The organism is Desulfovibrio mangrovi (assembly GCF_026230175.1).
In the GTDB taxonomy this organism is placed as follows: Bacteria; Desulfobacterota; Desulfovibrionia; order Desulfovibrionales; family Desulfovibrionaceae; genus Halodesulfovibrio; species Halodesulfovibrio mangrovi.
On the sequence record NZ_CP104208.1, the window covers coordinates 1 to 115,343 of the forward strand.

Annotated in this window: 100 protein-coding genes and 2 tRNA genes (1 of these 102 running past the window's edge); 51 read left to right on the forward strand and 51 right to left on the reverse strand. The window is 58.1% G+C overall.

What is annotated here, in order from left to right; genetic code table 11:
• Positions 1 to 630 precede the first annotated feature (630 nt).
• The 11 genes from N1030_RS00005 to N1030_RS00055 form a co-directional block, all read right to left on the reverse strand.
• Complete coding sequence (locus N1030_RS00005; protein WP_265826903.1) at positions 631 to 1,158, reverse strand: type 1 glutamine amidotransferase domain-containing protein; 528 nt, start codon at positions 1,156 to 1,158, stop codon at positions 631 to 633.
• 177 nt (positions 1,159 to 1,335) lie between these two features.
• Positions 1,336 to 2,418 (reverse strand): HDOD domain-containing protein, encoded by a 1,083-nt coding sequence (locus tag N1030_RS00010; protein ID WP_265826904.1) that lies wholly within the window; start codon positions 2,416 to 2,418, stop codon positions 1,336 to 1,338.
• A gap of 28 nt (positions 2,419 to 2,446) precedes the next feature.
• On the reverse strand, positions 2,447 to 3,436 hold the full coding sequence (locus N1030_RS00015; protein ID WP_265826905.1) for an NAD-dependent epimerase/dehydratase family protein: 990 nt from the start codon (positions 3,434 to 3,436) through the stop codon (positions 2,447 to 2,449).
• A gap of 41 nt (positions 3,437 to 3,477) precedes the next feature.
• The gene (gene pelG / locus N1030_RS00020; protein ID WP_265826906.1) at positions 3,478 to 4,848 is read right to left on the reverse strand and encodes an exopolysaccharide Pel transporter PelG; all 1,371 of its coding nucleotides are present in this window, start codon (positions 4,846 to 4,848) and stop codon (positions 3,478 to 3,480) included.
• Complete coding sequence (gene pelF / locus N1030_RS00025; RefSeq protein ID WP_265826907.1) at positions 4,836 to 6,377, reverse strand: GT4 family glycosyltransferase PelF; 1,542 nt, start codon at positions 6,375 to 6,377, stop codon at positions 4,836 to 4,838. The genes pelG and pelF overlap by 13 nt, the downstream gene beginning before the upstream one ends.
• Positions 6,374 to 7,495 (reverse strand): HEAT repeat domain-containing protein, encoded by a 1,122-nt coding sequence (locus N1030_RS00030; RefSeq protein ID WP_265826908.1) that lies wholly within the window; start codon positions 7,493 to 7,495, stop codon positions 6,374 to 6,376. The genes pelF and N1030_RS00030 overlap by 4 nt, the downstream gene beginning before the upstream one ends.
• Entirely contained in the window at positions 7,473 to 8,894 is a 1,422-nt protein-coding gene (locus N1030_RS00035) for a sensor domain-containing diguanylate cyclase (protein WP_265826909.1), read from the reverse strand. Before N1030_RS00035 ends, N1030_RS00030 begins: the two co-directional genes overlap by 23 nt.
• A gap of 6 nt (positions 8,895 to 8,900) precedes the next feature.
• On the reverse strand, positions 8,901 to 10,874 hold the full coding sequence (locus N1030_RS00040) for a tetratricopeptide repeat protein (RefSeq protein ID WP_265826910.1): 1,974 nt from the start codon (positions 10,872 to 10,874) through the stop codon (positions 8,901 to 8,903).
• Between the two features lie 24 nt (positions 10,875 to 10,898).
• Positions 10,899 to 13,739 (reverse strand): tetratricopeptide repeat protein, encoded by a 2,841-nt coding sequence (locus N1030_RS00045; protein WP_265826911.1) that lies wholly within the window; start codon positions 13,737 to 13,739, stop codon positions 10,899 to 10,901.
• Positions 13,736 to 15,850, reverse strand: a complete 2,115-nt coding sequence (locus tag N1030_RS00050) for a polysaccharide deacetylase family protein (RefSeq protein ID WP_265826912.1) — start codon at positions 15,848 to 15,850, stop codon at positions 13,736 to 13,738. Before N1030_RS00050 ends, N1030_RS00045 begins: the two co-directional genes overlap by 4 nt.
• Positions 15,851 to 15,881: 31 nt before the next feature.
• The gene (locus N1030_RS00055) at positions 15,882 to 16,451 is read right to left on the reverse strand and encodes a GNA1162 family protein (RefSeq protein WP_265826913.1); all 570 of its coding nucleotides are present in this window, start codon (positions 16,449 to 16,451) and stop codon (positions 15,882 to 15,884) included.
• A 150-nt stretch (positions 16,452 to 16,601) separates the two neighbouring features.
• Here N1030_RS00055 and N1030_RS00060 point away from each other — a divergent pair, with 150 nt between their 5' ends.
• Positions 16,602 to 17,585, forward strand: a complete 984-nt coding sequence (locus tag N1030_RS00060) for an MJ1477/TM1410 family putative glycoside hydrolase (protein ID WP_265826914.1) — start codon at positions 16,602 to 16,604, stop codon at positions 17,583 to 17,585.
• 155 nt (positions 17,586 to 17,740) lie between these two features.
• Positions 17,741 to 18,868 carry an HDOD domain-containing protein gene (locus N1030_RS00065; protein WP_265826915.1) on the forward strand — a complete coding sequence of 376 codons (1,128 nt, stop codon included), beginning with the start codon at positions 17,741 to 17,743 and terminating at the stop codon, positions 18,866 to 18,868.
• Positions 18,869 to 18,992: 124 nt separating this feature from the next.
• On the opposite strand, the gene proC is transcribed toward N1030_RS00065, so the two are convergent.
• The 6 genes from proC to N1030_RS00095 form a co-directional block, all read right to left on the reverse strand.
• Positions 18,993 to 19,790: a pyrroline-5-carboxylate reductase gene (gene proC, locus N1030_RS00070; RefSeq protein WP_265826916.1), complete on the reverse strand. Its 798-nt coding sequence runs from the start codon at positions 19,788 to 19,790 to the stop codon at positions 18,993 to 18,995.
• On the reverse strand, positions 19,790 to 20,209 hold the full coding sequence (ndk, locus tag N1030_RS00075) for a nucleoside-diphosphate kinase (RefSeq protein WP_265826917.1): 420 nt from the start codon (positions 20,207 to 20,209) through the stop codon (positions 19,790 to 19,792). Before ndk ends, proC begins: the two co-directional genes overlap by 1 nt.
• 76 nt (positions 20,210 to 20,285) lie before the next feature.
• The gene (locus tag N1030_RS00080) at positions 20,286 to 21,599 is read right to left on the reverse strand and encodes a divergent polysaccharide deacetylase family protein (protein WP_265826919.1); all 1,314 of its coding nucleotides are present in this window, start codon (positions 21,597 to 21,599) and stop codon (positions 20,286 to 20,288) included.
• Positions 21,600 to 21,707: 108 nt separating this feature from the next.
• Positions 21,708 to 22,997: a S41 family peptidase gene (locus N1030_RS00085; protein ID WP_265826920.1), complete on the reverse strand. Its 1,290-nt coding sequence runs from the start codon at positions 22,995 to 22,997 to the stop codon at positions 21,708 to 21,710.
• Positions 22,998 to 23,026: 29 nt separating this feature from the next.
• Positions 23,027 to 24,193 carry a murein hydrolase activator EnvC family protein gene (locus N1030_RS00090; RefSeq protein WP_265826921.1) on the reverse strand — a complete coding sequence of 389 codons (1,167 nt, stop codon included), beginning with the start codon at positions 24,191 to 24,193 and terminating at the stop codon, positions 23,027 to 23,029.
• Entirely contained in the window at positions 24,190 to 24,852 is a 663-nt protein-coding gene (locus tag N1030_RS00095) for an endonuclease III domain-containing protein (RefSeq protein WP_420842848.1), read from the reverse strand. Before N1030_RS00095 ends, N1030_RS00090 begins: the two co-directional genes overlap by 4 nt.
• Positions 24,853 to 25,101: 249 nt before the next feature.
• Between N1030_RS00095 and N1030_RS00100 the strand changes: the two genes are divergently transcribed.
• Positions 25,102 to 25,494 (forward strand): hypothetical protein, encoded by a 393-nt coding sequence (locus N1030_RS00100; RefSeq protein WP_265826924.1) that lies wholly within the window; start codon positions 25,102 to 25,104, stop codon positions 25,492 to 25,494.
• 101 nt (positions 25,495 to 25,595) lie between these two features.
• Here N1030_RS00100 and N1030_RS00105 read toward each other — a convergent pair whose 3' ends face one another.
• Complete coding sequence (locus tag N1030_RS00105; RefSeq protein WP_265829125.1) at positions 25,596 to 25,784, reverse strand: hypothetical protein; 189 nt, start codon at positions 25,782 to 25,784, stop codon at positions 25,596 to 25,598.
• Here N1030_RS00105 and hgcA point away from each other — a divergent pair.
• Positions 25,783 to 26,916, forward strand: coding sequence for a mercury methylation corrinoid protein HgcA (hgcA, locus tag N1030_RS00110; RefSeq protein ID WP_265829103.1), 1,134 nt, complete (start codon positions 25,783 to 25,785; stop codon positions 26,914 to 26,916). The two genes, N1030_RS00105 and hgcA, sit on opposite strands and share 2 nt — an antisense overlap.
• Before the next feature lie 8 nt (positions 26,917 to 26,924).
• Complete coding sequence (hgcB, locus tag N1030_RS00115; RefSeq protein WP_265826925.1) at positions 26,925 to 27,218, forward strand: mercury methylation ferredoxin HgcB; 294 nt, start codon at positions 26,925 to 26,927, stop codon at positions 27,216 to 27,218.
• A gap of 93 nt (positions 27,219 to 27,311) precedes the next feature.
• Here the strand turns inward: hgcB and hrpB are convergent, their stop codons facing one another.
• The 3 genes from hrpB to N1030_RS00130 all read right to left on the reverse strand — a co-directional run bounded on the left by hrpB (position 27,312) and on the right by N1030_RS00130 (position 31,813).
• A complete protein-coding gene (hrpB, locus tag N1030_RS00120) occupies positions 27,312 to 29,894 on the reverse strand; it encodes an ATP-dependent helicase HrpB (RefSeq protein ID WP_265826926.1) in 2,583 nt (860 codons plus the stop codon).
• Positions 29,895 to 29,987: 93 nt separating this feature from the next.
• A complete protein-coding gene (locus N1030_RS00125) occupies positions 29,988 to 30,650 on the reverse strand; it encodes a substrate-binding periplasmic protein (protein ID WP_265826927.1) in 663 nt (220 codons plus the stop codon).
• A 314-nt stretch (positions 30,651 to 30,964) separates the two neighbouring features.
• Positions 30,965 to 31,813, reverse strand: a complete 849-nt coding sequence (locus N1030_RS00130; protein ID WP_265826928.1) for a substrate-binding periplasmic protein — start codon at positions 31,811 to 31,813, stop codon at positions 30,965 to 30,967.
• Between the two features lie 231 nt (positions 31,814 to 32,044).
• Between N1030_RS00130 and N1030_RS00135 the strand changes: the two genes are divergently transcribed.
• From N1030_RS00135 to fdhF, 6 genes are all read left to right on the forward strand, one after another.
• On the forward strand, positions 32,045 to 32,569 hold the full coding sequence (locus N1030_RS00135; RefSeq protein WP_265826929.1) for a universal stress protein: 525 nt from the start codon (positions 32,045 to 32,047) through the stop codon (positions 32,567 to 32,569).
• 342 nt (positions 32,570 to 32,911) lie between these two features.
• The gene (locus N1030_RS00140; RefSeq protein WP_265826930.1) at positions 32,912 to 34,711 is read left to right on the forward strand and encodes a formate--tetrahydrofolate ligase; all 1,800 of its coding nucleotides are present in this window, start codon (positions 32,912 to 32,914) and stop codon (positions 34,709 to 34,711) included.
• Between the two features lie 373 nt (positions 34,712 to 35,084).
• On the forward strand, positions 35,085 to 36,002 hold the full coding sequence (gene folD / locus N1030_RS00145; RefSeq protein ID WP_265826931.1) for a bifunctional methylenetetrahydrofolate dehydrogenase/methenyltetrahydrofolate cyclohydrolase FolD: 918 nt from the start codon (positions 35,085 to 35,087) through the stop codon (positions 36,000 to 36,002).
• 60 nt (positions 36,003 to 36,062) lie between these two features.
• The gene (locus N1030_RS00150; protein WP_265826932.1) at positions 36,063 to 36,593 is read left to right on the forward strand and encodes an NADH-quinone oxidoreductase subunit NuoE family protein; all 531 of its coding nucleotides are present in this window, start codon (positions 36,063 to 36,065) and stop codon (positions 36,591 to 36,593) included.
• 9 nt (positions 36,594 to 36,602) lie between these two features.
• Positions 36,603 to 38,489: an NADH-quinone oxidoreductase subunit NuoF gene (nuoF, locus tag N1030_RS00155; protein WP_338033318.1), complete on the forward strand. Its 1,887-nt coding sequence runs from the start codon at positions 36,603 to 36,605 to the stop codon at positions 38,487 to 38,489.
• 41 nt (positions 38,490 to 38,530) lie between these two features.
• Complete coding sequence (gene fdhF, locus N1030_RS00160) at positions 38,531 to 41,227, forward strand: formate dehydrogenase subunit alpha (protein WP_265826933.1); 2,697 nt, start codon at positions 38,531 to 38,533, stop codon at positions 41,225 to 41,227.
• A 96-nt stretch (positions 41,228 to 41,323) separates the two neighbouring features.
• Here the strand turns inward: fdhF and N1030_RS00165 are convergent, their stop codons facing one another.
• The 7 genes from N1030_RS00165 to N1030_RS00195 all read right to left on the reverse strand — a co-directional run bounded on the left by N1030_RS00165 (position 41,324) and on the right by N1030_RS00195 (position 48,611).
• Positions 41,324 to 41,788 (reverse strand): Lrp/AsnC family transcriptional regulator, encoded by a 465-nt coding sequence (locus N1030_RS00165; RefSeq protein WP_265826934.1) that lies wholly within the window; start codon positions 41,786 to 41,788, stop codon positions 41,324 to 41,326.
• 440 nt (positions 41,789 to 42,228) lie between these two features.
• The gene (locus N1030_RS00170) at positions 42,229 to 43,290 is read right to left on the reverse strand and encodes an SPOR domain-containing protein (protein WP_265826935.1); all 1,062 of its coding nucleotides are present in this window, start codon (positions 43,288 to 43,290) and stop codon (positions 42,229 to 42,231) included.
• 197 nt (positions 43,291 to 43,487) lie between these two features.
• A complete protein-coding gene (locus N1030_RS00175; protein WP_265826936.1) occupies positions 43,488 to 43,682 on the reverse strand; it encodes a YwbE family protein in 195 nt (64 codons plus the stop codon).
• Between the two features lie 56 nt (positions 43,683 to 43,738).
• Positions 43,739 to 44,896 (reverse strand): AI-2E family transporter, encoded by a 1,158-nt coding sequence (locus N1030_RS00180; protein WP_265826937.1) that lies wholly within the window; start codon positions 44,894 to 44,896, stop codon positions 43,739 to 43,741.
• Between the two features lie 204 nt (positions 44,897 to 45,100).
• Positions 45,101 to 46,318 carry an HlyD family secretion protein gene (locus tag N1030_RS00185; protein ID WP_265826938.1) on the reverse strand — a complete coding sequence of 406 codons (1,218 nt, stop codon included), beginning with the start codon at positions 46,316 to 46,318 and terminating at the stop codon, positions 45,101 to 45,103.
• Positions 46,319 to 46,379: 61 nt separating this feature from the next.
• On the reverse strand, positions 46,380 to 47,978 hold the full coding sequence (locus N1030_RS00190; RefSeq protein WP_265826939.1) for a DHA2 family efflux MFS transporter permease subunit: 1,599 nt from the start codon (positions 47,976 to 47,978) through the stop codon (positions 46,380 to 46,382).
• 48 nt (positions 47,979 to 48,026) lie between these two features.
• Positions 48,027 to 48,611 (reverse strand): TetR/AcrR family transcriptional regulator, encoded by a 585-nt coding sequence (locus N1030_RS00195; protein WP_265826941.1) that lies wholly within the window; start codon positions 48,609 to 48,611, stop codon positions 48,027 to 48,029.
• A 239-nt stretch (positions 48,612 to 48,850) separates the two neighbouring features.
• Here N1030_RS00195 and N1030_RS00200 point away from each other — a divergent pair, with 239 nt between their 5' ends.
• The 6 genes from N1030_RS00200 to N1030_RS00225 all read left to right on the forward strand — a co-directional run bounded on the left by N1030_RS00200 (position 48,851) and on the right by N1030_RS00225 (position 54,333).
• Positions 48,851 to 49,501, forward strand: coding sequence for a LysE family translocator (locus tag N1030_RS00200; RefSeq protein WP_265826942.1), 651 nt, complete (start codon positions 48,851 to 48,853; stop codon positions 49,499 to 49,501).
• Between the two features lie 11 nt (positions 49,502 to 49,512).
• Positions 49,513 to 50,046, forward strand: a complete 534-nt coding sequence (locus N1030_RS00205) for a hypothetical protein (RefSeq protein ID WP_265826944.1) — start codon at positions 49,513 to 49,515, stop codon at positions 50,044 to 50,046.
• Positions 50,047 to 50,048: 2 nt separating this feature from the next.
• Positions 50,049 to 50,834, forward strand: coding sequence for a MogA/MoaB family molybdenum cofactor biosynthesis protein (locus tag N1030_RS00210; RefSeq protein ID WP_265826945.1), 786 nt, complete (start codon positions 50,049 to 50,051; stop codon positions 50,832 to 50,834).
• A 62-nt stretch (positions 50,835 to 50,896) separates the two neighbouring features.
• Positions 50,897 to 52,204, forward strand: a complete 1,308-nt coding sequence (locus tag N1030_RS00215) for an HD-GYP domain-containing protein (protein ID WP_265826946.1) — start codon at positions 50,897 to 50,899, stop codon at positions 52,202 to 52,204.
• Positions 52,201 to 53,058, forward strand: coding sequence for a 4-hydroxybenzoate octaprenyltransferase (locus tag N1030_RS00220; protein ID WP_265826947.1), 858 nt, complete (start codon positions 52,201 to 52,203; stop codon positions 53,056 to 53,058). Before N1030_RS00215 ends, N1030_RS00220 begins: the two co-directional genes overlap by 4 nt.
• Positions 53,059 to 53,280: 222 nt before the next feature.
• On the forward strand, positions 53,281 to 54,333 hold the full coding sequence (locus N1030_RS00225) for a PDZ domain-containing protein (protein ID WP_265826948.1): 1,053 nt from the start codon (positions 53,281 to 53,283) through the stop codon (positions 54,331 to 54,333).
• A gap of 126 nt (positions 54,334 to 54,459) precedes the next feature.
• Here N1030_RS00225 and N1030_RS00230 read toward each other — a convergent pair whose 3' ends face one another.
• The 7 genes from N1030_RS00230 to N1030_RS00260 all read right to left on the reverse strand — a co-directional run bounded on the left by N1030_RS00230 (position 54,460) and on the right by N1030_RS00260 (position 61,414).
• A complete protein-coding gene (locus tag N1030_RS00230; RefSeq protein WP_265826950.1) occupies positions 54,460 to 55,776 on the reverse strand; it encodes an iron-sulfur cluster carrier protein MrpORP in 1,317 nt (438 codons plus the stop codon).
• A gap of 84 nt (positions 55,777 to 55,860) precedes the next feature.
• The gene (locus N1030_RS00235) at positions 55,861 to 56,742 is read right to left on the reverse strand and encodes an ATP-binding protein (protein WP_265826951.1); all 882 of its coding nucleotides are present in this window, start codon (positions 56,740 to 56,742) and stop codon (positions 55,861 to 55,863) included.
• Positions 56,735 to 57,649, reverse strand: a complete 915-nt coding sequence (locus N1030_RS00240; protein ID WP_265826952.1) for an ATP-binding protein — start codon at positions 57,647 to 57,649, stop codon at positions 56,735 to 56,737. Before N1030_RS00240 ends, N1030_RS00235 begins: the two co-directional genes overlap by 8 nt.
• A 307-nt stretch (positions 57,650 to 57,956) precedes the next feature.
• Positions 57,957 to 58,778: a NifB/NifX family molybdenum-iron cluster-binding protein gene (locus tag N1030_RS17660; RefSeq protein ID WP_338033319.1), complete on the reverse strand. Its 822-nt coding sequence runs from the start codon at positions 58,776 to 58,778 to the stop codon at positions 57,957 to 57,959.
• A 205-nt stretch (positions 58,779 to 58,983) separates the two neighbouring features.
• Positions 58,984 to 60,342 (reverse strand): sigma-54 interaction domain-containing protein, encoded by a 1,359-nt coding sequence (locus N1030_RS00250; protein ID WP_265826953.1) that lies wholly within the window; start codon positions 60,340 to 60,342, stop codon positions 58,984 to 58,986.
• Between the two features lie 49 nt (positions 60,343 to 60,391).
• Positions 60,392 to 61,048 (reverse strand): hydrogenase nickel incorporation protein HypB, encoded by a 657-nt coding sequence (hypB, locus tag N1030_RS00255; RefSeq protein WP_265826954.1) that lies wholly within the window; start codon positions 61,046 to 61,048, stop codon positions 60,392 to 60,394.
• A gap of 12 nt (positions 61,049 to 61,060) precedes the next feature.
• Positions 61,061 to 61,414, reverse strand: a complete 354-nt coding sequence (locus N1030_RS00260; protein ID WP_265826956.1) for a hydrogenase maturation nickel metallochaperone HypA/HybF — start codon at positions 61,412 to 61,414, stop codon at positions 61,061 to 61,063.
• Between the two features lie 212 nt (positions 61,415 to 61,626).
• On the opposite strand from N1030_RS00260, the gene N1030_RS00265 reads away from it, so the two are divergent.
• Genes N1030_RS00265 through N1030_RS00275 form a run of 3 tightly spaced genes read left to right on the forward strand, consistent with a single transcriptional unit; the run spans position 61,627 to position 64,240 of the window.
• The gene (locus tag N1030_RS00265; RefSeq protein ID WP_265826957.1) at positions 61,627 to 62,415 is read left to right on the forward strand and encodes a tetratricopeptide repeat protein; all 789 of its coding nucleotides are present in this window, start codon (positions 61,627 to 61,629) and stop codon (positions 62,413 to 62,415) included.
• A 45-nt stretch (positions 62,416 to 62,460) separates the two neighbouring features.
• Positions 62,461 to 63,384, forward strand: a complete 924-nt coding sequence (locus N1030_RS00270; protein WP_265826958.1) for a tetratricopeptide repeat protein — start codon at positions 62,461 to 62,463, stop codon at positions 63,382 to 63,384.
• Between the two features lie 22 nt (positions 63,385 to 63,406).
• Entirely contained in the window at positions 63,407 to 64,240 is an 834-nt protein-coding gene (locus N1030_RS00275; RefSeq protein ID WP_265826959.1) for an AMIN domain-containing protein, read from the forward strand.
• 69 nt (positions 64,241 to 64,309) lie between these two features.
• On the opposite strand, the gene N1030_RS00280 is transcribed toward N1030_RS00275, so the two are convergent.
• Complete coding sequence (locus tag N1030_RS00280) at positions 64,310 to 64,510, reverse strand: heavy-metal-associated domain-containing protein (RefSeq protein ID WP_265826961.1); 201 nt, start codon at positions 64,508 to 64,510, stop codon at positions 64,310 to 64,312.
• Positions 64,511 to 64,678: 168 nt separating this feature from the next.
• Between N1030_RS00280 and N1030_RS00285 the strand changes: the two genes are divergently transcribed.
• Positions 64,679 to 67,303, forward strand: coding sequence for a heavy metal translocating P-type ATPase (locus N1030_RS00285; protein WP_420842819.1), 2,625 nt, complete (start codon positions 64,679 to 64,681; stop codon positions 67,301 to 67,303).
• Positions 67,304 to 67,388: 85 nt separating this feature from the next.
• Here N1030_RS00285 and N1030_RS00290 read toward each other — a convergent pair whose 3' ends face one another.
• The 8 genes from N1030_RS00290 to glgP all read right to left on the reverse strand — a co-directional run bounded on the left by N1030_RS00290 (position 67,389) and on the right by glgP (position 79,848).
• On the reverse strand, positions 67,389 to 67,811 hold the full coding sequence (locus tag N1030_RS00290; RefSeq protein WP_265826962.1) for a hypothetical protein: 423 nt from the start codon (positions 67,809 to 67,811) through the stop codon (positions 67,389 to 67,391).
• 244 nt (positions 67,812 to 68,055) lie between these two features.
• Entirely contained in the window at positions 68,056 to 69,549 is a 1,494-nt protein-coding gene (locus tag N1030_RS00295; protein WP_265826963.1) for a UTP--glucose-1-phosphate uridylyltransferase, read from the reverse strand.
• Positions 69,550 to 69,831: 282 nt separating this feature from the next.
• Positions 69,832 to 71,676: a UbiD family decarboxylase gene (locus tag N1030_RS00300; protein ID WP_265826964.1), complete on the reverse strand. Its 1,845-nt coding sequence runs from the start codon at positions 71,674 to 71,676 to the stop codon at positions 69,832 to 69,834.
• 135 nt (positions 71,677 to 71,811) lie between these two features.
• Entirely contained in the window at positions 71,812 to 72,486 is a 675-nt protein-coding gene (locus N1030_RS00305) for a winged helix-turn-helix domain-containing protein (RefSeq protein ID WP_265826965.1), read from the reverse strand.
• A 120-nt stretch (positions 72,487 to 72,606) separates the two neighbouring features.
• Positions 72,607 to 74,346 (reverse strand): YeiH family protein, encoded by a 1,740-nt coding sequence (locus tag N1030_RS00310; RefSeq protein ID WP_265826967.1) that lies wholly within the window; start codon positions 74,344 to 74,346, stop codon positions 72,607 to 72,609.
• Between the two features lie 497 nt (positions 74,347 to 74,843).
• Complete coding sequence (trmFO, locus tag N1030_RS00315; RefSeq protein ID WP_265826968.1) at positions 74,844 to 76,190, reverse strand: methylenetetrahydrofolate--tRNA-(uracil(54)-C(5))-methyltransferase (FADH(2)-oxidizing) TrmFO; 1,347 nt, start codon at positions 76,188 to 76,190, stop codon at positions 74,844 to 74,846.
• A 124-nt stretch (positions 76,191 to 76,314) separates the two neighbouring features.
• Positions 76,315 to 77,193: a substrate-binding periplasmic protein gene (locus N1030_RS00320; protein WP_265826969.1), complete on the reverse strand. Its 879-nt coding sequence runs from the start codon at positions 77,191 to 77,193 to the stop codon at positions 76,315 to 76,317.
• A 90-nt stretch (positions 77,194 to 77,283) separates the two neighbouring features.
• Positions 77,284 to 79,848, reverse strand: coding sequence for an alpha-glucan family phosphorylase (gene glgP / locus N1030_RS00325; protein WP_265826970.1), 2,565 nt, complete (start codon positions 79,846 to 79,848; stop codon positions 77,284 to 77,286).
• Positions 79,849 to 80,147: 299 nt separating this feature from the next.
• Between glgP and dut the strand changes: the two genes are divergently transcribed.
• The 10 genes from dut (at position 80,148) to N1030_RS00375 (ending at position 89,586) form a co-directional block, all read left to right on the forward strand.
• Positions 80,148 to 80,666, forward strand: coding sequence for a dUTP diphosphatase (gene dut / locus N1030_RS00330; RefSeq protein ID WP_265826971.1), 519 nt, complete (start codon positions 80,148 to 80,150; stop codon positions 80,664 to 80,666).
• Between the two features lie 168 nt (positions 80,667 to 80,834).
• Positions 80,835 to 82,040 carry an aspartate aminotransferase family protein gene (locus N1030_RS00335; protein WP_265826973.1) on the forward strand — a complete coding sequence of 402 codons (1,206 nt, stop codon included), beginning with the start codon at positions 80,835 to 80,837 and terminating at the stop codon, positions 82,038 to 82,040.
• Between the two features lie 158 nt (positions 82,041 to 82,198).
• Positions 82,199 to 82,513: a hypothetical protein gene (locus tag N1030_RS00340; protein WP_338033320.1), complete on the forward strand. Its 315-nt coding sequence runs from the start codon at positions 82,199 to 82,201 to the stop codon at positions 82,511 to 82,513.
• A gap of 518 nt (positions 82,514 to 83,031) precedes the next feature.
• Entirely contained in the window at positions 83,032 to 83,760 is a 729-nt protein-coding gene (locus N1030_RS00345) for an amino acid ABC transporter ATP-binding protein (RefSeq protein WP_276038081.1), read from the forward strand.
• 69 nt (positions 83,761 to 83,829) lie between these two features.
• On the forward strand, positions 83,830 to 84,642 hold the full coding sequence (locus tag N1030_RS00350; RefSeq protein ID WP_265826975.1) for an ABC transporter substrate-binding protein: 813 nt from the start codon (positions 83,830 to 83,832) through the stop codon (positions 84,640 to 84,642).
• Positions 84,643 to 84,710: 68 nt separating this feature from the next.
• Positions 84,711 to 85,409: an amino acid ABC transporter permease gene (locus N1030_RS00355; RefSeq protein ID WP_265826976.1), complete on the forward strand. Its 699-nt coding sequence runs from the start codon at positions 84,711 to 84,713 to the stop codon at positions 85,407 to 85,409.
• A 12-nt stretch (positions 85,410 to 85,421) separates the two neighbouring features.
• A complete protein-coding gene (locus N1030_RS00360; RefSeq protein ID WP_265826977.1) occupies positions 85,422 to 86,114 on the forward strand; it encodes an amino acid ABC transporter permease in 693 nt (230 codons plus the stop codon).
• 7 nt (positions 86,115 to 86,121) lie between these two features.
• Positions 86,122 to 86,973: a 50S ribosomal protein L11 methyltransferase gene (locus tag N1030_RS00365; RefSeq protein WP_265826978.1), complete on the forward strand. Its 852-nt coding sequence runs from the start codon at positions 86,122 to 86,124 to the stop codon at positions 86,971 to 86,973.
• A 446-nt stretch (positions 86,974 to 87,419) separates the two neighbouring features.
• Positions 87,420 to 88,190 carry a RipA family octameric membrane protein gene (locus N1030_RS00370; protein ID WP_265826979.1) on the forward strand — a complete coding sequence of 257 codons (771 nt, stop codon included), beginning with the start codon at positions 87,420 to 87,422 and terminating at the stop codon, positions 88,188 to 88,190.
• Positions 88,191 to 88,566: 376 nt separating this feature from the next.
• Complete coding sequence (locus N1030_RS00375; RefSeq protein ID WP_265829111.1) at positions 88,567 to 89,586, forward strand: glycosyltransferase family 9 protein; 1,020 nt, start codon at positions 88,567 to 88,569, stop codon at positions 89,584 to 89,586.
• 119 nt (positions 89,587 to 89,705) lie between these two features.
• Here the strand turns inward: N1030_RS00375 and N1030_RS00380 are convergent, their stop codons facing one another.
• Positions 89,706 to 91,826, reverse strand: a complete 2,121-nt coding sequence (locus N1030_RS00380; RefSeq protein WP_265826980.1) for a cytochrome c biogenesis protein CcdA — start codon at positions 91,824 to 91,826, stop codon at positions 89,706 to 89,708.
• Positions 91,827 to 91,948: 122 nt separating this feature from the next.
• On the opposite strand from N1030_RS00380, the gene N1030_RS00385 reads away from it, so the two are divergent.
• Both N1030_RS00385 and N1030_RS00390 read left to right on the forward strand, forming a co-directional pair.
• Positions 91,949 to 92,023 (forward strand) — tRNA-Lys (locus tag N1030_RS00385).
• A 35-nt stretch (positions 92,024 to 92,058) separates the two neighbouring features.
• A tRNA-Lys gene (locus tag N1030_RS00390) sits at positions 92,059 to 92,133 on the forward strand.
• Between the two features lie 63 nt (positions 92,134 to 92,196).
• On the opposite strand, the gene N1030_RS00395 is transcribed toward N1030_RS00390, so the two are convergent.
• Positions 92,197 to 93,021: a carboxymuconolactone decarboxylase family protein gene (locus tag N1030_RS00395; RefSeq protein ID WP_265826981.1), complete on the reverse strand. Its 825-nt coding sequence runs from the start codon at positions 93,019 to 93,021 to the stop codon at positions 92,197 to 92,199.
• 102 nt (positions 93,022 to 93,123) lie between these two features.
• On the opposite strand from N1030_RS00395, the gene N1030_RS00400 reads away from it, so the two are divergent.
• Positions 93,124 to 94,008, forward strand: a complete 885-nt coding sequence (locus N1030_RS00400; protein ID WP_265826982.1) for a LysR substrate-binding domain-containing protein — start codon at positions 93,124 to 93,126, stop codon at positions 94,006 to 94,008.
• Between the two features lie 93 nt (positions 94,009 to 94,101).
• Here N1030_RS00400 and N1030_RS00405 read toward each other — a convergent pair whose 3' ends face one another.
• The gene (locus tag N1030_RS00405) at positions 94,102 to 95,331 is read right to left on the reverse strand and encodes a M24 family metallopeptidase (RefSeq protein WP_265826983.1); all 1,230 of its coding nucleotides are present in this window, start codon (positions 95,329 to 95,331) and stop codon (positions 94,102 to 94,104) included.
• A gap of 276 nt (positions 95,332 to 95,607) precedes the next feature.
• Here N1030_RS00405 and N1030_RS00410 point away from each other — a divergent pair, with 276 nt between their 5' ends.
• The 3 genes from N1030_RS00410 (at position 95,608) to N1030_RS00420 (ending at position 97,516) form a co-directional block, all read left to right on the forward strand.
• Complete coding sequence (locus tag N1030_RS00410) at positions 95,608 to 96,030, forward strand: CoA-binding protein (protein WP_265826984.1); 423 nt, start codon at positions 95,608 to 95,610, stop codon at positions 96,028 to 96,030.
• A 100-nt stretch (positions 96,031 to 96,130) separates the two neighbouring features.
• Positions 96,131 to 96,604: a YkgJ family cysteine cluster protein gene (locus N1030_RS00415; RefSeq protein WP_265826986.1), complete on the forward strand. Its 474-nt coding sequence runs from the start codon at positions 96,131 to 96,133 to the stop codon at positions 96,602 to 96,604.
• Positions 96,605 to 96,670: 66 nt separating this feature from the next.
• Positions 96,671 to 97,516, forward strand: a complete 846-nt coding sequence (locus tag N1030_RS00420; RefSeq protein ID WP_265826987.1) for a J domain-containing protein — start codon at positions 96,671 to 96,673, stop codon at positions 97,514 to 97,516.
• Between the two features lie 68 nt (positions 97,517 to 97,584).
• Here N1030_RS00420 and N1030_RS00425 read toward each other — a convergent pair whose 3' ends face one another.
• Positions 97,585 to 98,166: a DUF2867 domain-containing protein gene (locus N1030_RS00425; protein WP_265826988.1), complete on the reverse strand. Its 582-nt coding sequence runs from the start codon at positions 98,164 to 98,166 to the stop codon at positions 97,585 to 97,587.
• 26 nt (positions 98,167 to 98,192) lie between these two features.
• The gene (locus tag N1030_RS00430) at positions 98,193 to 98,642 is read right to left on the reverse strand and encodes a metal-dependent hydrolase (RefSeq protein WP_265826989.1); all 450 of its coding nucleotides are present in this window, start codon (positions 98,640 to 98,642) and stop codon (positions 98,193 to 98,195) included.
• A gap of 180 nt (positions 98,643 to 98,822) precedes the next feature.
• Here N1030_RS00430 and N1030_RS00435 point away from each other — a divergent pair, with 180 nt between their 5' ends.
• The 3 genes from N1030_RS00435 (at position 98,823) to N1030_RS00445 (ending at position 103,038) form a co-directional block, all read left to right on the forward strand.
• Positions 98,823 to 99,836, forward strand: a complete 1,014-nt coding sequence (locus N1030_RS00435; RefSeq protein WP_265826990.1) for a DMT family transporter — start codon at positions 98,823 to 98,825, stop codon at positions 99,834 to 99,836.
• Positions 99,837 to 99,986: 150 nt separating this feature from the next.
• Complete coding sequence (locus tag N1030_RS00440) at positions 99,987 to 101,633, forward strand: acetolactate synthase large subunit (RefSeq protein WP_265826991.1); 1,647 nt, start codon at positions 99,987 to 99,989, stop codon at positions 101,631 to 101,633.
• A gap of 10 nt (positions 101,634 to 101,643) precedes the next feature.
• Positions 101,644 to 103,038 (forward strand): aldehyde dehydrogenase family protein, encoded by a 1,395-nt coding sequence (locus N1030_RS00445; protein ID WP_265826992.1) that lies wholly within the window; start codon positions 101,644 to 101,646, stop codon positions 103,036 to 103,038.
• A gap of 136 nt (positions 103,039 to 103,174) precedes the next feature.
• Here N1030_RS00445 and N1030_RS00450 read toward each other — a convergent pair whose 3' ends face one another.
• Entirely contained in the window at positions 103,175 to 103,612 is a 438-nt protein-coding gene (locus tag N1030_RS00450; RefSeq protein ID WP_265826994.1) for a hypothetical protein, read from the reverse strand.
• A 299-nt stretch (positions 103,613 to 103,911) separates the two neighbouring features.
• Here N1030_RS00450 and N1030_RS00455 point away from each other — a divergent pair, with 299 nt between their 5' ends.
• Positions 103,912 to 104,760 carry an AraC family transcriptional regulator gene (locus N1030_RS00455; protein WP_265826995.1) on the forward strand — a complete coding sequence of 283 codons (849 nt, stop codon included), beginning with the start codon at positions 103,912 to 103,914 and terminating at the stop codon, positions 104,758 to 104,760.
• Between the two features lie 153 nt (positions 104,761 to 104,913).
• Here N1030_RS00455 and N1030_RS00460 read toward each other — a convergent pair whose 3' ends face one another.
• A complete protein-coding gene (locus N1030_RS00460) occupies positions 104,914 to 105,582 on the reverse strand; it encodes a VOC family protein (protein WP_265826996.1) in 669 nt (222 codons plus the stop codon).
• Positions 105,583 to 105,795: 213 nt separating this feature from the next.
• Between N1030_RS00460 and N1030_RS00465 the strand changes: the two genes are divergently transcribed.
• The 10 genes from N1030_RS00465 to N1030_RS00510 form a co-directional block, all read left to right on the forward strand.
• Complete coding sequence (locus N1030_RS00465) at positions 105,796 to 106,212, forward strand: DUF2000 domain-containing protein (protein WP_265826997.1); 417 nt, start codon at positions 105,796 to 105,798, stop codon at positions 106,210 to 106,212.
• Positions 106,213 to 106,383: 171 nt separating this feature from the next.
• The gene (locus N1030_RS00470; protein ID WP_265826998.1) at positions 106,384 to 107,301 is read left to right on the forward strand and encodes a DMT family transporter; all 918 of its coding nucleotides are present in this window, start codon (positions 106,384 to 106,386) and stop codon (positions 107,299 to 107,301) included.
• A gap of 772 nt (positions 107,302 to 108,073) precedes the next feature.
• Complete coding sequence (locus N1030_RS00475) at positions 108,074 to 108,658, forward strand: 4Fe-4S dicluster domain-containing protein (protein WP_265826999.1); 585 nt, start codon at positions 108,074 to 108,076, stop codon at positions 108,656 to 108,658.
• Positions 108,655 to 109,530, forward strand: a complete 876-nt coding sequence (locus N1030_RS00480; protein WP_265827001.1) for a CoB--CoM heterodisulfide reductase iron-sulfur subunit B family protein — start codon at positions 108,655 to 108,657, stop codon at positions 109,528 to 109,530. Before N1030_RS00475 ends, N1030_RS00480 begins: the two co-directional genes overlap by 4 nt.
• A gap of 15 nt (positions 109,531 to 109,545) precedes the next feature.
• Positions 109,546 to 111,519: a CoB--CoM heterodisulfide reductase iron-sulfur subunit A family protein gene (locus N1030_RS00485; protein WP_265827002.1), complete on the forward strand. Its 1,974-nt coding sequence runs from the start codon at positions 109,546 to 109,548 to the stop codon at positions 111,517 to 111,519.
• Positions 111,495 to 112,022 (forward strand): hydrogenase iron-sulfur subunit, encoded by a 528-nt coding sequence (locus tag N1030_RS00490; RefSeq protein WP_265827003.1) that lies wholly within the window; start codon positions 111,495 to 111,497, stop codon positions 112,020 to 112,022. Before N1030_RS00485 ends, N1030_RS00490 begins: the two co-directional genes overlap by 25 nt.
• Positions 112,019 to 112,999: a 4Fe-4S dicluster domain-containing protein gene (locus N1030_RS00495; RefSeq protein WP_265827004.1), complete on the forward strand. Its 981-nt coding sequence runs from the start codon at positions 112,019 to 112,021 to the stop codon at positions 112,997 to 112,999. Before N1030_RS00490 ends, N1030_RS00495 begins: the two co-directional genes overlap by 4 nt.
• Complete coding sequence (locus N1030_RS00500) at positions 112,999 to 114,066, forward strand: 4Fe-4S dicluster domain-containing protein (RefSeq protein ID WP_265827005.1); 1,068 nt, start codon at positions 112,999 to 113,001, stop codon at positions 114,064 to 114,066. The genes N1030_RS00495 and N1030_RS00500 overlap by 1 nt, the downstream gene beginning before the upstream one ends.
• Positions 114,056 to 114,901, forward strand: coding sequence for an FAD/NAD(P)-binding protein (locus N1030_RS00505; RefSeq protein ID WP_265827007.1), 846 nt, complete (start codon positions 114,056 to 114,058; stop codon positions 114,899 to 114,901). The genes N1030_RS00500 and N1030_RS00505 overlap by 11 nt, the downstream gene beginning before the upstream one ends.
• 14 nt (positions 114,902 to 114,915) lie before the next feature.
• Positions 114,916 to 115,343 carry the 5' portion of a ferritin-like domain-containing protein gene (locus tag N1030_RS00510; protein ID WP_265827008.1) on the forward strand. 46 nt of this gene lie beyond the right edge of the window, so only the first 428 of its 474 coding nucleotides appear in the window; its start codon is at positions 114,916 to 114,918; its stop codon lies off the right edge, out of view.

Sequence of the window (115,343 nt, forward strand, 5' to 3'; positions counted from 1 at the left end):
GCCGATGATACTGCCAGGGAGCTGGTGGGAAAGTAGGCCGCCGCCAAGACTTATTTCCAAAACGAAAAACTCCGGTAACCGATGAGGGCCGGAGTTTTTCTGTTTTGGGGGTAGTGCCTCATCCTTCCATCCTTTCTTCTTATCCCTTCCTATTACTTTTACCTTTGTCATGTATTGCGAACTGGGCCTTGGTAAGTATTATCTAGAGTAGGCTTTCACCGACTACATTACGCCTTAGCTAGCTTTGCCCGTTGCCGCCTTCAGCGGGACCAGAAGGGCCTCAGCCGGTCAGCAAGGCCCCTCTGGACTCCCCTGCCTCGCCCAAGCTGTCCATTGAAAGGGCACCCATCCCGCCGTGGAAGCGGAGCGCTTCCAATCGGCCTTATGTTTTGTGAGGGAAAGCAGGGGCATTTTCCCTTCTTTGCTTTCCCTTTGAATGTGTCTGGGGTGGTGCTGTCTGCTTGTGATGTCATGGGAATCCTCGACAGCATTGGGTTGCGGTATAAGCAGTGAGTAAGGTGTACTACTCCTTGCGAGCACTATTCAGCTGGATACAACGCTTGCTCATAATTTGTAGGATGAAATGAAAAAGGCCCCAATGGGGCCTTTCAAGCATTTAATTGTAATAGCCTATTTTTCGGCCGCATATTCCAGAATGGCGCGGCAGAAGTCCGGCAGGTCGGATGGGCGGCGGCTGCTGATCTGGTTGCGGTCGACAACAACGGACTTGTTTTCCCAGATGGCCCCCGCATTCTCAAGGTCATCCTTGATCCCGGGAGTGGATGTGCAGCGATAGCCCTTCATGATCTTGGCAGAGATCGGGATCCATCCCGCGTGGCAGATGTGGGCAATAAGCTTGCCTGCTTCATGCATTGCGCGGGTAATCTCCAGCACCTTGTGATCGCGGCGCAGTTTGTCCGGGGCGAATCCACCAGCCAGCACGAGCATGTCGAAGGTGTTATGGTCCATATCTGCAATGGCGGCATCGGCTGTGCATGGATAGCCGTGCTTGCCAGCGTAGGTGTGGCCCTTTTGGGGACCGGCGACCACAACTTCCGCGCCGGCTTCCTCCAGACGAAGCTTCGGATACCAGAGCTCAAGGTCTTCATAAACATCGTCCACGAACATAAGGACACGTTTGCCTGTAAGGGTCTGCATGGTGGGGCTCCTTGCATGTGTTGTAGGAAATGAACAGGCTGCCGAACACTGTAGTTTCTGCGATAAAACGCAGTAAAGAGCAGTGGGGAAAACGTCAGCGTAATAGCGAGGAATGCCTTTAATGACATTCTGCCCTGCACGTCAATGAGACGAGGGATTTTCTCAGGCTATCGCTATTTATAACGACGAATGCAGCATGATCTGCGAGACGGTTTCTATCTCAAGGTGCAGGTTGGCAATGGTTTCTTCCAATTGCTGGGGCGTGAGTCCGAGTTTCTCCCAGGAGAGCTGGGAGACTGTGGGGACGTAGTAGTCGCCTCGGGCATAGTAACCAAGCGCTTTGGCCATCGCATCTGCAAGGTGGATGATGTGATGATCGTCGATGTCATCCTCCGGCGCTTCATCCGGCGTATGATGGAAACGGACGGCATGGGTCGTGGCAGGGCTTAGATTCCATTTGTCGAGTATGTTGGAACCGATCTCCACATGGCTGAATCCGAAGACAGCATCTTCGGCCAAATGCAGGGACAAGCCGCGGCCGATGGCATAGTTGTAGACGGTCTCGGCCTCGTCCGGAAAGCCGCCCAGAATGAACAGGCGGCCGATATCATGAAGCAGACCGTCAACAAAGTAGCGTTCGGGCTCAGTCCTGCCGGTTTGCTCAGCCAGCCGTTTGGCAATGGAAGCGCAGGCAATGCTGTGCAACCAGAATTCTTCAAGCGAAGTGCCGTGCAATTGCTTGTTGAAACCGCTGATAAGCGTCGCCCCCATGGCAAGGCTGGCCAGAGGCCTGAAACCGATGATCGCAACCGCTCTGGAGACGGTCTCCACCTTGGAAACCAGTCCGTACAATGGGCTGTTCACGAGACGTAGCAGAGAGGCGGTAAGCTTGACGTCGTTGCTGATGATTTTGGCAATGTCGCTGGCTGAGACCTTGGGGGAATTAATCGCTTCCTGTAGCTGAACGACCAGTTGCGGGAGTGCAACGAGGTTGATGCGCTGCTGAAGGATGGAGTCCATGGTGAACTTGCGGGAGAAGCTTGGCGGCATCAGGTTTTCCGAAGGTGTCGGCGGCTCCGGAATCTCTCCTGTATCAATGCCTTGGGCGAGGCGTTCCAGCAATTCGCTGTATGCAAAACGAATAAGTTGCGCCACGAAGGGATGGTCGTGGTTTGTATACCTGAAGCGGAGCTTGAGAGACGTTTTGGCCTTTTCGCGCGCTTCGGGAGAAATGGATTCCAGTATTTCTTTCGTGATCATGCAACTTCCATGTACGAGGCTTAAGCCCCTAATCAATCTGTTCGGTCCGCATCCAGTTTATGGTGCGGTCGAGACCTTCTTCAAACGGTACAGTAGCTTTGAATCCAGTTTGCCTCGTAAAGCGGGAAATGTCAGCCTGTGAATGGTAAATATCACCGGCACGGCAGGGGCCGAACAGGATGCTGCTGCCCTTGCCGGTATTGGCTACTACCTTGTCGGCGAGTTGCTTGATGCTGATGGAGTTTCCTGTGCCCACATTGAAGATGCCACCAAGCGGTGCCGTGCTGCCTGTGGAGGGAGCCGGAACAATGCCTGCTGCTATGAGGTAGGATTGCACCACGTCTGAGACATAGATGAAGTCGCGTGTCTGACCGCCGTCTCCGAAAATGGTCATATCCTCTCCGGCCACAGCCTGCGTGATGAACTTGGAGACAACGCCGCTATATGGACTGCTGGGATCCTGCCGCGGTCCGAAGATATTGAAAAAACGCAACGAGCAGCCGAAACCGCTTTCCTGCATGAGGGTGGAGGAAAGGTACTTTGAACGACCGTAAGGACTGTTGTGGACGGTTTCCGCCGTTGCGTATTCCTCTCTGAGGGGCAGGCGGGGATCATCGCCGTATTCGGCAGCGGAACCAGCAAAGATGAACGCCTTTGCGCCCGCCCGCATAGCCTCCTCATGCAGCGCCTTTGTTGCGGTATAGTTGGTGGCCATGGTCAGTTCCGGATGTTCCATGGAAAAGGCAACCATGACCACGGCAGCCAGATGAAAGACATACTGAATGTCGGGACAGACGGCGGTTGCCGAGGCGAGCACTTCGTGATGGGTGATGTCCCGCTCCACATAGTGGAACTGATCGTTTTTGAAAGCTTCCGCAAGGTTCCTTGCTTCGCTTGCGGGGCGGATATCAACTCCGACAACAGAAAATCCCATTGCAAGCAGGGTATCGGTCAGGTGGCTTCCTACGAAGCCTGCGCAACCGGTAACAAGGCAGGCAGGTCTGGATGCTGAGGGCATGGTATGTCCTTGCGAGAGTGGGCCGAGGTGCCGAGCGGGTGTTAACCGATGGGCTGGCGGGCAAATGTTATATATTCAAGGTTGCGAATGTTCCAATCCAGTAGCCAGTATGCGGCAAACAGGGCCACAAAGCAGGAATAGCAGTAACCGTAACCGTAGAATCCGGCGCCCATATTGGTGGTGATCCAGCTGAACAGGCCGTTGGCAACGAGGAACAGCGAAGAAACGATGAGCACTTCCTTACGTAGGTCAAAATAAAACAAGATGATAATAACAACAGACAGCAGTACCTGCAAGAAGGCGCCGGTCAGGGCTATGCGGTAGACTGGGGTTTGTATGGGGGAAAGCTGGGCCATGGCGATGATCTCTGGTGCAAAGGCAATGCAGAGCGTTGTGATGGCCCCTTGAATGATGAGGATTTCTCGCAGCGAATGATGCAGCGAGTCAACAAGGCGTCCCTTTTCTTCCAGAATGGCGTAAAACGGAAGGTTTTCAAGAACCTTGGCGTAGTAGCGTTTGTAGTGGTCGTAAAAAGACGTTTCCACTTTCATGAGGAAGATGGCAAGCGTGGGCACAATGGTCAGATAGGCAAAGAATATCGGTCCTTCATACAGGTCGTGCGTCCTGAAATAGGGGACGATGGTTCGTGAGTCAGGCGCAAACCAGAAAACGATTTTATCTATCCATATGGCCAGATTGTAGATGATGCCTATGACTGCGAGTTCCCAGTATTTTTTGAAATAGCTGAACAAGGCTCGGTCGAAAATGGCCCCCACTTGGAATTCGGCAAGAAGTCGTGCGAAAAGCCAGTAGAAGATGATGGCTTGTCCGATGAGATAACCGAGCATGTGCCCTTCGGCACCTAGCGGGTGGCTGAGCCATATCGCCCCGGCAATGCTGATGGCTGTGCCGATGGCAAAGGCCAGAACGATCTGGATGTAGTCCTTGACCGACGAAATGAAAACCATGGCGAGCCAGATGAGGCTGACCACGGCAAAGAGCATGACGGCAAGCAGTTTGTAGTAACCGGAAATCTCGAATCGCAGGTACGCGGCTGTCGCGAGCGGTACGCCCAGGCAGAGGATTGCGGCACAGCAGCTCCAGAAGGCGCGCATGGTCGATTCCACCCTGCCGAGGAAGAGTTCGTCCGCAAGGTAGCGGGTGGAAATCAGTTGGAAGAACCCCACGAATACGAGCGAAAAGGCATAGGTATAGATGATGGTGGCCCGGAATATCTCGTGGTCCACATTGCTCAGGGTCTGTTCCCGGAACAGCCCGAGCACAGAAAGCGTGAAAATACTCATGAGCCAAGGGCCGGAGGAAATGAGCGCGGCGTACAGGTAGGCGCCCAGTTCGTTCAGGTAGGACCCCTTGCCGAGTATGCGTCGCAGTTCGAAGCCTATTCCCGCCATGATTCCTCCTTTCCAGAAGGACCGGTGCCGCCGGGGCCGGACCAGTCGGGATGCTCCATGAGTTCCCTGTACAACGTGTCATAACGGGCATTGAGAGCAGATTCGCTGTAAAAACGGGCGATACGCTCCCTGCCGGCGTGGGTCATGCGGCTGCGGGTTCTGCTGTCGCCAAGTATGCTTATGATGCCGTTGGCGGTTTCTGCCGGGTTGGCAACGCGGGTCACAATACCGGAGAGGCCGAGCGAGCGGTCTTCGGCTACGCGTCCTTCAAGCAGTTCGCGGCACGCGCCTACGTCGGATGCCACAACGGGAATGCCGGCGCAGTTGGCTTCCATGACGACCAGAGGTTGCGCCTCGCTGATGGAGGTCAGCACCACGAGATCGAGTTTCGGGTAGTATTCGCGGACGTTGACACGGCCAAGGAAGGATACCGCGTGCTCAAGCTGCAGTACTTTGACCAAATCAACGCATTCTTCATAATACGCTTCGTCCTCTTCAGTCGGCCCCATGATCCAGAACTGCACGTTGCTCATCTTCAGCGATACAGCCTTGCAGGCACGGATGAAGGTCTTCACATCCTTGATGGGAACCACGCGGCCTACAAAGCCGACAGTAAAGGTTTCCTGTGTTTCAGACGGGTAGTCGGCGGGTTTCAGGTGCCGGAACCCGTCAATGTCAATGCCGTTGGGGATAACCTCCGTCCTCCAAGGGTCCGCGCCATCCTTGAGTTGTATCTGCCTGTTGCCTTCATACAGGGTGACGACGCGCTCGGAGTAGCGGTAGGCAATTCTGCCCAGAGCGTAAAATGTTTTGACCCAGAGCTGCTGGTACAGGCCCAGATCCTTTTGCACCCGCAGGCGTTCATCTTCCTTCTGCGGCAGCGATTCGGACTGGGCTATCTCGATTTTTCGTTCCTTCGTATAGATGCCGTGCTCGGTGAGCAGGAGCGGCCGCGCCTGTGTGATGCGTGCCACAGCGCCAATAAGGCCCGCGTAGCCCGTGGAAACGGAATGGTAGACGCGTGCCTTGGGCAAGTCCACACCAAGGGCTTTGAACATGGGCAGGTGCGTAAACCTGTATGTCCAGAAATAGTTCATGAACGGGGCGTCGGGTACGTTGGTCTGCACCTGTTCGACGAGAAATTCCCATGCCTTCGGGCCGTGCATGAGTTCCCACAGGGGGTAGCGGTCATTCTGGAACGCATCAATGATGGCTTTGAGATCGTCGTGCGAAAGAGTGCCTATGGCTTTGTGGAACGATCTGATCTCTTCCATGTGCTTCTTGCTGAACCGTTTGAAAAGCTTGCGGCGAGGCTTCTCCACGTCATGAATATAGAGCACCTTGGGTGGCAGAAAATTATCCGGCAGCTCATATTTGTAGGGATGCTGTTCCTTTTCGGAAGGCAGAATGCAGAGCGCTGTGAAGGTGAGGTCCGGCAACCCCTTGATGAGGTTGTGCACCCATGAGGATACCCCCCCCGCGACAAAGGGGTACGAGCCTTCCAATATGAAGCATACGTCAGCTGTCATGCCCGTGCTCCCGCAGGGCCTTTGGATGGCTGATCCTGCTGGGCCCAGAATACATAGAGGGCCCGGTTGAATTCATCGGAGTCGCGGGTGTCGGGTTTGTTGACCCGCATGGTGTACATCTCGCGCCGAAGCTGTTGCCAGTCGCGCATGTCATAGTACACCCAGCAACGGCCCAGTCTCCCTTCCAGATGGGTTTCCGGATAATCGAGTGCGAAGGAGAAGGTGTTCAGTGCGGCGGTGTGATCCTTCAGTTCTATGCATATTTTGCCGATCTCGATGTGCGTTGCGTAATCCTGTTTTTCCTTGTCCAGATACTGCCGGAACAGCTTGCGGGCCTCTTCAAGGTAGTAGGTCTTCATGCTGGCTTCCGGCAAACCGCTGTGGGCATAGTCGCGGCAGGTGACTGCATAGTCCCGGATTGCCCTGCTGTCGCCGGAGGCGGCCAGTTCTTCGGCCTTTTCAAGTCGTTCCATGGCGTCTTCTTCCAGTTGGGAGAGCGCCGTGTGGGCAAAGAAGCGTACTTCCGTGGAAACATCGGAAAGGCTTTCCTTCAGCAGTCTTATGGCACGCGGGCTTTTCATGCGTTTGAGCAGCATGATGGCACCACGCTTCAGGTCTTCGTCTCCTCCCAGAAGGATGTCCACAATGGGCTGCGTGGCGAGTTCCTCCCGCAGAAGATCGTCCATGGAGCGCCGGATGGCGACCTCATCCTCGGCGCTGAGTTTCAGCGTATCCCTGTCGAAGTCGTGCGCAAGTCCTTGGGAGTGTACGAACCGTCTGGTGATGGCTATGGTCAGGGGCATGCCCACAATGCCGATTACAGGCAGAAACAGGGCAATCAGCCCGGTGAGCTTGGGCAGATACCAACCAGCGCCCGGAAAGCTGTCCGGTTTGTAGGCATAGAACAGGGGCAGGGCGGATGATGCAAGATGCAGTGCGGCTGCAAATATCCATTGGCGGGGCGTGGGGGGAATGGATTCAAGCAGTACGAAGCAGGCAGCTCCTTCAAGGGCCATGGCGACAAGGCACACAACCAGAAGGAATGTGTAGGCCCGGGTGCGCTGCCGTCTCTTCCTGATATGTTCGTTTGTGAGATCAGGCTGCGATAACGGCGTCATGAATGTCCTCCGTCACTGCTGCCAGAAGTTCGTCCATATCATTAGTAGCAGCCGTCATGGCTGCCGTTCCGACCCGCAGAGCCATGAGGTTTGCTTCAAGTTCAAAGCTCATGATGACAAGGGCCTGATATGCACGGGCGATGTTGTTCACCACCACCTTGGCCCCCTGCAGGGGGGTGGTGGGCAGCACGACAACAAAGGCCCCCGGTTGTTCATGCAGGAAGACAAGATCAATATTGCGCAGATGCGACTGCACCACGGCGGCAAAGGCGATAAGCGTTGCCTGCTGTTCCTCCGGAATGCGCTCGGTAAACCCCGGAATTTCGAGATGAATCAGGGAAAGCTCAAGGCCGTACCGCTTGGCACGCTGGAATTCCTCGTTCAGACGGCGGCGCAGATATTTGTAGTTATATACGTCCGCGATTTCGTCAGTGATGAGTTTTTCCTTTGTGCTCCGGTGGAGCAGGGCGTTTTCAAGGCTTGCTCCGCACCAGTCGGCGATCAGTTCCACCATGCGTATGGAGGCGGGGTTGAACTTGAGGAACGGCATCCGTTCAACAACCAAAACTCCCACGGCCTCAAGCCCGCTGCTGGAGAGCACCGGAGCCGCGATGAGCATGCCTGCGTTGTCGGATTCGTTGCGCAGGGCAGCATCGATGGTGACGGCTTTGCGTTCCTTGTAGACGGTGTAGAGCGGTTCCGTTTCCGGTCCCAGAATGCCTTTGGGGCGGGGTGAGGTTGTGCGTTTCGAGGCCTTCAGTTGGAACGAGTTGTTTTCCATTATGTAGATGGAACACTCCTCCACATCGAGATACTGGCGCAGCAGATCGAGAATGGCCATGTAGATGGAGTCCGCATCAAGGGTGCGCAACGCCTGAGCCGCCTCATAGATTGTGCTGAGGGTGTGCTCCTGCGAGAATATGCGCGTATCCATCTCCACTTTGGCCTGTTCAAGGGTTTGGAGCTCCCTCTTCTGTTCGTCAGCGACTTGGAGGCTTTCCTTGAGAGTGGTCTGCACGGCGTCCAGTTCCCGCATGTGTCCCTGACGGATTTCACCCAGAGCCATGCCGGTAACCCAGAACAACAGCGGCGGGCCCCATAGTTCAATGGAGTGCAACTCCAGCAGGGAGATATCCGGAATGGTAGCCGTCTTGAACAGCAAATAGAGCATGCCGGACATGAAACCGGCGAAGAAGCCGGGGAAAAAGCCGTAGCGCACGGCAATAAGAATCACCACTATCCAGTAGGGATGCGGCTGTACTTTCATGAACCCTATGTCGGTCTTGAACAGCAGTACGTTCAAGACCGTGATGAGCATGAGGCCCAGCAGAGTCTCTACAATATAGATCAGGCGGCCCTTGCCGGATTCCGCTTTCGGATTGAGTCGGGTTACTGCCATGGTGTTCTAGAACCGGAAGATTATGGATGAGGTGATGGCCTTGGCTTCTCCGCCGCCAGCCTGTCCCGTGTCGCTACTGTATTCCGCGCCAACATCGATATCAGCCCGTTCTCCCAGCCGTATGCGCAGGCCTGCGCCTGCGTTGTAGACAGGGGAGAGGCGGAACACATCATACCCCGCCGAACCGAATGTACGCAACCCGATATATTCATTGTACCAATGAAGCATGTCGAGCCTCAGCGTATGGATGTCTTCCTTGTCCACCAGATCCACGGGACGATCGGCGGGATCGCTTTGTCTGTAGTGCTGGCGGGTTCTGGTAAAGATGTAGGATGCCGAGATGTCGGGCAGATAGCGGATGCTGCGGGTGAGGGCGAACTCTTCACGCTCCTGCCATGAGTAACCGGAATTGTTTTCCAGTGAATAGCGCTGAGCCCCTGCTGAGGCGCTCATGGTCCAGAAATCGTTCAGGGCTTTCTCATATCGCGCCGTATAGGTGTCGGTGGTACCCTCTCTGTCCACCGCATCCAGTGTGGAGAGCCACGGGGTGCTATATTCCCCTGTCAGTTGGAACGTGCCGCCCAGAAGGGCCCTTCGCTCCACCCCGGCCTCAACGCCAAGACCCTCTCCCTTGCCGGAGAAGAAGCTGACCCCGCTAAGGACGGTCCATTCCGTGTCAATGTCGTAGCGGGAACGCAGGGCGTGGCGCAGCACTTCGCGGCCTATGCTCGGAGTTCCGTCGCTTGAACTGCTTCTGTCTATACGGGTGCGCTCTTCGGATGCAGCAAGGCGCCACGAAGGGGTTATCTGCTGGCTGTATTCCGTTTCCAGCGTATTGATGGAAACGTTTCCGGTCTGGGTTTCGGAGCGGAAATCAAAGCGTAACTGCGGGCAGCGGTCGCGATAGATGGTTTGGATGACTTCAGCCGCGTTTTCGTCCTCGGGGTTGGCGTCATATATCTCGCTGAATCGTTCAAGGGCTCCGTGCCAGTCGCCCGCATTGAGGCGCGCATAGGCATAATCCGCCTGAATGCCGGTATCCTCGGGGGTGCGTTCGAGAACGGCCTCCAGCCAAGGATAACTTGCTTCGTAGTTCCCGTTTTCCTCTGCCAGAAGCAGGTACAGCCGGGCTGTCTGCCTGAGGGCGTCAAGGCTGTCGGGACGTCGTTCTCTCCATGCCGCAAGCTCTTTTTCGGCTTCTTCCCAGCGTCTGCTTTCAATCAGGGTTTCAGTGTAGCTGGCAAGAATCTCTTCCTCCGGTCCGTACTTGGAGAGGAGTGTCCGGTACATGGCGTACGCCTGATCAAGGTCTCCCTGCCTGAAGGTGCTTCGGGCAATGATGAGTTCCGCCTGTTTCGAATCGGCTGTGAACGGGGTAAGCGGAGCCTCTTCGTTGCGCACGGCGGCCTCCTGCACGGTTGCAGGCGGTGTCTGCTCGTATTGCTCAATCGTCGGAGCAGTCGCCATGGTTTCCTCGTCCTGTCCGGGAGCGGAGGGAGGTGCGCTTTCCGTATCAATGGCGGATATGACCGGCTTCGGGGGCTCTGCAATGGACTGTTCGGGAACTGATATCTTCAGGCCTGTGGTGTCATGCAGCTGCTCGTCGGAAACTATCCGGGAAGTGCGGAGCGTGGCGTCAAGAGAACGCACCAGAGGTGTGCGTCCGCTTGAGCGCAGGAATGCTGCGGCTGCCTGCCGTGCCGCGGAGAGGTTGGGGGTGGCGGTCAACTCCACCACGTACCATAGGCTGTTGCCTGTTCCGTACAGCAAGAGCAACTGGGCGTCGGTCTGTCCTTCCTCGCGCAGGCGGAGGACTGCTGCAGCGGCTCCTGCCGGGTTGCGTGCGGAGTCTGTTTGCACGGACCATATGCGGCCGGACGTGGCATCGGCATCTTCCGCACGGGAGTGCACCGTGCAGAAAAGTACAGCCAGCAGAATGGCCGAGAGGCAGAGTATGTGAGGCGTGCGTACTGGTATCATTATGTATTCCGCTATGCTGGAGCCCTAGGGCTGCAACGCTTCCTTACGGGTGCGACCATCCTGCCGGACGGTCATATCGGGGCGCAGGATGCGCTTCAGCAGTCGGGCGGCTATCTTGTATTCCTTGAGCGCGTATTCATTCTTTCCCGTTATGGTATACAGTTCGGCGAGCCTGAAATGAGCGTCTCCGTCATTGGGGTAGCGCCTGTTGTATTCACGGAACAGGGTAATGGCTGCCCTGATGTTGCTGTTCTCGGCGTGGATCATGGCAGAGCCCTTGAGGGCTGTCGCATTATTCGGAACACTCTCAAGTACTTTGGAAAAAATCTCAAGTGCGGGGCCGAGATGGTCTGCAAAAAAAGCTTCCGCACCGAGGTTTGCAAGAAAATCGGTATCGTCCCCGTATGCTCTGGCGAGCTTGCCGTACAGGGAGGCTGCCTTCTGTCGCTGCCCCGCAAGATTGAGCAGGCGCGTGATGGCGAGCGCGCGTTCCTTGGGCAGAGGATCTTTCGCGAGAAGCGGGCCGAAGAGTTCAAGCGCCTTGGCCGCGTTGCCGGTATTGCCGTATGCCTCGGCAAGAGTCAGGCGATCCTCCTCCTGCAGGGCATTCACGCCGTAGGCTTCATACAATTCCACGGAGCGTTTGTACTTGCCGGAGTAGAGCGCATTGCGGGCCGCTTCGAGCATGGTCGGCCGATCCTGCGGGTTGATTGCGAGGGCTTTTTCGAAATAGGCAAGCGCCTGGACCGTGTCGCCTGCTGCAGCCCATGCGGTGCCTGCGGCAACGGCTGCGTCGAAATTCTTTTTGTCCGTAGCGACTATGCGGGACCATATTTCGGCAGAGGTCTTGTAATGGCCTGTGTCGAAGGCCAGTCCCGCGACCTTGCGGGCGAGCGCCGGATCGTTCGGTGTGTTTTTGTAGATCTGATACCAGAGGCGATATGCCTGTTCTGTAATGCCTGCGTTTTCAGCGATAACTGCCCATCTGCGGAGTTGGTCCACATTCTTGCCTGAGCCTGTGAAGCGGCTGAGCAGAGCCTCGAATGCCGCGGTGTCACCTCTCGATGCAAGCGCCTGTGCGGAAGCCATGGCGATGTCTTCATCATTCGGCCGCAGCTTTCCGGCAATCTGCAATGCCTGAAGGAGGGCCGCCTGCTCGCCCGTGAAGGAGGCGATTTCGATCATGCGCAGCACCTGCCCCTTGTCGCCGCGGGACAGTCTGGCAGCCTTTTCCGCATAAGGGAGAGCCTTGGCGGGAGTATTCACCCACAGGAAGATCTCGGCGGCCGAGTCAATGACCTTGAGCGAAGCGGGGTGCAGGGCCGCAGCGGTTGTGGCGGCATCTTCCACGGTGACCGGATCGGCCGTATAGCCTGCCATTTCCAGTATGCGGATGGCATCCTGCTCAAGGCGACCGGCAACGGCAACCTTTTTCAGCAATCGGTAGGCCTCGGCAGGCTCGTTGACCGCAAGCAGCGCATCGGCTCCTGTTCTCAGGAATTCGGTATCATCCGGTTCATGGTAGAGGGCAAGGCGGATGGCTTCGAGTACTGTGGGCGGATTGCCTGTCGCCTGCGCCACGTCGAGCAGACGTTCAAGCTGGTCACGGGATGGGGTGGCCTTCTCCATCTGCGCCCGCAACAGGGCGTAGGCCTTGTCGGGTTCGTTGAGGGCAAGGTGCAGTTCAATTTTTGTCTCGACAATGTCCGCCCTGTCGGTGGGGTATTGCACCGCCTTTTCAAGCGCCAGACGCATGGTCGATTGCTCTCCGCTGAAGAGGGCTGCCGTGAGCATGCGGCCGAGAATATGGAAGGTGTCCAGTGCGGAGCTGAGCAGTTTGTCAAACAGGTTGAGGGCCTTGTCCGTCTTGTTTGACTCGAGGTAGACCTCGGCCAGCTGCTCAGCGTAATCGGGGTTGTCGGGGGCCGTTCTGGTCAGATTCTCAAGTGCGTATTCAATGGTGTCTCTGTCTGAGATCCGGCGTGCTACGTTGCCGAGCGCGAGGAGCACCTGCTCGTTCCCCGGAGTCTGTCTGTCCACTTCCTTGAGATAGTTGAACGCTTCCCGGATCTGGTTGTTCCACTGCATGATCAGGGAATAGCGCAGGCGGGCGGCAACCCCACCCTGGATGGTGTCAACCTTCAGGGCAAATTGGGCACCTTCCTGCAATTTTCCGGTGCGCAGAAAATGTTCAAGACAGAGAGTGGTATATTCTTCTTCCGAAACAGTCTCACCTTCACGCAGTGCTTCATTCAGGCGTTCCGAGACCACGAACAGCTGCTGCATGAGCAGGTCGCGCAACGGTTCGTACTCTTTTTCCAGACGGATTTTGGCAAGGTTGAGCAATTCGTCCCGCAAAACGTTTTGCACTGTCAGTCTGGGAGGGGAGGCGTTTGCGCTTTCCAACAGGACAAGGCGGGCAATGGCATGGCTCTCCTTGTCCGGCATGCCGTAATAGCGGTAGTGAGATACAAGGGTGCGCAGCGTGTCTGCCCGCGCCGGGGTGGCCGCGACAATGTCTTCGTAGATGGGAATGGCCTGCAACGGCTGCATGTTCCATTCGTAGTACCTGACAAGCCGTTCCAGCATGGCAAGGTTGCGGGGTTTCAATTCGTGGGCTTGTTGCAGGAGAACTATGGACCGCTCCGGTCGGCCAAGCAGGTGGTAGACTTCGGCTGCCGTCATGAGCAGGGCATAGTCTGCACGGTTGTCCGCCAACGCTTTTTCGACGATGGCCTTTGAGCGTTGTATGTTTCCGCTTTCGAGATACAACTGCGCCATCTCCCGCTGGGTGGGATAGATGAACAGCGTCAGTACAAAGACCGAGGCAAAGAAGCAGAGAACGTAGAGCGGGTTGATTCTCACGGGAAGCGAATCTCCACGTCACCGGTGACAACCTCTTTCAGGGCCAGAGTGCCGTCTTCGGTTACAGATGTTCTGTTCTGTCCGGTTGCGGTGGTTACTGTAACGGGCATATCCGGAGAAAGGCCGCCAAGCGTCACGCTCCCCTTGCCGAAGCCATCATAGCGGAAGCGGATGCCGTGTGCGTTGCTTGTGAATGTGTGAATCCATCCTGTGGCGCTGCGAACGTATGGCGTTGCGTTATGCGGCGAATCGCCGAGAACAATGCGGGCTTCCGAAGTCCCGGGTGCGAGATGGACGAAAAGACCCTGCGGCTGCACGTCATACCCGAGTACATTGGTGCAGCGGGCAAGATCGGGAACCCTGTTGGTGGTGTCAAAGCGTACGCTCAGGCAGGTGCCGTAGTTTTTCAGGACGTATGTGCTGCCTTCCCGTGCAAGCGTGGCGGAAACAAAGTCCTGCACCATGGGGATGTAGGCGGAGGTGAAGATGCGCGCCACGTCCTGCGTCCCGATCCAGTCGTACACGTCCAGCAGGGCCTGCAGCGAGGCGTCATACTCGGCGCTGTAAAAGTGGTAGTACGCGTTTATGGGCATGAGGCGGCGCGGAGAACCGGTTCGCTCCATGGTGCGGGTGATGTAGCGAAACGCGTGGAAGGGACCGGTCCATAGGTTGGTCAGGATATTTTCGTTGGCCTGGCCGGTGAACACCTGCACATAGGGGCCCACCTGTTTGTACAGGGGAGAGACGGTGGTGAGGGAATTGTTGCGCTCGTCAAAAATGGTGTCGCCGCCGTTGATATTCATCATTCCCGCTTCGGCAGCAATGCGCATCACCGGTTCCTTGGGATCGCATGAACCGGACCACTGGATGAGGCGGCAGGGCTTGCCGGCCGGCGCAAGATGTTCACTGATCCATTGGCAGGAATCCACGATTTCACGTTTCGGGTCGAAGGAATAGCCTTCAACCGGAATACCGTATTGGTCCAGTCCCAGTTTTTCCTGGAAGAGCATGGCCTTGGCTTCGTCGTCCGCATCCCAGTAGAATGGGTGGCTGAAACTATGCGAGCCTGGCTCTACGTTGGGCATGGCGAATATGCTGCGGGCGGTTTCCATCAGATTTTCGCTGCCTTTGAGTTGCGGGTCCACCTCTGCCTGAATGACGGACACCGTGACAGGAAAGTCTACCTTGGCAAGCACCTTGTCCCGGATGATTTCTGCGCAGTTTCTGGTCTTGTCTACATTGGTGAAGCCGTTGAATCCGTCTGCATCAATGTGTGAAAAGGCTATGCGTTTGCCGTTCAGCGTGGTGGGGGTGAGGGCTGGCAGGCCTGCAAGCCCCAGAGAATCACTAAGGAAGGCAAAGGGATCCAGGTATAGTTGACGCCGGAAATCCGCGGGGTCCATCCATGATATGTATTCCGGCAGAGCCATACCTCCCGCACTGGAAACGGCGACAGCTACGCCTGTAGTGCCCTCTGCCGTATTTCGTATGCTGAGCCACGGGGTGATGCCCTCGCTGCGCACGGGTGTTAATCGCTCAAATGCCGGTGGGATGGTAGGCAGGGGGCGCTCGAAATTCATGTTGCCGCCGACCGTGTCGTAGGCAAGCAGGTTACCAGCCGTGGTGGACTCCGGTGAAAAGGTCAGACCTATACGCGCCAGAATGCGGTCCAGACGGTTGCGGGTTTCCTGAGAGGCTTTCTCCGCTATATCCGTGGGGTGGTTGAGAAAGATGATACGTATTCCCTGAAGGGAAACGGTGTCGAGCCATTTGATGAATGCGTCAGGAGCCTTGATGGCCTGAGCATTGTAGGCACAGACGACAGCGCGCCATTCAGCCGGGTCAAGCTTTTCAGGCAGCGGTTGGTCAATGTCCCGATAGACGGACAGCATGCCAAGATAGTTGCCCGGCATGGCAAAGCCGCGGCGCCATATGTTGTCGCTGGCAAGCTGACCGGAGCTTTCACTGTAGAACGCCAGGATCTTGCGTGCGACAGGCTCACTCGCTGCCTCGCTGCGGGCATGGCTGCAGAAAACAGCTATGCCTGTGATGCACAGGCATAGCAAAAGATGGCGTAATCGCTTGAGGATGAGGGGAGAGCGTTCTTGCATTGTGCCCCCGGCAAATTGTCCTGTTGCGGGCTTATTGCTTATTCGCTGCTGCGCTCAGTTCCTGAACGGCCTTCTGGCAAAGCTCCTGCGTCAGCATATTGAGCGAAGTGTCGCAGCCGTAGAAACAGCCACCGCTTTCGGTCATGGAGGCCGCCCAGACCACTTCTCCGGTCTTCACATCCATCATGCGGATGTTCACGCCGACCACGGGGCTCTGGTCCAGTCCGCGCTTGTAGCGGAACTCGCTGACCGAACCGTAGAAAACAGTGTCTACGCCCAGAGTCTGACCTGCACGGCGTGCGACGGTCTTGTCCAGAACGTATTCAAGGTCTTCTTCGCCGCCTTTGAATGATTCCAGCATTGCCGTGGATTCAAGGAAGGTATAGCCCTTGAGCCCATAAAGCTCCGTGGAAAGAATGTCGCTCACGATGCGGCCCGCGTTGGGGTGGGCAGTCAGGTTGACCAGCGGCAGCACCGCAGCCGTGCGTTCACCGGATGGCATGGCGGCTGTGTTTACATAGTGCTGCTGGTGCGAAGCGGTACATGCGCTCAGCGCTCCGAGCATAAGGACTGTTATGATGCAGCGTATGATAGTGTTCACGGTTTTCCCCTTGTCTGATTCTGATGTATAATTCATAGCTCCGGTAGATTATATTTGCAATAATATTAGTATAACAGATGGACTCTTTGCAGATGAAGCATTTACTGGCATTGGATGATGCGTTTTGCGTGGAGCATGAGGAGTGTGGGTATGGTGGGCAGATTCAGTTTGTCGTGCGCAATTCTTTTTGCGGTTATTGTTGTTATTTCAGCAGGATGTGGCGGTGTTCGGGAGTCGGCAAAGCATGGGGAGGAGGGGGGCACGGTGAGTGATGCCACTGAACGTGATGTGCAACCAGTGCGGCAAGTGCGTATAGTCCCCCGTCCGGATAGCTGGGCCATATGGCTGCAGAAGGCGCAGCCGCAGGTCGTTGCCGCCTCGGCAACTGATCTTGTCGTGGTGGATTATTCCGCGGATGGAACGGATGCCCATGCCTTCACCCCTGCCGAAGTGGCACTCATGCAACGCGGCGGACGCAAGGTGCTCTGTTATTTTTCCATAGGCGAGGCCGAGAGCTATCGCTTCTACTGGAATGCACAATGGAAGGAAGCGCCTCCCGCGTTTCTCGGTGCCGAGAATCCAGACTGGCCGGAAAACTACAAGGTAAAGTACTGGCACGAACAATGGTGGGATCTGGCGCTCAAACCCTACATGGACAGGATTCTGGCTGCGGGCTTTGACGGTGTGTACCTCGATATTGTGGACGCCTACTGGTATTGGTTCGAGCAGGGGCGCGAGCTGGAAACGTGCGCATCAGACATGATCCGGCTGGTTGTCCGGATCGGTAACTACTTGCGCCAGAAAGGAGGCGCAGACCTCATCATCTGTCCCCAGAATGCAGAGGGAATTTTCAACGACGCTCCCGAGGAGGCTGTAACCCGCTACCTGAAGGCCATCGACATGATCGGGGTCGAATCGTTGTTGTTCAATGTTACCCCCGAAGACAGCACCTATCGCACCGAGATGCTTGCCAGAGCTGCGAACGCGGGCAAGTTTGTGCTGAATATCGAGTATATTCCGCTGGAGCGCATGGATGAGTACCGCCGTGCCCTGTCCGCCTTGCCCTTTGCGCCGGTGCCATACCGTGCCGAGCCTGACCGCGCGCTTGACGGCCTTGCTTCGCAACGCCCCTGAGTCCTTCTAACATACCGGCATTCTTTTGACTCCCACCGGAAAGTATTTCCGATGGGAGTTTTTTATTGTGGCGTAACATAGCGTAGTAATTTGAGGTCACTTATTGAGAATGATTCTTGCATAGTTTTTGCCGGCAGTTTTGCCGGGAGGGGATCATGCAGATATTGCAGCGAGATGATGCGAATCAACAAAGTGCGCTTGCCAAGGCTGAGCGTATTGTTGCGCGTCGTTTCCGTTTTTTTGACGCGCACCCTGTGGGCAGCAGGGACAGGGAGCTTGTGGAGTGTATGCGGCAGGTTGCCGTTGATGACGCAGAAATCATGCTGCAGCTGGATATGGATGCTTACGGAATTGAACGGCCTGTTCTGGATGCGCTTCCAAGGTCCGGGGGCTTGTTGCGGGGGCGTTATACGCCGGAATCACTTGTGCAGGGGCGCTTCAATCTGGCTCCCATGCCCGGCGCTCTGGCAAGCCTTGCCGAGTTTTCGCGACATTCCGCAGGCAGCGCAGACGCTCTGGCCGATATCATCAGGCACGATATTGTGCTCACATTGGCCTTGCTGCGTCTTGTGAACAGCCCTCTTTATGCATCCGGCAGCAATCGCCAGAATTCCGTGGGCTCTGTTCGCGATGCAGTCGACATGGTGGGCAGCAGACAGCTCGCCAGTCTGGCCTTTGCGGCAGGGCAAATGAGCAATCAACGGGCCGTTTCCAACGAATTGTCCATGAGGGAATTCTGGCGGCACTCCCTGATGGTTGCCGGTCTTGCCCGCAGCCTTGCCATTCGTGCGGGTTTTGCCGATCCGGAGCGTTTTTTCACGGCAGGTCTTCTGCACGACGTGGGGCGGCTCATGCTGGTGGAACGGCTCGGGCGGGAGATCATTGGTATTTACGGCGAGGCCTCAGCACAGGATATGCCCTTCCAGATGGCAGAGCGCAATGCGCTCGGCTTCGATCATGGCGCTGTGGGAGCAGCAGCCCTGCAGGCGTGGGGGCTGGATGGCCGTCTGGTGCAGGCAGTGCGGGAACACCACAGTCAGGACATGTCCTCCGGTTATCCCGAATATGCCGCCGTGGTCGGCGTTGCAGATTTCATGGCCCGGGCTCTCGGCTACACCTATTGGACTGACGAGCATGTCATGCCGCCCGCCAACGGCGCGTGGCGCATGCTCGGAATTTCCCTTCGCGATCTTTCGGACGTGGCACGTGACGCCTACGGTGAGATGGAGCGCGCGTTGCATATGTTTGCCCCGGATGGGGGGGGCAACCGGCATGCCGCATAGGCGGCTGCAGGATTACCTGATCACCGGGCGCTGCGGCGGCACGGAAAAATCAAAGGGGCGCGAACCATACGGTTCGCGCCCCTGCACACATTCGATACCCCCCGTCACTTGGGTATTTCTGGTGCTATTTGCTCATCTCGAGGCCGCGTTGGCGGGCTTCGAGGACAGCGTCGATGATATTGCCGCGCACTGCCGTACGGTCAAGATGGTTAACGGCGGCGATGGTAACGCCGGCCGGGGAACAAACCATCTCGCGCAGAACGGACAGATGCTGGTCGGACTCGTCAGCGAGCTTCACTGAGCCCTTGAAGAGTTTGATGACCATATCCGTAGCGTCCTTCCGTGTAAAGCCTACGGTTACGGCAGCTTCCACCACGGCTTCCATGAAATGGAAGACATAGGCGGGACCGCAGCCGGCCACGGCAGTGAAGGCGTTGAACTTCTTCTCTTCCAGCACCAGCGTCTGGCCGATGGCGGAAAAGATGTCTTGAACGGCTGTACGCTGGTCGTCCTTCAGGTCTGCATCTTCGAAACACAGGGCAAAGATGCCTTCTCCCACCATGGCGGGGGTATTGGGCATGCAGCGCACAACAGGGCACGCGCCCTTGCTGTATTCCTTGAGCGCCGCCTGCGAAACGCCTGCAGCGATGGAGATGACGACCTTGTCTCTGGTCAGGGCCTGAGCGATCTTGCCAAGAACCGCTTCAACCATGTCCGGCTTGACGGCAAGCAGGATGTAGTCCGCCTTGGCGGCGACATCCAGTTCGGAGTCCAGAGGCATGAAGTCCATGACGTCCCGAAGGGCGGCAAGCGCGTTTTCGTTACGGTCAAAGCCCGCAAAGGCCAGACCTTCCTTTCCCGCAAGTCCCTTGAGGATGGCGGAACCCATGTTTCCGCACCCGATACAGCCGAATGTTTTCATTAACCGATCATCTCCAGAGCGTTGAAGAAGTAGCTGATTTCGAATGCCGCGGTTTCAGGGGCATCGGAACCGTGCACGGAGTTGGCTTCAAGGTTCACTGCGAAATCCTTGCGCAGGGTGCCTTCGGCCGCGTTGGCAGGGTTGGTTGCGCCCATCAGTTCGCGGTACTTGGTAACGGCGTCTTCACCTTCCAGCACGGAGCAGACGACGGGACCGGAGCACATGAACTCAACGAGGCTGCCGAAGAAGGGACGTTCCTTATGCACGTGATAGAAGCCTTCGGCCTGTTCACGGGTGAGACGGATCTTCTTCATGGCAACAACGCGGAGACCGGTCTTCTGGATGCGGTCGAGAATGGCGCCTTCCAGATTGCGTTCGGTCGCGTCGGGCTTGATGATGGAAAAGGTTCTTTGCAGCATGACAGATATTCCTCCGATTGAATACGTATTATCGTAAGGGCATCCGAAGCAGCGATTGCCGGATGCCGTTCCCACATCATTTCGGCGAAAGCGAACCCACTGTGACAACTGTGACTGCCTTGTTGCGCTTTGCCTCCCATTGTTTGAGAGCGGCGAGCGTTTCAGGCAGCGGGTGGCCAATGGCAATGGCCTCTCCCGTTGTCAGGGCAATGCGTTCCGCCTTTTCGAGCTGGTGCACGATGCTGGAAACGTCGCGGATAACGTCTATGAAGACGCTGCGCTTGTATGCGCGGAGTCCGGCGTTTCGTGCCTCGGCAAACAGTTTGGACTTTGAGTGTGTCCAGCTGTCCAGCACGAACAGGTTGTGCTTGCGCAGTTCTTCCATTGCAGCCTGCACGGCTGCGCGGTTCTGCGTGAAGCGTGACCCCATGTGGTTGTTGATGCCCACGGCTTCGGGAACCTTTGTCAGGTTGTCCGCAATGACCGTGTGAATCTGGTCCGGCGTCATCTGCACGAACACGGTGCCCGGGCCGGGGCGTACCTCAGGGTAGCCTTCCGGTTCCATGGGCTGGTGAATGATGATCTCCTCTCCATGTTTCGCGCCCAGTTCGGCCACTTGCCGCGTGTGGGTAGCACGGGGCCAGATGGCAAAGGTCACGGGGTAGGAGAGGGCGACCAGCTTTCGCGCCGCGCTCACGCTTTCGCCAAGGTCGTCAATGACAATGGCGAGTCGGCCGGACCCCTTGGGGGTCTGGTGTGGGTCGGGGGCAGGTCCGGGAGCCGGAGTCGTGCCATATTCATCGGACGGAGGAACCGCTGAATCTGGCGCTGGTTGTGGTGTGGTGGGTTCCGGACCCTGCAAAGACGTTTCCTGCGCGAGGGCTAATTCGTGCGTGGTAACGCCGTGCACGGAGATGGAATAGGTTGACTCGGTGCTTTTGGTCAAGGTGGCATTTTGTGCCCATATGGCGAGTGATGTCGCTATGGCATTGGCAATGTCTTCATTGGGCGCGCCGGAAAGGCGTATGCGCTGGAAATGGTACTCCTGACTGCCTGCACTCCGTAACTCGATTTCTGCGAGTTCAATGGAGTCCTGGTTGAGCGCAAGGCCGCCGAGTGCCTGCAGCAGGGCATAATCGATTTTTTTGACACCCTCTTCCAATGGAGCGTCCAGAGCTTCTTCATAGGGCAGGCTGGAAGCATCCACCTGCTCCCGTACGGCAGTGCCGTTGACCGTGGTGCGGGCCGGGGAGGGCTTGTTCTCCAGCATGCCGGTATCGCGGAGGGTTTTCAGCCCCAGACCGAGCGCTACGATGAGGACAAGGCAGCATATTGCGCCCATGACGGGCAATACCCAGCGGGGAATGGAGGAAGGGGTCGGTTCGGTCATGAATTTCGTCGATGTCTGTTCTGCTGCGTGGCCCGCGTGAGGGCCGGAGCGTCATATGAACGGGGCGCGGATAACCGCGCCCCGGATCAAGTCGTATCTCAGTTGCTCTTAGTGAATGGTCTGGATTCTGGGCAGGGAGCGGACCAGCTGGAGCGCGAGGCGCAACTGGTTGTCGCGGCCGAGAGCCTCGGTGGCTTCTGGGCTGCGCTTGAAAGCGGGTTTGCCGCCCTCTCCATCGCCGTTGGGGTTTTCCAGGTGCCCGCTCAGGTCCTTCTCGCGCATGGTGCGGCGGGGGAGTCCTTTTTCATCTTCGCGGGGTGCTTCAAAGGGCATGAGAATGTCGGGCTGAATGCCTTCCGCCTGAATGGACGTGCCGTTGGGCGTGTAGTAGCGGGCAATGGTCAGCTTCACCGCGCCGCCGTCGTTCAGCGGAATGATGTTCTGCACGGAGCCCTTGCCGAAGCTGCGTTCGCCCACGAGCAGGGCGCGTTTCTGGTCGCGTAGGGCACCGGCCACGATTTCCGAGGCCGAAGCGGAGCCCGCGTTGATGAGCACGGTCATGGGCACGGTGATGTCGGAATCCTTCGCGGTGGCGTTGAATTCGCGGCTGTCCTTGCCACGTCCGCGGATGGAGACAACCACCCCTTCGCTCAGGAAGGCGTCGGACACGCTGATGGACTGGTCGAGCAGGCCGCCCGGGTTGTCACGCAGGTCGAGAATGATGCCCCGCAGTTCGTGGTTCTTGGTGTAATCGGCAATCTTTTCGTAGAGTTCGTCGGTGGTGCGTTCGGAGAAGCGCATGAGACGTACCCAGAGATAGCCGTTGTCCAGTTCGCGGGTCTTTACGCTGAGAAGCGGAATAACGTCGCGGACGAGTTTGACTTCACGTGGTTCTTTGTCGTTCTTGGAGAACACGGTCAGAATCACCTGCGTACCCTTGGGGCCCTTGATCTTGGAAACGGCTTTGCCGAGGGACATTTCCTGTGTGGGCTCGCCGTTCACTTCCAGAATCAGGTCGCCGCTCTTGAGGCCGCCCTTCCATGCTGGGGTGTCTTCGATGGGAGCGACCACCTTGAGGATGCCGTTTTCATCTTGGGTAATTTCTATGCCGATACCGAAGAACTCACCGGAGGTGGTTTCCTGCATCTCCTGATGTTCCTTGGGGTCCATGTAGGTGGAGTGCGGGTCAAGAGACTGGAGCATGCCGCGCATGGCACCGTCGATCAGATCCTTCCGGGTGACGTCGTTTACGTAGAAACGTTCCACCATGTCGAGCACCTGGCTGAAACGTTTGAGAGAATCGAATTTACTTTGGTCTTCTGTGGCCAGACCGGGCACGCAGGAGAAGGCGAGAACTGCCAGAGAGGCCGCGGAAGCGACCCACATTGTCATGCGCATTACAGATCCTCCGAGAGACTGTATTGTATCTAATTTAAAGCTGTTAGCCACGGTTCAGGGTTAATGGCTTTTTGGTGAAAACGCAATTCGAAATAGAGGCCCGTGCCTTCCACGCGAGGAAAGTAACCTGCTGTTCCGAGCGTCTGACCTCTTTTGACATCTTGCCCTACTGTGAGGCTGCTGTCAGCAAGATATGCATATAATGAGTAGTATTCAGCATCATGCATGACGATGACAACACGGCCGAAACCGCGCAGTACGTCGTTGTGCACCACCTTGCCGGGAGCCACGGTCTGCACGGTGGAGCCGCTCATCAGCGCCATGCCCAATCCGCGGGTGGGCGGATTGCCTTCCGGTGCATACCGCAGGGCCAGCATGCCGCGGGCCGGCCACGGCAGATTGCCTTTGTTCAGGGCGAACTTGCCCTTGAGTTCCTTTGAAGATTCGAGACGGTAGTTGAGATTCTGGATGAGCGAGAGCACGTTCTTGAGTTCGGCTTCCGCGTCCTCCTTCTGTTTGCGTACATTCTTGAGTCTGCTGTTGTAGGCAAGTTTGTCCCGCAGAATACGGTCCTTGGATTTGTTGACCGACGCGAGGCGTTCACGGGCCGTGCGTTCCAAGTCCTCCTGCTTTTTCAGAACCGAGGCAATTTCCTGCTGCTGTTCGGCAAGCTGCCTGTTCTTCGCATCAATGGCCGCATATATGTGGCTGGACCATTCAAAACGCCGGTCGCTTTCGTGCCAGTCCGGCAGGTTCACCCCGCGTCCGGCACGGCTTTCGATGTAGAGTGGCCACATGGCGTTCAGCAGGTCTTCCAGTTCCCTTTCGGTCTTGCGGCGTTTTTCCAGCAGTTGGGCATGGCTTTTTTCAGATTCGGCCCGCTTTTGCTCAATGTCGCTCAGGGCGGCTTCCTGTTTGCCCAGATCGCGTTCAAGCGATTGGATTCTGTCTTCTGTTGCAGCGAGCTCCTTGTGCAGGGTGCGTTCCTTGTCCGTGAGCTTGCTCAGGGTCTTTTCCGTGCTTTGGGCCTTTTTCTTCTGGGCCTTCAGGTTGGCCTTGATGTCGGAAGGTTCTGCCGCGTGCAGCGGAACAGGGAACAGGAACGTCAGCAACAGAAGCAGAACGGCATAGACGCCGCAATGCGAAAGATCGCGCCGGAGCGGCAGGGAAGCCGTTGGGGAAGGCTGGCGCATCATGGCCGGTCTCCTTCCAGAAAGCTTCCAAGGGGGCACTCCTCGCAGCGGGGGCTGCCCTTTCTGCACCACTCCTTGCCAACGCGGACAATGAGCGCATGGAATTCATTGAAGAGGGCGACATCGTGGGGCAGAACATCCATGAAGAAATCCCTCAGGGTATGGTAATCCGTGTCTTCGGGGACAAGGCCATGGCGCGAGAAGATGCGCAGCGTGTAGGCATCCACCACGAAGGTGGGCAGGCTTGCCGCATACAGTGCAATGGAATCCGCCGTTTCCGGGCCGATGCCTTTGACCGAGAGCAGGGCCTTGCGGGCCGATTCCGCGTCCAGATTGCCGAGTCTGGTTATGTCGCTTTCACAACATTCCTGCAACCAGAGCAAAAAAGCCTTCAGACGCTTGGCTTTCATGTTGTAGTAGCCGGAGGGCCGGATGAGCTCTGCAAGCTCGGCATCGGGAAGGGCGAGCATGGCATGCGGCGAAAGGCTTCCGCTGGCAGTGATGTTGGCTATGGCGCGTTCCACGTTGCCCCAGTTGGTGTTCTGGGTGAGTATGGCGCCTACGGCCACTTCAAACGGAGTTTCGCCGGGCCACCAATGGCTCGGACCCAGCCGGTCGAGCATGGACTGGTACATGTTGAGGAGGAGGTCTGCGCGGCTCATATGGGGTGGCATGCTATCTCTTCCTGACACGCGTTGCAACAGGCTCATCATCTTTGCGGCGGCGAGAGAGGGGGTTGCCTCCTGTCGGATACGGTATTACTTTCCGGACTCCCATTCCGCATGGTCACTGCTCCTGCCTCCCTTTTGCGGGGGGATGCGGGGTAAGAGCATACGCTTTGCGACAGCAGCGAAGATGCGGCCAACGCCTTGCGCGGATGACGAGTTCATCCGTTTCTTTCAGAGGGTTATGTGAAGCTGTTCAATCTGTTTGCGTCGCGGAAGTCTTCGAAGGATGCTCCTGTTGAAGAATCCGTGTCTGTTGCCGCATCAGGCGGTTGTTCCTGTAGTTCCGAAACCGAAAACGGGGGCTGCGCCTGTGCCGAGGCGGCCGGCTCCGAAAGCACGGCCTGTCTGTGCGCAGAAAATCCGGCTGCCGCGCCTTCCGGCTGCGCCTGTTCTTCCAAATCGTCTCCGACAGCCGGTGGTAACGGCTTGCAGTTGAAGCCCTATGACCCCTTTACTGCGCAGGGAGCAGCTCCCTTTGTGAGCGAGGCGGCCAAACCGGCAAAGGACAACGCTCCCACGGAAAAAACGGCAGACAGTTCCGATGATGCGGCTTCTGCCGGTTCGGGCTTCTGCTGAGCACCGCCCGCAGGGTCCGGTTTCGGATCCTTGGAGCCCTTTACGATGGCCGGGCAGGCGTTTACTGTGCAGGATTCCGGCCTGTGCTGCAGTGAACCGTCTCAATCCGCACCCGTTGCAGCAAAGGCGGCGACCGACGTGGCGTCCTGTTGCGCGCCGGGTGCGGCTGCTGAACTGAAACCTTTGCAGCCTGTGGGGCAGGCGGGGTGCAGTTCCGGCTCGCAGGTTTCCGGTTCCTGTTGCAGCGAGCCTCCCAAGGCTTCGTCATGCTGCGCTCCCGATCCCTTCATTTCACCCCTTTCCTGCGATACCGCCTCTCCGGACGCGGAACCCTGCTGAGGCCCGCCCCCGCGACCTGAGGCCAGGTCGTTCGAGCGTGCGGGCTACTCCGTATATCCGTGTGTCACGCATTTCATGGAGACACCGGCGGGCGATGTGCCGTGTATTTCCTCTAAGTGGGGCTGGCAGGATTGGGCCGGTACCGTATTGGCCAGATTGGGCGTTACACGCAATAATTACGCCGTGTCCCCCGGGCTGTACGCTGTAGGGAGTCCCGACGCGGATTCTCCCGTGATTGTTACCGCCAACTACAAACTGACATTTGATATAGTGCGCGAAGATCTTGCCGGACAGAATGTCTGGATGGTGGTGCTGGATACTCGCGGCATCAACGTATGGTGCGCCGCCGGCAAGAACCTGTTCTCCACGGCGGAGATCATCAAGCGAGTGCAGCGCGTAAGGCTGGACAAGGTGGTGAACCACCGCCGCATCGTTCTGCCGCAATTGGGCGCTCCCGGCGTGTCTGCGAAAGAGGTGCGCCGTGCAACCGGCTTCAGCGTGGTCTACGGTCCCGTCAGATCGGCAGATCTGCCCGCCTTCTTTGCGGCAGATCTGCAGGTCACGCCGGACATGCGTATGGTGACTTTCCCGCTCAGGGAGCGCGCCGTGCTCATCCCCGTGGAGATCATGCTGCTCTGGAAGACGCTGTTGCTTGCCTTTGCCGTCATGTTCTTGCTTTCCGGCATCGGACCGCACATCTTCTCGTTCTCCGCAGCGGCGGGCAGGCTCGTGCCCTTTGCGTGGGCAACGCTGTTCGGCGTGCTGGCGGGACATGTGGCTGTGCCGCTTCTGCTACCCAAGCTGCCTTTCAGGCCCTTTGCCGCCAAGGGAGCCCTTGCGGGCGGTGTGGCCGTGCTGCCTATGCTGGTAGCCGTGTGGCCGCAGGCAACGTGGCTTGAACTCGTGGTGCTGAGTGCATGGACACCGTGCCTTGCTTCCTTCCTGGCCATGAACTTCAGCGGGTCCACTCCCTATACGTCCGGCACGGGCGTGGAATGGGAAATGCGCCGGGCTGTTCCGTTGCAGATTCTAACCGTTGCCGTGTGCCTCTGCCTGTGGGTTGCGGCGGCGTTTGCAGGATAGGGGGCGTCATGAAGGAATTCCGTTATATCGACGGCGTGGTGACCATTGCGCTGGACGCCAAAACCTGCGTGGGCTGCGGCTTGTGTGTGCAGGTCTGTCCGCATCAGGTGTTTGTCGTGCAGAAGGGCAAGGCGTTATTTGCAGACCGTGATGCCTGCATAGAGTGCGGCGCATGTGTGAAGAACTGTCCGGTAAACGCCCTGAGCGTTACCCCGGGTGTCGGCTGCGCCTCGCTCATGATCAAGCGCTGGCTGCATGAAAAGGGTATTCCGGTTCGTTTTGGCGGTACCGGGTGTTGTTAGCCCGGCCGTAGACAACGATCGTTAGCATGTAAGAAAAGGCGTTGCAGGTATTCTGCAGCGCCTTTTTTGTTGCTGTAACCGGATTACTTCGGCCTATCCCTGCTGCATCCGTTTGGTTACATGCCTCGTGGGCTGGGCCGTTGTCGGGTCTTCGGGCCATGGGTGTTTGGGATACCTGCCGCGCATCTCGGCGCGGACCGCGGGGTAGCCGTTCTTCCAGAAGGAGACGAGGTCGCGGGTTACCTGCAGCGGCCTTCCCGCCGGAGAGAGCAGGTGCACAAGCAACGGGAAACGGCCGTTGGCAATGGAGGGTGTTTCTTTTGCGCCGAACATTTCCTGCAGTTTCACCGGTAGAATGGGGCCGCCCTCTTCTGAATAGTCCAGTCGTATGCGTGAGCCGGAGGGCACTTCCAGATGCGTGGGTGCTTCCCTGTCCAGCCGTTGTTGCATGGGCCAGTCCAGCAGGGCCGCGATGGCGGCTGTGAGATCCAGCGACTTGAACTGGCTGCGGCGGGTAATGCCGGAAAGGAAAGGGCCGAGCCATTGGGGCAAGGTTTCGAGCAGGACTGCGTCAGACAGGTCTGGCCATGGGGAGGCGCAGGTTTCGGTCTGTCCGCTCCTGTCATCAGAGTCACAAGCTGTGATGTCCAGCATGTGCAGGAACATGATGCGGGCGCGCAGGGCGTTGGCCTCGTCCGTCCATGGCAGGCAATGCAGGCCGATGGAACGTATGCCCTCTATCACGGCATCCGTCATGTCCGTACCTGTTGCCGTAGAGAGGGGGGCGTCCGCGAGAATCAGCGTTCCCAGACGTTTCTGAGTGCGGGCTGCCACGGCTTCCGTCTTGCTGTCCCATATCACGAAAGAGCCTTCCGTTATGGAGCTGGCGAACATCTCTTCCAGAACGGTGCAGGAGACGGGGGCGGCGCGCCAGATGCGGGCCCGTGCCGCGTTGCCGTCCAGTTCGGCCACGGCAAGGAAATCTTCTCGGGCAAGTGGGTCTTCAGGCGGGAGATACGCTGTTTTTCCGCCGGATAGCCGGAATATGCCGTTGCCACGCTGCTGGGCTATGCGGTCGGGGTAGGCAAGTGCCATACATTCGCCCGCTGCTTCCGGTTCCGCCCGCCGTATCGGATGGTCGGGCAGGGTCTGGCGGACAATGTGTGCGATATGTTGCACGGCGTCCGCAAGACGACTCTTCCGCTTTCCGGTTGCCGGTTGTGCTTTGCCTTCAACCATGCCGGAACATTCCGCCACGCGGTGGCGCATGTCCGCGCCGGTCTGGCTGCTGTCGCGGTCGGAAAGCAGGGCGGCTATGACACAGGCCGTGCCGCCTTCGCCGTGCCGTGCGGCAGTGAGAACCATGTGGGCAAGGCGGGGATGCAGGGGCAATGCGAGCTGTTCTCTGCCGTGCGGGGTGATGCGCAGCCCCTCGTCCAGCGCCCCCAGATCGCGGAGGAGCGCGGATGCCTGCTGAAAATTGCCTTGCGGGGGCGGGGTGAGCCACGGAAGGGAGCGTGCGCCTTCATATCCGGCCACTCCCCATGCGGCCAGTTCCAGCACCAGCGGGGCCAGATCGGCCTCTGTAATCTCCGGCGCTGCGAAGGCGCGCAAGGAGTGTTCATCGGCTGCATCCCACAGGCGGTAGCATATGCCGGATTCCAGACGTCCTGCACGGCCTTGCCGTTGCGTGGCTGCAGCAAGCGATACGCGTTCCGTGACAAGGCGCGTCATGCCGCTGTTGGGATCGAAACGGGGCAGTCGTGCAAGTCCGCTGTCCACGACAACGCGAACGCCCTCAATGGTCAGGGAGGTTTCCGCAATGCTGGTGGCCAGAACGACCTTGCGCGTGCCTGCTGGTGCCGGAGCGATGGCGGCGTCCTGTTCGGCGGCAGTGAGATCGCCGTAAAGCGGGTTGACGGAAACGTCGGCAGGCAGCGTGCTCTTCTCCAGCAGTTCCCCCACGCGGCGAATCTCGCCTGTTCCGGGAAGGAAGACGAGTACGGACCCCGTTTCCTTGGTAATGGCGTGCCTGATGACAGCGACCATATGTTCGGTATCCAGATATATGCCTGCACCCTGCATGTGGCGTCGTGGGGCGGGGGTGTGCCGGACCTCCACGGGGAAGGAACGGCCTTGACTGGAAATGATGGGGCAGGGGGCTCCCTCCTGTCCGAGCAGGGCGGCGACGGGCGAACAGTCGAGCGTGGCGGACATGACCAGCAGGCGCAGGTCGTCGCGGAGGGCTGCCTGTGATTCGAGGCACAGGGCCAGACCGAGATCCGCATGGATGCTGCGTTCATGAAATTCGTCGAAGATGACGATGCCGTAGTCTGAAAGTTCGGGATCAGACTGCAGCAGGCGGGTCAGCACGCCCTCCGTGACGACCTCAATGCGGGTTGCGGAACAGACGCGCGTTTCATGCCGTATGCGGTAGCCCACGGTGTTTCCCGCCTCTTCGTTTAGCGAGCGGGCCATGTATCTGGCCGCAGACCGTGCGGCAAGACGGCGGGGCTCCAGCATGAGAATGCGGCGTCCGTTCAGCCAGGGGGCATCCAGCAACGCAATGGGCACGCGGGTTGTCTTGCCTGCGCCGGGCGGGGCATGGAGCAGGGCGTTGGGGGTGTGGGCTAGACTTTCCAGCAGTTCGGGCAATATGGAATCAATGGGAAGCATAGGCAATGGCTACCGTTTTGTTCGGGTGATGATGGGGGATACCCGAAACACGGCTGCCTGAAAAGGGCGCTGATGTGCCCTGCCGGCGTCCGGTTAGTTCGTGTAACGCCGGACAATGGCGTCCACTTCTCCCTTGGCCTTCAGCGTGTTGAACGTCTCACGGAATGCCTGCACGATCTTGGGGTTCGTATCCCAGTTGAAGGCGAAATAGAGATCAAATGCATCAAGCAGGTAGACTCGCTCGTAGTCGTCGGGGTTGCTTCCCGCCTGTCTGATGAAGTAGCGGGCAACGTTTTCATCATAGGCCCATGCGTCCACCCGGTCTCTGTTGAGCATGGCAACGATGCTTGTGGCGTAGGGATTCTTGACGATCTTGCTGTCCAGATACCCATGTTTGAGCAGCATGCTGTGAGCAATATCATCCTGAATGGTGGCAATGGTGTAGTTGTTCAGTTCGTCAGGCGAGCTGATTCTGATTTTCCGGTTCTTGCGGGCGAGTACCACGATGGTATTGGGGGCGAAGGGGCCGACCCATTGGAAAAGGTGTTCGCGTTCAGGACTTCTGTTCATGGCAAACAGACAGGTGTCCGGCACTTCCAGCACAGTCTTGTATCCCCTTGCCCAAGGCAGGAGGCGGATGCGTTGGTCGTTTTCCGCCACGTTCATGTTGTTGAGCACGGCTTTCAGAATTTCGATGGACATGCCCTTGAGTTTGCCTTGCTCCACGTAATTATAGGGAGGGTAGTCTTCAGTCATGAAAACGATGTCTTTGATGGAGGTGGCATGTGGTCCACGCGGGGCCTGCGGGGGGATCCCGTCGGGGGAAGCGGCTGATGCGCTCGCTGCAAGGCATAGGGCGATGAATATGGCGACGAGCAGACAAAGGCCGGATCTCTGTATTGTGGTGGCAGGCATGACAAACCTCAATGGTAAATGGTTTGTCCTACTATAACCTGAAAAAGGGGGGCTTGGGCAACGCATCAAACCGGATGAGTGAAAAATATCATCCCTGCAACCGGCTGGGCGGTGCGGGAAAATGAAGAGCGTTTCTTTACGTGCGGGGAGGCTGGTCAGGGAATGTACCGGTGAATAATGGCATCAACCTCGCCTCGGCCTTTGACGGCGTCAAAGGCCGCCTGAAAGGCTTCGACAATGGCCGGGGAAGTTTCGGCGCTGAAGGCGAAGAACACTTCGGACTGTTCAAGAACAAACACCCGTTCGAAATCCTGCGGGTTGTGTCCAGTCTTCCGTATGAAGAAGTCTGCAACGGATTCTTCATAGGCCCAGGCATCAACACGATTGGTGAGCAGCATCTCGACAATGCCCTCGGCATAGGGATTCTTGGTGATCTTGTTCTCAGGGTATCCGTTCTTGAGCAGCAGGGAGTGGCCTATGTCGTCCTGCAGGGCGGCGATGCTGTACTTGTTCAGGTCTTCAGGTGTGTTGATCGTTATCCTGGAGTTTTTTCTGGCTATGACGGCGATCGTGGTCGGCATGATGGGGCCTACCCACTGGAACAGGTGTTCCCGGATGGGGCTGCGGGTCATGACAAAGAGGCAGGAGTTGGGGGTGTTTTGCAATATCTTGTAAGCCCTGGCCCAAGGCATCAGCCGGACTTGCCTGGAGGAAACCGTTGCCTTCATCTCCTTGAGCACGGTGTTCAGGATGTCGACAGATATCCCCTTGAGCTTTCCCTCTTCCTTGTAGTTGAAAGGCGGATACTGTTCGGTCATGAAACGTATGTCGTTGATGGTTGCTTCGGCCAGAGGATGTTTGGGAGATTCAGATGATGCGACGTCAGTGGGTGTGGATGTGCGCGGGGCGGAAGCGTAGGATGCGACAACCATGCATAAGGCAAGGGCAAGGGCGGGAACTGCCGGGCGGAGTATCCGATGTGCGATGTGCCAGAGGATGTGCATGAAATTTCTCCGGATTAGCATGGAATGTATACTATATATTCACGTAATTCCCGATTAGTGCAACGGTTTTGATTGTTGGTGTTTTCTGTTGAATGATTGGCGGTGGAACTGCAGGCGGTGCGAGTGTGCCGCTTTTTTTTGTGGTGCGACCTCTTGACGTGTCACTTGCACAGGTGTACTTGGTTGGTCACTCAGTCAGTGGGCATAATCATTTTTTCGGAGGAACGTGCAATGGAACTTCCCATTCTCAATAATTTTCTTGTCCCGGTGGACGGCGGCGAATCTTCCCGCCGCGCCAAGCGGTATGCGGTGGCTCTTGCGCAGAAGTGTGGCGCCAAGGTCATCCTTTTCTATGCACATGGTCAGGTATCCGGCCGCATCGGCGCAGAAGGCCGTCAGAAGATCGTGCAGAAGAATCTTGAAGGCATCGATAAGGTATTCGGCATCTACGAAGACGGCTTCAAGGAAGCCGGCGTGGAATTCGATACCATTGTGGCAGCCGGTGAACCTTCTGATGCCATCATCAAGGCAGCCTGCGAATACAACTGCGGCATGATCATCATGGGCGCCAAGGGGCAGACCGGTGTGCGCAAGGTGCTCGGTTCCGTGGCCACCAAGGTGAGCTCTTCCAGCCCCATTCCGGTGCTGGTGGTGGGCACCGAGTGCGATTGCACCAATTCCTGCGGCAAGGAGTGCCTGTGGAAGTGGCGCTTTGAACCCGTGCCGAACCTGCAGAAAAAGCCCTGTAAGCGATAGCCACTGGCAGTATGGCTTTACATGCGCCCGGAACCGGAAGGTTTCGGGCGTTTTTTTATGCATTGAATCCGGCTGGCTGTGAATATGAGTTCAAAAAATAAAAAACAATTGATGAAATTCGTTAAAATGCTGGCGCAAAGTTGACGAAATCGGTTCGTGTAAGGTAGGTGTAAACCAGCTTGCCCGCGTTGGGGTTCCGTTGGGTCTGCGCAGGAAAAACGTGGTCAGGCTGCAATGAAGTGATCTGCTCATTGTCGGCACTTCCGTCATTGTGTTACAGTGTCCGGAGTGTTCCCGAACCGGAAGGCCGATGCCACGCTTTTCTTTGAAGGAGACGAGTGTATGCTGCTGGACGTTAACAACATCAAGATGTTGGACCCCAAGGATCACCCGGACTGGGAAGTTGCCCAGGACGCGGAGACCCGCATGAAGACCATATACAAGCTCGGTGACGAGATGGGGCTTGAAGAGCGCGAACTGCTGCCCTATGGCCATTACATGGGCAAGATTGATTACCGCAGCGTGCTCAAGCGCCTTGCGAACAAGCCCAACGGCAAGTTCGTGAACGTTACCGCCATCAACCCCACGCCGCTGGGTGAAGGCAAGTCCACCACCACCATCGGTCTTGTGCAGGGGCTCGGACGCAGGGGCAAGAAGGCATCTGCAGCCATCCGCCAGCCTTCCGGCGGTCCCACCATGGGTGTGAAAGGCTCAGCCGCGGGCGGCGGGCGTTCCCAGTGTATTCCGCTTACTCCGTTCTCCCTTGGTTTCACCGGCGATATCAACGCCATCATGAACGCTCACAACCTCGCCATGACCGCGCTAACCGCGCGCATGCAGCACGAGCGCAACTATTCCGACGAGAAACTGCTCAAACTTTCCGGCATGCCCCGCCTGAATGTCGACCCCACCCGTATCGAGATGGGCTGGGTCATCGACTACTGCGCGCAGGCACTGCGTAACATCATCGTCGGCATGGACGGCGTGAACGGCGCGCAGGACGGCTACATGATGCGCTCCAAGTTCGACATAGCCGTGTCCTCGGAAGTCATGGCTATTCTCGCCGTTTCCAAGGACCTGAAGGACCTGCGCGAGCGCATGGGCAAAATCATCATGTGCTACGACAAGTTCGGCAAGCCGTTGACGACCAAGGATTTCGAGGTGGACGGTGCCATGACCGCATGGCTTGTGGATGCCGTGAACCCCAACCTCATCCAGACGCTGGAAGGCCAGCCCGTCATCGTTCATGCTGGCCCCTTCGCCAACATCGCCATCGGCCAGAGCTCCATCATCGCGGATCAGGTGGGCCTCAAGCTTTCCGATTATCATGTCACGGAATCCGGCTTCGGTGCCGACATCGGTTACGAGAAGTTCTGGAACCTCAAGTGTCATTACAGCGGTCTTGCTCCCGATGCTTCCGTGGTTGTGGCCACGGTGCGCGCACTGAAGTGCCATGGTGGTGCTCCCGTGCCCGTGCCCGGCAAGAAGCTGCCGGAAGCCTACACCACCGAGAATGTGGAATGGGTGGAAAAGGGCTGCGCCAACCTGCTGCATCATGTGAACATCGTGAAGAAATCCGGTGTGTCCCCCGTGGTGTGCATCAACGCCTTTGTCACAGATACCAAGAACGAGATCAAAAAGATTCGTGAGCTGTGCGAAGCCGCCGGTGCCCGCGTGGCCGTTTCCCATCACTGGGAACACGGCGGCGAAGGCGCGCTTGAACTGGCCGATGCTGTCATGGACGCCTGCAATGACAAGACGACGTTCACCCCTCTGTATGATTGGTCCATGCCCATGCGCCAGCGCATCGAGAAGGTGGCCACGGAAGTTTACGGAGCGGATGGCGTGGATTACTCCTTTGAGGCAAAGGCACGATTGGAAAGTATTGAGAACGATGCCGAGCTTTCCAAGCTTGGCCTGTGCATGGTCAAAACGCACCTTTCACTCTCCGACGATCCTGCCCGAAAGGGCGTGCCCAAGGGCTGGCGCCTCAAGGTTCGCGACGTGCTCACCTTCGGCGGTGCAGGGTTTGTTGTGCCGGTGGCCGGTTCCATCTCCCTCATGCCCGGAACGGGTTCCAACCCCTCGTTCCGCCGCATTGACGTGGATACGGATACGGGTCGCGTAGAAGGATTGTTCTAAGAGGTTGCCGGGGACAGGGTGGTTTTCTGCCCCCGCAAGTATATGGGCAGGCCGGTGTCACCTCCTCACACACCGGTCTGCCTCCCCCTTTGCTCTTCGGTGTCACTACCGCTACGCCGGAATTGATGGCATATAAATGTATGGTATTCCGGTGCATGGTGGGGAATGGCTGAATATCCTCCCTCTGGTCGTTGGGGCAGCTGCGGCTGCTGGCTCGCAGCCTGCAAGCAGCCGACAGGTTGCAAATCGAACCATGGAAGGGAAGACGCCTTTCCCGTGTTCTGTCCATGAGATTGCGGGTTGACAGGGTGCCGTGTCTGGGCAATACCGTGCGCGGCACATCATCAATATATTTACGTCACGGGAGCCTGCCATGAGCGCGGAAATTATCAGCGGCACCGATATGCGTACCGCCATTCTGGAAGAGCTGGCCTCGGAAGTCGAGGCAATGAAGGCCAAGCACGGCAAAGGGCCGGGGCTGGTCACCATTCTGGTGGGTGAGAACCCCGCCTCCGTAAGCTACGTCACCTTGAAGGTGAAGACTGCCCTCAAGCTGGGCTTCCATGAGATTCAGGACAACCAGCCTGAATCCATCAGCGAGGAAGAGCTTCTCGCCCTCATCGAACGCTACAATCAGGATCCGGATATCCACGGTATTCTGGTGCAGCTACCTCTGCCCAAGCACATCAACGAAGAAAAGGTCATCTACGCCATCGACCCCGACAAGGACGTGGACGGTTTCCACCCCGTCAACCTCGGTCGCATGGTCATCGGTGGCGATAGCGGCGGCTTTCTGCCCTGCACGCCTGCGGGCATTCAGGAAATGATCGTTCGTTCCGGCACGGAAACCAGCGGTGCCGAAGTTGTTGTCGTGGGCCGTTCCAATATCGTGGGCAAGCCCATCTCCATCATGATGGGGCAGAAGGGCAAGGGCGCGAACAGCACCGTGACCATGGTGCACACCCGTACCCGTGACCTGGCCGAACACTGCAAGCGTGCAGACATTCTCATTGTCGCAGCAGGTGTTCCCGGTCTGGTGAAGCCCGACTGGATCAAGCCCGGCGCTACCGTCATCGACGTCGGGGTTAACCGCGTGGGCACCAGTTCCACCGGCAAGGCCATTCTTTCCGGCGACGTTGATTTTGCCGAAGCCTGCAAGGTTGCCGGCAAGATTACTCCCGTTCCCGGCGGCGTCGGTCCCATGACCATCGCCATGCTGATGAAGAACACCGTGAAGTCCGCCTGGATGCATCTTGAAAAAAAGACCGCTGACGGACAGAACTGCCGATAGCATTCCTCCGCGCCGCCCTGTGCATGCAGGGCGGCGTGTTCTTTTATTACCGGAGAGCCGATGAGCTGCTGCAATCATACGCATGGCGTTGCTGTGGGCTGCTGCGGAACCGCTGAAACAGCATCCGAAATCACCCCCGACCAGTGGGCAGAGGTGCATGCCGTCATTGCCCGACACAAGGACACTCCGGGCGCGCTCATCACCGTGCTGCGCGAAGCACAGGACGTGGTGGGCTATTTCCCGCCGGAGCTTCTGGACTGCATTGCCGAAGGCATGAACATTCCCGCCAGCGACGTGTTCGGCGTGGTCTCGTTCTATTCCCTCTTTTCGCTGAGTCCAAAGGGACGTCATACCATCAAGGTCTGCACAGGCACTGCCTGCTACGTGAAGGGCATCCGTGAGGTCATCAACCGGATAGCCTCGGAGTACGGTATCCGCGAGGGCGAAACCACCGAAGACCGCCGCTTCGACCTCGAAGGCGTGCGCTGTCTCGGTGCATGCGGCCTTGCGCCTGTCATGGTGGTGGGGGACGATACGCATGGGGCCGTATCCGCCGACAAGGTCCTTGAACTTCTGAAGAAGTATACCTAGGGGGACGGCATGACGGTACATACGGATACCACATCCTGCAGCAGGACTGCCCGTCGTCTGGGCGTGGCCGACCTTGCGACCATGCGCGAAGAGTATGCGGCCCGCCTGCATGCGCCGAACATGCGGCATATCTTTATTTGTGGCGGCACGGGCTGCCACGCCACCGGCAGCATCGCCGTGAAGGACCGCCTTGTGGAAGAGGTCGCGGCACGTGGCCTTGGCGAGACGGTGCGCATCGTCGAAACAGGCTGCAACGGCTTCTGCGCGCTCGGCCCGCTGCTGCTGGTGCATCCCGACAACATTTTCTACCAGAAGCTCTCTGCTGACGACATTCCCGAACTTGTGGAAGAGCAGCTCGTGCACGGCAGACAGGTCGAACGCCTGCTGTATCGTGACCCGCAGACGAAGAAGCCCATTCCGCATTTCGGCGATATTCCCTTTTTCGCCCGTCAGCAGCCGTGGACCCTGCGTAACAAGGGGATCATCAACCCTGAGTCCATCGAGGACTATATCGGGCGTGACGGGTATCTCGGCACGGCCAAGGCCCTGCTGGAGCTGACGCCCGAATCCATCGTGCAGGAAATGCTCACCTCCGGCCTTCGTGGCCGCGGCGGAGCCGGTTTTCCCACGGGCATGAAGTGGCAGTTCGCCCAGCGCAGCCCCGGTGACGTGAAATACGTGCTCTGCAACGCTGACGAGGGCGACCCCGGTGCCTTCATGGACCGCTCCATTCTGGAAGCTGACCCTCATGCCGTGCTGGAAGGGATGATCATCGCGGCCCGCGCCATCAACGCGCATCAGGGCTACATCTATTGCCGTTCGGAGTATCCGCTGGCCGTGCGCCGTGTGCAGATCGCCATTGATCAGGCCCGTGCCCTCGGTCTGCTGGGCAGGGACATCCTTGGTTCCGGATTCGATTTCGACGTGGAAATCTATCAGGGAGCCGGTGCCTTCGTCTGCGGCGAGGAAACGGCACTCATGCGTTCCATCGAAGGCAAGCGCGGTATGCCGCGTCCGCGTCCGCCATTCCCTGCGCACAAGGGGTTGTGGGAAAAACCCACCATCCTCAATAACGTGGAAACCCTCGCCAATGTTGCGCAGATCATGATCAACGGCGGCGCGTGGTATGCCTCTGTGGGCACGGAAAAGAGCAAGGGTACCAAGGTGTTCGCACTCTCCGGCGATGTGAACAACATCGGCCTTGTGGAAGTGCCTATGGGCACCCCCCTGCGCAGCATCGTCTATGACATCGGCGGCGGCATTCCCAAGAAACGCAAGCTCAAGGCCGTGCAGCTCGGCGGTCCGTCCGGAGGATGCATTCCGGAGGCCCACCTTGATGTTGTTGTCGACTATGAAGAGATTGCCAAGGTCGGAGCCATCATGGGGTCCGGCGGTGCCATTGTCATGGATGACCGCACCTGCATGGTGGATATGGCCCGCTTCTTCCTCGACTTCATTCAGGACGAAAGCTGCGGCAAGTGTACCCCTTGTCGCGAAGGCACCCGCCGCCAGCTGGAACTGCTGGAAAAGATTTGTGCGGGCAATGGCGAAGAGGGCGACATAGCACTGCTTGAAGAGCTCTCTGCCATGATCACGGAATCCGCTCTGTGCGGGTTGGGGCAGACCGCCTCCAACCCCGTGCTTTCCGCACTGCGTTACTTCCGCGATGAGTTCGACGCCCATATCACGCATAAGAAGTGTCCTGCCAAGCGCTGCGCCGCGTTGCTCGACTTCACGGTCAATGCGGAAAAATGCAAGAAGTGCGGCAAGTGCTACCAGACCTGCCCCGTGCAGGCGATTGCGTGGCAGAAGAAGGAAGTGGCCGTCATCAATCGCGATATCTGTGTGCGCTGCATGAGCTGCTTTGAGGCCTGTCCTTTTGACGCCATTGATTAGGGGCGGAAGCTCCAACTATAAAAACGCTCTTGGAATTCCGTATGAGTAACACACTGACACTGAACGGCATTACCTGCGAGTTCACGCCCGGTGAAACGATTCTGGACGTGGCGCGGCGTAATTATGTGGATATTCCCACACTGTGCCACCTGAAGGGGACGACGCCCACGGGTGCGTGCCGTATCTGCGTGGTGGAGGTAAAGGGCGCGCGCAGCCTTGTGGCGGCCTGTGCCGCACCTGCCGGTGCGGGCATGGAGATTCAGACGGAATCGCCGAACGTGGTGCGTTCCCGCCGGATGAATCTGGAACTGCTGCTTTCTTCGGGCACGCATGACTGCCTGCTCTGTCCGGCATCGGGCGACTGCACCCTGCAGGCGCTGGCTTTCCGCTACGGTGCAGGTGGCAAGCGTTTTGCTGTCCGAAAGCCTGCTCATACCCCGGACGTGTCCAATCCTTTCCTCATTCGCGACTTTTCCAAGTGCATTCTGTGCGGTCGCTGTGTGCAGGCCTGCAAGCAGGTGCAGGTGAATGACGCCATCGACTTCGGCTATCGCGGAGCCAAGACCAAGATCATCACCCGCAACGACCTGCCGCTCGGCCAGTCGGACTGCGTGTTCTGCGGTGAGTGCCTGCAGGTATGTCCCGTGGGGGCCATCACCCTCAAGGATGCCCGCAAGAAGCCGCGCCTGTGCGAAACGCAGGCAGTGCGCACCACATGTGCATATTGCGGGGTGGGGTGTCAGGTGAATCTGCATGTGCGTGACAACAGGATTCACATGGTAACCGGTGCGGAGGCGGCACCCAACCATGGCAGCCTGTGCGTGAAAGGCCGTTTCGGGCTGGAGTTCATCAACTCGCCGGAACGTCTGACAACGCCGCTTGTCCGCAAGGATGGCGAACTTGTCCCCGCATCATGGGATGAGGCGCTGAATGCAGTGGCGCAGCGACTGTCTGCCGTGTGTACTCAGCATGGTGCGGATAGTGTGGGCGTGCTGACATCGGCCCGCTGCACCAATGAAGAGAACTACCTCATACAGAAATTTGCCCGCGCGGTGGTCGGCACGAATAACGTTGACCACTGCGCACGGCTCTGACACTCCCCCACGGTGGCCGGTCTGGCCGCCGCATTCGGAAGCGGAGCTGCAACCAACCCCATGCATGATGTGATCAACGCCGACGTGGTGCTGATTACCGGTTCCAATATTACGGAAAACCACCCCGTGCTGGCGGCGCAGCTGAAGCGTGCCGTGAAGTTCGGCAGGCCGGATGGCCGCAGAACCCGCCTGATTGTCGCGGACCCGCGCAAGGTGGGCATTGCCCGCCATGCGGATATCTGGATGCGCCCCACGCCGGGAACGGACGTGGCGTGGATCAACGGGCTTGCCCATGTGATTCTGCGCGAGAACCTGCACGATGCCGCATACGTGGCCGAGCGGACCGAAGAGTTCGAGGCTTTCCGTGCGGCGGTGGCGGCGTTCACGCCGGAGCACGTGCAGGCCGTGACAGGCATTCCCGCCGCACAGGTGGAAGAGGCCGCACGGCTCTATGCCTCCGGCAGGGCCCTCATATTCTACTGCATGGGCATGACCCAGCACGTGAGCGGCACGGACAACGTGAAGGCGCTGGCAAACCTTTCCATGCTTTGTGGCAACATCGGCCGCGAGGGCGGCGGACTCAACCCCATTCGCGGGCAGAACAATGTGCAGGGCGCGTGCGATATGGGCGGTCTGCCGGACAAGCTGCCGGGCTACCGCAACGTGGCGGATGCCGAAGCCCGCGGTGCCGTGGGCAAGGCATGGGGAACCGTGCTGCCGGACGGCAAGGGCATGACCTCACGCGACATGTTCCATGCCATGGAGCATGGGACGCTGAAGGCGCTGTATCTGGTGGGCGAGAATCCCATGGTGTCCCATGCGGACCTCGGTCATGCAGAGCGTTGCTTTGATTCTCTCGATTTTCTGGTTGTGCAGGATATCTTTCTTACCGAAACAGCTCGCCGTGCCGACGTGGTGCTGCCTTCTGCATGCTTTGCGGAGAAGGACGGCACCTTCACCAATACCGAACGCCGCGTGCAGCGCGTACGCAAGGCTGTAAATGCCCCGGGCGAGGCCCTGGCGGACTGGCGAATCGTATGCAGTCTGGCCAATCGCATGGGCGCACAGTGGTCCTATGCCTCTCCCAAGGACGTCATGCGTGAGATTGCGGCGGTAACGCCCTCCTACGCGGGCATTTCCTACGACCGGATTGAGGAAGAAGGGCTGCACTGGCCCTGTCCGGATGCCGCGCATGCAGGCACGCCCATTCTGCACAAGGAGCAATTCGTGCGGGGCAAGGGGCGTTTTCATGCCGTGGCCTTCGTGCCTCCGGCGGAGCTGCCTGATGAGGCGTATCCCTTCATCCTGACCACGGGACGCGTGCTGTATCAGTACCATACCGGCACCATGACCCGTAAGGCCAAAGGTCTGGCGGCCAAAGAAGGGGAATGCTTCGTGGAGATTGCCCGGGAAGATGCCCTTCGTCTGGGCATAGGGCAGGGAGCGGACGTGCGCGTGAGCTCGCGTCGTGGTTCCATTGTGGTGAAGGCCCGCATTTCCCCCAAGGCGGTGTCTGGCACCGTGTTCATTCCCTTCCATTTTGCGGAAGCGGCAGCCAACCGGCTGACTCACGATGCCTCTGATCCCGCATCCGGCATCAGCGAGTTCAAGGTTTGTGCCGTGCGCGTGGAGCCTGCGGCATAGCACCCGTTGAGCAGCATTCTGATCTGAAAAAAAAGCCCGTCCGGATCGCCTTTGCGGCAGCCGGACGGGCTTTCTGGTTGTCCTGAAAAATGTCGGCTATTCCGGCAGCGTGTCAGGATCAAGGATGTAGGGAGCCATCATGCGGGTACCCTTGTACACCACAAAGCTCTCAACAGACAGGATGCCTTCGACCTTGGACATTTCATTGGAGTAGAACTCCAGCAGTCCGAATCCTTCCCGTAGCAGCAGGGTCAGGATGATGTCGAATCGGCCGGTTACCACGGCGGAAGAGATGACGCCCTTCAGCTCGCTCAGTTCCTGACATTTGGAGAACAAGTCTCTCTCGCTCAGACGTACGCCCGTGTAAACGATGGTGTGGCCGGGAATCTTTTCAACATCCAGACGCCCGACAATGTCCATTACGCCGTCTTGCTGCATCTTGTTGATGCGCGAGCGCACGGTGTTTTCCGCAACGGAAAGCTCCTGTGCGATTTCCCTGTAGGACTTGCGCCCGTCAAGCAACTGCCCCGCAATCTGGAAGCTCAGCTTGTCGATTTTCACTATTTCCTCCGGTAGGCTCTGGTGCGGCGGCTGCATTTTTCATCAGCACGAACGCCGCGCAGGGGTGAGGGGAACAGGGCGAAAGCCCAATCAACCACGCAATGTCGTCAATAAGCACGTCTGGGTACTTATCGGAAATTACAAAAAAGTTCAATTCCTCATCTGGATAAAGTGATTTTTGCGGAAAATTGCAAATTCACCGGTCCGTAACTATTGGACAAATTGAAGGACTGCGCACGTTAGCAAGCGCTCTTCGTCACTTTATGGGCAAGCTTTGCTCGTTTCCTCACCCCTTTCGGATGGTGCAGAAGAAATCAGCGGAATTGCGGGGTGGATGCTTGTTTGGCCGAGTGTGGCTGCGTTTTAATCTGCAATGGCGCTTCTGTTTTTGGACGTGCTTGCTCGTGCTCTGGCTGCGCCGAACAAACAGGAAAGGAGGATCAGCGGCGGGCGCGCTCGGCCCGTGCCTTGTATTTGGCAGCGGTGAAGGAGCGGATTGCACAGGGGGAATTGCGCGCGGACTTGTAGCGCGTGCAGATGGCTTCTGCGGCCTGTCTGGATGCGCCCGTACCGGCGAGCAGGCTGTACCATGCGCGCTGGCGGGTATCGTACAGCACGATGACCTCTGCGGTGAATCCTGCTGCCGAGAGTCTGCCGCGTTCGGTAAATGCTTCCGCGCGTGATTGGTAGCTGCCGGTATGTGCCAGCCAGAGCGTGCCTGTGGCAGCGGCGGGGCGTATGGCCGGTAGCGTGGTGCGGGGCGTGTTTGGTTGTGAAGCGGCAACGGTTGCAGGCTTCGATGCTTTGGAAGAGGGGGGGACAGTCTTTACCGGTGTTGCAGCGGTTTTGGCTGCCGTTTGTTTTGTCTGCTGTTCAGTAACGCGATGGCTTGGAACAGCGCGGGCTGGGGGGGCCGGAGGGGCCGGAGACGATGCGTTGGCTGCAACAGCTGTTTCGGTTTGTGGAGCAGCCATGGTTGCTGCCGTAGTCTTGTCACTTGTCCTGTTAATCGTCTTGTCCGGCGACTTGTCAGGCGTCTTATACGGTACTGTTTTGTTTTGAGGGGCCGCCTCCAACGCTTCGCCGGTCTGTGCTGGTGCAGCATCAGGAGTACCGGAGAACTGTGAAGGCAGCGGAAACATGCTGGCCAGAGTGGCGGTTTCCGGCAGTTGTCCTGCGGATTTCTTGATGGACGTTTCCACGGGACCGGCTGCCGTTTCCAGAACCGGTTCGACCGGCTGTCGTGAGCCATCGTCCGATGCGGCTTCGGCGGGCGTTACGATCATGTATTCTTGCGTGAGGGAGGAGGTGGCAGGGGAGGCTGTGTCGTCCGTCCGCGAATTCTCAGAGGGCGCGGTTGCAAAGCTGCCGCCTGATGGAGGAACAAGTGCCGGCTCAACGGAAAAAATTATCCATTTGGCCATGATGGCCGTGGAAATGAAGGCCGTGAAGAGCATGGCGGCAAATCCGAAAGTCAGGTGTGACCGTGTGGATCTGTTCATGGCAGTTGTGCCCTGTTTCCTTGTATCCCGTTTAGACCTTGTCAGCGGAAGGTCCGCTGTCAGTCCGACTCGCCCTCCGACTGATAGCAGGCGGTAACATCCGGATATTCTGTAACAGTATGGCACGGTCAGGGTTTTGTGGCAAGCTTTGCGTGTCTAATGCCTGCCGCTTCACGATGTTATCGGCAAAAGGGGTGTCAGCCGATGATCTCCCGCACCCTGCCGATGAGGCCGCTTTCCAGCCGCACCTTGATGCCGCGGGAATGGTAGGGGGCCTTCGTCAGCAGGTTCTTGACGATGCCTTCCGTAAGTTTGCCCGTGCGCTGGTCCTGCTTGAGGACTATGCGCACTTTAAGTCCTGGATGAATGTCGCTGCGGTTGGTGCCGTCCATGGTGTTCCTTTGCGTAACGGGGGCTGATGCAAACCGTCATGTACTGACAGTGCGGATTAATCTTCTTTTGCCTGCTCTTCAGGCGAATCGTCTGGGGAGAGGTCCTCTACACGCACTGCAGGCACGGGGTCAATGACCCGGCGGTAGTAGGAGAGGCAAAGAACTGTCATGGGCAGGGCGATAAGCAGGCCGAGCAGACCGAGCAGCTTGCCCCACACGGAAAGCGAAAGCAGGATCATCCACGGGGAAAGCCCCATGGCCTGTCCCATGATGCGCGGGGTGAGCACGGCGTCCTGAATAAGCTGCACCACGGCGAATACCGCAAGAATGAGCAGCATGAGCATGGCAAAGTTGATGTCCGTTTCCAGCCAGTGAATGATGCCCAGCAGGACCGCGGGCACAAAGCCCAAAATCTGCAGATAGGGCACCATGTTCAGCGCGCCTATGAACAGACCGAGCAGGATGGCCAGAGGCAGGCCGAGTATGGAGAAGCCGATGGCAAAGAGAACGCCCACAATGGCGGCAACCAGGGCTTGCGCCCTGAAATAGCGGTTCATGCCTGCTTCGAAATCGTTGACAAAAAGTTCGACCGGAGCACGCCATGACAGGGGAAGCATGGTGCGCCAGTCGGTCTGCACCTTCTGGAAATCCATGAGCAGAAAGACAGTGTAAAGCACGATAATGAGCAGGCCCATGATGCCCATGATGAGGTTGCCCGCGCCTTTTACGGCACCCCACAGGCCGGGGAGCAGCTTCTTGGCGGCAGTTTGCACCATGTCCAGTCCCTGCGAGGAAGTGAAGAACTCCCGTAGGTCGCTCTGGTTGAGCACATCCTTGAGCACTGCCCACACTTCGGCAGGCAATTCCTGCGAAGCCTTGGCTGCGAGGGGGGAGTTGCCCGCAAATTCGGTGACAAGCCTGCCCATGTGTTTCACTTCGGCGGTGATCATGGGCACGATGAGGGAAATCAGGCCGCAGAGAACGCTGATAATGAGCAGCAGGGTCAGCAGTACCGCCACCTCCCTGCGCTTCACGTAGGTCTGGATGCGCTGGGCAAGAGGATGCATGAGGTAGGCGAGGATGAGTGCGACCACGAAGGGAACAAGCACATCGCTCAGGTACCCCAGCACGGTGACGCCGCCCCACAGCAAGCCGATGGTGATGGCGATGCGGACGACTCTGTCGAAGGTGAAGGGCTTGTCGCTGATGACCATGGTGTTTCCTGCTGACGTTGCGTTTTGGGGGCCGTCATCATGGTGGTGTGGTGGGTTGTTATCCCTGACGGCGTATATTTCGGGCACAGTACCTGTCTTTTCAGGCAGATGCAACGAGGCGGGCTTTCTGGCTGCAGTATGTCTTAAAAAGCCCCGCCTGTAAGGCGGGGCTTTTTCGATCATGAACTCCGGGAGTTGTTGCGATTAGCGGGTGTGCACTGTGGAGATGACGCTCATGCCGATGCGCAGGTCGGGTAGGTTCTGGTTGGTTTCATCCAGTACGACTTTTACAGGCACACGCTGCACCACCTTCACGAAGTTGCCGGAAGCGTTCTCCGGCGGGAACAGGGAAAAGGCAGAGCCGGTTCCGGCCATGAGGGATTCGACGGTTCCGCTGAGCGTGATGTCCGGGTAGGCATCCACTTTCATGGTGACATGCTGGCCCACCTGCATGTGGGTGAGCTGGGTTTCCTTGAAATTGGCAGTGATCCACAGACCCTTCTTGTCCAGCGGTACCACTGCAAGCAGCATCTGGCCCGCGGCGATTTGTTGACCCGCTTCCACGTTGCGCTTGGTGACATAGCCTGCGGCAGGAGCGGTGATGCGGGTATAGGAAAGATTGAGTTCGGCCTGCTTCACCCGGGCGAGGGCAAGCTCCACGCGGGCCTTCTGGGCAAGGGCCTGCTTGTCGTCTATGCGGGCCTTGTCGTGGCCGGTCTTTGCAAGCCGGATGCTGGCCTTCAGTCTGTCCACATCCTGCTGCAGCGAACCGCGCTTGTGCGTCAGGGCCAGCATCTTGGCCTGCGCGGACCCAAGCTCGGCCTGCGCGGTCTTCAGTTTGGTCAGGGCATTGTCATAGGCCGACTGGGAAACCACCTTGTCCGCAATAAGGGTTTCATAGCGCTTCATGTCCAGCGCGGCCTGCTTTTCCACTGCGGTTGCCTGCTCCACGGCCTTGCGGGCGGCTTCCTCTTCTTCTGCGGCCTGTTCAAGGTTCTTGTAGAGACCGGCAAGCTGGGCGTTGGCCTGCGTGACTCTGGAATCCGTCTCGCTGATGGTCAGCGGAGCCTGCATTTCCAGTGCCGCATACTGGCTTTCCGCCGTGGAAAGATCGGCGCGCGCCTGCGCAAGGGCTACCTCAAGGTCGGTGGGGTCAAGCTCGATCAACAGTTGGCCTGCTTCCACCTGTTGGTTGTCCTCGACCAGCACGGAATTCACGAAGCCCGATACGCGGGGGTTAACGGAATAGATGTGTCCGTCCACAAAGGCGTCGTCGGTTTCTTCTTCTCCCCAGATGGCCCAGACATAGCCTGTCGATCCGAGAAGAAGGAGCAGCAGGGTGAGCATGACAATGGTCTTCTTGCGCTTGGCCTGTGCAGGCGTCAGTTGTGCCGAATCCGTCGATTTGTTTTGAGCTTCCATGATCGTTTTCCGTAATCTGTATCGATGTTGAAGAATGGTTGTGTCTGGATGACCGGTCTGTCTAGTGGGCTGCTATCGGACCGGCAGCTCCCTTGGTCTTGCGCAGGATGAATACTCCCGCGATGCACAGGGCGCATATGACGGCGAGCCATCGGAATATGTCTATGAACGAGAGCAGCGTGGCCTGCTCAATCATCATCCTGTAAATGGCGGCAAGGGCGCTCTTGTGTTCCGCACCTATGGCAACCTGTCCCTTGAGAGCCTCTGTCAGCCCTGCGGCATATTGGCGGAACACCGGATCGAACTGCGAGGTATGCGCGGCCAGATGAGCCTGATTGGCCTGCGCTCCGCGTGAAAGCATGGTGGTAACAATGGAAATGCCCACGCCGCCGCCTATGTTGCGCATAAGGTTGAATATGCCTGCGGCGTTGCCCATTTTTTCCACGGGCAGGCCCCCCATGGCGGTGGTGGTGAGGGGCACGAACACAAAGCCCATGCCCAGCCCCATGACAACGTTGGGGATGATGATGTCACCCATGCCTATGGTCATGTTCAGGCTGCCGAATTTCCATGAAGCTGCCGCCAGCATGGTGAATCCGAAACCAATGAGCAGGCGTGAATCCACCCTGCCGATGCACTTGCCCACGATGATCATGGACAATACTGCTCCCATCCCGCGGGGGGAGAGGGCCATGCCGCTGTCCAGCGCAGGGTACTGCAGCAGGTTCTGCAGGAAGAGCGGCAGCATGGTCACAGTGCTGTAGAGCACGATGCCGACCATGAAGATGAGCACGGTGCCGGCGGCAAAGTTCTTGTCCTTGAGTACCCGCAGATCGACGATGGGATGCTTCACATGCAGTTCCCAGAAGACGAAGGCGATGAGCGAGAACACGCAGATGCCCGTGAACCAGCGTAACCAGAGGGCGGAGAACCAGTCCACCTGCTGTCCCTGATCGAGAATGATCTGCAGGGTGGCAAGGCCCACGGACATGAAGGCAAAGCCGATGTAGTCCACGGAGCCGTTGCGCTGATTCTTGCTTTCCTTGAGGTAGGGCGGGTCTTCAATGAAGCTCTGACACATCATCAAGGCCAGCAGGCCCAGCGGCAGGTTGATGTAGAATATCCAGCGCCATGAGTAGTTGTCCGTGATCCAGCCGCCCAGCGTGGGGCCGATGATGGGCGCCACAACCACGCCGAGGCCGAATACGGCCATGGCCACGCCGCGTTTCTCCGGCGGAAAGCTTTCCATGAGTATGGCCTGCGAGAGCGGTTGCAATGCACCGCCTGCGGCTCCTTGCACGATGCGCGCAAAGACCAGCGAGCCGAGCGTGGGGGCGGCACCGCAGGCCCCGGAGGCGATGATGAACAGGATAACGCAGCCGAGCAGGAAGCGCTTGCGGCCGAAGGTGGCCGAAAGCCAGCCTGTCATGGGCAGTACGATGGCGTTGGAGACCAGATAGCTGGTCAGCACCCATGTGGCTTCTTCCGTGCTGGCGGAAAGGTTGCCCGCCATGTGCGGCAGGGCCACGTTCGCCACTGAGGTGTCCAGCACTTCAAGAACAGTTGCGAGCATGACGGCAATGGCAATGAGCCACGGGTTCGCCTGCGGCTTCCACGGAGCTGTTGCGGAGGGGGCTGTCGGTTTGGATGCGTCGGGCATTGTCGGGTTATCGGTAGGTTGCTGGTGTGGCGGAGTTCGTCATGCAGGCTAGCAGGCCGGGGCAGGCGTTTTCAGTCCGGCAAGGACAAAGCGCATGATGTGGTCTTCCAGCGTTTGTGTATCAAACGTGTTGTCGCCGTATATGAAGGCGGAGCGGACGAATCCGGGAATGAACCGGGCGCTCAGTTCGGGGTGCGGATCGCAGAACATGCCCTTGGCAATGCCGGATCGGATGATGGCTTCGAAGATGGTGGCCAGTTCCAGTCGTATGGCGGCGCAGTGTGCAGTGTCGTCCGCTTTGGCATGTGCCTCGCGCAGCAGACGGAAGATGTCAGGATTCCCGTAGGCATAGCGCACCACTTCGCCGATGGCGTTGCGTAATTGCGTCTCGGGAGAATCCGTTTGCTCTTCCAGCTGGGTTCTGATGCGCTGGATGACTTCGTGAAAACCGGCGTGGACAACGGAGCGGTAAAGGTCGTCCTTGTCCTTGAAATAGATGTAGACAGTCCCCTTGCCCACACCTGCTTCCGTAGCCACGTCCGTGAGGAGCACCTTGTGGAAGGGGCGGGAGGCAAACAGGGCGCTGGCGGCTTCCATGATCTTTCTGCGCTTGTTTTCGTCGGGAGTCTGCATTGTATTTATTATAAATAATTATAGCTGGTTATTGTTTGTGTCTGGTCAATACTGACCGGCCAGTCATTTTTGCTACGCCTGTTTTAATGCATGGTCAACTTTTTTGCGTATCGAGATTGCAGGGGGGAGCACGGACTCATGTCTTTGCCGTGACATGAAGTGGTTGCTCTTGCGTATGGTACGGCTTCCCGATATGGTGGCCCTACCAATGCTGTTTGATCATCCGATTGGAGGCAGTCGTGGATAGTACGCTCTGGGCCCTGATGGGCCTTGCTTTTTTACTGGTCATCACGCCCGGGCAGGACACCATGCTTGTCTTGCGCAACGTGATGCTGCGCGGCAAATTCGCAGGCATTGCCACGGGAGTGGGCGCCTGCTGCGGTCTTTTCGTGCATGCAACGCTTTCCGTATTCGGCCTGTCCGCCGTATTGCTGTATTCAGCCACGGCGTTTTCCATCCTGAAGATCATGGGCGCATGCTATCTGGTCTATCTGGGCGGGCGCTCTCTGTGGGGAGCCTGGCGCGGCGAGGCGCTTCCGGACGGTCTGGGGATGGAAGGGGCTCAGCTGCTGCGCGGCAATATGGGACAGTTGCGCAAAGCCTTCGGCGAAGGCTTCATGAGCAACGTGCTCAACCCCAAGGTCGTGATATTCTATTTTGCCGTATTACCGCAGGTCATCGGCGATCCCGCGCTCATCATCCGTGATACGCTCTTTTTTGTGGGCTTTCAGTTCGTCATCGCCGTTATCTATCTGACTCTGCTTTCCATGTTTCTCGGCCATGTACGTCATGTGTTGTTGCGTCCCGCCTTCAAGCGCAAGCTTGAAACCGTTACGGGCGGCCTCATGGTTGTGTTTGGCGTGAGTCTGGCCTTGGAGCAGGCTCCGTAAGGAGGGTGAGAATGCACAGAGTATTCGTTTTTGCCATGCTGAGCGTGACGCTCTGCCTGTTTGTTCTGACCGGCTGCGGGCCGCGCCAGAGTTCCGGCGGCATGGAGGCCGCAGCACCGGCTGCTGCAGGGACGGACGATTCTTCTGCGCGTTATGTCATTGATTCCGGTAAACTGTGGAAGACCTGCGCCGCACGGTGCATGCAGGAAGATCTTTACGGGATTCTGACCCGCAAGGGGTGCCTGACGGGGTGCGAGATGGCAAGAGCAGCCCGCCCCAACAAGGGAATGTCGTATCATGATCTTTCCTGGTGCCTGAAAGACGTGGAGCGCCTGAACATTGCGGACCATGTGGAGACGCTGGGCAAGCAGTGCCGGGATAGCTCGAACCACCTGTACAGGCGGCGTGGTTGCAGGGATGCAGTCAAAGAGTATTATGCCGGATGGAACACGGAATTGTGCGTGGTGAAGGAAGAGTCGACCCCGGTCATCACCGGCGAGGAGGAGCCTCTCATCGCCGCCAAGCCTGCCAAAGGCAAGGAGTGACAATGCACAGTTGCAGTCTGAAATCGTGTAAGGACATTTGCAAAGGGCAATTGGCCTTCTTCTCCGACGCAGAGGTACCGATTGTTTGCAGCCACCGCGTGGAAGGTCTGGGGCCCCGCCCGTGGCTGCCTGCAGGCACCTTACTGCTGGGAGACGAAGGTACACCGCTCTTCAGGGTAGTGCAGAACGTCTCCCTGCCCGTACCGGATGCACAACATGCTGTGAAGGGCTTCTGGGCCGAGGCGCTGACCGATGTTTCCGAAGCCGAATCGCTGGCCTTTTCCGCCATGCGCAAGGGACTGAGCCTTGCGTGGGTGACGCTTTCCGATAAGGGGGCGGCAGGCGAGCGTGTGGACGAGAGCGGGCCGCTGATTGAGCGGCTGGTGCGCGAATCTCTGGATGTCGGGTATGCACAGGGCTACATCCTTCCCGATTCCATTGCCGAACTGAAGCAGACCGTCATGGAACTTGCCCTGGGGCAGGGGTATGATGTGATTCTCACCACGGGCGGCACAGGCGTGGGGCCTCGCGATACAACGCCGGAGGCCATAACCGGCCTGCTGGAGAAGCGTCTTTACGGTTTTGAGCAGGCCATGATGGCTGCAAGTCTTGCCAAGACGCATAATGCGGTTATTTCAAGGGCGGTAGCAGGTACGCTGGGGGGCTGCCTGATTATTACCCTTCCGGGCAGCCGAAAGGCTGTGGCGGAGAATCTGGAAGCCGTGCTGCCTGCGGTAGCGCACACGGTGGCCAAACTGCAGGGAGATCCTGCCGACTGCGGCAGCTAGTTTCTGCAGAATGACGCTGTCTTGGCAGCGTCAAAGATGAGATCATTTCGTTGGGGAGATTCATGCAGGTCAGACTCATAGACCTCATTGGTGTATTATCGCGCGCACTCGACCTTGTATCCCGTACCCTCGGCAAGCACCATGCCCATGTCGGCTGCATGGCTGCGCGTATTGCCGGACGCATGGAGCTGAGTCCTGTCATGCAGCGAGACGTGCTGCTTGCGGGTATGCTGCATGATGCTGGTGCTGTTGCCCTGCATATCAATCTGGAATCGCTGGGCTTCGAGGCGGATATTCATACCCATGCCCGTGCAGGCCAACTGCTGTTCGGCAATTTTTCCGGACTGGAGTCGGTTGCCGCCATCATCGGCGAGCACCACACCTCCTGGGCGCATCTGGCTGACTCCGGCATGGAGAACGAGCTTGCCCTTGCGGCGGCTATCGTGAATCTGGTCGATTTCGTTGATGTGCGTCTGGACCGCACCAAACCCTATGACGGGCAGTTTGCTCGCGTGCTTGAGGCCGCGCAGCGCGAGGCGGGTGGCAAATTCAATCCCGACTGCGTGAACGTGTTCCGCGACATGGTCGCCGAGCCGGACTCGTTGAGCGGTTTGTTCGCGCCGGAGGAGTGCCTGTGTACCGACGCCCACGAGCAGCTTGAGACGATTGTTCTGAATGCATGGGAAGTGCTGGGGTTGTGCGGTCTTTTTGCGCAGGTTATTGACTTCAGGAGTCGTTTTACGGCAACCCATTCGCGCGGTGTAGCCATCGTGGCGCAGGACCTTGCCCGATTGTTCAATTTTGATGTCGATGATCGTCACGCCATGTACGTGGCCGGACTGCTGCACGACATAGGCAAGCTGGCGGTGCCCAGCAGATTGCTGGAAAAGCCCGGCAAGCTGGAAGAGGACGAGTTTCTCGCCGTGCAGGATCATGCCGTGGTGGGCGAGTATATTCTTGGCGGAGTACCCGGACTTGAAAAGGTGTGCGAGTGGGGCACACAGCACCATGAACGCCTTGATGGTTCCGGCTATCCTCTGGGGCGCTCTGCGGACCAGCTCAGCCTCGGTTCACGCATCATGCAGGTGGCTGACGTCTTTACCGCCATTACGGAAGACCGCCCCTATCGGGATGGTATGAACGCCGAACAGACGGCCAATGTATTGCGCGCGCAGGTGGACAAGGGAGCCCTTGATCCGGAAGTGGTGCAGGTGCTCATGACGCATCTGGACGATATTAATGAAACCCGCATGCGGGAACAGCGTCGCGCCAAACAGGAATTCGAAGCCTTTGCCGAGGCGGTGCACCATGCATCCCTCAGCGAGATCGAAGACAACCTTTCATCAGTGTGTATCGCCGGAGGAGCATGAACCCCTTAGCCAAATTCGGTGCGGTTTGCCGCATGATCAAGATAGAGCACTCCGTGTTCGCCCTGCCGTTTGCCTATATCGGAGCCTTCATGGCTGCGGGCGGCATGCCCGATGTTCTGACCCTGCTGCTTCTTACGGTAGCCATGGTCGGCGTGCGTTCCTTTGCCATGGCCTTCAACCGGGTTGTGGATCTTCCTTTTGATTCAAAGAACCCCCGCACGCAGCAGCGTCCGCTGGTGACCGGTGAGATTACCCCCGCGCAGACATGGGCTTTCATCGTCATCATGGGAACGGTGTTCGTGCTTGCCTGCTGGGGCCTGAATCCCCTCTGCCTCAAGCTTGCCCCGCTGGCATTGGCGGTTTCCGCCATTTATAGCCTGCTCAAGCGGTTTACGTGGCTCTGTCACTTCTGGCTGGGCGCCGTGCTGGCCCTGTCTCCCCTTGCCGGCTGGATTGCCGTGGACCCGCAGTTCACCGTGCCTGCCGTGCTCTTTTTCTGGGGCATTGTCTTTTGGGTGGCCGGATTCGACATCATCTATTCCTGTCAGGATACGGCGTTTGACAAGTCCATCGGGCTGCATTCCGTGCCGGAGCATTTCGGCATCCGTTCCGCACTGATCATTTCCTCCTTCTGCCATGTGGTGACCTCTGTCATGTTCCTCATGGGGGGCTGGGCAGGCGGGCTTTCCTGGCCTTACTATCTGGTCTGGGCCGGTGTTTCCGGCGTTCTGTACTGGGAACATTCCATCATTTCCGCAGAAGACATGAGCCGTGTGAACATGGCCTTCTTCACCCTGAACGGCTACATTTCCGTGGCTTTGTTCGCCGGTGTGCTGCTGGGCATCTATCTGTAGCGTGCCGTATCTTCCGGCAATCTGATTGCCGTTCATATGAACCGGTTATTCCACGCCCCCGCAAGGGGGCGTTTTTCATGGACGTCAAACCGCCTTGATAAACAGCACGTTGGTGCCGGCGCGTTATTATTCAGCCATCAGTCGTCCTTCAGGTTGCATACTCCTCGGCCTGTGCTACGATTGTTCCCAAACCTTACGGATTAAAGGGCAGGGAGTCTTCGTATGCAGCGTTCCCGTAGCTGGACATATCTCTTGCTGATTACAGTGCTGGCTGTGCTTTTGTGCGGCTGCGAGCAGGAGGGCAGGCGTTCCAAGACCTCCTCTCCGGCGACGGTCGAGCAGGTGGCCCGTGCTGCCGGTCTGGATGCGGATGTACGCTACGAATTGCGTGAATGGCTTGCCGCAGGGCAGCACAAGGCCTTTGCCGTGGACCCCTTTGACCGCCACCGCTATCTTTCCGCCATAGAGCTTGAAACCCGTGAACAGGCCATGCAAGAGGCCATGCCTGATGGAGGGTTCGTCCTCTTTGCGATCGATGATGTCGTGGTGTGGAGCGAAGAGCTGGCCAAGCATCTGGCTTCGCCTCTCGGCAAGGGGCGCAGTCAGTATGAGGATGGGCGTTACGAAGAGGCGGCTGTGACGTTGGCACGGGCTGCGGCGGGTGCCCCTGACGACTGGTATGTGCAAAACAGATACGGCTGGGCGTTGTTCATGGCCGGAGACTGGCAGGCGGCTGTGGAGGCCTTCGGCGTAGCAACGTCGCGTAATCCTGCGTCCGTGGGCTCATGGCAGGGCCTTATGCAGGCGCAGTATGCCTTGGGCGAATATGAGGCAGCTGCGAAGGCAGCCATGCGGGGACGGGAAGTTGCTGCTAGCGAAGCACAGAAAAATACGTTTGCACTGAACGCCGCCTATGCCTTTGTGGCGCAGGGCAACTACAACCGTGCTTCCGAGCTGGCGGGCAGGAGGCCCGCACTTGGCATGCAGGTTCAGGGAACGTTGAAGGGGCTGACCGTGGCCACCGTGTTCAAAGGGGGGCCTGCCGATCTTGCAGGCGTACGGCAGGGGGACGTGTTGCTGCATTTCAACGGAGGAAAGGTACCCGTATTGCCTCAGGATTTTATAGAAGCAAATCTGCGTGGGGATATGTTCGGGCAGTCGCTTCCGTTTCGTGTTGTCCGTAACGGTGATACGCTTGCCGGAGAGATTGTGGTCGGCATTCCCGCTGACTTGCCTGAACGGTATGATGCCAGCAAGGCCCTCAGGCCCGAGTAGCCCGGTCTCAGTGCTGATGGGATTTCAGGCTACAGAGGGCAAGGTTCGAAAGAAAAGCCCCGCACCATGGTGCGGGGCTTCTGTATGCTGAGTTGCCAGCCGGTTTTGCCGGTCTTCTTCGTCAGATTAGTGGTCGCAGGCGTTGGTGCCGACCAGCAGTTTGCCCTGCAGGTACTGCGTCACCACGTCCACAGGGGTGCCCCCCTGCGCGCCGCAGACAACGGCAATGCCTTTTTCATAGAACTGCTTCAGGGCCTTCTGGCCCATGCCGCCAGCGATGACCAGATTGACGCCGAGACGTTCCACGAAAGCAGGCATGACATTGGGTTCATGCGGGGGCGGCGTGACCAGTTCGCTGCCCGTAACCGTCTTGGTGTCCATGTTGGCCGTGACAACGGCAAGCTGCTCGCAATGTCCGAAGTGCTGGGTAAGCTGGCCTTTGGCGAGCGGCACGGCAATCTTCACCTCGCCGCACAGGGTGGGTGCTGCAGCGAATGCTGCGGCGGCTTCGGAACCGGATTGCGGGTCCGGCAGCAGGAGAAGGGGCTTGATGATTTTCTGGATAGCCTTGGCGGTGGGGCTTTCCTGCTGCACGCGGAGGAAGCAGTAGCCTTCGTCGCCGGAGCGGACCACTTCGGGGTCCAGCGGAATGTCGCCGAGGAAACGGACACCCACTTCCTGCGCAAGGCGCATGCCGCCGCCCTTGCCGAAGATGTTTTCCACGTGTCCGCACTGGGAGCAGACAACACCGCTCATGTTCTCCACGATGCCGAGTACGGTGTTGCCCACATCGCCCACAAAGGTGACGGAGCGTCGCACGTCGTCAATGGCCACGCCCTGCGGGGTGGTCACGATGACGGCCTTGGCGTCCGCGCCCAGCATCTGCATGACGGAGAGCGGCTCGTCGCCGGTGCCGGGAGGGCAGTCAACGACCATGTAGTCAAGGTCGCCCCAGGTCACGTCGGAGAGCAGCTGCTGGATGAAGCCCTGCTTGACCGGACCGCGCCAGATGACGGGCTGATAGGCGTTGGGCAGCAGGAAACCCAGCGACATGACGGAGAGGTTGTCGCTCCATGCCACGGGCTCAATGTGATTGGCGTCAATGTGCACCTTTGCATCGCGCAGGCTGAGCAGGCGAGGCACGCTGGGGCCGTGCACGTCCACGTCCAGCAGGCCGACCTTCTTGCCTGCGAGGGACAGCCCCACGGCAATGTTGGTGGCCACGGTGCTCTTGCCCACGCCGCCCTTGCCGGACATGACCACGATCTTGTGCTTGATGCGGCGCAGGGTGCGGTTCATGCGGTCCTGTTCGGGGGCCAGTTCCTTGTGCCCGCCACAGCCGCCGGAGCCGCAACCGCCGGAATGGCCGCCATGACCGGAATCGGGGGAACAGCCGCTGGAAGAACAATCGGTGCTGGTGCAGCCGCAGGCTTTTTCACTCATCTCGGAAGTCTCCTTTATGTCGCGCAGGAACGCTGCGTAACAATGTATGATGTATCAATATCCGCCATAGGGCGGCGATAGAGGCTACGCCGGGAGAGGCTGGCCGCCTTGCGTCAGGGCGAGCATGTCTCTCCAGAGAGATTCGAAAACGGGGAGCCACGCCTCCCGCCTGAACTCCACGAGGGTCAGGCCGAGCAACTGGGCTCTGGTACAATCATCCGACCAGCCGAATTCCGCAAGCAGGGGGATATTCGCCTGACGGCACCAGGCGCGGACTTCATCCGCAAGACCTGCATGAATATCCGCCTTGTTCAGCACAACCGCGGCGGGGACCCTGAAGTGGCGGGTCAGCTCCGCAATTCGTTCCAGATCGTGCAGCGCCGAACGGGTTGGCTCGGTTACTAAAAGGGCCAGATCGGTATTTGTCAAGGAAGCGATAACGGGACAGCCGATACCGGGAGGGCCGTCCGTGAGGATGATCTCCAGCCCCTGTTCCTTTGCCACCTTGCCTGATTCGGTGCGGACGGTGGTGACCAGCTTGCCGGAATTCTCCTCCCCGATGCCCAGCGCGGCATGCACCATCGGTCCGAAGCGCGAGACGGAGTGGTACCATTCCCCGCAGAGCCGTTCAGTCATGCGTATGGCCCCGGCAGGGCACACATAGGCGCACAGCCCGCAGCCTTCGCAGAGTTCCGCGCGGTGGCGGACGCCGCTGCCGATGGCGTTGAAACGGCATTTTCCCTGACAAATCCCGCACTGTGTGCAGAGTTCGCTGTCGAAAACAGCCCGCTGGCCACTGTAGAACGGTGTGGTGGCCGTGTCGTCGGGGCGGGCAATGAGATGCAGGTCCGCTGCGTCCACATCGCAGTCAGCAATGACCTTTGCCGGACCGGAGGCGGCAAGGGCGGCAGTTATGGTGGTCTTGCCCGTACCCCCCTTGCCGCTGATGACAAGAATTTCACGCATGCAAGGAACCTCCCGTCGCTCTGGTCATCTGGGTCAGTACTTCTTTCCAGAGTGCGTCATAACGTGCTGTTGTTTCCGGTAACGCATCGATAAGCAGGGTTCCTTCAGCGCATGCCGAGGCTGCCGCCCGGCTGTAGGGGAAACGGGCCAGCACGGGGATATGCTCTTCCAGCAGCCAGCCGTCCAGCACGGTTCCTTCCTGTTCTGCCGACATGCCGTCTCGGTTGACCACCACGCCGAAGGGCTGGCCAAGCAGACGCAAGGTCTGCACAGCAAGACGCAGGTCGTGCATACCGAAGGGCGTGGGCTCTGTGACCAGAATCGTGTAATCCGCTCCTTCCAGCGAGGTGATGACGGGACAGGATGTCCCGGGAGGGCAGTCCCGCAGGACGATTCCTTCCGTGTAGGGAGGCGATGCCGCCTCTTCCAGAAGGGAGCGTATGAGAGGGGGCGACATGGCCTCGCCGATACGCAGGGTGCCCGAAAGCATGCGCAGCGAGCTTCCGTTGCCGGTATCTGCCGTTCCGTGGTTGATGATACCCATGACACGGCTTGCTTCCACAATGGCGCCAGCGGGGCATGCCTCCATGCACAGGCCGCAGCCGTGGCAGAGTTCCGGGAAGTCCATGACCTCCCCCATCCATGCCAGAGCCTTGAAACGGCATTCGTTGACGCAGATGCGGCAGTCCGTTCCGACGCAACGATCCTGAATGATGCGGGGAACGGGGGCGTGTGCTTCATCCGTCCGTGTCCACGCGGGTGACAGGAATATGTGGCTGTTCGGTTCTTCCACGTCGCAGTCGGCAAGGGTCACGGTGTGCCCTGTGCGGCAGAGTCGGGCGGCAAGGTTGACCGAGAGCGTGGTCTTGCCTGTGCCGCCCTTGCCGCTGGCAATGGCTATCTGCATGGCGTTTCCTGTTGTTCGCCGGCTGTGGCGTCCTCTTCGGCAAGAGAACTGTGGGGGGCCGGAATAACCTTCTGAGGTGCGTCTGCCTCTGCGTTTTGGTTCAGGCAACTACCATCCCGCAAACGGCGGCGCAGCCTTGCGTCCATGCGAAGCTGCCATTCCACTAGGCTATTATCTGCAAGCGCCCTGCAATCCGCCTTTCCATTCCCGCTACTGACTCTCTGGCAGCCATTGCGGCAGCAATGAGGTGGCGTGGCATTGCCGTTTCTGTTCTGCATTCTGTTACGCATGGTTTCCTCCCTTGAGTTTACCAGTGTCCTTCGCGGTCCGGGGCGTCGGCGCGGGCCAGTTCGCCGCGTTTGAAGGCTGCAAAGGCTTCAGCCGCCGTGGGTGCTTCGGAATAGTAGACGGCAATGTTGCCCTTGCTGAGAGCCGTGAAGGCCTTGGGGCCCACATGGCCGGTGATGAGCGCCTGCACACCCGCATCCGCCACATGCATGGCCGCCTGAATGCCTGCGCCCTGCGGCAGGTTGAGGTTCTGGCTGTTGTCACGGTACTCGAGGTTGCCGGAGGCCGCGTCCAAAATGAGGAACCCTGCGGCACGTCCGAATCGCGGATCAAGAGGGCTGTCCAGTGTTGTTCCCTGTGCGGTGATGGCGATCTTCATGGTATCTCCTTGATGATTGGTATCGGGTTGCAGGAAGAGGGCAGATGGGGCGTCCGGCTCGAGTGCAGGACTGGGCGCCGCTTGCGCACGGCGGCAGCGGCTTTGCAAGCGCCATCCGGCTCGTGTGCGCAGGCTGTGACAGCCGGGCATGGTCAGGGCGTCGAGTGTATTGTGGCGCAGAGCCTCCAGCACTGCGCCGGATGAGCCGCAGACCCATGGCCTGACCGTAATGCCTGCCTCGCCGAGTACGCGCTGGTCGCAACCGCATATGGCTCCGCAGACAAGCATCGCCACACTGTAGCGTGTGAGCAGTTCCAGACGTTCCTTTCTGCCGAGATCGGAAACAGGCACAGTCCCCAATTGGCGGGTGCCGGACTCCTGAACCTGATGGATGGCATAGATGTTCGATGATTCGAACAGGGCTGCAAGGCGGTCGTGGTATTGCGCGAGACAGACGATCATGATCCTTCCTGTGTGGTTTGCACGACAGGCCGGTTCAGGACATTCGCACCTCGCGAAGGTTGACCGGCCGATGCTGACCGGTCTTGAGCACGAATAATGCCAGTTGCTGAACTGCGTTGAATTCAGATGGTTGTGGCGGTGTGGTGGGGTGGGGAAAGATGATTTGGGCTAAAAAATAGCCCTGATTATTCCTGTTGTGGGCGAATTATTCGCCTTGGCTGTCGTTGGGACAGCGTTGCAGCAGGCTGCGCAGGGTATCTTTTGTGATGTCCAGTTCGCGGCAGGCGGTCATGCGGCGTCCTCCGTTACGGGCAAGGGCGGCATGGGCGGCGCGGCATTTGATTTCCGCCATGGTCATGGGAGCATCCGCCTGCAGGGGAGCGGCCTTTGAGATGTCGTGGAGTGCCGTGGCAGGCTGCAGATATTCCGGCAGGTGCTCCACCTGGATGAAACCGCCGGACGCAAGAATGAAGGCGTATTCGAGAATATTTTCCAGTTCTCTGATGTTGCCGGGAAAACCGTGGCGCATGAGGATGGCCAGTACGTCTTCTGAAACCCCCTCGATCTCTTTGCCCTTGAGCGTGTTGAAACGTCGGATGAAGTGGTCGGCCAGCAGGGGGATGTCGCCGGTGCGCTCCCGTAGCGGCGGAAGATGCAGCCGGACCACGTTGAGGCGGTAGAAGAGGTCCTGTCGGAACCGTTCTTCGCGCACCCGCTGCTCAAGGTCCGCGTTGGTGGCGGCAATGATGCGGGCGTTGGTTCGTTCCGCTGCGACGGCCCCAAGCGGTTCGTAGCTCCGTTCCTGCAACACGCGCAGCAGTTTGACCTGAACGGCGTGGGGAATGTCGCCAATCTCGTCAAGGAAGACGGTGCCGTCCTGAGCCAGCTTGAAACGGCCTGCCTTGTCGCGTTTGGCGTCGGTAAAGGCACCTGCCTTGTAGCCGAACAGTTCTGATTCCAGCAGGGTTTCAGGCAATGCACCGCAGTTGACGGCTACAAAGGGATCTTCTGCACGTGGACCGATGTTGTGCAGTGCGCGGGCGATGCGCTCCTTGCCGGTGCCGGACTCGCCGGTGATGAGCACGGTGGCGTCGCTTTGGGCAATCTGCGGCAGGATGTTCAGGATACGGCGCAGGGCAGGGCTTTTGCCGATGATGTCTTCAAAGGTGAAGGCGGCTTCCATCTCCTTGCGCAGCAGGGTGATTTCCGTGAGGTCGCGGAAGGTTTCCACGCCGCCGATGAGTTCGCCGGAAGCGTCCTTGAGAGGAGAGGCGCTGATGGAAACGGGCACCCGTGTTCCGTCCGTGCGGACGATGAAGATGGATTTGCCGGTGATGCTGCGTGAATGCGCAATGCAGTCTTCCAGAGCGCATTGGCCGTCGCACAGGCTTGAGCGGAGCACTTCCCAGCACTTGCGGCCAAGGGCTTCGGAAGCCGGAATGCCGGTTATGGCTTCAGCCGCCTTGTTGAAGAAGGTGACGTTCCAGTCCCGGTCCACAGTGAAGACCCCGTCAGCAATGGACTGCATGATGGCTTCACATGGGATATTGCCGGGAAGGGACATGGCGGCTCCATGAAAGAAGTCTGCCCCCGTGGTTAGCGGGGGCAGGCCGTTAGTTTCTCTTTTGGTTCAGTGCGTCCCGCAGCCAGTTGTACCAGCCTTCCAGACCTTCGCCGGTGCGGCACGAGGTGAGGAATACGGGCATGTCCTTGTTGAGGTGGGTGGCAAAGCGCGTTGCACGTTCCACATCAAAATCCACATAGGGCAGCAGGTCGCTCTTGTTCAGCACCATGGCGGAGGACTTTTCGAACAGCACAGGATATTTCTCCGGCTTGTCGTCGCCTTCCGGCACGCTGAGCAGGGCGATCTTGAAGTCTTCGCCGCAGTCGAATTCCACTGGGCAGACAAGGTTGCCCACGTTTTCCACGAAGAGGATGTCGATTTCTTCGAGATTGAAATTCTCAAGGGCGGCCATGATCATGCTGCTGTTCAGGTGGCAGCCGCCGTCGGTGTTGATCTGCACGGCCTTGGCGCCGGTGGCGGCAACTCGTCGGGCGTCGTTGCTGGTCTGGCAGTCTCCTTCGATCACGGCCATGGTGAATTCGTTCTTCAGGTCGGAAAGGGTGCGCTCCAGCAGCGAAGTCTTGCCCGCGCCGGGGGAACTGATGAGGTTGAGCACAAGAATGCGATGACGCGTGAACAGCTCTCTCAGCTGGTCGGCCATCTTGTCATTGGCTTCAAGAATATTGCGGATTACGGGAATTTCCATGAGCGTGCTCCATTATTCGGCTTCAAGGTGGTCCAGATACAGTTCCTTTCCGGTCAGCACCTCGTGCGCGAATTCCCTGCCGCAATGGGGGCAGGGCATATAGAACAGGTCCGGATTGTCCGGAGCGAATTCCTTGCCGCAACCGCCGCACGCCACAGTTACCGAAATCTCTTTCATTTCCAGCGTGGCGGCTGCAAGAGGTGTGTCCTGCGTCTGCACTTCAAAAGCAAACTGCAGTGCTTCCGGCACGATGTTGGTCAGCTTGCCGTGGCATACACGCGCCATGAGCAGTCTGGTTGCACCGTGCTTGTTCAGCTCTTCCTGAATGATCTCAATGAGACTTGATGCGATTGCCATTTCATGCATGGCGGAAACCTACTGGAAAAAGAAACGTCCGTCCAGTGGGTTAGGAGTGATGTTGTTGAGTGATCAAACGGTTTACCCTAAGGATTTGCATCCTTACTCCTCTATGATATAGGTATGATGCGTGTGTATGGCTCAGGGGGGAGCTGACGTGCGTTTTTTTTCATAAGAGCGTTCCTCGTCTGGGAAACGCCATAGACAACGCGGGGGCCTGGATGGTGAGTTACAAGATGGAAAAAGGTGGCATTTATTCCTCAAAAGGTACCAGTTGGATAGGTTCTGGAACCACCAAACGCAAGGTGGTTTCCAAGAAGTTCTGGTTTGCCTTCGAGTTACCCGACGGCAGCTACAGGGTTCAGCCGCTGACAAGCAACATGGTGCCTGCCGGATCTCCCCGTGACGTGAGCGTGCAGGAGTTCCGAAGCAGCTATGAATTCGAGCCGGACTTTTATGTGGACCCGCAGCGCGTCATCTCGCTTATGCCGGAGAAGGACAGGCCGCCGCTGGACGCAGAGCCAGAGATTCCCACGCTTCCGGATGAAGAGCCTGTAGCGGCGGAGCCGTCGGGCAAAGGCCGAAAAGCTCTGAGTGAGGAAGAACTGGAGCGGCTGGAGACGGAGGTTCGTACTGATTTCGGCATGGGGCTTACCTTTTTCAGGACCGGCAATACCCGAAAAGCCTTGGAAATTTTCAACGCCATACCCGATATGGATGTGGACTGGCAGCCGGAACACAAGCACATGTTCTCGGAATTTGGCACGGGATTGCGTAAAACTCGCTTGCTTGATGTGGCTCTTAAGCATTATTTCAAGGCGTTGGAGCTTGCACCAAAGGATGAGAACCTGCACCACAACATTGCTCGTGTGTTCTACGAGCAGAACAAATACGATAGTTGCAAGGAATGGTTGGAAAAATCCCTGCAGATTAATCCGCAGCTTGTTCCTTCCAAACAATTCCTGAGCTTTCTGCACAAGTCGGGAAAACTGCCTTCCTACCAATTCTGATCTGCGATTCCGGCGTGATGCATGCGCCGGTCGGGAGAACGCGTTTTGGAAATAGACAACTTTCGTGGCGTTTATTCCTCCCGGGAAACAGACCACACTTCTCAGACTCCTGGTGCGACCAGAACGCGGAAGCGTTACTGGCTGGTATGGGACGATACGGACGAGACCGTTCTCGTGCAGCCGCTTTCCGCTTCGCTGGAACCTTCCGGCGTCAAGCGCATTATACCCGTTGAGGATCTCGATACTCTTTACGTGGAAGAGCCCTCCGTGGTTCCCTCCTTTTCCCAGCCCCATCTGACCGAGCCTGACGGCTGGGAGAGGATTACCGCTGCTTCCGTGCCGGATTCGGGGGTGGAAGGGATCGACGGCGAAGGAGAACGCGCCTCCGGCGATGATGTCATGAAGCTTCCCCGCGAGGTGCGGCGTCAGGCCATAGATCTTGATGATACCGGTTTTCTTGCGGGGCTGGAGGAAGAGACGCCTGCAAGCGGAACGGACGATGCCTTCATTACCGGACGAGATGCCCGCCGTCAGCCTGCTGCCCCTGCCGATGCCGCAGCAGATGAGAAGGAACGAGAACTGCGTGCTGCTTTCGGCCTGGCGCTTATGGAGTTCAAGCGCGGCAACCGTGCCAAGGCGCTTCGTCTGTTTGAGGATTTGACGAAAGAGAGCGGGCTGGTTACCGCACACAAGCATGTGTTCACGGATTTCGGCATCAGCTTGCGCAAGAGCAAGCTTTTGGATATGGCGCTGAAGCATCATCTGAAGGCCGTTGCATTGAGCCATGATGATGAGAATGCGTACCATAATGTCGCCCGGATATACTACGAACTTGGTGACATGGATAATGCTCTACGCTATCTGCAGAAGTCTCTGGAATTGAACCCGTCCCTGATCCCCTCTGAACGGTTCATGCGTTTCATCCGCAGGAAACAGAAAGGTGACAGGACCTTGAAGCTCGACATGTGATTAACGCGTAAACGAGGCATAGATGAATAAGAATGTCGCCATGCTCATCCTTTCCGTGGTGCTGCTGGCAATGATTCTGATTGTTTTGAACCAGTGGGCGTTTGGTCCCGCTTCCGCGCCGCAGGGCGGTGCGGAGTTTTCCGACATCCTGAAGAAGTCTCCTGTGGTCAAGGTGCCGTCGGATGCTCCCGGCGTGCGCATTCCTGTGGGCAACCAGTCTGAAGCCGAGCCTGCGCCTGTTGTGCAGCCCGGGGCACAGGATGTGTCTGATGTGCCTGCCGCAAGTGATGCGCCGTCTGCTCCTGCTGCCATTGGAGCGGGACAGGCGCAAGACGCAGTGCAGTCTGCGCAGGTGAAATCCGAGCCCGCAGCTGTGGAACAGGTGCGTCCTGAGCCGCTGCAGCCTGCTCCGGTGAAGCCCGCAGTTCCCGCGAAGAAGGAGAGCGTGCAGGCCGTTGCCGCCCCCAAGGTCAAGGAAAGCGCAAAGAAGCCTGAGCCAGTGAAAGCTGCTCCGGTTCCTGTCAAATCTGCTCCTGTCAAACCTGCCGTGAATGCGCTGCAGTCCATTGTCTTTACTGCCAGCGGTAATACCGGTGTGCTGGAAGTTGTCGCGGCGGGTGCCTTTGACTACAAGGTGTTCTCGCTTAAGCAGCCGCAGCGTGTGGTCATCGACCTGAACGGCAATTTCGAGAAGCTGGCAGTGCCTTCCGTCAAGTCCAATGCGCTTGTTACGGGGGTACGGCTCGCCCGTCATGAAAAGAGTGTGCGTATCGTCATGGATATTGCCGGAACAGCCCCCCGCAGTTGGGATGCCCTGCAGGCGAAGAGCAATACGCTACGCGTGAAATTGAAGTAGGCTGTTGGACAGCAAGCATAAAAAAAACGAGGCCCCAAGGCCTCGTTTTTTTGTTGGTTGAGCCATTTTCTATTCGGGAACATCAAAACCGATGTTTTCAATGGCTGCGCGAATGGCATTGACGTCCACGGGGGCGTTTTCCGTCCACGTTGCTTCGCCCTTCAGCAGATCCACGTTCACGGAGGCAACGCCGGGGACTTTGGAAACGGCTTCGGTGACGGAAGCCTTGCAATGGTTGCAGGTCATGCCTTGTACTTTGATGCTGGGCATGGTGGTATCTCCATTGTTAGTGGTTGTCTTTTCAGAGTTGTTCCTTATTGTATGTACTGGGAACTGATTAGGCAAGCAGTCCCGATAATTCGTTATTTCTGTCGCGCATCATGGTTCGGTTTGCTCCGTATGATGTACGGCGACCCTTCAGCAGAAACGGACGTGATTATGAGTGAAAAGGAATCCGGAACTCCACCGCCACAGGTGCAGGATGCCGTTGCAACAGACCGGAAAGGTGGCAGAACTGTGCGTATGCCTGTTCGGGGCATGACCTGTGCCGTATGTGCCGGGCGGATCGAAAAGGTTGTGGGCAGAATGGAAGGGGTGGATTCGGCGAGCGTCAATCTGGCCTCGGAACTGCTTGATGTGCGATTTGATCCTTCTGTCCTGACCCCGGAAGCCATTGCCGAGCGGGTGCGCTCTATAGGCTTTGAGGCGCTTCCGCCTGCTCCGTCCGTATCGGAAGGCGAATCCGACGTTTTGCGTTTCGGCATTCGGGGTATGCACTGCGCCGCCTGTTCCACCCGTATCGAGAAGGTTGTGGGCAAGATGGAGGGCGTGGAAAGTGCCGAGGTCAGTCTGGCAACGGATTACGCCACTGTCCGTCTCGGCTCGGGTGTATCGCATCGCGACATGATAGACTCCATCGTGCAGCGGGTTGCAGCCTTGGGCTTTGAAGCCGAGCACATTGCCGAAGGGCAGGATGATGCTGGCTCCCTGTGGGAACTGCAGCAGGAAGAAACCAGAAACCGGCTTGCACTCATGCGCGCGCGCCTTGTGCCGGCATTTCTCTTCGCGCTGCCGCTTCTTGTCCTCTCCATGGGCGAGATGGTCGGATTGCCTATGCCGCAGGCGATTTCCCCGCATCATGCTCCGTTGACCTATGCACTCGTACAGTTGGCGCTGGTGCTGCCCGTCATGTGGTCCGGCAGGGATTTTTATCGTATCGGCTTCCGTAATCTGGCGCAGCGTGCGCCGAACATGGATTCCCTTATCGCCGTGGGTACCGGAGCCGCCTTCATCTACAGTCTGTGGAACACCGTTGAAATTGCATGGCTCGGACCGCACGCGGAACGCAGCATGCAACTGGTTATGGACCTGTACTATGAATCCGCAGCTGTGCTGATTGCTCTGGTTTCCCTCGGGAAGTATTTTGAAACCCGTTCGCGTGCCCACACCTCCGATGCCATCCGCGGGCTCATGGAGCTGACGCCGGATACGGCCACCCTGCTCAAGGATGGCGAGCAGACGGTTATTCCCGTATCGCAGGTGCATAAGGGCGACATGCTGCTGGTCAAGCCGGGAGAGCGTATCCCTGTTGACGGTACGGTACTTGAGGGGCGTTCAAGCGTTGATGAATCCATGCTGACTGGTGAGTCCATGCCTGTTTCCAAGGATGTCGGGGAAACGGTTGCAGGCGGCACCATGAACAGGAACGGTGCGCTGACCATCCGTGTGGATCGCACGGGTGGTGATACCGTTCTGGCACGCATTATCCGGTTGGTGCAGGATGCGCAGGGCTCCAAGGCTCCCATCGCCAACCTTGCCGACAGGGTGAGCCTGTATTTCGTTCCAGTGGTCATGGGACTGGCATTGCTTTCCGGCATTGCGTGGTTCTCCAGCGGGGCGGACTTCACATTTTCCCTGCGCATTTTCATATCCGTCATGGTTATTGCTTGCCCCTGCGCCATGGGCTTGGCCACGCCTACGTCCATCATGGTCGGTACCGGGCGCGGAGCGCAGTTCGGCGTGCTGATCAAGAACGGAGCCGCGCTTGAAGCGGCTGGCTCCGTGCAGACGCTGGTCTTTGACAAGACAGGCACGCTGACCCGAGGTATGCCGGAACTGGTGGAGGTTGTGGCTCTGGCTGATATGCCGGAAACACAGGTGTTGCGCTATGCCGCCTCGCTTGAATCCGTTTCCGAGCATCCGTTGGCGGAAGCAGTAGTTCACGGCGCTGCCGCGAGAGGGGCTGCACCTGTTTCCGTGCAGGATTTTCAGTCCGTGACGGGCAAGGGCGTGCAGGGCGTGGTCGATGGGATGCTGGTCCGGGTGGGCAACGCCAGTTTTGTGCTGTCCGATATTTCCGGAAATTCGAAGAATGCCGAAGTACTGCGTGCCGGAGAAATCATGGCTGCACAGGCGGAATTGGGGCGCACCCCCCTTCTTGTTTCCATAAGGGATATGAATGCCGCCCCGCAGACCGCGAGGGCAGTGGCCGTGCTGGCCATTGCCGACCGGCTGAAGGATGAGGCGCCTGAGATGGTGCGCAGGCTTGAAGCCATGGGCATTTCCGTGGTCATGCTGACCGGCGACAACGAGCGGACGGCCCGGGCGGTGGCTGCGCAGGCGGGAATCAGGAATGTGATTGCCGAAGTTATGCCTGATCAGAAGGACGGCACCGTTGCATCGCTGCAGGCTGAGGGAAAGATTGTCGGCATGGTCGGGGACGGTATCAATGACGCTCCGGCCCTTGCGCGTGCGGATGTTGGCATAGCCATGGGCACGGGCATAGACGTGGCCGTGGAGGCGGGGGACATTGTGCTGATGAAGGGCAGCCTGGATGGCGTACTCACCGCCATAGCCCTGAGCCGGGCTACGGTGGCCAACATCAGGCAGAATCTGTTCTGGGCCTTCGGGTACAACGTGTTGGGTATCCCTGTGGCCATGGGGCTTGTGTATGCCCTGTTTGATGGTCCCACCCTGTCGCCGATGATTGCAGGTGGTGCCATGGCCATGAGTTCCGTTTCTGTTGTGACCAACGCCCTGCGGTTAAGGTTCTTCAAGCCCTGAGAGCAGGGGAGTCCCGCAGAGGTGGCATATTAAAAGAAAAGCCCCGCCATTCCGGCGGGGCTTTTGTGTTTTCTACGAGTGCTGCTCAGTATTGCTTGATATATTCGTCCAGACTTTCGGCAGAGCAGTTCTTGCTGACCCAGAAAGCCGCTGCCCAGACCATGAGGGCGGTTGCCTGTGTGTCGTCCAGCCGTTTCAGCTTCGCTTCCAGACTCGTCTTGCTGGCACCGTGCTTGAGGTGCAGATTCTGCACTTCGCAGGCGTCTCGCGTGCGCAGAAGGAGGTAGTCCAGCCGGGTGTTTTCAGGAAGAAGCTTGATGTCCTTGTGGGCTTCGACGATGGTCTTTAGTTCCGGAGCAGAAAACTGGCTTTTAATCTGCATGGTTGCGCGGAAGAATGTGTCTACCGCCCAAGGCAGGATGAACTCCGCGCCGGCGCTCTTGGTGCGGAAATAATCTTTCAGCCACTTCTCCTGATCGTTGGTGATCCGTGCAGCAACTTGTGGCATTCGCGGGCCCCCCATGCTTATGGGTAGGAAATTCTTAGGAATTTTTCCTCCATGTCCCCCCAAGGGTCATGGTATTTTGCCCAAAGACTATACCATATTTTGTTGATACTCAAGAAAGTATCTAGAGTAGGTATCAAATTCGTCAGGAAAATATCATCACAATACTCTACATTTCATCAGCTACAGCAAAGAAAAAGGCCCGTCCAGACAGCTGGGCGGGCCTCTGTGGGTACAATATAGCGTGCTATTCTATGGTGATATCGTGATCGATCTGCATCCCGGCAGGCAGGCGCACCGGCATGGCGGAGAAGTTGCGTATGGTTACGTCGCCTATGATGACGATGTCCTTGCCGAAGACCACGTCGCCCTGCACTGTCAGCGACTTGCATGCGGCCAGCTTGGGGGCCCCGTGGGGGAAGCGCAGCTCCAGTTTGTCAATGGTGCCATAGTATGCCTTGTCCAGATCAATGACTATGGGCGGCAGCAGGCGGGCCGGATTGGGGATGAGCGTGGCATCCTTGCGCATGACGAAGCAGTCGGACATGACCGCAAGCAGATCGGAGCAAGTTTTTACGGGCAGGAAACGCTCGCGGGATGTCACGATGGCCTGCGCGCCGGGGAAGCTGGAGATGGCTGCGCCCATGGCGCTTTCTACCTGAAATACCTTGTCGGAATGCTGGTCGCGCGGGTTCACGGTCTTGGGGTTCAGAATGATGGGCAGCTTGAGCAGTCCCTGGCGGCGTATGTGGTTCCGCAGCGCTTTCAGATCTATCCAGATGTTGTTGGTGTTGAACAGGCCGTAGCGTTCAATGTTCTGGAATTTGTCCAGGTCGTCCGCAGGGCACTGCGCCAGTTCGCGGAGAATGAGACTGCCATCGGGCTTGCGGGCAAGATGACCGCCCTTGCGGTCGGAAACTGTGCGCGGGGCCGCTTCAATCAGGAAGGGAATGCCCTCTTCGGCAATGTAGCCGAGAATGCGCATGTCCAGTGTTGCCCCGAGGTTGTCGGAGTTGGAAATGAAGGCGTAGCGTCTGCCTTCATCAAGCAGTCTGTCGAGTAGTCCGGAAAGGGCGAGAGCGGAATACAGGTCGCCATGGCCGGGAGGATTCCACTCGTGGCCTCGGTTCTCAGGGTATTCTGCGGGCCGCAGGGTGGCGCGGTTCACCTTGGGGAATTTGTGCTGCATGAAGCAGTTGGGGATCACATGCTCCGCATCAAGATTGCGCAGAGCCTCGGCGGTATCTGCGTCCGTACTGAAGCTGTTCATGAGCGCGAGCGGGACGTCCGTTTCGCAGGCATCCCTCAGGGCAAGCGTCTGGCGGACGATGATTTCCAGAAATGACCGGCCGCTGCGTACAGGAATGAGAGATTTTGCATAGGTCATGCCCATGCTGGTGCCAAGGCCGCCGTTCAGTTTGATGACAACGGCACGGGCAGCTTCCTCCATGCCCCTGTCGGCATAGCGTTCAAGCGCAGTGATGCTTGGCAGGTCTTCCGCGCCAATGGGATTGATTTCCGAATCGGGGATCAGCCCTGTGTGATTGTTGACGATTTCGTCGTAGTAGGCCGCAAAGAGCGCTATGAGTTGGTGCGGCAATCCGTGCTCGGTCATTTTTTGTGCAAACAGCGCGAACGGATTATCGTCTTTCCCCTGAACCAAGGCTGCCTCCGTGTGGGAGTAGCGCGTGTGCATGTGGGGATTGGGCCGGTTGTGCGTTCCTGTAACGCTTTGGCTCATAGTGCTCTCCATGTATGAGAGTTGCATGTTAATGCACATTACCGGAGTAATGTGACGAACAAGCTGCGTTTCCACGACGTCTTGCTGCCCGGAATGATGTGCAAAAACCGTTCCCTGCAGGGGGGAGCAGAAGGAACGGATGGGGCTGGCTCGTTGGCCTTCTCGGCAAGGATTAATTCAATACCACGTCTGAGATTGCATGGATGTTATATTTCCGTTCTGCCCATGAAAAAAGAAGGCGGCCTTAGGGCCGCCTTCAAAATGATCAGCAGGCGGAACCGGTTACAGGATTCCATGCAGACAACCGCCCTTGGCGGCAAGTCTGTCCACTTTTTCCGTAATGGCCGGATCTTCCTCCAAGGCCGGAGCGTGGAATGATTTGAGGCGGGCGTCAATGATGACAGGGCCTCTGCAGCCCCAGTGCTTGCAGTGGGTAAAAGCGCCGGCACCGTACATGTCGGTGGCCGGGTCTGAACGGGTGAACGTGACCCACAGGAAATTGTCCCAATCCTTGGCCGTGAAATCGGCGTCGTCCGCCACAACGAAGAGGGGCAGGGGCGAGAGATCCGCAGACTGGTTCTGCAGATGCTCGGCCAGTTGGAACATGGCATCTTCGTGCTCGTCGCGAGCCGCAGTATGCTTGGGCCCTTGCAGAACGATGACACCGGGGGCGAAGACGCGGGGGGCGCTGAAGCCGTCCGGCAGCGTAAAGCCTGAAGGCAGGCTGTTCCCCAGTGAGCGTTTTTTGGGGCCGCAGGCTGCCCAGATGAGCTTGGAGCCCTGGTTCAGACTGATGCCTGTGTAATCGAGCGTGTCTATGGTCGTACGCGTGATGAAGTGCAGATCCCGTTCAAAGTCCGTACGCTCCAGCATGTGCGTCAGGAATTCCCTGAAATTGTGGGTATGCAGCGAGGGATTATCCTCGTGGGCAGCGATGATCACATACTTGGACAGGGAGGTCTGAGTATTGCCGAGCAGGGAAAGCCCGCAGGTTATCAGCTCCTGCGGCTGACGTTCCTGTGCGTAGGGAACATAGCGTTCGCTGCCGATGGCGAGCAGCAGGGGGTGCACGCCCGCCTGGTCCACTGCATGTACTTCCCGCACGCCGTTGAAGACGGTGGGTACGAGATCGGCGGTCAATTCATGGATGAATGTGCCGAAGACCGTGTCCTCCTGCGGGGGGCGGCCCACCGTGGTGAAGGGCCATACGGCATCGTTGCGGTTGTAGACCGCGTCCACGCGCATGAGGGGGAAGTCGTGGGCGAGGCTGTAGTATCCCAGATGGTCGCCGAACGGTCCTTCCGGCTTCTGCTCGCCCGGATGAACCGTGCCGCAGATGCAGAAGTCCGCTTCGGCGAGGATGGGAAGCTGGCCCTTGCGCTCAATCATGGGAATGCGGAATCCGGCCAGCGCGCCGCCGAACAGGATTTCGGCAATGCCTTCCGGCAGGGGCATGATGGCTGCAAGCGTCATGGAGGGCGGGCCGCCCACGAACACGTTTACCTTGAGCGGTTCGCCCCGGCGCAGGGCTTCTGCGTGATGGTAGCCGATGCCGCGATGAATCTGGTAATGCAGGCCCACTTCCTTGTCCGGTTCAAAATTGGGACCGGTCAGCTGTACACGGTACATGCCGATGTTGGATTTCATGAAGCCGGGGGAGTCCGGGCTTTCCGTGTACACCTGCGGCAGTGTCACGTAGCCGCCGCCGTCCATGGGCCAGGAATGCAGCTGAGGCAGCTTGGTCACAGAGGTGGTGTTGTCCAACACGGGGCCGGTTTTCACCTTCTTGGGCAAGGTGGACCAGAGGGCTCGCGGAACTCCGGCGTAATGCCACGGCTGCTTGAAAAAGTCGAACGGATTGACCTTGAGTTTGAACAGGCCTTCCAGCGCGCGCAGGGAGTCGCGGAATATCCAGCGGGTGCGTTCCAGTGTGCCGAATACGTTGCACACCATGGGAAAGGCCGTGCCCTTGACCCGGGTGAAGAGTATGGCCGGTGCTTCTGCGCGGTAGGCCCGACGCTGAATCTCGGCCACTTCAAGATATGGATCGACCTCTTCCGTCACTCTGACGAGCTGGCCAGTCCGTTCAAGGTCTGCCAGCAATTGCTGCATATTCTGATATCGCACGATGGGAATCCTTGTTTCTTTTCGTGTTCGGTAGGCCGCACGCAGGTGCGGCGAATGCGAAACGTGCTGTATTTTGCCTTGAAAGGCAAGCCAAGGAAAGCCCGTGAGGATATTTTTCTGACGGAGGGAAGGGGGTTAGGGCTTGAACATGTATCCCTGACCGCGCACCGTGTGCAGCACCTGCTTGTCTGTTCCTGCATGCAGGCGGGAACGCAGGCGGCAGGCCAGTACATCTACAAGATTGGGTCTGGGGCGCGCGGTGTAGTCGAAGAAGTTGTCCAGAATGAATTCCCTGCTGAGCACTTCTCCGGGAGAACGCATGAACGTTTCAAGCAGCAGGGTCTCTCTTGGGTGGGTACGCAGCGATCTGCCAGCTTTGAAGGTTGCCCCGGTTGAAGGCGCCAGCTGGATGTCACCGGCTTCAAGCACTTCGTTCGGCTGGCCGTTGATTATCCGTTTCGACCGTCGGATTCCCTGATGGATGGCGTTGATGCAGAATGGTTTGCGAACGCGGACTGCATGCGGTGGCGTGGGCGGCTCATGCGGCTCCACATGTTTGCTGTTCACCAATACAATAAGGGGAATGCCGGCCAGGGGGTCAGACTGGCGAAGCGTGTCAAGCATAGTGGATGCATGTACATAATCAAGGTCAAGCATGAACGCAGACTGTTGTTCCGGTTGAGAGGAAAGCATCTGCACTGTCAGTGCGTCTGGGGCGCTGATGACGGACAGTTGCTCGCCGGATTTTACGAGTCCGCGAGAAACAAACGATATGATCTCTTCTGATGAACATGCCAGATGGATATACATGTGTGTATGTGTATGCCGAGAAAATTGGTCTGACAACCTCGTTAGAAAAAAATTGGTATAAGGTTTAAAAAAAAGTAAAGGGAGGCCGAAGCCTCCCATTTTGTTTTGGATATGTGGACGTTATATTTGCGCGGTAATCTCCGGAAACACGAGGTAGAACATGATGTATGCCATGGTCAGCGTGAGCACCAGGTTGAAGGACTGACCGCACACGTACAGCACCAACGGCTTGCCTCCCTTGAAGTAGTGGGCCAGTTCACGGAAGTTGGTCGCAAGGCCGATGGCCGCAAACGAAAGGGCAAAGAACCACTCTCTGAAGAGGCGGGTGAACCCGCGCACCACACCGTGGTCGACCATGGTGTAGCCCATGTCGCTACCGAGGCTGCCGTCAATGAAGGAGAACAGAACTGATGCGGACAGGAAGCCAAGCACGAACTTGGGGAAGCGGTGCCAGATTTCCATCCAGCCCACTGACTTGCCGGCTTCACATTCCACACGCGTGCACCAGTATACGGCTACGCCGAATGCGGTAACACCGATCAGTACGTTCTGGATCATCTTGATGGTGGCAGCAACATAGAGGGCCTTTTCACCAAGGAAGGCGCCCGCAGCAGCCACGGCGCCGGTTGCGTCAATGGTACCGCCCATCCACGCGCCGCCAAGGATTTCCGGAATGCCTACCGCCTTGATGAAGGCCGGCATGGCGATCATCATGATGGCGGTGAAGACCAGCGAAAGCCCGATGGACAAGGTCAGTTCTTCCTTCTTGGCACGGCAGGCCGCTGCCGTTGCTATGGCCGCAGAGGTGCCGCATACGGACATGTCGGCGGAAATGACGATGTTCAGCGTCTTTGAAGGCATCTTCAGAATCTTCTGACCGAAGATGAAGGTGCATATGAGAACGATGGGGGTAACCACCCACGCCACGAATATGCCCGGTATGCCGATGGCCACGATCTTGTTGAAGAGCACTTCAGCACCGAGCAGAACGAGGCCGGTCTTGATGAAGTATTCAACTTCACAAGCCTTTTTCGCAAAGTCTGGGGTGCCTACCGTGTTGGCAATGAGCATGCCGATGATGACGCCCCAGGCTTCAGCACCAACTCCGTACTGTTTTGCCACGGACTGACCGCCCATCAGGTAGGCGAGGGTCGAAACGCCGAAAACGACCGCGAAGCCTTTCAGGAATCCTGCGGTATCCTTACCCATGAACTTGATGCCGATGCTGAAGAACAGGGCAAAGACCAGACAGAGCACCACAAGCGTGGGAATGCGGTTGTATGGCTTGCTGGAAACCTTTTTCTTGGCATCGCTTTCCTTTTTATGGGCGGCGCGCCAATCGGCTATTTGGGCTTTCGCCTCATCGTTCAGGGCAACGTCCTGAAAATTGGCGGCAACTGCGGCAGCTTCCGCTGTCTGAGCAAGGGCAAAGGCTTTTTCGGTCTTGGCCTTTGCTTCCTTATACTTGGGCTTTGCAGCGTCATTTTTGGCATCTGCCTGTTCCTGGGAAAGGATCAGGGCTTCCAGCGGATTGGATTTCCATGAACCAGGGGCCGCAGTCCAGTGTTTGAAGAACTTGCCAAGGGCGCCGTCTTCGGCCTTCAGTTTGCCCTTGGCGTCTTTGGCCTTGTGCCATGCGATGGTCTTGAAGGGGGCTTTGGCCGCCTCAGACTCCATGACGGCATTCTGCTGGGCGATCTTGTCCTGGAACTCTTGCGTGGGGGAAAAATTGAAATAGAGGAAGAAGGCGGTTGCAATGATGAAAAAACCGAGCCAGATGGCCCAGTAGTCTTCCTTGGTCCAGAGGTCCGATATGGAAGATTTGCCCTTGTCGACAACAATATTCGAATCCTGAGACATTTCAGTCTCCTCCCATGTTACACAACCTGTTGTCCGATGGGGTGAAACCCCCTCTCGTCGCAACGCGATCCACAAAATACGGTCACACAATGCCACTCGAACGGTTGCCCAACACAGTTAAGGGCTATGGGGTGTTGATCATAGGCCATTTCTCCTTTTTTCAGGTTCGTGCGGTCTTCAGGCGGTCATGTGCTGTCATTGCCATGTCCGTCTGTGTACCGTGTTCCGTGCCCGGCGTTTTCGTATGCGGGGCACTATGAGCCGTGGCCGTTTGCAATTCCTGTGCAGAACATGAATGTTGTCATAACATGTTGAATGCCAAGGGGGTTCATCCATGTCATGATAAAAAAAGGTGATAACACCCAATAGCACTGATAAAAGAAGTTTGCACTATAAATGCAAACAGATGTTGTCGTTGGGGGAGGAGGAGGAGGAGGAGGAGGAGGAGGAGGGAAGTAAAAAGCGCCGGAGCTGATGCTTCCGGCGCTTTAATGCTTCTAGAGCTTTTCGCGAACTGTTTCGAACCATTCGGCGAAGTGCGTCCTCGCCCGTTCCGCGTAGAGGGCCTTGCGGTCCTTTTTCTTGGCCCGCATGCCGAGTTCGGGCATCAGGCCGAACTGGACATTGGACGGCTGGAAGTTCTTCTGCTCCGTGCGCAGGTGATTGAGCAGGCCGCCGAGGCAGGTTACCGCAGGCGGAATTTCCACTTCCTGTCCTCTTGAGCGGGCAGCGAGAATGATGCCCAGCCACATGCCGCAGGCTGCGGATTCCACATAACCTTCCACGCCGGTGATCTGACCGGCAAGAAAGACGTTGGGCCGGCTCTTGAGAGACAGGTCGTTGTTCAGCGTTTTCGGTGCGTTTACATAAGTATTGCGGTGCACGCTGCCGTAGCGGACAAACTCTGCATTCTCCAGCCCCGGAATCATGCGGAAAATCCTGTCCTGCTCGCCGTACTTGAGTTTGGTCTGGCAACCGACGAGGTTGAACATGGACTTGTTCAGGTCTTCGGTGCGCAGTTGCACAATGGCGAAGGGGCGGGTGCCGGTTCTGGGGTCGGTGAAGCCGACCGGCTTGAATGGGCCGAAAGCGAGAGTCATTTCTCCGCGTTCTGCAAGAGCTTCGATGGGCATGCAGCCTTCGAAGTGGATTTCCTTTTCAAAATCCTTGGTGGGAGCCTTTTCTCCGGCCACCAGCGCGGCATGGAAGGCGAAATATTCGTCCCGCGTCATGGGGCAGTTCAGATAGTCCTTGTCCTCCGGCATGTAGCGGGAGCCCCAGAACGCCTTGGTCATGTCGATGGAGTCTGCGCTGACAATGGGCGCGATGGCATCATAGAAATACAGGTGGGTGCTGCCCACGGCCTGTGCGAGTGATGCGCTCAGGCCTTCGCTTGCAAGGGGGCCGGCAGCGACAACAACGGCATCAAAACCTGCCAGTTCCGGCGCGTCAAGGGAAGCAATCTCCTGACGGACAAGAGTGATATTGGGATCTTCTTCCATGGCGCGGGTGACATATGCGCTGAACTTTTCGCGATCAACGGCCAGCGCTTTGCCTGCGGGCACACGGGTTGCCTCGGCTGCCTCCATGACAAGGCTGCCAAGCTCACGCATCTCCTGCTTCAGCAGGCCCACACCGGATTCCAGCTGGTCGGAGCGGAGCGAGTTGGAGCAGACGAGTTCGGCCAGTCCTTCCATCTGGTGTGCGGGGGAATACCGGTGCGGTTTCATTTCAAAGAGGGTGACAGCCACCCCGGCACGCGACAGTTTGCGCGCGCATTCGCAACCGGCGAGACCGCCGCCTATGATGGCCACCTTGGTGAGGGAACGGGAAGTATCGGACACGTAAGCCTCCTGCATGGAATTGGGCTTTCTGGTAGACCATCGGGTCTGTGAAGGCAAGAGAATTGCTGTTCTGCGGGGGCGGAGCACGTCTTTGAGACGGGCTTCGGGATGGCCTTTGGAGAGGTTAGTTGACGCGGGGCTGGACTGATATCGGATTCTTGGCCGTTCCGTTGCGGGAGTCGGTCGGGAGGTAGGTGTCCATGAGTTTTGTGTGCAGCTCTTTGATTTTGCCTGAAGCCTTGAGCTCTGCCAGCCGGGAATTGAAGATATCCAGAAGTGCCTCCACGCTGGGGTGCGTAGGGTTGAAGCATACGTATAGGGGCTTGTTTTCAATATAGGGATGCTGCACGCCAAGCGCCGTGCCTTTGGCGTCGATATGCTTCCGGTAAAGGTAGAGGGCGGTCAGCGGATCGCCGATGATGATATCCACCCTGCGCATGAGCAGTTTGCGGACGTTGGTCAGATCATCCGTCGAGAAGTCCTTGAGCAGGAAGGTGGCGGCATCGAATTCCTTGAAATTGATATAGCCGGAAACGACGCCGATTCTATACCGTTTCAGGTCTTCAATGGATTTGTAGAAATGGGGATCGCTTGCTCTGTGCATGAAGGTCAGAGGTCCTCCGGGGAAGGGCGCTGAGTAGGTGCACTGCCGGCTGTCCATATCGGGGTCGTAATATTCGGGTAGATACCCCGCAATTTCCTTGCGGGTAATGTAGTTGATGGCTCGTTGCCAAGGCAGGTAGACAAGCTCCACCGAGTATCCGGCGGGCAGAAAAACTTCGCGCAGGAGTTCTGCAACGTAGCCTTGCTCCGGCAGGTCTTTGGAAATGTATGGCGGCCATTCAAGCGTGGCAAATCGCAAGGTTTTGGGGCCGGGGCTGTGCAGGGGGAGCTGTGAGTAGCTGGTCAGGGAAGGGGGCGAATCCGGTCCGGCATAGGCAATAGAGCAAGCCAACGTCAGGCTGAGGAAACAGAGCAGAACTGTTCGGGAGAGTGTGCGCATATGGTTGTCCCGATTGCCGAATCGACAGGTGGTTCAGAAGGGCAGGGCGCGCGGGACCGCGCCCTGCATGGTTTGCAACAAACGAGTGTCCTACGAATGCGCCCAGCGGATAAGGCCGAGCGAGTGCGGATCCAGAAGATGCGGGTGTGCAGGCACGGCGCGTACGGTGTACCCGAAGCGACCGGCTTCGGGCGGGGTTGCTTCGCCCCGGTAACGCATCCAGCCATCTCTGACTTCGGACACGGGAGTCATGGGGGCAATCTCGCGGGAGGCGAAGCTGCCGTCCTGTTTTACAGGGCCGAAATAGGATTCTACAAGAATATGCTCCGGAGGCAAGCCGTTGAGGTGGAGATCCGCTTCGATGACGAGTTTTTCGTTAACAAACAGATTGGGAGCGTCCACGGTCTGCACGTTGCGGATTTCCACGGCGCTCCATTTGGTCATCATATCCATGCGCCAGGTGGCCAGTTCGCGGGCTGCCGCGAAGCCGTTTTCGCTCAGGCGCAGGTAGTTCTCATAGGCGGGAATATAGGTCTTGTTGACGTAGTTCGTGACCATGCGGTGCGAGTTGAATACGGGGCCCAATTCCACGAATGCCTGTTTCATCCGGCGTATCCATGCCCGGGGCAAGCCGCCGTGGCCGCGGTCGTAGAATTCGGGAATGATTTCGTTTTCCAGCACATTATAGAGCGTCTGGATTTCCACGAAATCCTGATAGTCGGGATCGCTGTATTCTTCGCCCTTGCCGATGGCCCAGCCAAGGCTGTTATCCGGCTTATAGGCTTCGTCCCACCAGCCATCCAGCGTACTGAACTGGAGTACGCCGTTGAACACGGCTTTCATGCCGCTGGTGCCACAGGCTTCCAGAGGCCGACGGGGGTTGTTGAGCCATACGTCGCAGCCGGAAATCATGTGTTGTCCCACTTCCATGTCGTAGTCCTCGAGGAAGACCATGTTGAAGCGGCACTCGTGCGAACGGCACAGGGTGATGAGATCCTTGATGAGCTGTTTGCCGCCGTTGTCGGCGGGGTGCGCCTTGCCTGCGAATATGAACTGGATGGGGTGCTTCTTGTCGGCGATGAGCCGCATCAGTTTGTCCTGCTCCTTGAGCAGCAGGTTGGCGCGCTTGTACGTGGCGAAGCGGCGGGCAAAACCGATGGTGAGCGCTTCGGGATTCAGCACCTCGTCGGCGTGCTGCAGTTCCTTGCGGCGCGCTCCTTGTGCCTCCAGTTGTTTGCGCAGGCGCATGCGGGCAAAGTCGATGAGCCTCGCGCGCAGGCGTTCGTGCGTGCGCCAGAGTTCCGCATCGGGAATGTTGATGGCCTGTCCCCATGTGCGGGTGCAGTCAGGATCCTCGCGCCAGTTGGGGCCGAGATAGCGGTCGTTCAGCTGGCCTACGTCTTCAGCCACCCATGTGGGGGCATGCACCCCGTTGGTCAATGCACCGATGGGGACGTCTTCCACCGGATATTGGGTCCAGACCTGTTTCCACATGTTACGTGACACTAAGCTGTGCAGTTCGGAAACGCCGTTGCTGAAGCGGGAGAGCTTGAGCGCCAGCACGGTCATGCAGAAGTCTTCATTGTCATTGAAGGGGTTTTCGCGGCCAAGGGCCATGAATACCTTGAAGGCAAGGCCGATTTCCTGCGCGTATCCTTCGAAGTAGCGCCGCATCATTTCCATGGGGAAACGATCGTTGCCTGCGGGGACGGGTGTGTGTGTGGTGAAGATGGAACTGGATGCCGCCACTTCCTGCGCCGCCTCGAATGACAACCCCTGCTGCATGAAGCTGCGCAGTCGCTGCAGTCCTGCGAAGGCGGAGTGGCCTTCATTCATATGGATGACCTTGGGGAAGAGTCCCAGCACTTCCAGGGCGCGCATGCCGCCGATGCCGAGCAGGATTTCCTGCTGGATGCGCATCTCAAGGTCGCCGCCATACAGACGCGAGGTGAGCGCCTTGAATTCCGGCGGGTTGTGCGCGGTATTCGTATCCAGAAGATACAGGGCTATGCGGCCTATCTGGGCCTTCCATATCTGTACCTCCAGCGGGCGTCCTCCCATGTCGAGGATGAAGCAGGCGGGTTCGCCTTCCGGCGTTGTGGCCCGTTGTATCGGCAGCTGTTCGAAGTCGTAGTCTGGGTAGCGTTCCTGCTGCCAGCCATCGGGGGTCAGGTACTGTCTGAAGTACCCTTGCTTGTAAGCGAGGCCCATGCCCACGAGGGGGATGTTGAGGTCGCTTGCGGACTTGAGGTGGTCGCCTGCCAGAATCCCGAGCCCGCCGGAGTAAATGGGCAGGCATGAGGAAATGCCAAATTCGAAGCTGAAGTATACCAACGCAGGATTGGCCTGCGATGCCTGTTTGAACTGCAGAGACGAGGGGCGGGAAAGATAGTTGCGGGCCTTCTGCAGCGCCTCGTTGAGGCGCTGGATGTAAAAATCGTCATTGGCAAGCTCGCGCAGGGTGCCCTGCGGCAGCTTGTTCAGGAACCGCACAGGGTTTTTTTCCGTTTCACGCCACAGTGTCTGGTCTATCTGGGCGAACAGGCTTTCGATTTCTCCGTTCCATGAAAACCACAGGTTATAGGCGAGCTCCCAGAGCCCGTGCAGTTTTTCCGGCAGACGGGGAATGACACTGAAGACCTTGAGCGGTTGCATTCGCTACCCTCCGTATTGGCTGGCGAAAGATGTCCTGTCATATGCCTGCTTCGCAATGTGGCGAAGCGATTTCGGCTCGCGAAATAGTATCGTGTCCTGCCGTTCAATCAATGAGATATTTTACCTCTACCGGCAAGCTGCGGCAATCCTGTGACATCACTTTACTTGAACAACCGTCTGGCATATCAAAGTGCGACCGTCTGATTCCGGATGTGCCGGAGCGTTGCGGAGTAGAGCGGCCCGGCATGTAGCGGGCAGGCATATTATGTAATGATACAATGTTGCACAGGAGAAAGGTAGTGACAAGCGAAACTTGCAGACACGTCGGGCCAGCCCGTATAGGGGTTCGGGTGCGTTTCCTTCGGGATGCGCAGGACGTGTACGCCAACGGCGGCGGGGAATCCGGCGACACCGGACTTGCCTATGCCACGCCGTGGTCGGCCGGTTTGGACTTGCGTGCCTGCTTTGCAGAGGAGAGCATCACGATCCCGCCCGGAGGACGACACGCCATACCCGTGGGTGTCGCCATTGAGCCAGAGGCGCTCAATGTAGCGGGATTCGTGTACTCGCGAAGCGGCCTCGGCACGAAACGCGGTCTTACCGTGAGTCAGGGAGTCGGTGTCATCGATCCTGACTACCGCGGCGAGATCATCGTTTCGTTGCTGAATACGTCCGGCGAAGAGCGCACTGTCACCCGTGGGGAACGTATTGCCCAACTTGTGTTCCAGCCCTTCTATCAGGCGGACATTACGGTGACGGAAGAGCTCGGCGATACCCAGCGCGGCGCCGGGGGCTTTGGACATACCGGAGCCATGTAGTCCTCTGCGGAATGCAGGGGCGTCCCGTTTCGGGGAGCCGGATACGGCTGCCCGGGAGATGAGTGGTTTTTACGGGAGCCTGCATGCCAAGGAGTGTATGGCTTTTCTTTCCAACCGATTTGTTACCCGATTTACGCGAAACGTAACGGTCAGCAGGATACAAATTACATGAGCGAGACCTTTGACGCCCTCAAGAAACGTGAAGAAGCGTTGTTGTGCCGCACCTACGGGCGTTACCCCCTTGCAGTGAAGTCTGCCAGCGGGGCCCGTCTGTACGATTTCGACGGCCGGGAATATATTGACCTGCTTGCCGGCATAGCCGTGACCAACGTGGGACACTGTCGTCCCGAACTGGCTGATGTGGCCGCGGAACAGGCCCGCAAACTGGTGCACGTGAGCAACCTCTTTTATCAGGAGGAGCAGCTCGTGCTTGCCGAGAAGCTGCTTGCCACCAGTCACTTCAGCAAGGTGTTTTTCTGCAACTCCGGCGCGGAAGCCAACGAAGCCGCCATCAAGATCGCACGTCGCTACGCCCAGCGCGTAAAGGGCCGTGACGCAGGCGAGATCATTACCTTTACCGGCGCGTTCCACGGCCGTACGCTTGCCACCGTGGCCGCCACGGGGCAGACAAAGTTCCAGGACGGCTTTGCTCCCATTCCTGCGGGATTCCGGCAGGTGGAGTGGGGCAATCTGGAGGCGCTGGCCGAGGCCATGGGACCGCAGACCGCTGGTGTCCTTGTGGAGATCGTGCAGGGCGAGGGCGGCGTACGGCCCATGACTCGCGAGTTTGCGGAAGGCATTCAGCAGTTGTGTCGTGAACGCGGCGTTCTGTTCATGGTGGACGAGATCCAGACCGGTCTGTGCCGTACGGGCAAGTTCTGGGCCTTCCAGCACTTCGGGCTGGAGCCGGATGTGGCCACCTCTGCCAAGGCATTGGCCAACGGCCTGCCCATGGGAGCCATGATGACGACCGATGACGTGGCGCGCGGCTTCGAGCCCGGCAGCCATGCCACTACTTTTGGGGCAGGCGCCACAATGTCTGCCGTGGCGGCAAAGGTCATCGACATCATGCAGGATGAAAAGCTCGCCGAACGTTCTGCGGAACTGGGTGAGTATGCCATGGGGCTTTTCAGAGCCATTGGCGAGCGTCACCCCGGCACTATAGCCGAAGTTCGGGGGCTGGGGCTGATGATCGGCGTTGTGCTAGCTTTCCCCGGACAGGATGTCTGGAAGGCGCTGATGGAGAAGGGCTTTGTGCTCAACCTGACCCAGGAACGCGTGTTGCGCCTTGTGCCCCCGCTGGTGATCGCCAGAGAGGATATTGACGCGTTTGCCGCGGCTCTGGAAGAGTTGCTGGCTGCACGTGCGGCTTGATCTGCATATTAAATGAATATGAAAGGGCACCCCTCGGGGTGCCCTTTTTTTGTGCAGCAGCACAGAGTGCTTGGTCGCAGTCGGCATGATTTTCTTCTTGCGGTCCTGTCCAACTATTATGCTTTTCGGTAGAAGTGGTTATAGTAGGTGTATATCTCATGTCCGATCAAGGAGGGGAGACCATGAACGGCATGTCCACTTTCGCTGCGGGCGGCATTACCGACCGCAGTACCTTTGGCGCGGCAGTTGTCGCAAAGACGCTGGACTATATGAACAACGCGAGTTCCGGGCCTGCTCCCTTTGACAAGCAGACCTTCGGTGCTGCCGTTGTGAGCAAGACCATGGACTACATGAATGCTGGCGGTCCGTCCCGGAACAGGTATCAGTTCGGCATGGAACATACCTATCAGTTCGGCAAGGACATACTGAGTGCCTACACGGGCAAAGGGGGCATTGCCGACTTCCGTGTCTAGTGCCGGCTTGTTTCGTGTGTGTTCAGTCTTTCATCTGGCTGCGTAGTTGCAGGCAGAAACACTACTGTTGTGTATTTTTGTCAAATTCAGTTCCAAAGTTGCACATTTCATGCGCCGAAAAGGTGTGATTCTGAAGAATTCATTTTTTTGGCTATTTTTTGAACGTTCGCTCAATCCCCGTTTTGCTAGGGGGAAATGCTCCTTCCGGGCAATTCGCCTGTTCTGTGAAGGGGCTTCTTTTGTGTATAACTGCCTGTAAAGATGTTGTTTTGACAAAAGTGTAAATTGTTTGTCTTGACAGCCGTACCTCCCCTTGTCTACAAAAACGATCAAACTCCACTGATTTGTCACCGGAAACTGATGATTTCGGCTAATCTTTGAAGAGCCGTTGTAGCTAAACGGAAACTGTGCAGAGCCGCGCAGCTTCTTTTTTGTGGTGCGGGTTCCGGGTTCACACACCTGTCCTCCGTTTTTTGCGGTGGGACATCTGATTTGAGGGATTGATAGGTAGTTTCATCATGGCGATGATCGAGATTAAGGATATCCATAAGTGGTACGGCGATTTTCATGTTCTCAAAAATGTAAGTCAGAACGTGGAAAAGGGCGAGGTGCTGGTCATCTGCGGTCCTTCCGGTTCGGGCAAGTCCACCTTTATTCGCTGTATCAACCGGCTTGAGGAGATTCAGAAGGGCGAAATCCTTCTGGAGGGCAAGAACATCCATGACAAGGATGTGAATGTGAATGAACTGCGTACCGAAGTGGGCATGGTGTTCCAGCAGTTCAACCTCTATCCGCACCTCTCTGTGCTGGATAACGTGACCCTTGCTCCCACTAAGGTCCGCAAAATGCCCAAGAGTCAGGCCGAATCCATCGCCATGGAGCTGCTGGCCCGCGTGGGTATTCACGATCAGGCCAAGAAATACCCCATAGAACTTTCCGGCGGTCAGCAGCAGCGTGTGGCCATTGCCCGTGCGCTGGCCATGAAGCCCAAGGTGATGCTCTTTGACGAGCCCACCTCGGCTCTTGACCCCGAGATGATCAACGAAGTGCTCAACGCCATGAAGGATCTTGCCCGCGACGGCATGACCATGCTCTGCGTAACCCATGAAATGGGCTTTGCGCGTGAAGTGGCGGACAGAGTCATCTTCATGGATGGAGGCGCGATAGTGGAGGAGGGCACTCCCGAGCACTTCTTCACCAATCCCCAGCACGACCGTACAAAGGCTTTCCTCAAGGAAATCCTTTAGGATAACTGGCATGGACAGGGCAGTGCATTGTGCACGTCCGTAACAGCTTACTCGTGAGGGAGTTTAGGCATGAAACGTTTGATACTGATCGCAGTGACTCTTTGTCTGGTCTTTTCCAGCGCAGTTGCCTTCGCCGGCAAGATCGATGAAATCAAGACCCGCGGCACGCTGCTGTGCGGCGTGAAGGACTCTGTTGTTCCCTTCGGCTATGTTGATGAAGCTTCCAAGCAGCTTGTCGGTTTTGATGTCGACATCTGCAAGGCTCTTGCCGACAAGCTGGGCGTAGGTCTTGAGCTGAAGACCGTTACCTCCGCTACCCGTATCCCCATGGTAACCCAGGGTTCCATTGATATCGCTGCCGCTACCATGACCCACAAGCATGAGCGTGACGAAGTTATCGACTTCTCCATCACCTACTTCATGGACGGCCAGAAGCTGCTGGTTGCCGCCGATTCCGGTATCAACTCCGTTGCCGACCTGAAGGGCAAGAAGGTTGCCACCGTTAAGGGTTCCACTTCCGAAAAGAACATCCTTGCCGCTCAGCCCGATTGCAAGGTTCTGGCCTTTGACGAATACCCGCAGGCCATGCTGGCCATGAAGCAGGGCAAGGCCGCTGCCGTGACCACCGACTCCGTTATCCTCGTCGGCCTGAAGGGTTCCGACCCCGAACCGGCAAAGTGGTCTATCGTTGGTGACGCCATCTCTGCTGAGCCTTACGCTCTGGGTATTGCCGAAAACGATTCCGATTTCCGTGACTTCATCAACAAGTCCCTGAACGACATGTGGCGTTCCGGTGAATACAAGGCCGTCTACGACAAGTGGCTCGGCCCCGACACCAAGTACTACATGCCCCTGACCTGGACCATGGAACTGTGGCCCTAGTCCTTGACTAACCAACGGGGAGTGCGGATCTCCCGCGCTCCCCGTTTTTCATGCTTTCGAGGCTCGTTTTGAATTATCAATTCCAATGGAATGTTGTCCTGTCCGGTGAGTATCTGGACTGGATCATTAAAGGGGTGGTGGTTACCTGCCAGATTTCGGCGGTATCCCTGTTTCTCGCCCTTGTCATAGGTACCGTTATCGCCGTTATGCGCCTTACGCGGTTCAAACCCTTTGTGTGGTTTACCGCTGCGTATACGGAGTTCTTCCGCAATACGCCGTTGCTGGTGCAGATTTTCTTCTGGTATTTCGGTTCGGACGGGCTTCTTCCCCGTCCCGTGCTGCAATGGCTTTATGAGCGGGATTTCGAATTTGCCGCGGGCGTTATCGCGTTGACGGTGTATACCTCCGCGTTCATTGCGGAAGAAATCCGTTCCGGCATCAATTCCATTCCCAAGAATCAGCTGGAAGCGTCCCGTGCCTGCGGTCTTTCCTTCGTGCAGGCCATGCGTTACGTCATTTTGCCGCAGGCTTTCCGTATCATCATTCCGCCGCTGATTTCCCAGTCGCTGAACCTGATCAAGAACTCTTCGCTGTGCATGACCATCGGTGTTGCAGAGTTGACCTACATGGCGCGCCAGATCGAGTCCTACTCGTTCCGAGGTTTCGAGGCGTTTACTATCAACATGTTGATATACCTCTCGATCTCTTTGCTGGTTTCACTCGCCATCAACCAGTACAACAAGCATTTCCTGCGCATGGCAGGCTAAGGGGGTACTGGCATGCAATGGAATGTAGTGATCGACAACTTTGACTACCTGCTCTTCGGCGCCTATCCCGAAGGGCCTCTGGGCGGCATAGCCCTGACAATCATTCTGGCCCTTGTGTCCATTTTTGGTGCGTTCTGGCTCGGACTTGCCGTGGGCCTCATGCGTCTTTCCAAGCGCTGGTGGCTCAAGTATCCCGCGCTGGTGTATATCGAGATCGTGCGCGGCGTACCGCTGCTCATGCTCATTCTGTGGTTCTATTTCATGTTTCCCGTGTTTCTCGGCAAAGCCTTGCCGGAGTGGGATTCGGTCATCATTTCCTTTATCGTCTTTACGGCGGCATATGTGGCAGAAATTGTCCGCGCCGGCGTGCTGGCGTTACCCAAGGGACAGATGGAAGCCTCCCGCGCTACGGGCCTGACGCATTTTCAGGCCATGTGCCACGTCATTCTGCCGCAGGCACTGCGAAACATGATTCCTTCCTTCGTGAACCAGTTCGTCTCGCTCACCAAGGATACCTCGCTTGCCTATGTCATAGGCGTTGTTGAACTTACCCGTGCAGCGGAGCAGGTGAACAACCGCACGTTGTCCGCTCCCATGGAGATATACCTGACAATCCTTGTGATGTACTTTATCATCTGCTATGTGCTCACGTCCTTCAGCCGCAGGCTGGAGCGCAAGATGGCACGTTACCAAGCACGAGGATAAATACATCATGGAAAATCTGATCAAGCTGGACATAACCGTTCCCGAGGAAATGCAGGACCTCGCCACCGTGGCGCTGGTGAGCAAGCTGCAATACGGCTGGGAGGAAGAAACCCTGCCCACTGGCGATATACGTTATCGTGTGTATGTGGAGAACCCCGCCTTCTGCGAGGAGTTTCTCGCCGAACTCAGGAGCTTCGTTCCGGATGCACAGGTTGACCGCGACGAGGTGGAAAACCAGAACTGGGCCATGGCGTGGCGTGAATATTTCACTCCCGTCAAGGTCGGCAACCTGTTCATGGTCATCGCTCCCTGGATGACGGATATGGAGCTTGAAGGACGTATTCCTATTGTTATCGAGCCCAAGACCGCCTTTGGTACCGGGCATCATCCCACCACCGCCCTGTGCCTTGCCTGCGTCTCCAAGCTGGCGGAAGAAGGCCGCCTCCGTGAAGGCATGAGCTTTTTCGATATCGGCACCGGTTCCGGCATTCTCGCCATCGGCTGCGCCAAGCTTGGCCTCAAGGGGCTGGGCGTGGATATCGACACCCTTGCAGTCGAGAACAGCGAGGAGAACCGCGAGATCAACGACGTGGCCGCACATTTTGACGTTGCCAAGGGGAGCGCGGACTACACGGCCGAATCTTTTGATGTGGTGCTGGCCAACATTCTCGCCCAGCCGCTCAAGGATCTTGCCGCAGACATCATTGCCCGGGTAGCTCCCGGCGGTTGCCTCGTACTTTCCGGCTTGCTCGCAACGCAGGCCGACAGTGTGGAAGAAGTCTATGTTGCGCAGGGACTGCCTGCCGCCCGCCGTGAAATCGACGGTGAGTGGGCTGCTCTTATCTGGGAGCGCCTCTAGTTCGCATCGTTTCTCCACCACGCGAATATGCCTGATCAAGCGCCGGTTCATCCGGCGCTTTTTTTGTGCCCCCCCCTCTCTCTCCCTCATGATCGGGACGGCTGACTGGCAACGCAGACGGAAGGTGTTCTGCTCACTGCATCAGGTGAGGCAACTCATTTTATGATGACTCGGCATAGCAGCAAAATGTGGCGGAGCCTCAAAAAAAGTGTGGTATGCCTGTTGTTTTTGAATTGTTTGAATATTCAGTTTTTTTGCTATGTTGCAAAACGAGTCAAAAACTGGCCTTATAATAATATGCTGATTTCTTTATTTATAATAATTTTCACAAGTAGGTTGACAGATTTTGCCAAGTAGGAGATAGGGTGCAAATATCAGTTTGAGCATGCAAACAATTTTTGGCGCATGGCTCGACAAGCACAAAACAACGGGTGAGGATTATTACCATGATGACGCTATCTCCGCAGGAATATGTGGAAGCGTTCTTCGGCGAGGGCTGCGCTGAAAGCGTAGCGGGTGGAGACTGTCAACCTGCCGGAGCACGCAAGACCATGGCCCTTCAGGCCGCTTTGGACAACTTCCGTTACGAAAAGGAAATGTACTGGAAGAAGTCTGTATTTTTCTGGACCTTTATCGCGCTTTCTTTTTCCGGCCTTTTCGTAACCAACGCCACCATGCAGAACCCTTCTTTTCATCAATTCATTGTCTGCTGCATCGGTGCCGTCATTTCCTTTGCGTGGGTAGCTATCACGCAGGGCAGCAAATACAACCAGCAGAAGTGGTGCCGCATTGTGCATACCCTTGAAGACGGTGCCTTCGGCCCCTTGTTCAAGACGCACACCATGGTGAAGCGCACTGACGCAGGCGTGAACCGTCTGTATCATCCTTCCAAGGGCGTTGTTACCGATCCTTCTTCGTCTTCGTACGAACTGCGTCCCTTCTGTGTTTCCAAGATCAACGACTATCTTTCTTTCTACGTGGCATGGACCTGGGTATTCCTTGCCGTACGCTACTTCGTGAAGACCGCGCCGGAACTCGTTTCCGCTGTCATGCCCGTGTTCACTGATCCCGCAATGGAACAGAGCTTCATCTCCTTTTCCTTCCTGGCGTTTTCCGCCTACTTCCTCCTGATGATGTTCTTCCGTTGCCGTACCAACCCGAACGAAGTGAATTGTTCCGACGAGAGCTTCTTTCAGGTTTCCAAATTCAGCCGGTAATGATTCGAGCGCACCATGTGATGTTTCGTTGGCAGCGAAAGTCGGCATAGTCAGGCGTTTTGTCGGTTAAGGCATTATCCCCTGCGAAAGATATCTGCCTGCCTGTCCGTGCCGGACATCACCGCGCCCGAATTAGAATACGCCCCCGGGAACCGACCCTCCCGGGGGCGCCTGTATTTCAGGACCTGAAAAGGCGCTGCTGTGCTTCGCACCTGTCTGCCTGTTTACGGCATTCGGCAGGTTGCAATTGACGGGGGCGCAGTAACCCAGTATCGCTGGCAACACATCATATATGGAGTGACGCGTGCATTCAGCCCATTCAGCCTCCCCGGTATCTGCCGGAGAGGTTTCTCTCATCAATATCAATCCTGCCGACGTGCGCCGGATTCTGGTTTGCCAACTGCGCCAGATAGGTGACGTGCTGCTGGCCACGGCATCCATTTCGCTGCTCAAGCGCCGTTTCCCCGATGCCGAGATACATGTGCTGACGGAAAAGAAGTGCCTGCCCATGCTGGAAAACAATCCGGATGTGGGCAAGGTCTGGGCCATAGACAAAGGTCGGCTGAACACCCTGTTCAAGGAGCTGGCTTTTTATTGGACTGTTGCGCGTCAGGGTTATGATATCGTCGTGGACTTTCAGCAGCTTCCCCGCTGCCGGTGGGTGGTGGGCCTCTCCGCTGCTCCGGTTCGCCTGAGCTACACGCCGGAATGGTATAACCGCTGGCTCTTCACACACACCGTAAAGCCTCTTGATGGCTATTCTGCCATGGCCAAGGCCAGCGTACTGAGGCCGCTGGGCATAGAGTGGAACAGTGAACCGCCGCGCCTGTATCTTACGGACGCTGAACGTCGTTTTGCCGCCGATTACCTCGCTCGTTACGGGGTGACCGAGGAGCACCGCGTTATCACTGTGGACCCCACGCACCGGCGCGCCACCCGTCGTTGGCCTGCCAGATATTATGCCGCTCTGATTGCCAAGGCGGCAGAGGCGCATCCCGATTTGCGGTTCCTGCTGCTGTACGGCCCCGGCGAGCTGGAAGATGCCCGTGCCGTGCTGGAGGCCTGCCCGCGTCCTGAAGCCGTCATCCTTCCGGATGAGATCATCTCTCTGCGCGAGATGGCAGCCTGCATCGAACGGGCCGTGCTGCACATCGGCAACTGCTCCTCGCCCCGCCACATTGCCGTGGCACTCGGGGTGCCTTCTTTCATCGTGCTGGGTGCTACCAGTCCTGCGTGGACCTTTCCCGCTCCGGAGCATACGCAGGTGTCTCTGGGAATGGACTGCCAGCCCTGCAACCGGAATTCCTGCGAGAAGGGCTATGCCTGTCTTGAGGGGCTCTCTCCCGATGTAGTGTGGGAAGCCATGCAGGAGCATATGGTGCGCTGCGGCTTGTAGCTGCTCTGTTATTTCCGAAACGTATAACGCCGCCGGACCCCATGGGTTCCGGCGGCGTTTTTTTTGGCAGACGCTACGTCTTTTGCAAAGGCATGCCGACTGATGGCGGCCTGTGCGCGTCAGTTTTCGCCGAAGGCATCCTCAAGGGCCGAGTCGGCAAGTTCTGTCGTGAACAGGTCGCGCAGGACCACTGGTTCACCGGCTCTGCCGCCTTTGGGGAACAGGGCCACAACGGGGATGGATTGCGACCCCAGTGCGTTGAGCAGTGATTGTCCTTTTTCATTGGGACGGGTCAGGTCCACCTTGATGTAGGTGATGTCGTACTTTTCTGCCCAGCGGGCGCGATTGTTCGCGGTGAGCACCGTATGCTCCAGAATCTTGCAGTTGGGGCACCAGTCTGCGGTGAAATCAATCATGATGTTTTCGTTGCCCAGTGCAGCGAGAAAGCTCTGCTGCGTGAAAGGCTTCCATGGTTTGACCGTTGCGGTGGGGGTATTGCCGTAGGCCAGCGGAATGGCGATAAGCGCCACACACAGAGGTCTGATGAGGATGCGCTGCAGGCGTGGTGCGTTGAAGTCGGCAAAGTTGCCCCAAACCCACGCTGCAACGGCAGTGACCCACAACACAGCCAGCAGGAAGGGCAGTTTTTCCGCGGGCAGGATGGTCAGCAGGTACCCCGTGGTGCCCATGAGGAAGAATCCCACAAGGCGTTGCAGCACAAGAGTCCAACTGCCGGGCTTGGGGAAGTGGCGGACCAGTGAGGGAAAAATGGCCATGCCTGCATAGGGAATGGCCATGCCTGTGCCCACGGCGAGAAGGATGGTCGCAACCACCAGTGGCGGTTGCAGAAAGGCCCAGCCCAGCACGCCGCCGAGGAAGGGGCCGCTGCACGGGGTTGCCAGCAGGGTTGCCAGCAGGCCGGTTGAAAAGGCGCTCCATTTGCCGTTTTCCTGCGAGGCGCTTCCGTGCAGATTGAGCATGGGCAGCTCGAAGATGCCGAAGGTGGAGAGCCCCAGTGCGAACATCAGCAGCATCAGCCCTGTTACGAGGCGTTCGTCCTGAAATAGCTGGCCCCATGCGGTGCCCGCTGCGGAGAAAATGGTCGCCAGCATCAAGAACCAGACCATGATGCCCATGGCGAACCATATGTTGTGTTCTCTGAAGCTGGCCATGCGTTTGCGTTCATCAATGATGCCGGAAGCGGACACCAGCGAGGAGAGCTTGAGGCTGATGACGGGCAGAACGCAGGGCATGAAGTTGAGGATGAATCCGGCGAGCAGACCGAACGCGATGGCAGTGCCGAGCGTGGTAACCTCCAGCGACTGGAGATGGTAGCGCGGGGAAAGTGCATACCCTTTTGTTTCCGAGAAAAATGGGCTTCCGTCTGGCGCTGAAAGGCTGTTCTTCAATGGTACGGCAGTAACGGCATTGCCGGTTTGGGCGGGAGTCTGCAATGTGCCTGATTCAGCAGCGGAAGAACCGAGGGGCGATGTGCCGGAGGCGGATGGCAGGGCCACGCCCAGTTCCTTGGCCAGTCCGGTTGCGTTTTCAGTTTCATCAGAGGCTGTCTGGCCCCCTGCGGTTGCTGTCACGGCCTTGTATTGTGCAAGAGTGGGCCACCATGGCTGGGATTCGGCCGTGGCAAGCGCAGTTGTGGAATCGTCCCATTCAATGGTCAGTTTCTTCTGCACCGGCAAGCAGTTGCTGTCGGAGCAGAGCAGCAGGCGGACTGTGATGGGAAGTGCGCCCTTTGCGTCATACGTGGGAAGGTGAATGAAGAACGGTGTGGCTTCTTCATGAATCATGACCGTGGCCGTGGGATCAAAGACATCCTTGGCTGCGATACCTTCCGGATACAGAATGGTCATGTCCTGTTGGAGGCTGTCTGGTATAAGTTCCGTCGGGCGCCCAGTGTCGCCCGGGTCGTTGGCATAAAAATGGTAGCCCTTGAGCGGAGTGATCCAGACCGTTGCAAGAATGCCGGAAGCGGGGAGCTCCGCTGCCCTGTCTTGTGATGCGGGCAGGGCGGCGCCGGAAACGGGAAGCGGCGTTTCGATCCGGAAGACCTCTCCCTTGAACGTTACCGGCAGCTCTGAAGATTGGGCAGCCGCGTGCATGGGGAGAGCTGCCTGCAGCAGGAAAACGAGCAGGGCTGAGATGATGCTGTATTGGATTGTTCCGGCCAACCGGCCGGAAACCATGGCGGGAGTAGGGATTGTGAGTGGTTGTGTGCGTCGCATGAGTCTCTTATGGGGTTTTTGCAAAAAATTTGCAAAATAATGTTGACAGAAACGGGTCTTCCACATAGGTTCCATCTCCGCCGCGGGTCGAAGAGATTCAGCCGCAGCGGCACAAATAGCGTGGGGCATTGGCTCAACGGTAGAGCAGTTGACTCTTAATCAATTGGTTCGGGGTTCGAATCCCTGATGCCCCACCACGCTTACAACGCCTTTGGCGACACAATAATATTTTGGGGCATTGGCTCAACGGTAGAGCAGTTGACTCTTAATCAATTGGTTCGGGGTTCGAATCCCTGATGCCCCACCACATTTAAGGCGCCTCGCGGTAACGCGGGGCGCCTTGATTTTTATCTCCGTTCTTCCCTTCCGGTCAGCGTTTCTGCTGATCAAACACTTCTCTGGCTGCAGTGATGCCATTAAGGGCGGCAGGAAATCCCGCATAGATAGCCATCTGTACAAGCAGTTCCAGAATGGCCTCCTGCGTCATTCCCACATTCAACGCCGCCTGCACGTGCACCTTGAGTTGCGGCAGCATGCCGCCACGACCGCAGCTTGCCGCGATCATGGCTATTTCCTTGTGCTCAGCGGAAAGAGCGGGGCGGCCGATGACTTCGCCGTAACTGAAGTCAACCAGCAGGTCTGCCAGCAGCGGAATGGTGCCCTGCATTGCCCGTAGCACATTTGTTCCGGCCTCTCCGCTGGTCGCGTGCAAGGTTTTGAGTCCCCTCCGGCGTTTCTCTTCGGGGGAAAGCGTTTCCTCCTTGGGGGTGAAATCCGGCGTGTGGGTGGCAAACACCTCGCCTGCCACGGCAATGGCATTCAGCGCAGCCGGAAAGCCTGCAAATACGGCAACAAGATAGATGACATCCACAACCTGCTGCGGCGTCAATCCGCAGGCCAACCCTCCACGTATATGGACGGCCAGCTGAGGCGCGGCATTGCCCATAGCCGCCAGAACAGCGATTGTGGCCACCTCCCTGCTTTGCAGATCAAGCTGCGGGCGGGCAATGACGCAGCCTCCGGCCACATCGATGATAAAACGGACCATGTCCGGCGCGACGGGGCCAAGTGCTGTCTTCAGTTTTTCCGGCATGTCCGGAAGCATGGCGTTGAAGATAGCTATTCCCCGCTCATGGTCTGATGCGTCCGTCATGGATGGGGTTGTCGTAGATGCTGCTGCGGTGTTCGTTTTCATGGATACCTCCTGACTGGGTTTCATTGCACAGTGCTCGTCTCTCTGTTATTTATCCAATACCGTTTTTCTCAATCTGTAATACATTTCATGTATGGTGACCGTGTGGAACTGAGGTTGATGGAACAGTTTGTCGCAGTGGCGGAAACCCTGCACTTCGGGAGGGCGGCGGAACGATTGTACATGTCGCAGCCGCCGCTCAGTGTGGCCATGCAGAAGCTGGAGGCGGAAGTGGGTGTTGTCTTGCTGGAACGGAACAGGCGCGGAGTGCGTCTGACAGCCGCCGGAGAGGTGTTTCTGGCAGAATGCCGCCAGATTCTTGCCGGTGTGCAGCAGGCCATGACGCTCACGCGCCGAACAGCGAGAGGCGAAGCCGGCGTATTACGGCTTGGTTGTATGGGGCCGGCCGTGGCGGCTGGCTTGCCGGATGTTCTGCAGAAATTCCGGCGGGAGCATCCGCATGTGCGCGTGCTGCTTGAAGAGGAGCTCTCCGTCCGGCTGTTATCCATGCTCAGGGAGGGATCGCTTGGTCTGGCTGTGGTCAGGTTGCATGGCGCATTGCCCGCCGGTGTGCAGGTGCGCCTGTTTTGCAGGGATGCCTATGTGGCGGCATTGCCGGAAGAACATCCGCTTTCCGCATCGGTGGGCATCGATATGGCTGACCTGCGCGATGACTCCATTATCCTCTTTCCTCGTTCCATGGGGGAGGCGTTGTATGATGCCGTCATAGCCGCTTGCCAAGGTTCGGGCTTCAGCCCCCGAATTGAGCAGGAGGTCAGCACCAAATCAACAACGTTGGCGCTTGTTGCCGCCGGAGTGGGCGTAGCATTTGTGCCGGCTTCTCTTGCGCGGGCGGGGTATAAAGGGGTGCGCTTTGTTCCCTTGCGGTCTGCGCTGCCCCCTGTTGAAATGTACTGGGCATGGCCTGCAGGGAGGAGTAACCCAGTGGTTGAGCGCTTTATGGAATATCTCGAATCCGGGGCGGCCTAGCGGCGGCGACAGGAGAGCATGATAAAGGGCACGCATTGCTGCGTGCCCTTTTGTATTTCGTAACATGAGGGGGCTGGGAAAGCCCTGACAGGACTACTCCACACAAACCATGTCGTATTCATCGCCCGTGATGCACGCGGCGCCGTTCTCGGTGATTTCAAACGTGTTCTCCACGCCCACCATGCCGATTCCCTCAATGCCAATCTTGGGTTCAACAGCCATGACCATGCCCGCTTCCATGGGCGCGTCAAACTTGTTGGCCAGCACGGGAAATTCGTCAATGCCGAGCCCTATGCCGTGTCCCACGAAAGGAACCTTGCCTTTGCCCAGCGCCATGAAGCCTTCGGCAAATCCGGCCTTGTCGGCCATCTGCACCGCCTCACGGTAGATCTCGGAAGGAATGGCTCCCGGGCGCATGCGTTCCGCAACATGGTGCTGAATGGCAATGCTGGTGTCATGGGCGCGGCGCACGCTGTCCGGAATGCTGTCGGCCTTGCCGGACCAGTACAGCTGGGTCTTGTCCGTATGGTAGCCCTCAAGGCAGAAGCCGATGTCCACGGCGAGGGGGGAGCCCTTTTTCCATACCGTGCCGGAATAGCCCATGTACGGCGTGGCGGGATGCTCGCCCTTGACGCCGAGGGGGCCGTTGAAGTGGTTGGGATAGTTCCCGTTTTCACCGGCAGAGACATGGCCGAGGAATATTTCTTCGCCAAAGGCGTTCATGCGCAGGATGCCGGAATGGCCGCGCGCAAAGAATACATCCCACGCGCGGTGCGATATTTCGCGCTCGTTCATGCCGGGGCGGATGAGTCTGGGCAGTTCCCTGTGCAGGCTTTCATGGTGGCGTTGACCGGCAAGACGCAGCTTGGCCAACTCCCATGGAGTTTTTACCGAACGGGCCAAGGTGAGAATGGTGTCGCAGGAAACGAAGGTTTTGTCGGCGAGCTTGGCGCGCAGCAGTTCACCGAGCTGCCATGTCAGGCCGGAATATTCCACGGCGACCGTATCGCCGAGGGGAGAATCTACTTCGTGCAGGACCTTGGCAATGTCGCCGTAGGAACGGAAGCTGTGAATGTGCTCCAGCGGGCTTTCCAGTCTGCATCGTTCAATGCCGTGGCGGACGAGCAGAACGGGGGCTCCTTCCTTCGGCAGCCAGAACAGGCCGTTGCCGAGAGTGCCTGTGAGGTGATAGATGTTCACCCGCGCAAAAACGAGCATGCCTGAAGCCTGCGGGGCGTGGGTTTCCAGCAGGGCGCGGCAGCGGGCATGGCGTTTTTCCAGTTCTTTTGACGGGATGACTTCTATGGCGGTATGTCGGGTCACAATATGCTCCTTGCGTTTAATCGTCGTGGCAGCCGGTGCGCTTCGCGGGTTGGGCTGCAATGCCTTGCGGGGCTGTGGCCCTGAGACGCCAGTGGAGCTGTTGTAAGTGATGCCTCATGAAATCGCAATGCCCGTCTCCTGACGGCGCAGTATGTATTCATATTGTATTGCTGCAATGTGGTCTGAGGGCTGTCGGTGCGATTGCGCTTCCCCGCACTGCGGCGTATGCTCGGCTGCAAGATGGATTGAAAAGGAAAGTAAGGTTGAAGGAACGTTATGCTATTTGACGACACCTTGCGCGATGCTCTGCGGAACGTCCGCACCATTGCCGTTATCGGGGCCAAGGACAAGGCGGGACAGCCTGTGGACATGGTCGGGCGTTATCTCATCACGGCCGGTTACACCGTCATTCCGGTGCACCCCATTCGCAAGAACGTGTGGGGCCTGCCGACCTATACCTCCATTCTGGATATCCCCGTGCCTGTGGATGTGGTGAACCTGTTCCGCGCATCCGAATTCTGTCTTTCACATGCAGAGGAAGTCTGCAGGCTGGCAACGCTGCCCTCGATTTTCTGGATGCAGTCGGGCATCCGCAATCAGGGTGCGGGCAGGCTGATGGCGGAAAGGGGGGTGCGGGTTGTCGAAGACAAATGCATCATGGTCGAGTTGCAGCGGCTGGGCATAAAAGGTCCGGCATAGACCGTTTGGCACCAATCGTTTCCGGCGCGTAGCATGACGAATACCGTTCTTTTTTGTCGATAATTCTTTTGATTGCTGTTATTTCAGGAAGTTGAATCATATGAGCTTGAATGACGATATGACCATGGCAGGGGAAGCGGAAGCCTTTGACTGCAAGATGTGTGGCCACTGCTGCCTTGGCGAAGGCGGTATTGTGGTGAGCCCCAAGGATCTGGACCGCATTGCCGACCATCTTGGCCTGACCCCTGAAGAGTTTGCGGAACGCCACGGCGTGCGTAAGGGGGAGAAGCTGTTCATCCGTGTGGGAGAAGACGGCTACTGCACCTTCTTTGTGCAGGGCAAGGGATGCGGCGTGCACATTGCCAAGCCGGACATCTGCCGTGCGTGGCCTTTCTTCCGTGGCAACGTGGTCGATGCCGATTCCCTTGAGCTGGCTAAAGATTTTTGCCCCGGTATCCGAAGTGATGTGAGCCATGCGGAATTTGCACGTCAGGGCCGCGCCTACCTCAAGGAAAATGGCCTGCTGGCTTCTGATCCGCGCTGCGAGGCACGTGCGCTGATTCTGGACGAATAGGGAAGAGCCTCAGGCAACGGAGCAAGGGGAATGGCCGTACGCGGCCGGAACGATCACGGAGGGGACGTGACGCTTAAGGAATGCTACAGGATACTCAAGCTGAAAGAGGGCGCAAGCGTAGACGATGTAAAATCCGCCTACCGCAAGCGTGCGTTCGAGCTGCATCCCGATCTGCATCCCGACAAGCCCGATGCGGCCCGTCAGTTTCAGTTGCTGAATGAAGCCTATGTGATGCTTACGCGCACCGGCAGCACGGAAGAAGGCTTCCGTACGCAGGCAGAGCAGGCCTATGCAAAGGCGAAGAAGGGATTCGACGCTTCCCAGTCATCCCAGTCGTCTCAGTCATCTCAAGCCGGTCAGTCCGCCCAATCCTCGCAGGAGCAGCGGACCAGGGCCTCGGAAGCCTATTCCAAAACCCAGTCGCAAAAGGCGGGCGGTTCGGCAACTGGGGCCCGCTATACCTCATCCCGACAGCAGGTTCGGCAGGAAGACGTGCTCAACGACATCCTCAAGGACCCCTTTGCCCGACGGGTGTTCGAGGATATCTACAGCCAGATCCGCCGGGAGACGGGGAAGGCTCCCTTGCCCAGGAAGCGCAAGCTGAGTTTCGAGTGGGGAGATTCCAAGCTTTCCTTCGATATGACCCACGGGCTTGCCGCAGGCGTGAAGGGCTGGATGCGCAAGCAGATGGACGATGAACAGACCATCCACCTGCCGCCGCAGAGTCTTGTGCCGGGGGCGCGCGTGCGCATCACCCTGTCGCAGGGCATGAACGAGGAGCCCCGGCAGATAGAAATCACCCTGCCATCGGACTTCGTGGTGGGGCGGCCCATCCGCTTGAAAGGGCTGGGCCGCAAGATAGGGCCGTGGGTGGGCGACCTTTACCTGCGCATTCTCGCCAAGCTTTCCTGAACAGGCTTTTCCGTCCGCTTATCTCGGCAGGAGTGTCCTGCGCCTTGCCACACCCTTTGCGACATCCGCTATTTCAGGCGTTGCAGGCCGTCCCGCATGCACATGGGCACAATCCACTTGTGGAAGGGGCGTACGACGAAAAAGTACGCGCGGCCCGTGGCGTTGTTGAAACGCACACAGGTGCTCAGCGAGATGGCGTCTGTTCCTGCAGGGACGCTTGTTCCGGTTTCCCCCTTCTTCCGTTCCAGAGCGATGACAAAGTCGAGATGGCTGTCCGATTCCTTGAAGAGCAGCAAGTCATCTTCCATGTGCACGAGCTTGAAGATGCCGATACGGTCGCCTATGGCCGGTTCGGAAACTTCAGCTCCGGGCTTGGGGACGCCTGTGCCCTTGGCGGTTTTCAAGCCCAGCGGTGCGACAAGCATGTCACGCAGTTGCATGAGCCGGAAAAGCAGCTTGGGCGGATGGGCAAACATGGCGTGCGCCAGCGCGTGCAGAGGCATATCGAATCCTTCGGGCAGGGGAGCCGAGAAGGTGTCCTGATAATCGATGCGCGGCAGCAGGCGGCGTATCTGTCCGATGTGCAGAAGTGTTTCGCTTTGCACTACGTCAGGGGAATATGTTGAGCTCTGCATGTCTGGCGTGGTCATGGTCGTGTTCATCCTTGGTTTGGGGATTAAAACTCCCGATCCAGAATCAGGTGCGAAAGATAGCCGATAACGGCGGCGGCATAGTAAGGCAGGGTTTCTTCCCATGATGTGCGGAAGAAAACCCACGGCAGTGCCATGATGGGCAGGGGAACCAGCAGCATGGCCCACCAGGTGTGCGTCCAGCCGCGATGCTTGCCCAGCGCGGGCAGCATGGCAAAGAGGCCGAGAATGCTGGCCCATTTGTAATGTTCGTGAATGATCAGCGTTATGTCTGTGACCGCCATGATGGCATAGAAGAAGTTCTGCCCCTTGGACTCGGTGTCGCAGTCGGGGAACAGGGCGGCCAGCGTGGAGATGGTGACCAGAATGGCAATGTATATGGGCTCGGCATCGAACCAGCCCATGTACATGGAACCGGCTATGATGCCGCCCGCCATGCCGGCTCCGGCGAGCATGTGTGCTTGGTATCCGGGCATCAAGTATCCTTTTGGATGGGTATTGTGGCGGGAGAATAGGCAAAAGGGCAGGCAAGGTAAAGCCGCATCTGTTGTTTTGTAAGGTGCGGGAGGATTGTCTCCGGATTGTGTGCCGTCTCAATTGACACGGTGCACGCAGGGGCGTAGCCCGTTCTTTCATATCATATCCGGAAGGTATTCATGTCGCGCACATCTCGCCCAGACGAGCAGAACGTTCCTTCATCCCCGCCAGCTTCCAAGCCTGCTTCCGCCGGAGCGGACAGCCATTGCGCGTCTTCGGCCTCGGTTTGCGGTTTGCCGGTAGACGATCAGCGACGCAATGCCATCGCGGGCATTCTCTTTGCCCTGTGCGCAACAGTCATCTGGTCCGGCAATTTCATTGTGGCGCGCGGGCTTTGTGATATTGTGCCTCCGGCCACGCTCGCCTTTCTCCGTTGGATCACGGCATTTCTTTTTCTGCTGCCCATAGGCTGGAAAGCCGTCATGCGCGAGCGGAAGGTGGTGCTGCGGCGCTGGAAGTATCTTACCGCCACGGCCTTTCTGGGCATCACCATCTTCAATACCCTTGTGTACGCGGCAGGCCGCAGCACGGCGGCGTTGAACATGTCGCTCATCGCCATTACTTCTCCCCTCTTCATCATGCTACTGGCGCGAATTTTTTTAGGGGAAAAGGTCACCACAGGCCGTGCCGTGGGCGTTTCCGTTGTGGTTTGCGGTGTGCTGCTGCTGGTCACGCGGGGCGATCTTACCCGCCTTGCCGGTCTGGAATTCTCCATCGGCGACGTGTGGATGTTGTGCGCGGCCATGCTTTTCGGGGCCTATACCATTCTTGTCCGGCGTATGCCGGAGCGTATGGAGCAGGCAGCCTTTCTGCTGGTTACCTTCGGCCTCGGAGCCTTCATGCTCATCCCCTTGGTCGCGTGGGAACAGGCACAGGGGCTGCATTTCGAGTTCACCCCCTCGCTGTTTGCCGTGATGCTGTACGTGGGCGTGGGCGCTTCCCTCATCTCCTTCTGGTGCTGGAACAAGGCTGTGAGCCTTATCGGCCCTTCGCAGGCGGGCATTGTCTACTACAGCCTGCCGCTTTTCTGCGGGGTGGAGGCTGTTCTTCTGCTCGGCGAACCCGTCAGCTGGGTGCATTTTGCAAGCGGGGCGCTCATTCTGGGCGGTATCCGCGTGGCTACACGAAGTTAGCCTCCGGTTTTCTGTCTTCACATGCTGCCCCTCGCGTGAGGGGCAGTTTTTTTCCTGCATCTATTTTCATTTTCTTCGACTCCTCTTTGACAAGAGGCTGCCCCATTTGTATATCCTATCAGGAATCATTTTCATCTGTGAGGATTGCATATGAACGCAGCGGATCTGTTCGTCCGATGTCTTGAGGCGGAGGGCGTGACCCATATATTCGGTATTCCCGGTGAAGAGAATCTTGCCTTTCTGGAAGCTCTACGCACTTCCTCCATCAGGTTGGTTCTGACCCGTCATGAGCAGGCGGCGGGCTTCATGGCCGCTACCTTCGGCAGGCTGACGGGCAAGCCGGGGGTGTGCCTTTCCACGCTTGGCCCCGGGGCCACAAATCTTGTCACGGCGGCATCCTATGCCCTGCTGGGCGGTATGCCCATGGTGCTCATCACGGGGCAGAAGCCCATCAAGAAGAGCAAGCAGGGGCGTTTTCAGATCCTGGACGTGGTGGGGGTGATGGAACCGGTAACCAAGCTTGCTCGGCAGGTGGTGAGCGGCAACGCCATTCCCGCTCTTGTTCGCGATGCCTTCCGCGTGGCGCAGGAAGAAAAGCCCGGTCCCGTGCATCTGGAACTGCCGGAGGATATCGCTGAGGAGACGGTTTCGGTTTCTCCCCTGACCGTTGCCGAGCCGTATTTTCCGCAGGCGGACAGGGCCGCTATCATGAAGGCGGTGGAGCTTGTCCGTGCGGCGGAACGGCCCCTGCTGACCATTGCAGCCGGTGCCAACCGGCACAGCGTTTGCGAAGCCGTGGAAGGCTTTGTGGATGTGACAGGCATCTATTTCTTCTCCACCCAGATGGGCAAAGGGGTTGTGGATCAGCGGCATCCCCAGTCGCTGGGCTCCGCTGCGCTCTCCGATCACGACTATCTGCATTGTGCCATCGCGCGGGCGGACCTCATCATCAATGTGGGCCACGACGTGGTGGAAAAACCGCCATTCTTCATGGAGCCGGATGACGGCAAGACAGTCATCCACATCAACTACTCGGCTGCGGAGGTTGATCAGGTCTACTTCCCACAGCATGAGGTGGTGGGTGACATTGCCGAAAGCCTGTATTCGCTGACCGAGGCGCTAGGCTGCTGCCGCAAGCCTTCCTACGAGTATTTCACCCGCATCAAACAGGAAGTGGAGCGCAATGTGTACGGCAACGGCCACGCGGCAGACAGTTTTCCGCCCACGCCGCAGCGCATCGTGCATGATATGCGTGAGGCCATGCCCGACGACGGGGTGCTTTCGCTGGACAACGGCATGTACAAGATCTGGTTCGCCCGCAATTACAAGGCGTACCGGCCCAACTCCCTGTTGCTGGACAATGCGCTGGCGACCATGGGGGCGGGGCTTCCGGTCGCCATTGCGGCCAAGCTGCTGTATCCTGAGCGTACCGTGGTGGCCTTGTGCGGGGATGGCGGATTCATGATGAACTCGCAGGAGCTGGAAACGGCTCTGCGTCTGAAGCTCGATCTGGTTGTGATCGTACTGCGCGATGACGGGTACGGCATGATCAAGTGGAAGCAGGCCGGAGCGGGCCTTGCCGTGTACGGTCTTGATTTCGGTAATCCGGATTTCGTGGCGTATGCGCAAAGTTACGGCGCTGAAGGCCACCGCATTACCGAGAGCGGCGAGCTGGGCGAGGTTCTGCGCCGGTGCTTTGCGCAGGGCGGGGTGCATGTGATAGAACTGCCCGTGGATTATTCCGAGAACGAACGGGTGCTGCTGCAGGAGCTGCGCAGCAAGACCTGCCTGCTGTAGGAGGTGCGGTATGTCCGCTATGCTGGAAGTGTTCAATCCCTATGATCGCAAGTCTGTTGCATTCGTGGAGACCGTGGACGAGGCACAGGCCTTTGCTGCGCTTGAACGGGCGTATGCCCTGTTTCGCGACCGTTCGCGGCATATTCCCGCGCATGAGCGGATTGCCATATTGGAAAGGGCTGCCGCGCTGATGCGTGAACGCAAGGAAGAGCTGGTTCGTGATGCCGTGATGGAAGGCGGCAAACCATGGGCTGACAGTGTGGTTGAGGTGGACAGGGCCATCAACGGGTTTGCCGTGGCTGTGCAGGAACTGGCAGCGGGCCACGGCAGCGAAGTGCCCATGACCGCAACGCCTGCCGCCGCAGGGCGGCTTGCCGTGACCATGCGCGAGCCGCGTGGCGTGGTCATGGCCATCAGCGCTTTCAATCATCCGGTGAATCTCATCGTGCATCAGGTGGTGCCCGCTTTTGCGGCGGGATGTCCTGCGCTGGTGAAGCCTGCCTCGGCCACTCCTGTTTCCTGCCGTAATGTGGTGAATATCCTTCATGAGGCTGGCTTGCCCGAAGACTGGGTGCAGTTCCTTCCCTGCGGCGGAGCCGTGGCGGAAAAACTGGTGGCGGACGAGCGTGTGGCCTTTCTTTCCTTCATTGGTTCGGCCCGTGTGGGCTGGATGCTGCGATCGCGTCTTGCGCCCGGGGCCACCTGTGCGCTTGAGCATGGCGGTGCGGCTCCCGTTATTGTGGATGCCACAGCCGATCTGGATGCCCACGTGCCCGCACTGGTCAAGGGTGGCTTCTATCATGCCGGGCAGGTCTGTGTTTCCGTGCAGCGTGTGTACGCTCATGCCTCCATTGCAGGCGAGCTTGCCCGCAAGATGGCCACGGCGGCGGAACGGCTGGTGGTGGGGAATCCGCTTGATCCCCGTACCGAGGTGGGGCCACTTATCAGCCCTGCAGAGGTGGAGCGTGTGGAAGCGTGGGTGAACGAAGCCCGTGAGGCCGGAGCGCAGGTGCTGTGCGGCGGCGAGCGCTTTTCTGATACCTGCTACAAGCCTACCGTGTTGTTCAATCCCTCTGATGAGGTGCAGGTTTCGCAGAAGGAGATTTTCGGCCCTGTGGTCTGCGTCTACAGCTACACGGACCGCGATGAAGCCATAGCCCGAGCCAATGCCCTGCCGTATGCCTTTCAGGCTTCGGTGATTGCGCAGGATATAGATGCCGCGCTCTATGCCGTGCGCAGGCTGGACGCCACGGCCGTCATGGTCAACGATCATACCGCCTTCCGTGTGGACTGGATGCCCTTCGGCGGGTACCGCCATTCCGGTATGGGCGTTGGCGGCATAGGCCATTCCATGCGGGAAATGAGTGTGGAGAAGTTGCTGGTGATCAAGTCGCCGTCGCTGTAGGCGGCGTATGATGTTTTAGCCGGGCTACGGTTCTTGCCGGAGTTTATTCGACAACAACTTGCAATCCGCGGACAATCATCCCGACCCGGGGTGGTTGCCTGCGGATTCTTTGCAGGTAATGTATGGTGGGGGGATATTATTCCCCGATCAGATCGTAGAAATAGGAGCGGTAGGCGAGATAGGCTGCATCGGCGCGGGCAACGACTAAATTGATGGACTCCCTGTCCGCACCGGTTTCCAGCCGTTCGAGCAGGTTTTCCAGCGCGGTGGCAAGCTTGAGGCTGGTGGAGCGGGCCACGGGGTTGTGCAGGCTGTTGGGGGCATCTTGGAGATAGCCGATCATGGCCCATGCCCGCATGGTCATGCCGGCATCCAGTTCGCCGTCTTCAAGGCAGGCGTCCAGCATGGAACGCATGTCCTCGTCGTCGATGATGTCGGCGGCTTCGCGAAAGTGCTTGATATCGTACCAGTTAGGGTCGGTGGGTGCATCGCGGTCGTTTTCCTCAGCCTTCTTCAGGACGGCGAACACCAGAAAAAGCATGCTGAACACGAGCAGTAGTATAGTCAGATGCATAACCTGCCTCCAATGATGCAACTATTCGATACTATTGCCTCTCTGTCAACCCGCCAGTTGTTTTGTCGTAGTTGGTTTGCTTGCAGCGCGTGACGGACAACGGGGGGGCATGACTGTTCTGCCCCTGTGGGATCGTTCTTTGTACCTGATCTGGAGGGTTATTTTCCCGCTCCGGAAAGGAATCCTCAAGGATCGGAAATTGACGCGGCATGATGCGCCCGTTACTCTGACCCACTGCCGATATGCGCGAGTATGTTCCCGCATTGCATTGGCTGCCGTATCTTTTCAGGAGGGTTCCCATGCCCTGTGCAACCGATTCCGCCACCGTGCGCTTCTGGCGCGATGAGGCGCTGGACGCCGTGGAGGTGCGCTATTCGCATTTTGACGGCTACCGTTTCCCCGCGCACGTGCACGATACGTGGTCCGTGGGACTGGTGGACGAAGGGCACAGCGTGTTCCGGCTTTCCGGCCGCTCGCAGCCCGTGCGGGCAGGGCAGATCGCCATCATACCTCCCGGCATGGTACACGACTGCAATCCCCGCGAGGGGGCATGGACCTACCGCATGTTTTATGTGGATGATGCCCTGATGCGCTCGCTTGCCTGCGGTCTTTCCGGCGTGCAGCGTGATGCGGCGGGCAGCGGTGCTGATGTGGCGGCGTTCGACGCACTGGTCATTGATGACGTCGAGGTCTTTGCCGCGCTTTCCGGCTTTCAGCGGCTGGTGGAGCAGGGGGCGGAACCGTTGGTAAAGCGTGCCGCCATGACCGAGGCCTTTTCCCTGTTGCTGTTGCGGCACGGTTCCGTGCGGGAGGAGCAGGGGCGCAGCGGCGATGAGCGTCTGGCCGTACGGCGTGTGCGCGGGTATCTGGCGGATAATCTGGCCGAGAAGGTCACGCTGGATGACCTTGCCGCCGTGAGCGGCCTGAGCGCCTGTCACCTGCTGCGTGTCTTTCGTGCAGAGACCGGCCTCACGCCCCACCAGTGGCAGACCCAACTGCGCATTAATCACGCCAAGCAATTGCTCGCAGGCGGAGCTCCTATTGCGGATGTGGCTTTTGCGGCCGGATTTACCGACCAGAGCCATTTTACCCGCACGTTCCGTGCGGTAACGGGCGCAACTCCCCGCTTGTACCGGATGGCGGAATAGCGCGTCCTGCCTGCCGGAGCCACAGTTCCTCTGATGCTTCAAGAGTAGGGCGGCTCGGCGTGCTCATGCTCCGGCATCTCCCCTCCCCTTTCTTATCTTCCTTCAACTGATGGCAGGCGTTTGCGGGCAATTCTTGCAATTCCCCTTATCCAGCTACCAATGAAACACGAGCGGCAACTGCGGTCTGAAGTCATGCGTCATGCCATGTGGCGTGTCATCAAAGAACAGCTCCAGCAGGTGCGACGCTCCGGTGGTGATCTTCAGCTTCCCTGTCTTGCAGACCTGTTCGACCGTGGCGGAGAGCGGAACGGAGGTTGTGGTTGTCAGCCGCACGCGGGTAACCCGCTTCAGGCCGCAGGGGTGGTCCAGCGGCTCTCCGCTTTCCGTGTTGTCCCTGCGGGTGATGAAATCTAGGTACACGTAATTGGGTTCGGCCACGCCGTTGTCGGTGGCAACCTGCATGCAGAGCGGAGCCGGCAGGTACTGCGGATGATAGAGCGCATGCTCGGGCAGGCTTTCTTTTCCATGTGCCTCTTGCATCGCCGCTTCCGGCCGGAAGATCAGACCGAAGGGGGAGCCATCCTCTTTCAGGGCGTCAAAGCGTTCCTTGAGGCGGATGGGGGCGGTACCTGCCGAAGCGAGTTCGGTTTCGTCAGAGGCCCAGAGCAGTTCCAGCATGAAGTTATGAAAAAAGAAACGCCGGTTTGCGGTGCCTTGGCCCGGATGCGTATTGGAGGAACCTTCCCGCAGGCCGAAGCGGAGGAGGCTGTCTCCCACCGGAGCCAGCATGTCAGTGCAGATGTATATATGATCGAGTTCCATGTGCTGCCTCCCTTGCGCATCAATATGGGGCGAGCGGCGCTGAGCTTGACTGTTGTTGTGCTGTATCATGCTGAATTTGCAGATCTTAGCTGTGTTTCTGCTTACCCCTGCCTCGGATGCAAGTAAAGCGGAAGCAACGCTCATCGCAATATTCTACCAGACCGGGTTTCGGTCGTGGGATAGGGTGCCTGCCAAATATGAACGGAGGCTTTCATGACCGCAGGCAAGAATTCGAAATGCGTTTTTGTAATTGATGCTGATCTGCCCAAGGGGCTGGCTGCCAATACGGCGGCTGTGCTGGCGACATCTGTAACCGCGAAGGTAGGGGATATGGTCGGCTGCGATGTGACCGACGGCGGCGGATGCTGTCATCCTGCCATTACGCAGGTTGCCATTCCTATCCTCAAGGCTTCCGCAAGCGAGCTGACAGAGCTGCATACGGCGGCCCGTGCCGATGCGGAATTGCTTGTAACCGGGTTTAGCGATGCGGCACAGCGTTCAAGAAGTTATGATGAATACGCAGCCCGTATGAGCGGGCTGCAAACGGACTCCGTGCGCTTTCTTGGCATAGCGTTGTTCGGGGCTCGTAAAAAGGTTGCCTCGCTGACAGGGCAGTTCGGGCTTATGTAGCCCCATATCGTTTATCCCCCGGTTCCCCTTTGGGGGAATGTTTGGTGAAACCACTGTTTAACATCTATTTGCTTGTCCTGCGCCGCGTAACCGATTACGCAGAAACTGCTGTCCCGCAATGCGGTAAAATGCCGGTTGCGCGGCGGGATTCGCTTTATCGAAGGGGCTTTCATGTTCTCCCGTAACTCGGCTTCGCTGCTTCCCACGCTGGCGCTTCTTGCCGCTGTCTGTCTCTGGTCCAGTTCCTTCGTGGGCATGAAGATCGCCCTGCGAGAGATTGCACCGCTCACTATAATCTGGATGCGGCTTGTCTGTGCTTCCATCGTGGTTCTGCCCATGTTGCGGCGGGGTATGGGGGCCAACCGCAAGCCGGGGGACGGGAAATGGCTGTTCGTGGTGGCCCTGTTCCAGCCCTGTCTCTATTTCACACTGGAAAGCTACGCCCTGCAATTCACCTCTGCCTCCGAGGCGGGAACCATTTCCGCGACAATGCCTCTGATGGTGGCAGCACTGGCCGCGTTGTTTCTGGGAGAGAAGGCTTCCATGACCATGCTGGCAGGGCTGCTTCTGTCCTGCGGCGGCGTGGCATGGTTGACTCTGGCGGGAACCCCTTCGCCGGATGGCCCCAATCCGGCTCTCGGCAATGCTCTTGAATGCGCCGCAATGGTGGCGGCGGCTGGCTATACCCTTGCCCTGCGCAAGCTGGAAGGGCGCTACGGTCCGTGGGCCTTGACCGGCCTGCAGAGCCTTGCAGGGTTTGTCTGGTTTTTTCCCGGAGCCATGGCATCTGGTTTTCCCGATGTAACCGACCTTGCCGCCGTCTGGCCGAGCCTGCTGGCCGTGTTGTACATGGGCGTGTTTGTCTCGCTGGGTGCGTTCTGGTGCTATAATTATGCGTTGGCTTACGTGCCTGCGGGCAGGGCTTCTGCCTTCATCAACATGATTCCTGTCATTTGTCTTGTCCTCGGGTGGGCCGTACTTGATGAGCGTTTGAATCCCCTGCAATACGCGGCCTGCATCGTGGTTCTGGCAGGCGTGTGCCTGAGTCAGGAGCTGGTGCCGTGGAGACGTGCGGCGCGTGCAGTGTGATTTTTTTGTGTGTCCATCTGCGCAAATCATGGTGCGCGACGGGGTGTTTTCTGCATGCGCACGGCCTCTTGATGAAGTTCCCGCCATTCTTCTTACGATTCGTGCAAACTGTTTTTTCCTGTAATATCCTGTCTTGCTTGTGATTGAGCGGAGAATGGAGTATTGATTGATTGACTAATGAATTTGATGTGTATCATAATGGAATCATTTATTTAAGCCTTCCCCCTAGGGGGAAGGGGTTGTACTGTTGTTGAATTACCTGTAAGCGCACTCGAAGTATTGAGGTCGTGCTCGCAAGGATGAAGGTGTCATCCTTGTTTGGCTTTTTGATGACCTGCGCCGGGGGCTTCCGGCCGGGTCCGCGCTGCGGTGAAAATTGCAGCTGCGAAATGAGTCAGGCACGGAACCCTGTGACCGATAGCCATGCAAACAGAACCATGCCGGATGTAGTTGAATCTCCCTGTCGCCCGCCGTGTTCATACCGAACAGGGCTCAAGGCGCCCTCCGCCCGCAAGGCAAGCTGCCATGCGGACGGCAGGTCTGTGCAACGGGGCAGGGTGCTTTCGCTTTCGGTCATCGCAGCCGGTTATCCTCCACCTTTTCCCTTCCTGGTCGAATCGACCACCGTCGCTCCGCCCTGACCCTAAGGGCGCGACACCGGGTTAGTGCCGCCATCTGTCCCTAACCTTCTTCCATTGTCATATCGACGACCGCCAGCCTGTCTGGTTCTGTGCGGTTTGTGTATTCAACCGGATTACCTCAGGGAACAAGCATGAAAACAATCTCTCTGCAGAAGCCGGACGTTCAGTTCATCCGCGAAGTCAGGGAACGCAGCGGTCAGGAGCCGAGCCACTGTTACCAGTGCGGCAACTGTACCGCGGGCTGCCCCTACAACTTCGCCTATGACATTCCGGTGAGCAGGATCATGCGTCTTCTGCAACTCGGAAGGCGTGAGGAAATTCTGCAAAGCAAGTCGCTGTGGCTGTGCGCCACCTGTCAGTCCTGCACCACCCGTTGCCCCAACCGCATTGACGTTGCCCGTGTGATGGACGTTCTGCGCCACATGGCGCGTGAAGCCGGATACGCCACCGAGCGTAACGTGAAGGCTTTTGGCGATGCGTTTCTGGAGTCCGTGGAAAAACACGGCCGCGTGTACGAGGTGGGCATTCTCGCAACCTACGTGAGGAAGACCGGACGCTTTTGGACCGATGTGGAGCTTGCTCCGCGTATGCTGCCCAAGGGCAAGCTGAGTCTGAAGCCCCACACCATTCAGGGAGCGGAGCATATTGCCCGTATTTTCCGCCGTTATCGCGGAGAGCCTGATCCCGTGGCAAAGAACGGAGGCGAGAAGAAATGAGCCAGCGTATAGGCTACTACCCCGGATGTTCCGGTGCCGGAACCTCCATGGAATATGATGCTTCCACCCGTGCCGTCTGTGCGCGTCTGGGCCTTGCCCTGCAGGAAGTCCCGGACTGGAGCTGCTGTGGTTCCACCCCCGCGCACACCGTGGATCATGTGCTTTCCGCGGCGCTTTCCGCCCGCAACCTCGAGCTTGCCGCCGAGGCGGGCCTTGAGACCGTGACCACCCCTTGTCCCAGCTGTCTGGCCAACCTGCGTGTTGCCGGACACAAGATGGAAAAGGAAGGGTTCCGCAATCAGGTGAAGGCACTGCTGGAAACCGAATGTGCGTCCCTTGCCACCGTAAAGTCCACCCTGCAGGTGCTGCTGGAAGACGTGGGGCCCGAGGCTGTGAAGGCCAAGGTTGTGCGTCCGCTCTCCAAGCTGCGCGTTGCCTGCTACTATGGCTGCATCATGAACCGCCCGCCGGAAGTCATGCAGTTTGACGACCCCGAGCACCCCATGTCCATGGATACCCTCCTGGAAGCCTGCGGTGCCGAGGTGCTTCCCTTCCCCCTGAAGGTGGAATGCTGCGGCGCTGCTGCCGGCATGCCCCGCAAGGACATCGTGACCGAGCTTTCCGGCAGACTGCTGGACGTGGCCGCGGGCATGGGCGTGGACGCCATTGTCACCGCCTGCCCCCTCTGCCAGATGAACCTTGACCTGCGTCAGGGCCAGGTGAACTCGGCGCGCGGCACCAGCCACGCCATTCCGGTGTTCTATTTCACGCAACTTATGGGACTCGCCATGGGCCTTTCTTCTTCCGAGATGGGCATATCCAAGCTGGCCGTGGACCCCAAGCCCTGCCTTGAACAGGCAGGCGTGCTCTAGCAAGGAGATGAAATCATGCGCATAGGCGTTTTCGTCTGCCACTGCGGGAGCAACATCGCCGCCACCGTGGATTGTCCCAGTGTGGCTCAGGCGGCCAAGCTGTTCCCTGACGTGGTGTTTGCCTCCGATACCATGTACGCCTGTTCCGAACCCGGACAGGACGCCATCATTCAGGCCATCAAGGAGCACAGGCTCGACGGCGTTGTCGTCGCCTCCTGTTCCCCCCGCATGCACGAGCCCACCTTCCGCCGCGCTCTGGAGCGCGCCGGTCTGAACCGCTACATGCTGGAAATGGCCAACATCCGCGAACACGTTTCGTGGATCGGCAAGAACAAGGAGCTGAACACGGTAAAGGCCACCGAACTGGTGCGCATTGCCGCTGCCAAGCTGCGTCTGAACACCCCCCTCTATGCCAACCAGTTCGACGTGACCAAGCGCGTGCTGGTCATCGGCGGCGGTGTGGCCGGTATTCAGGCTGCGCTGGACTGTGCGGATGCGGGCATTCAGGTCATCATGGTGGAACGCGATACCAGCATCGGCGGCAAAATGGCCAAGCTGGACAAGACCTTCCCCACCGTGGACTGCTCTTCCTGTATTCTCGGCCCCAAGATGGTGGACGTTGCACAGCATCCCAACATCACGCTGTACGCAGCCTCCGAGGTTGAGGAAATCAGCGGCTACGTGGGCAACTTCGACGTGAAGGTGCGTCGCCGTGCCACCTACGTGAACTGGGATGCCTGCACCGGCTGCGGCCTGTGTATGGAAAAGTGCCCCAGCAAGAAGAGCTACGATGCCTTCAACGAAGGTGTGGCCCCCACCGCTGCCATCGGCATTTCTTTCCCGCAGGCTATTCCCAAGAAGGCCTCCATCAATGCCGAGTTCTGCATGAAACTGCAGAAGGGCAAGTGCGGCGTGTGCGCCAAGATCTGCCCCACCAAGTGCATCGACTTTGAACAGCAGGATACCATCGTTTCCGAGAAGGTGGGCGCCATTGTCGCCGCCACCGGTTACGACCTCTTTGACTGGACTGTTTACAACCAGTACGGCGGCGGCCGGTACCCCGACGTGGTCACCTCGCTGCAGTACGAACGCATGATGAACGCCTCCGGCCCCACCGCAGGCCACATCAAGCGTCCTTCTGACGGCAAGGAACCCAAGCGCGTGGTCTTCATCCAGTGCGTGGGCTCCCGTGACAAGGCCGTGGACCGTCCCTACTGCTCGGGCTTCTGCTGCATGTATACCGCCAAGCAGGCCGTGCTGACCAAGGACCACATTCCGGATTCCGACTCCTACGTATTCTACATGGACATCCGTTCCCCCGGTAAGGGCTACGACGAGTTCACCCGTCGTGCGCAGGAACAGTACGGCGTGCAGTACGTGCGCGGCCGCGTGTCCATGATCTACCCCAAGGGCGATGTGCTCGTGGTTCGCGGCGCGGACACACTTGCCGGTACGCAGGTGGAAGTGGAAGCCGATCTCGTGGTACTTGCCGTGGGCATTGAGTCCTCCAAGGGCGCTCCGCATCTCGCGGAAAAGCTGCGCATTTCCTACGACCATTACGGTTTCTTCATGGAAGCGCACCCCAAGCTCAAGCCCGTGGAAACCAACACCGCAGGCGTGTATCTCGCCGGTTGCTGTCAGGGGCCCAAGGACATTCCCACGTCCGTCGGTCAGGGCAGTGCGGCTGCTGCCAAGGTGCTCACCCTGTTCGCCAAGGACAAGCTGGAAAGCGATCCGCAGATCTCCCGCGTGAACCAGAACCGCTGTGTCGGCTGCCTCAAGTGCACCATGACCTGCCCCTTCGGCGCGGTGAAGGACGTGAAGGACCGTGCCGGCAACACCAAGGCCGAGGTTGTGGAAACCGTCTGTCAGGGCTGCGGTATCTGTACCGTTACCTGTCCCCACGGTGCCATCCAGTTGCAGCACTTTACCGATAACCAGATTCTTGCGGAGGTGAATGCCTTATGTCAGCCCGAAATGGAGTTCTAAGCGATACGCGCGAACTGCGCGTGGTCGGCTTCCTCTGCAACTGGTGCTCGTACGGCGGTGCGGATACGGCAGGCGTGGCGCGCTTTGAGCAGCCCACCGACCTGCGTATCATCCGCGTTCCCTGCTCGGGTCGTATCGACCCCCTGTTCATCATGCGTGCGCTGGTCAGCGGCGCGGACGGCGTGCTGGTTTCCGGCTGCCACCCCCGCGACTGTCACTACGCAGAGGGCAACTACTACGCCCGCCGCCGGCTCGAACTGCTCAAGCAGTTCCTGCCCATCACGGGCATTGATCCGCAACGCTTTGAATATACGTGGGTTTCCGCCTCTGAAGGTGCTCGCTGGCAGGAAGTGGTGACCAAGTTCACCAACCGTATCCACGAGCTTGGCCCCGCGCCGCGCATGCAGGGCGGCAGCGGCTATGACGAACTCTGCCTCAAGCAGATCGAGGAAGGCGTGAAACAGGGGCCCGCCTGCCCCTGCCACAAGGAGAGGGCGTTATGAGTACGCTTGAACAACTGAAGGAACAGATCCGCAAGGCCCTGCCGGACCTTGACGTGGTCATCGGCTGGGAGCAGGGCTACGACGCCATGCACGCCACGCCGCTGTTCATCCGCACGGAAGAGGACATCGACCGCCTCATCTGGAGCCCGCTGTGCGTGCACAGCCTCGGCACCTATCTGACCGGCCTGACCAAGACCCCGAACGTCCGCAAGGTCGGCCTTGTGGTGAAGGGCTGTGATTCCCGCGCCATCGTGCAGCTTACTCAGGAGCGCATGATTCCCCGCGAGAACATCGTTCTGTTCGGCGTGGGCTGCACCGGCTGTCTCAGCCATGCCCGCCTTGAGTACAAGGTGGAGCAGGGCGGTCATTACGTGGAAGACATGCACTCCATCACATTTAATGGTGACAAGGTGGAAGTTGCCGTGAACGGCGATGTCGAAAGCTTCGATTTCGACACCGTGTGTCTGGAAAAGTGTCTGACCTGCCGCTTCCCCAACGCCATTGCCACCGAGCATTTCGCTGGCGAGCAGGTGCCCGTGGCGCCCAAGTGCGAGAAGGCTCCTTCGCTGGAAGCCTTTGAAAAGCTCTCTCTGGAAGAGCGTTTCGCCTTCTGGCAGGACCAGATGCGCCGCTGCGTGCGTTGCTACGCCTGCCGCAACACCTGTCCCATGTGCGTGTGCCGCGACCACTGCATCTCCACCTCGCGCAACCCGCACTGGGTATCGCAGGAGACCAGCTCGGCCGAGAACTTCATGTTCCAGATGATCCACACCATGCACCTTGCCGGTCGCTGCATCGAATGCGGCGAATGCCAGCGCGCATGTCCGGTTGATCTGCCCATCATGCTGTTCCGCCGGACCATGGTGCATGCGATGAAGGATACCTTCGGCTACATCAGCGGTGCGGACCCCGAGGCCACGCCGCCTCTGCTCACCTTCAAGGTGGAAGAGGACAACATCAAGGAGAGGGGCTGGTAATGGAAGCGAAATTCATCAGCCATGACGAAACCACGCTCTGGCTCGACGAGCTGGCTGAGCGCCACGTGGTGCTGGCCCCCATGTGGGACAATACCGTGGTGACCTTCCGTCCGCACGTGAAGGGCCGCGTGCCTGTGCTGGACCGTATGCCGGTCATGCCTCCCAAGGACGGCGTGTTCCCCCAGAATGAGGTGCTGCTCAAGTACAAGCATGAGAAGGACCCCGAGAATCTTGACCGCACCACCGTGCAGGTGAAGGAAACCCTGCCGCAGGAAACCGCTGTGGTGGTGGGTGCTCGTCCCTGTGGAACGCGCGGCATGCTGGTCTTCGACCGCGTGTACGACTGCGACAAGATCCGCGATCCCTATTACGTCGGGCGTCGTCAGAACACGCTGTTCGTTACCGTGGCCTGTACCCGTATCGAATCCACCTGCTTCTGCCATGACGTGGGCAGCCATCCCGCCGATGCGGAAGGTTCCGACGTGCTGCTGGTGCCCGTGAAGGGCGGCTATGTGGCCGAAGCGGTGACCGAGCGCGGCGAAGAACTGCTCAAGGCCTCCTTCTTCAAGCCTGCTGCCGCCAAGGTGCAGGAAGCTGAGGAAGTGAAGAGCGTGAACCGTGAAAAGCTGCCCGAAGCTCATGACTATACCGGCTGCGGCGAAAAGCTCATGGCACGTTTCGATGACCTTGCGTTCTGGACCGAACAGTCCGCCAAGTGCATCAGCTGCGGCGCATGTACCTACCTGTGCCCCACCTGCTACTGCTTCAACATCACTGACGATTCCGTGGGCCTTGCTGGTAAGCGTCTGCGTACGTGGGACAACTGCATGTCCTTCCAGTTCACGCTGGAAGGCAGTGGCCACAACCCGCGTCCCACCAAGGCGCACCGTCTGCGTAACCGCGTGAACCACAAGTTCGCCTACTATCCGGAACTGCACGGCGTCATCGCCTGCTGCGGTTGCGGACGATGCATCAAGAGCTGTCCCGCTTCCGTGGACATCCGGGCCATCGTGAAGGCGGCACAGAACTATACTCCCAAGCAAGAAGAGGGCGGCGATGAGCGCTAACAATCCCATCCTTCCCGATATGGCGACCATCCTCGAAGTAGTGGATGAAACGCCCAATATCCGTACCTTCCGCGTCCGTTTCAACGATGAGAAACTGATGCAGGACTTCACCTTCATGCCCGGTCAGGTGGGACAGCTTTCCGCCTTCGGTTTCGGTGAAGCCACCTTCGTTATCAACTCTTCCCCCACCCGCATGGACTATCTGCAGTTCAGCGTCATGAAGGTGGGCGAAGTGACCGGCCGTCTGCACACCCTGAAGGAAGGCGATTCCATCGGCGTGCGTGCTCCGCTGGGCAACTGGTTCCCCGTGGACGAGATGAAGGGCAAGGACATCACCTTCGTTGCGGGCGGCATCGGCATGGCACCGTTGCGTACCCTGCTGGTCTACCTGCTGGACAACCGCAAGGACTACGGTAAGATCACCCTGCTGTACGGCGCGCGTTCGCCCCGCGATATGGCCTATCAGGAAGACGTGCGCGAATGGCGCGACCGTGACGATCTGGACGTTGTGCTGACCGTGGACTCCCCTGCGGAAGGCTGGGGTGAATCTCCTGAAGAACGCGTCGGCCTCATCCCCAACGTGCTGATGGACATCAACCCCTCGGCCAAGAACGCCATCGCTGTAACCTGCGGCCCGCCCATCATGATCAAGTTCACCCTGCAGGCCCTGAAGAAGCTGGGCTTTGAGGATGACCAGATCATTACCACGCTGGAAAAGCGCATGAAGTGCGGCGTTGGCCTGTGCGGACGCTGTAACATCGGTACCAAGTACGTGTGCGTGGACGGCCCCGTATTCAAGTACTCCGAACTGAAAGATCTGCCCGACGAACTGTAGGGCGAGGAGGCATTATGGCCGGTATTTTCAAGGCAGGCGATATCATTCGCGCTGCGGAGGAGATCGAATCGCGTGGCGAGGCATTCTATCAGCGTCTTGTCGATGCCGTCGGCTTTGACGGTGACTCTTCCGCCCGTGAGGTGTTCGAGTTTCTGCGCGATGAAGAGGCAAAGCACCGCGAGGTGTTCCGCGCCATGGGCCAACGTCTTGCTCCGGTGATTCTGCCTGCATGGGCGACCGAAGAGGAATACGTGGCCTACATGAGCGCCATGCTCGATAACCATGCCCTGTTCAGGGAAGGTGATTCTGCCGGTGGCGACCTGTCCCGCGAGGATGCCATCCGCCTGGCCATGCAGTTCGAGAAGGACACCATGTTCTTCTTCCGCGAAATGCGTGAGTTGGTGCCGGATTCCGAAAAGGCGGCTGTTGACCGCTGCGTGGA

Bases quoted from the DNA above. Each gene is read 5' to 3' on its own strand.
- N1030_RS00005 (WP_265826903.1), bottom strand. From the start codon at position 1,158: ATGCAGACCCTTACAGGCAAACGTGTCCTTATGTTCGTGGACGATGTT.
- N1030_RS00010 (WP_265826904.1), bottom strand. From the start codon at position 2,418: ATGATCACGAAAGAAATACTGGAATCCATTTCTCCCGAAGCGCGCGAA.
- N1030_RS00015 (WP_265826905.1), bottom strand. From the start codon at position 3,436: ATGCCCTCAGCATCCAGACCTGCCTGCCTTGTTACCGGTTGCGCAGGC.
- pelG (WP_265826906.1), bottom strand. From the start codon at position 4,848: ATGGCGGGAATAGGCTTCGAACTGCGACGCATACTCGGCAAGGGGTCC.
- pelF (WP_265826907.1), bottom strand. From the start codon at position 6,377: ATGACAGCTGACGTATGCTTCATATTGGAAGGCTCGTACCCCTTTGTC.
- N1030_RS00030 (WP_265826908.1), bottom strand. From the start codon at position 7,495: ATGACGCCGTTATCGCAGCCTGATCTCACAAACGAACATATCAGGAAG.
- N1030_RS00035 (WP_265826909.1), bottom strand. From the start codon at position 8,894: ATGGCAGTAACCCGACTCAATCCGAAAGCGGAATCCGGCAAGGGCCGC.
- N1030_RS00040 (WP_265826910.1), bottom strand. From the start codon at position 10,874: ATGATACCAGTACGCACGCCTCACATACTCTGCCTCTCGGCCATTCTG.
- N1030_RS00050 (WP_265826912.1), bottom strand. From the start codon at position 15,850: ATGCAAGAACGCTCTCCCCTCATCCTCAAGCGATTACGCCATCTTTTG.
- N1030_RS00060 (WP_265826914.1), top strand. From the start codon at position 16,602: ATGGTGGGCAGATTCAGTTTGTCGTGCGCAATTCTTTTTGCGGTTATT.
- N1030_RS00065 (WP_265826915.1), top strand. From the start codon at position 17,741: ATGCAGATATTGCAGCGAGATGATGCGAATCAACAAAGTGCGCTTGCC.
- proC (WP_265826916.1), bottom strand. From the start codon at position 19,790: ATGAAAACATTCGGCTGTATCGGGTGCGGAAACATGGGTTCCGCCATC.
- ndk (WP_265826917.1), bottom strand. From the start codon at position 20,209: ATGCTGCAAAGAACCTTTTCCATCATCAAGCCCGACGCGACCGAACGC.
- N1030_RS00080 (WP_265826919.1), bottom strand. From the start codon at position 21,599: ATGACCGAACCGACCCCTTCCTCCATTCCCCGCTGGGTATTGCCCGTC.
- N1030_RS00085 (WP_265826920.1), bottom strand. From the start codon at position 22,997: ATGCGCATGACAATGTGGGTCGCTTCCGCGGCCTCTCTGGCAGTTCTC.
- N1030_RS00090 (WP_265826921.1), bottom strand. From the start codon at position 24,193: ATGATGCGCCAGCCTTCCCCAACGGCTTCCCTGCCGCTCCGGCGCGAT.
- N1030_RS00095 (WP_420842848.1), bottom strand. From the start codon at position 24,852: ATGAGCCGCGCAGACCTCCTCCTCAACATGTACCAGTCCATGCTCGAC.
- N1030_RS00105 (WP_265829125.1), bottom strand. From the start codon at position 25,784: ATGAAGGGATCGGGAGCGCAGCATGACGAAGCCTTGGGAGGCTCGCTG.
- hgcB (WP_265826925.1), top strand. From the start codon at position 26,925: ATGAAGGAATTCCGTTATATCGACGGCGTGGTGACCATTGCGCTGGAC.
- hrpB (WP_265826926.1), bottom strand. From the start codon at position 29,894: ATGCTTCCCATTGATTCCATATTGCCCGAACTGCTGGAAAGTCTAGCC.
- N1030_RS00125 (WP_265826927.1), bottom strand. From the start codon at position 30,650: ATGACTGAAGACTACCCTCCCTATAATTACGTGGAGCAAGGCAAACTC.
- N1030_RS00130 (WP_265826928.1), bottom strand. From the start codon at position 31,813: ATGCACATCCTCTGGCACATCGCACATCGGATACTCCGCCCGGCAGTT.
- N1030_RS00135 (WP_265826929.1), top strand. From the start codon at position 32,045: ATGGAACTTCCCATTCTCAATAATTTTCTTGTCCCGGTGGACGGCGGC.
- N1030_RS00140 (WP_265826930.1), top strand. From the start codon at position 32,912: ATGCTGCTGGACGTTAACAACATCAAGATGTTGGACCCCAAGGATCAC.
- folD (WP_265826931.1), top strand. From the start codon at position 35,085: ATGAGCGCGGAAATTATCAGCGGCACCGATATGCGTACCGCCATTCTG.
- N1030_RS00150 (WP_265826932.1), top strand. From the start codon at position 36,063: ATGAGCTGCTGCAATCATACGCATGGCGTTGCTGTGGGCTGCTGCGGA.
- nuoF (WP_338033318.1), top strand. From the start codon at position 36,603: ATGACGGTACATACGGATACCACATCCTGCAGCAGGACTGCCCGTCGT.
- N1030_RS00170 (WP_265826935.1), bottom strand. From the start codon at position 43,290: ATGAACAGATCCACACGGTCACACCTGACTTTCGGATTTGCCGCCATG.
- N1030_RS00175 (WP_265826936.1), bottom strand. From the start codon at position 43,682: ATGGACGGCACCAACCGCAGCGACATTCATCCAGGACTTAAAGTGCGC.
- N1030_RS00180 (WP_265826937.1), bottom strand. From the start codon at position 44,896: ATGGTCATCAGCGACAAGCCCTTCACCTTCGACAGAGTCGTCCGCATC.
- N1030_RS00185 (WP_265826938.1), bottom strand. From the start codon at position 46,318: ATGGAAGCTCAAAACAAATCGACGGATTCGGCACAACTGACGCCTGCA.
- N1030_RS00190 (WP_265826939.1), bottom strand. From the start codon at position 47,978: ATGCCCGACGCATCCAAACCGACAGCCCCCTCCGCAACAGCTCCGTGG.
- N1030_RS00195 (WP_265826941.1), bottom strand. From the start codon at position 48,611: ATGCAGACTCCCGACGAAAACAAGCGCAGAAAGATCATGGAAGCCGCC.
- N1030_RS00205 (WP_265826944.1), top strand. From the start codon at position 49,513: ATGCACAGAGTATTCGTTTTTGCCATGCTGAGCGTGACGCTCTGCCTG.
- N1030_RS00210 (WP_265826945.1), top strand. From the start codon at position 50,049: ATGCACAGTTGCAGTCTGAAATCGTGTAAGGACATTTGCAAAGGGCAA.
- N1030_RS00215 (WP_265826946.1), top strand. From the start codon at position 50,897: ATGCAGGTCAGACTCATAGACCTCATTGGTGTATTATCGCGCGCACTC.
- N1030_RS00220 (WP_265826947.1), top strand. From the start codon at position 52,201: ATGAACCCCTTAGCCAAATTCGGTGCGGTTTGCCGCATGATCAAGATA.
- N1030_RS00225 (WP_265826948.1), top strand. From the start codon at position 53,281: ATGCAGCGTTCCCGTAGCTGGACATATCTCTTGCTGATTACAGTGCTG.
- N1030_RS00230 (WP_265826950.1), bottom strand. From the start codon at position 55,776: ATGAGTGAAAAAGCCTGCGGCTGCACCAGCACCGATTGTTCTTCCAGC.
- N1030_RS00235 (WP_265826951.1), bottom strand. From the start codon at position 56,742: ATGCGTGAAATTCTTGTCATCAGCGGCAAGGGGGGTACGGGCAAGACC.
- N1030_RS00240 (WP_265826952.1), bottom strand. From the start codon at position 57,649: ATGCAGATAGCCATTGCCAGCGGCAAGGGCGGCACAGGCAAGACCACG.
- N1030_RS17660 (WP_338033319.1), bottom strand. From the start codon at position 58,778: ATGATCGTCTGTCTCGCGCAATACCACGACCGCCTTGCAGCCCTGTTC.
- N1030_RS00250 (WP_265826953.1), bottom strand. From the start codon at position 60,342: ATGTCCCTTCCCGGCAATATCCCATGTGAAGCCATCATGCAGTCCATT.
- hypB (WP_265826954.1), bottom strand. From the start codon at position 61,048: ATGGAAATTCCCGTAATCCGCAATATTCTTGAAGCCAATGACAAGATG.
- N1030_RS00260 (WP_265826956.1), bottom strand. From the start codon at position 61,414: ATGCATGAAATGGCAATCGCATCAAGTCTCATTGAGATCATTCAGGAA.
- N1030_RS00265 (WP_265826957.1), top strand. From the start codon at position 61,627: ATGGTGAGTTACAAGATGGAAAAAGGTGGCATTTATTCCTCAAAAGGT.
- N1030_RS00275 (WP_265826959.1), top strand. From the start codon at position 63,407: ATGAATAAGAATGTCGCCATGCTCATCCTTTCCGTGGTGCTGCTGGCA.
- N1030_RS00280 (WP_265826961.1), bottom strand. From the start codon at position 64,510: ATGCCCAGCATCAAAGTACAAGGCATGACCTGCAACCATTGCAAGGCT.
- N1030_RS00285 (WP_420842819.1), top strand. From the start codon at position 64,679: ATGAGTGAAAAGGAATCCGGAACTCCACCGCCACAGGTGCAGGATGCC.
- N1030_RS00290 (WP_265826962.1), bottom strand. From the start codon at position 67,811: ATGCCACAAGTTGCTGCACGGATCACCAACGATCAGGAGAAGTGGCTG.
- N1030_RS00295 (WP_265826963.1), bottom strand. From the start codon at position 69,549: ATGAGCCAAAGCGTTACAGGAACGCACAACCGGCCCAATCCCCACATG.
- N1030_RS00305 (WP_265826965.1), bottom strand. From the start codon at position 72,486: ATGTATATCCATCTGGCATGTTCATCAGAAGAGATCATATCGTTTGTT.
- N1030_RS00310 (WP_265826967.1), bottom strand. From the start codon at position 74,346: ATGTCTCAGGATTCGAATATTGTTGTCGACAAGGGCAAATCTTCCATA.
- N1030_RS00320 (WP_265826969.1), bottom strand. From the start codon at position 77,193: ATGCGCACACTCTCCCGAACAGTTCTGCTCTGTTTCCTCAGCCTGACG.
- glgP (WP_265826970.1), bottom strand. From the start codon at position 79,848: ATGCAACCGCTCAAGGTCTTCAGTGTCATTCCCCGTCTGCCGGAAAAA.
- N1030_RS00335 (WP_265826973.1), top strand. From the start codon at position 80,835: ATGAGCGAGACCTTTGACGCCCTCAAGAAACGTGAAGAAGCGTTGTTG.
- N1030_RS00340 (WP_338033320.1), top strand. From the start codon at position 82,199: ATGTCCGATCAAGGAGGGGAGACCATGAACGGCATGTCCACTTTCGCT.
- N1030_RS00345 (WP_276038081.1), top strand. From the start codon at position 83,032: ATGGCGATGATCGAGATTAAGGATATCCATAAGTGGTACGGCGATTTT.
- N1030_RS00350 (WP_265826975.1), top strand. From the start codon at position 83,830: ATGAAACGTTTGATACTGATCGCAGTGACTCTTTGTCTGGTCTTTTCC.
- N1030_RS00360 (WP_265826977.1), top strand. From the start codon at position 85,422: ATGCAATGGAATGTAGTGATCGACAACTTTGACTACCTGCTCTTCGGC.
- N1030_RS00365 (WP_265826978.1), top strand. From the start codon at position 86,122: ATGGAAAATCTGATCAAGCTGGACATAACCGTTCCCGAGGAAATGCAG.
- N1030_RS00370 (WP_265826979.1), top strand. From the start codon at position 87,420: ATGATGACGCTATCTCCGCAGGAATATGTGGAAGCGTTCTTCGGCGAG.
- N1030_RS00380 (WP_265826980.1), bottom strand. From the start codon at position 91,826: ATGCGACGCACACAACCACTCACAATCCCTACTCCCGCCATGGTTTCC.
- N1030_RS00395 (WP_265826981.1), bottom strand. From the start codon at position 93,021: ATGAAAACGAACACCGCAGCAGCATCTACGACAACCCCATCCATGACG.
- N1030_RS00410 (WP_265826984.1), top strand. From the start codon at position 95,608: ATGCTATTTGACGACACCTTGCGCGATGCTCTGCGGAACGTCCGCACC.
- N1030_RS00415 (WP_265826986.1), top strand. From the start codon at position 96,131: ATGAGCTTGAATGACGATATGACCATGGCAGGGGAAGCGGAAGCCTTT.
- N1030_RS00425 (WP_265826988.1), bottom strand. From the start codon at position 98,166: ATGACCACGCCAGACATGCAGAGCTCAACATATTCCCCTGACGTAGTG.
- N1030_RS00430 (WP_265826989.1), bottom strand. From the start codon at position 98,642: ATGCCCGGATACCAAGCACACATGCTCGCCGGAGCCGGCATGGCGGGC.
- N1030_RS00435 (WP_265826990.1), top strand. From the start codon at position 98,823: ATGTCGCGCACATCTCGCCCAGACGAGCAGAACGTTCCTTCATCCCCG.
- N1030_RS00440 (WP_265826991.1), top strand. From the start codon at position 99,987: ATGAACGCAGCGGATCTGTTCGTCCGATGTCTTGAGGCGGAGGGCGTG.
- N1030_RS00445 (WP_265826992.1), top strand. From the start codon at position 101,644: ATGTCCGCTATGCTGGAAGTGTTCAATCCCTATGATCGCAAGTCTGTT.
- N1030_RS00450 (WP_265826994.1), bottom strand. From the start codon at position 103,612: ATGCATCTGACTATACTACTGCTCGTGTTCAGCATGCTTTTTCTGGTG.
- N1030_RS00455 (WP_265826995.1), top strand. From the start codon at position 103,912: ATGCCCTGTGCAACCGATTCCGCCACCGTGCGCTTCTGGCGCGATGAG.
- N1030_RS00460 (WP_265826996.1), bottom strand. From the start codon at position 105,582: ATGGAACTCGATCATATATACATCTGCACTGACATGCTGGCTCCGGTG.
- N1030_RS00465 (WP_265826997.1), top strand. From the start codon at position 105,796: ATGACCGCAGGCAAGAATTCGAAATGCGTTTTTGTAATTGATGCTGAT.
- N1030_RS00470 (WP_265826998.1), top strand. From the start codon at position 106,384: ATGTTCTCCCGTAACTCGGCTTCGCTGCTTCCCACGCTGGCGCTTCTT.
- N1030_RS00475 (WP_265826999.1), top strand. From the start codon at position 108,074: ATGAAAACAATCTCTCTGCAGAAGCCGGACGTTCAGTTCATCCGCGAA.
- N1030_RS00480 (WP_265827001.1), top strand. From the start codon at position 108,655: ATGAGCCAGCGTATAGGCTACTACCCCGGATGTTCCGGTGCCGGAACC.
- N1030_RS00485 (WP_265827002.1), top strand. From the start codon at position 109,546: ATGCGCATAGGCGTTTTCGTCTGCCACTGCGGGAGCAACATCGCCGCC.
- N1030_RS00490 (WP_265827003.1), top strand. From the start codon at position 111,495: ATGTCAGCCCGAAATGGAGTTCTAAGCGATACGCGCGAACTGCGCGTG.
- N1030_RS00495 (WP_265827004.1), top strand. From the start codon at position 112,019: ATGAGTACGCTTGAACAACTGAAGGAACAGATCCGCAAGGCCCTGCCG.
- N1030_RS00500 (WP_265827005.1), top strand. From the start codon at position 112,999: ATGGAAGCGAAATTCATCAGCCATGACGAAACCACGCTCTGGCTCGAC.
- N1030_RS00505 (WP_265827007.1), top strand. From the start codon at position 114,056: ATGAGCGCTAACAATCCCATCCTTCCCGATATGGCGACCATCCTCGAA.